Origin of the sequence: Pseudomonas sp. JAI115, assembly GCF_014200835.1 — a bacterium.
In the GTDB taxonomy this organism is placed as follows: domain Bacteria; phylum Pseudomonadota; class Gammaproteobacteria; order Pseudomonadales; family Pseudomonadaceae; genus Aquipseudomonas; species Aquipseudomonas putida_A.
The window spans coordinates 115344-229372 of record NZ_JACHCY010000005.1 but is presented as its reverse complement, the minus strand read 5'-3'; the positions used below and the strand labels follow the sequence as shown (position 1 = coordinate 229372).

Annotated in this window: 101 protein-coding genes and 2 tRNA genes (2 of these 103 cut by a window edge); 55 read left to right on the top strand and 48 right to left on the bottom strand. The window is 61.3% G+C overall.

The window, feature by feature from the left end; all coding sequences use genetic code 11:
- From HDC30_RS14475 to HDC30_RS14450, 6 genes are all read left to right on the top strand, one after another.
- Positions 1 to 318 carry the 3' portion of a YqiA/YcfP family alpha/beta fold hydrolase gene (locus tag HDC30_RS14475; RefSeq protein WP_096794752.1) on the top strand. 291 nt of this gene lie to the left of the window's left edge, so 318 of the gene's 609 nt are visible here — the last part of the coding sequence; its start codon lies beyond the left edge, outside the window; the stop codon is at positions 316 to 318.
- Positions 319 to 360: 42 nt separating this feature from the next.
- The gene (gene parE, locus HDC30_RS14470) at positions 361 to 2268 is read left to right on the top strand and encodes a DNA topoisomerase IV subunit B (protein ID WP_007967400.1); all 1908 of its coding nucleotides are present in this window, start codon (positions 361 to 363) and stop codon (positions 2266 to 2268) included.
- Positions 2268 to 3257 (top strand): esterase-like activity of phytase family protein, encoded by a 990-nt coding sequence (locus HDC30_RS14465; RefSeq protein WP_183783716.1) that lies wholly within the window; start codon positions 2268 to 2270, stop codon positions 3255 to 3257. The genes parE and HDC30_RS14465 overlap by 1 nt, the downstream gene beginning before the upstream one ends.
- Positions 3254 to 3778: a TIGR02281 family clan AA aspartic protease gene (locus tag HDC30_RS14460; protein ID WP_027611396.1), complete on the top strand. Its 525-nt coding sequence runs from the start codon at positions 3254 to 3256 to the stop codon at positions 3776 to 3778. Before HDC30_RS14465 ends, HDC30_RS14460 begins: the two co-directional genes overlap by 4 nt.
- Positions 3779 to 3785: 7 nt before the next feature.
- Positions 3786 to 6050 carry a DNA topoisomerase IV subunit A gene (parC, locus tag HDC30_RS14455; protein ID WP_183783714.1) on the top strand — a complete coding sequence of 755 codons (2265 nt, stop codon included), beginning with the start codon at positions 3786 to 3788 and terminating at the stop codon, positions 6048 to 6050.
- A 186-nt stretch (positions 6051 to 6236) separates the two neighbouring features.
- On the top strand, positions 6237 to 6947 hold the full coding sequence (locus HDC30_RS14450) for a membrane integrity-associated transporter subunit PqiC (RefSeq protein WP_095138104.1): 711 nt from the start codon (positions 6237 to 6239) through the stop codon (positions 6945 to 6947).
- A 300-nt stretch (positions 6948 to 7247) separates the two neighbouring features.
- Here HDC30_RS14450 and HDC30_RS14445 read toward each other — a convergent pair whose 3' ends face one another.
- Positions 7248 to 8768, bottom strand: a complete 1521-nt coding sequence (locus tag HDC30_RS14445; protein WP_183783712.1) for an AhpA/YtjB family protein — start codon at positions 8766 to 8768, stop codon at positions 7248 to 7250.
- Positions 8769 to 8902: 134 nt separating this feature from the next.
- Between HDC30_RS14445 and serB the strand changes: the two genes are divergently transcribed.
- Positions 8903 to 10117 carry a phosphoserine phosphatase SerB gene (gene serB / locus HDC30_RS14440; protein WP_007967407.1) on the top strand — a complete coding sequence of 405 codons (1215 nt, stop codon included), beginning with the start codon at positions 8903 to 8905 and terminating at the stop codon, positions 10115 to 10117.
- A 118-nt stretch (positions 10118 to 10235) separates the two neighbouring features.
- On the opposite strand, the gene HDC30_RS14435 is transcribed toward serB, so the two are convergent.
- On the bottom strand, positions 10236 to 11990 hold the full coding sequence (locus tag HDC30_RS14435; RefSeq protein WP_183783710.1) for a molecular chaperone: 1755 nt from the start codon (positions 11988 to 11990) through the stop codon (positions 10236 to 10238).
- 220 nt (positions 11991 to 12210) lie between these two features.
- Here HDC30_RS14435 and HDC30_RS14430 point away from each other — a divergent pair, with 220 nt between their 5' ends.
- Positions 12211 to 12612, top strand: a complete 402-nt coding sequence (locus HDC30_RS14430) for a hypothetical protein (protein ID WP_027611401.1) — start codon at positions 12211 to 12213, stop codon at positions 12610 to 12612.
- A gap of 60 nt (positions 12613 to 12672) precedes the next feature.
- Here the strand turns inward: HDC30_RS14430 and asd are convergent, their stop codons facing one another.
- Genes asd through HDC30_RS14415 form a run of 3 tightly spaced genes read right to left on the bottom strand, consistent with a single transcriptional unit; the run spans position 12673 to position 15947 of the window.
- A complete protein-coding gene (asd, locus tag HDC30_RS14425) occupies positions 12673 to 13533 on the bottom strand; it encodes an archaetidylserine decarboxylase (protein ID WP_027611402.1) in 861 nt (286 codons plus the stop codon).
- Positions 13533 to 14366: a thiosulfate sulfurtransferase gene (gene rhdA, locus HDC30_RS14420; RefSeq protein WP_098966921.1), complete on the bottom strand. Its 834-nt coding sequence runs from the start codon at positions 14364 to 14366 to the stop codon at positions 13533 to 13535. Before rhdA ends, asd begins: the two co-directional genes overlap by 1 nt.
- 42 nt (positions 14367 to 14408) lie before the next feature.
- Positions 14409 to 15947: an HDOD domain-containing protein gene (locus tag HDC30_RS14415; RefSeq protein ID WP_183783708.1), complete on the bottom strand. Its 1539-nt coding sequence runs from the start codon at positions 15945 to 15947 to the stop codon at positions 14409 to 14411.
- A 166-nt stretch (positions 15948 to 16113) separates the two neighbouring features.
- On the opposite strand from HDC30_RS14415, the gene motA reads away from it, so the two are divergent.
- Together motA and motB are read left to right on the top strand one after the other, a co-directional pair.
- Positions 16114 to 16965, top strand: coding sequence for a flagellar motor stator protein MotA (motA, locus tag HDC30_RS14410; protein WP_007952169.1), 852 nt, complete (start codon positions 16114 to 16116; stop codon positions 16963 to 16965).
- A gap of 3 nt (positions 16966 to 16968) precedes the next feature.
- Entirely contained in the window at positions 16969 to 18045 is a 1077-nt protein-coding gene (gene motB, locus HDC30_RS14405; protein WP_007967412.1) for a flagellar motor protein MotB, read from the top strand.
- A 52-nt stretch (positions 18046 to 18097) separates the two neighbouring features.
- Here the strand turns inward: motB and HDC30_RS14400 are convergent, their stop codons facing one another.
- The 4 genes from HDC30_RS14400 to rsgA form a co-directional block, all read right to left on the bottom strand.
- The gene (locus tag HDC30_RS14400; protein WP_027611406.1) at positions 18098 to 18583 is read right to left on the bottom strand and encodes a toll/interleukin-1 receptor domain-containing protein; all 486 of its coding nucleotides are present in this window, start codon (positions 18581 to 18583) and stop codon (positions 18098 to 18100) included.
- Positions 18583 to 19542 (bottom strand): caspase family protein, encoded by a 960-nt coding sequence (locus HDC30_RS14395; RefSeq protein WP_098966926.1) that lies wholly within the window; start codon positions 19540 to 19542, stop codon positions 18583 to 18585. Before HDC30_RS14395 ends, HDC30_RS14400 begins: the two co-directional genes overlap by 1 nt.
- A 2-nt stretch (positions 19543 to 19544) precedes the next feature.
- Complete coding sequence (locus tag HDC30_RS14390; protein WP_027611408.1) at positions 19545 to 19952, bottom strand: TIR domain-containing protein; 408 nt, start codon at positions 19950 to 19952, stop codon at positions 19545 to 19547.
- A gap of 212 nt (positions 19953 to 20164) precedes the next feature.
- Entirely contained in the window at positions 20165 to 21196 is a 1032-nt protein-coding gene (gene rsgA, locus HDC30_RS14385; protein WP_003221096.1) for a small ribosomal subunit biogenesis GTPase RsgA, read from the bottom strand.
- Positions 21197 to 21303: 107 nt separating this feature from the next.
- Between rsgA and orn the strand changes: the two genes are divergently transcribed.
- The 3 genes from orn (at position 21304) to HDC30_RS14370 (ending at position 23863) form a co-directional block, all read left to right on the top strand.
- Positions 21304 to 21846 (top strand): oligoribonuclease, encoded by a 543-nt coding sequence (gene orn, locus HDC30_RS14380; protein WP_003221098.1) that lies wholly within the window; start codon positions 21304 to 21306, stop codon positions 21844 to 21846.
- Positions 21847 to 22050: 204 nt separating this feature from the next.
- Positions 22051 to 22662 (top strand): trimeric intracellular cation channel family protein, encoded by a 612-nt coding sequence (locus tag HDC30_RS14375; RefSeq protein ID WP_003221099.1) that lies wholly within the window; start codon positions 22051 to 22053, stop codon positions 22660 to 22662.
- A 154-nt stretch (positions 22663 to 22816) separates the two neighbouring features.
- Entirely contained in the window at positions 22817 to 23863 is a 1047-nt protein-coding gene (locus HDC30_RS14370) for a Fic family protein (RefSeq protein WP_183783706.1), read from the top strand.
- Between the two features lie 2 nt (positions 23864 to 23865).
- Here HDC30_RS14370 and queG read toward each other — a convergent pair whose 3' ends face one another.
- The gene (queG, locus tag HDC30_RS14365) at positions 23866 to 24936 is read right to left on the bottom strand and encodes a tRNA epoxyqueuosine(34) reductase QueG (RefSeq protein WP_150369528.1); all 1071 of its coding nucleotides are present in this window, start codon (positions 24934 to 24936) and stop codon (positions 23866 to 23868) included.
- A gap of 63 nt (positions 24937 to 24999) precedes the next feature.
- On the opposite strand from queG, the gene HDC30_RS14360 reads away from it, so the two are divergent.
- The 12 genes from HDC30_RS14360 to HDC30_RS14305 all read left to right on the top strand — a co-directional run bounded on the left by HDC30_RS14360 (position 25000) and on the right by HDC30_RS14305 (position 39992).
- Positions 25000 to 26499 carry an NAD(P)H-hydrate dehydratase gene (locus HDC30_RS14360; protein ID WP_183783704.1) on the top strand — a complete coding sequence of 500 codons (1500 nt, stop codon included), beginning with the start codon at positions 25000 to 25002 and terminating at the stop codon, positions 26497 to 26499.
- On the top strand, positions 26487 to 26957 hold the full coding sequence (gene tsaE / locus HDC30_RS14355) for a tRNA (adenosine(37)-N6)-threonylcarbamoyltransferase complex ATPase subunit type 1 TsaE (protein ID WP_098966932.1): 471 nt from the start codon (positions 26487 to 26489) through the stop codon (positions 26955 to 26957). The genes HDC30_RS14360 and tsaE overlap by 13 nt, the downstream gene beginning before the upstream one ends.
- Positions 26958 to 27008: 51 nt before the next feature.
- Positions 27009 to 28388, top strand: coding sequence for an N-acetylmuramoyl-L-alanine amidase (locus HDC30_RS14350; RefSeq protein WP_371260346.1), 1380 nt, complete (start codon positions 27009 to 27011; stop codon positions 28386 to 28388).
- 5 nt (positions 28389 to 28393) lie between these two features.
- The gene (gene mutL / locus HDC30_RS14345; RefSeq protein WP_183783879.1) at positions 28394 to 30292 is read left to right on the top strand and encodes a DNA mismatch repair endonuclease MutL; all 1899 of its coding nucleotides are present in this window, start codon (positions 28394 to 28396) and stop codon (positions 30290 to 30292) included.
- On the top strand, positions 30292 to 31263 hold the full coding sequence (gene miaA / locus HDC30_RS14340; protein WP_096794765.1) for a tRNA (adenosine(37)-N6)-dimethylallyltransferase MiaA: 972 nt from the start codon (positions 30292 to 30294) through the stop codon (positions 31261 to 31263). Before mutL ends, miaA begins: the two co-directional genes overlap by 1 nt.
- Positions 31264 to 31357: 94 nt before the next feature.
- Entirely contained in the window at positions 31358 to 31618 is a 261-nt protein-coding gene (gene hfq, locus HDC30_RS14335; protein ID WP_003221112.1) for an RNA chaperone Hfq, read from the top strand.
- A 12-nt stretch (positions 31619 to 31630) separates the two neighbouring features.
- Positions 31631 to 32932 (top strand): ribosome rescue GTPase HflX, encoded by a 1302-nt coding sequence (hflX, locus tag HDC30_RS14330; protein WP_183783702.1) that lies wholly within the window; start codon positions 31631 to 31633, stop codon positions 32930 to 32932.
- 96 nt (positions 32933 to 33028) lie between these two features.
- A complete protein-coding gene (gene hflK / locus HDC30_RS14325) occupies positions 33029 to 34204 on the top strand; it encodes an FtsH protease activity modulator HflK (RefSeq protein ID WP_007967435.1) in 1176 nt (391 codons plus the stop codon).
- Positions 34204 to 35073, top strand: a complete 870-nt coding sequence (gene hflC, locus HDC30_RS14320) for a protease modulator HflC (RefSeq protein WP_027611416.1) — start codon at positions 34204 to 34206, stop codon at positions 35071 to 35073. Before hflK ends, hflC begins: the two co-directional genes overlap by 1 nt.
- Before the next feature lie 313 nt (positions 35074 to 35386).
- A complete protein-coding gene (locus HDC30_RS14315; RefSeq protein WP_047600701.1) occupies positions 35387 to 36574 on the top strand; it encodes an ATP phosphoribosyltransferase regulatory subunit in 1188 nt (395 codons plus the stop codon).
- Positions 36575 to 36628: 54 nt separating this feature from the next.
- Positions 36629 to 37918 carry an adenylosuccinate synthase gene (locus HDC30_RS14310; protein WP_003221122.1) on the top strand — a complete coding sequence of 430 codons (1290 nt, stop codon included), beginning with the start codon at positions 36629 to 36631 and terminating at the stop codon, positions 37916 to 37918.
- A gap of 139 nt (positions 37919 to 38057) precedes the next feature.
- Positions 38058 to 39992, top strand: coding sequence for a methyl-accepting chemotaxis protein (locus HDC30_RS14305; RefSeq protein ID WP_183783700.1), 1935 nt, complete (start codon positions 38058 to 38060; stop codon positions 39990 to 39992).
- Positions 39993 to 40091: 99 nt separating this feature from the next.
- Here the strand turns inward: HDC30_RS14305 and HDC30_RS14300 are convergent, their stop codons facing one another.
- The 4 genes from HDC30_RS14300 to HDC30_RS14285 form a co-directional block, all read right to left on the bottom strand.
- On the bottom strand, positions 40092 to 41657 hold the full coding sequence (locus tag HDC30_RS14300) for an iron ABC transporter permease (protein ID WP_183783698.1): 1566 nt from the start codon (positions 41655 to 41657) through the stop codon (positions 40092 to 40094).
- Positions 41657 to 42667 (bottom strand): iron ABC transporter substrate-binding protein, encoded by a 1011-nt coding sequence (locus HDC30_RS14295; protein WP_183783696.1) that lies wholly within the window; start codon positions 42665 to 42667, stop codon positions 41657 to 41659. The genes HDC30_RS14300 and HDC30_RS14295 overlap by 1 nt, the downstream gene beginning before the upstream one ends.
- Before the next feature lie 215 nt (positions 42668 to 42882).
- Positions 42883 to 42969: transfer RNA gene (locus tag HDC30_RS14290), tRNA-Leu, on the bottom strand.
- 180 nt (positions 42970 to 43149) lie between these two features.
- A tRNA-Leu gene (locus tag HDC30_RS14285) sits at positions 43150 to 43236 on the bottom strand.
- Between the two features lie 225 nt (positions 43237 to 43461).
- Here HDC30_RS14285 and rnr point away from each other — a divergent pair.
- The 11 genes from rnr (at position 43462) to HDC30_RS14230 (ending at position 60337) form a co-directional block, all read left to right on the top strand.
- Entirely contained in the window at positions 43462 to 46092 is a 2631-nt protein-coding gene (gene rnr / locus HDC30_RS14280; RefSeq protein ID WP_027611420.1) for a ribonuclease R, read from the top strand.
- Entirely contained in the window at positions 46089 to 46853 is a 765-nt protein-coding gene (gene rlmB / locus HDC30_RS14275; protein ID WP_183783694.1) for a 23S rRNA (guanosine(2251)-2'-O)-methyltransferase RlmB, read from the top strand. The genes rnr and rlmB overlap by 4 nt, the downstream gene beginning before the upstream one ends.
- 313 nt (positions 46854 to 47166) lie before the next feature.
- Entirely contained in the window at positions 47167 to 47589 is a 423-nt protein-coding gene (gene rpsF / locus HDC30_RS14270; protein ID WP_003221133.1) for a 30S ribosomal protein S6, read from the top strand.
- A gap of 28 nt (positions 47590 to 47617) precedes the next feature.
- Complete coding sequence (rpsR, locus tag HDC30_RS14265) at positions 47618 to 47848, top strand: 30S ribosomal protein S18 (RefSeq protein WP_002551829.1); 231 nt, start codon at positions 47618 to 47620, stop codon at positions 47846 to 47848.
- Between the two features lie 36 nt (positions 47849 to 47884).
- Positions 47885 to 48778: a hypothetical protein gene (locus HDC30_RS14260; protein WP_027611422.1), complete on the top strand. Its 894-nt coding sequence runs from the start codon at positions 47885 to 47887 to the stop codon at positions 48776 to 48778.
- A gap of 19 nt (positions 48779 to 48797) precedes the next feature.
- Positions 48798 to 49244: a 50S ribosomal protein L9 gene (gene rplI / locus HDC30_RS14255; protein ID WP_003221136.1), complete on the top strand. Its 447-nt coding sequence runs from the start codon at positions 48798 to 48800 to the stop codon at positions 49242 to 49244.
- A gap of 120 nt (positions 49245 to 49364) precedes the next feature.
- Positions 49365 to 50762 carry a replicative DNA helicase gene (dnaB, locus tag HDC30_RS14250; RefSeq protein ID WP_003221138.1) on the top strand — a complete coding sequence of 466 codons (1398 nt, stop codon included), beginning with the start codon at positions 49365 to 49367 and terminating at the stop codon, positions 50760 to 50762.
- Positions 50763 to 50954: 192 nt separating this feature from the next.
- On the top strand, positions 50955 to 53258 hold the full coding sequence (locus HDC30_RS14245; protein WP_007967456.1) for a YgiQ family radical SAM protein: 2304 nt from the start codon (positions 50955 to 50957) through the stop codon (positions 53256 to 53258).
- A gap of 338 nt (positions 53259 to 53596) precedes the next feature.
- Positions 53597 to 56872 (top strand): DUF2126 domain-containing protein, encoded by a 3276-nt coding sequence (locus HDC30_RS14240; RefSeq protein WP_183783692.1) that lies wholly within the window; start codon positions 53597 to 53599, stop codon positions 56870 to 56872.
- 88 nt (positions 56873 to 56960) lie between these two features.
- Entirely contained in the window at positions 56961 to 59447 is a 2487-nt protein-coding gene (locus HDC30_RS14235) for a circularly permuted type 2 ATP-grasp protein (RefSeq protein ID WP_183783690.1), read from the top strand.
- Complete coding sequence (locus HDC30_RS14230) at positions 59447 to 60337, top strand: transglutaminase family protein (protein WP_097089876.1); 891 nt, start codon at positions 59447 to 59449, stop codon at positions 60335 to 60337. Before HDC30_RS14235 ends, HDC30_RS14230 begins: the two co-directional genes overlap by 1 nt.
- A gap of 154 nt (positions 60338 to 60491) precedes the next feature.
- Here HDC30_RS14230 and HDC30_RS14225 read toward each other — a convergent pair whose 3' ends face one another.
- Together HDC30_RS14225 and HDC30_RS14220 are read right to left on the bottom strand one after the other, a co-directional pair.
- Positions 60492 to 60677, bottom strand: a complete 186-nt coding sequence (locus HDC30_RS14225) for a hypothetical protein (protein WP_103368243.1) — start codon at positions 60675 to 60677, stop codon at positions 60492 to 60494.
- Positions 60678 to 60745: 68 nt separating this feature from the next.
- Positions 60746 to 61333, bottom strand: coding sequence for a TIGR00730 family Rossman fold protein (locus tag HDC30_RS14220; protein WP_150369536.1), 588 nt, complete (start codon positions 61331 to 61333; stop codon positions 60746 to 60748).
- Between the two features lie 340 nt (positions 61334 to 61673).
- Here HDC30_RS14220 and azu point away from each other — a divergent pair, with 340 nt between their 5' ends.
- Positions 61674 to 62120, top strand: coding sequence for an azurin (gene azu / locus HDC30_RS14215; protein WP_025111837.1), 447 nt, complete (start codon positions 61674 to 61676; stop codon positions 62118 to 62120).
- A gap of 172 nt (positions 62121 to 62292) precedes the next feature.
- On the opposite strand, the gene nadE is transcribed toward azu, so the two are convergent.
- The 3 genes from nadE to HDC30_RS14200 form a co-directional block, all read right to left on the bottom strand.
- Positions 62293 to 63120, bottom strand: coding sequence for an ammonia-dependent NAD(+) synthetase (gene nadE, locus HDC30_RS14210; RefSeq protein WP_098966951.1), 828 nt, complete (start codon positions 63118 to 63120; stop codon positions 62293 to 62295).
- A 4-nt stretch (positions 63121 to 63124) separates the two neighbouring features.
- Positions 63125 to 64348, bottom strand: a complete 1224-nt coding sequence (gene pncB, locus HDC30_RS14205; RefSeq protein WP_183783688.1) for a nicotinate phosphoribosyltransferase — start codon at positions 64346 to 64348, stop codon at positions 63125 to 63127.
- Between the two features lie 214 nt (positions 64349 to 64562).
- Positions 64563 to 65465, bottom strand: a complete 903-nt coding sequence (locus HDC30_RS14200) for a LysR family transcriptional regulator (protein WP_183783686.1) — start codon at positions 65463 to 65465, stop codon at positions 64563 to 64565.
- Between the two features lie 165 nt (positions 65466 to 65630).
- Here HDC30_RS14200 and HDC30_RS14195 point away from each other — a divergent pair, with 165 nt between their 5' ends.
- The 9 genes from HDC30_RS14195 to HDC30_RS14155 all read left to right on the top strand — a co-directional run bounded on the left by HDC30_RS14195 (position 65631) and on the right by HDC30_RS14155 (position 76871).
- Complete coding sequence (locus tag HDC30_RS14195) at positions 65631 to 67121, top strand: aldehyde dehydrogenase family protein (RefSeq protein ID WP_027613529.1); 1491 nt, start codon at positions 65631 to 65633, stop codon at positions 67119 to 67121.
- Between the two features lie 229 nt (positions 67122 to 67350).
- Positions 67351 to 68634 carry an FAD-binding oxidoreductase gene (locus HDC30_RS14190; RefSeq protein WP_183783684.1) on the top strand — a complete coding sequence of 428 codons (1284 nt, stop codon included), beginning with the start codon at positions 67351 to 67353 and terminating at the stop codon, positions 68632 to 68634.
- A gap of 368 nt (positions 68635 to 69002) precedes the next feature.
- Positions 69003 to 70136, top strand: coding sequence for an ABC transporter substrate-binding protein (locus tag HDC30_RS14185; RefSeq protein WP_027613531.1), 1134 nt, complete (start codon positions 69003 to 69005; stop codon positions 70134 to 70136).
- A gap of 239 nt (positions 70137 to 70375) precedes the next feature.
- Positions 70376 to 71290 (top strand): ABC transporter permease subunit, encoded by a 915-nt coding sequence (locus tag HDC30_RS14180; protein WP_027613532.1) that lies wholly within the window; start codon positions 70376 to 70378, stop codon positions 71288 to 71290.
- A gap of 3 nt (positions 71291 to 71293) precedes the next feature.
- Entirely contained in the window at positions 71294 to 72595 is a 1302-nt protein-coding gene (gene livM, locus HDC30_RS14175) for a high-affinity branched-chain amino acid ABC transporter permease LivM (protein WP_096794779.1), read from the top strand.
- Positions 72592 to 73464 carry an ABC transporter ATP-binding protein gene (locus tag HDC30_RS14170; protein WP_027613534.1) on the top strand — a complete coding sequence of 291 codons (873 nt, stop codon included), beginning with the start codon at positions 72592 to 72594 and terminating at the stop codon, positions 73462 to 73464. The genes livM and HDC30_RS14170 overlap by 4 nt, the downstream gene beginning before the upstream one ends.
- Positions 73461 to 74177, top strand: a complete 717-nt coding sequence (locus HDC30_RS14165) for an ABC transporter ATP-binding protein (protein WP_047600666.1) — start codon at positions 73461 to 73463, stop codon at positions 74175 to 74177. Before HDC30_RS14170 ends, HDC30_RS14165 begins: the two co-directional genes overlap by 4 nt.
- An 849-nt stretch (positions 74178 to 75026) precedes the next feature.
- Complete coding sequence (locus HDC30_RS14160) at positions 75027 to 75791, top strand: SDR family oxidoreductase (protein ID WP_027613536.1); 765 nt, start codon at positions 75027 to 75029, stop codon at positions 75789 to 75791.
- Positions 75792 to 75965: 174 nt separating this feature from the next.
- Complete coding sequence (locus HDC30_RS14155; protein ID WP_183783682.1) at positions 75966 to 76871, top strand: cation diffusion facilitator family transporter; 906 nt, start codon at positions 75966 to 75968, stop codon at positions 76869 to 76871.
- A gap of 122 nt (positions 76872 to 76993) precedes the next feature.
- Here the strand turns inward: HDC30_RS14155 and HDC30_RS14150 are convergent, their stop codons facing one another.
- From HDC30_RS14150 to HDC30_RS14120, 7 genes are all read right to left on the bottom strand, one after another.
- Positions 76994 to 78127, bottom strand: a complete 1134-nt coding sequence (locus HDC30_RS14150; protein WP_183783680.1) for an AGE family epimerase/isomerase — start codon at positions 78125 to 78127, stop codon at positions 76994 to 76996.
- 179 nt (positions 78128 to 78306) lie between these two features.
- The gene (locus tag HDC30_RS14145; protein WP_183783678.1) at positions 78307 to 78879 is read right to left on the bottom strand and encodes a HupE/UreJ family protein; all 573 of its coding nucleotides are present in this window, start codon (positions 78877 to 78879) and stop codon (positions 78307 to 78309) included.
- 27 nt (positions 78880 to 78906) lie between these two features.
- The gene (gene ureG, locus HDC30_RS14140; RefSeq protein WP_007966946.1) at positions 78907 to 79521 is read right to left on the bottom strand and encodes an urease accessory protein UreG; all 615 of its coding nucleotides are present in this window, start codon (positions 79519 to 79521) and stop codon (positions 78907 to 78909) included.
- A gap of 23 nt (positions 79522 to 79544) precedes the next feature.
- A complete protein-coding gene (locus HDC30_RS14135) occupies positions 79545 to 80219 on the bottom strand; it encodes an urease accessory protein UreF (RefSeq protein ID WP_027613540.1) in 675 nt (224 codons plus the stop codon).
- On the bottom strand, positions 80216 to 80716 hold the full coding sequence (gene ureE / locus HDC30_RS14130) for an urease accessory protein UreE (RefSeq protein WP_183783676.1): 501 nt from the start codon (positions 80714 to 80716) through the stop codon (positions 80216 to 80218). Before ureE ends, HDC30_RS14135 begins: the two co-directional genes overlap by 4 nt.
- 297 nt (positions 80717 to 81013) lie before the next feature.
- Complete coding sequence (locus tag HDC30_RS14125; RefSeq protein ID WP_027613541.1) at positions 81014 to 81646, bottom strand: TetR family transcriptional regulator; 633 nt, start codon at positions 81644 to 81646, stop codon at positions 81014 to 81016.
- 172 nt (positions 81647 to 81818) lie between these two features.
- Positions 81819 to 82283 carry a hypothetical protein gene (locus HDC30_RS14120; protein ID WP_098966970.1) on the bottom strand — a complete coding sequence of 155 codons (465 nt, stop codon included), beginning with the start codon at positions 82281 to 82283 and terminating at the stop codon, positions 81819 to 81821.
- A gap of 385 nt (positions 82284 to 82668) precedes the next feature.
- On the opposite strand from HDC30_RS14120, the gene HDC30_RS14115 reads away from it, so the two are divergent.
- Positions 82669 to 84744: an AsmA family protein gene (locus tag HDC30_RS14115; RefSeq protein ID WP_097089886.1), complete on the top strand. Its 2076-nt coding sequence runs from the start codon at positions 82669 to 82671 to the stop codon at positions 84742 to 84744.
- A gap of 102 nt (positions 84745 to 84846) precedes the next feature.
- Here HDC30_RS14115 and HDC30_RS14110 read toward each other — a convergent pair whose 3' ends face one another.
- A complete protein-coding gene (locus HDC30_RS14110) occupies positions 84847 to 85380 on the bottom strand; it encodes a bacterioferritin (RefSeq protein ID WP_027613544.1) in 534 nt (177 codons plus the stop codon).
- Positions 85381 to 85470: 90 nt separating this feature from the next.
- Positions 85471 to 86400, bottom strand: a complete 930-nt coding sequence (locus HDC30_RS14105) for a LysR substrate-binding domain-containing protein (RefSeq protein ID WP_183783674.1) — start codon at positions 86398 to 86400, stop codon at positions 85471 to 85473.
- Between the two features lie 108 nt (positions 86401 to 86508).
- Here HDC30_RS14105 and HDC30_RS14100 point away from each other — a divergent pair, with 108 nt between their 5' ends.
- The 3 genes from HDC30_RS14100 to HDC30_RS14090 all read left to right on the top strand — a co-directional run bounded on the left by HDC30_RS14100 (position 86509) and on the right by HDC30_RS14090 (position 88435).
- Positions 86509 to 87147, top strand: coding sequence for an FMN-dependent NADH-azoreductase (locus tag HDC30_RS14100; protein ID WP_183783672.1), 639 nt, complete (start codon positions 86509 to 86511; stop codon positions 87145 to 87147).
- Positions 87148 to 87453 carry a multidrug efflux SMR transporter gene (locus HDC30_RS14095; protein ID WP_183783670.1) on the top strand — a complete coding sequence of 102 codons (306 nt, stop codon included), beginning with the start codon at positions 87148 to 87150 and terminating at the stop codon, positions 87451 to 87453.
- 91 nt (positions 87454 to 87544) lie between these two features.
- Positions 87545 to 88435, top strand: a complete 891-nt coding sequence (locus tag HDC30_RS14090; protein WP_183783668.1) for a triacylglycerol lipase — start codon at positions 87545 to 87547, stop codon at positions 88433 to 88435.
- Positions 88436 to 88555: 120 nt separating this feature from the next.
- On the opposite strand, the gene HDC30_RS14085 is transcribed toward HDC30_RS14090, so the two are convergent.
- Positions 88556 to 89443, bottom strand: coding sequence for a DMT family transporter (locus HDC30_RS14085; protein ID WP_097089889.1), 888 nt, complete (start codon positions 89441 to 89443; stop codon positions 88556 to 88558).
- A gap of 97 nt (positions 89444 to 89540) precedes the next feature.
- Here HDC30_RS14085 and HDC30_RS14080 point away from each other — a divergent pair, with 97 nt between their 5' ends.
- The 3 genes from HDC30_RS14080 (at position 89541) to HDC30_RS14070 (ending at position 91915) form a co-directional block, all read left to right on the top strand.
- The gene (locus HDC30_RS14080) at positions 89541 to 90335 is read left to right on the top strand and encodes a helix-turn-helix transcriptional regulator (protein WP_097089890.1); all 795 of its coding nucleotides are present in this window, start codon (positions 89541 to 89543) and stop codon (positions 90333 to 90335) included.
- A 63-nt stretch (positions 90336 to 90398) separates the two neighbouring features.
- Positions 90399 to 90704: a PsiF family protein gene (locus HDC30_RS14075; RefSeq protein WP_007966973.1), complete on the top strand. Its 306-nt coding sequence runs from the start codon at positions 90399 to 90401 to the stop codon at positions 90702 to 90704.
- A 197-nt stretch (positions 90705 to 90901) separates the two neighbouring features.
- Positions 90902 to 91915: an AI-2E family transporter gene (locus HDC30_RS14070; protein ID WP_027613551.1), complete on the top strand. Its 1014-nt coding sequence runs from the start codon at positions 90902 to 90904 to the stop codon at positions 91913 to 91915.
- 135 nt (positions 91916 to 92050) lie between these two features.
- Here the strand turns inward: HDC30_RS14070 and HDC30_RS14065 are convergent, their stop codons facing one another.
- Positions 92051 to 93325 (bottom strand): Hsp70 family protein, encoded by a 1275-nt coding sequence (locus HDC30_RS14065; protein ID WP_027613552.1) that lies wholly within the window; start codon positions 93323 to 93325, stop codon positions 92051 to 92053.
- Positions 93326 to 93616: 291 nt separating this feature from the next.
- Between HDC30_RS14065 and HDC30_RS14060 the strand changes: the two genes are divergently transcribed.
- The gene (locus tag HDC30_RS14060; protein WP_183783666.1) at positions 93617 to 94564 is read left to right on the top strand and encodes a DnaJ C-terminal domain-containing protein; all 948 of its coding nucleotides are present in this window, start codon (positions 93617 to 93619) and stop codon (positions 94562 to 94564) included.
- A gap of 23 nt (positions 94565 to 94587) precedes the next feature.
- The gene (locus HDC30_RS14055; RefSeq protein WP_027613554.1) at positions 94588 to 94893 is read left to right on the top strand and encodes a chaperone modulator CbpM; all 306 of its coding nucleotides are present in this window, start codon (positions 94588 to 94590) and stop codon (positions 94891 to 94893) included.
- Between the two features lie 124 nt (positions 94894 to 95017).
- Here the strand turns inward: HDC30_RS14055 and HDC30_RS14050 are convergent, their stop codons facing one another.
- The 18 genes from HDC30_RS14050 to HDC30_RS13965 form a co-directional block, all read right to left on the bottom strand.
- Complete coding sequence (locus tag HDC30_RS14050) at positions 95018 to 96145, bottom strand: sensor histidine kinase (protein WP_183783657.1); 1128 nt, start codon at positions 96143 to 96145, stop codon at positions 95018 to 95020.
- Positions 96146 to 96292: 147 nt separating this feature from the next.
- Positions 96293 to 97993, bottom strand: coding sequence for an urease subunit alpha (ureC, locus tag HDC30_RS14045; protein WP_027613556.1), 1701 nt, complete (start codon positions 97991 to 97993; stop codon positions 96293 to 96295).
- Between the two features lie 158 nt (positions 97994 to 98151).
- Positions 98152 to 98457, bottom strand: coding sequence for an urease subunit beta (locus tag HDC30_RS14040; RefSeq protein ID WP_098966985.1), 306 nt, complete (start codon positions 98455 to 98457; stop codon positions 98152 to 98154).
- Positions 98454 to 98990, bottom strand: a complete 537-nt coding sequence (locus HDC30_RS14035; protein ID WP_183783655.1) for a GNAT family N-acetyltransferase — start codon at positions 98988 to 98990, stop codon at positions 98454 to 98456. The genes HDC30_RS14040 and HDC30_RS14035 overlap by 4 nt, the downstream gene beginning before the upstream one ends.
- 6 nt (positions 98991 to 98996) lie before the next feature.
- Positions 98997 to 99530, bottom strand: coding sequence for a GNAT family N-acetyltransferase (locus tag HDC30_RS14030; RefSeq protein WP_183783653.1), 534 nt, complete (start codon positions 99528 to 99530; stop codon positions 98997 to 98999).
- Between the two features lie 9 nt (positions 99531 to 99539).
- Entirely contained in the window at positions 99540 to 99842 is a 303-nt protein-coding gene (gene ureA, locus HDC30_RS14025; RefSeq protein WP_007915951.1) for an urease subunit gamma, read from the bottom strand.
- Positions 99843 to 100000: 158 nt separating this feature from the next.
- A complete protein-coding gene (locus HDC30_RS14020; RefSeq protein ID WP_103368046.1) occupies positions 100001 to 100840 on the bottom strand; it encodes an urease accessory protein UreD in 840 nt (279 codons plus the stop codon).
- A 30-nt stretch (positions 100841 to 100870) separates the two neighbouring features.
- Positions 100871 to 101569, bottom strand: a complete 699-nt coding sequence (gene urtE, locus HDC30_RS14015; RefSeq protein WP_183783651.1) for an urea ABC transporter ATP-binding subunit UrtE — start codon at positions 101567 to 101569, stop codon at positions 100871 to 100873.
- A 140-nt stretch (positions 101570 to 101709) separates the two neighbouring features.
- Positions 101710 to 102579 (bottom strand): urea ABC transporter ATP-binding protein UrtD, encoded by an 870-nt coding sequence (gene urtD / locus HDC30_RS14010; protein WP_183783649.1) that lies wholly within the window; start codon positions 102577 to 102579, stop codon positions 101710 to 101712.
- Positions 102576 to 103655: an urea ABC transporter permease subunit UrtC gene (gene urtC / locus HDC30_RS14005; RefSeq protein WP_096794793.1), complete on the bottom strand. Its 1080-nt coding sequence runs from the start codon at positions 103653 to 103655 to the stop codon at positions 102576 to 102578. The genes urtD and urtC overlap by 4 nt, the downstream gene beginning before the upstream one ends.
- Positions 103655 to 105157 carry an urea ABC transporter permease subunit UrtB gene (gene urtB / locus HDC30_RS14000; protein ID WP_027613563.1) on the bottom strand — a complete coding sequence of 501 codons (1503 nt, stop codon included), beginning with the start codon at positions 105155 to 105157 and terminating at the stop codon, positions 103655 to 103657. The genes urtC and urtB overlap by 1 nt, the downstream gene beginning before the upstream one ends.
- Positions 105158 to 105394: 237 nt before the next feature.
- The gene (gene urtA / locus HDC30_RS13995) at positions 105395 to 106660 is read right to left on the bottom strand and encodes an urea ABC transporter substrate-binding protein (protein WP_027613564.1); all 1266 of its coding nucleotides are present in this window, start codon (positions 106658 to 106660) and stop codon (positions 105395 to 105397) included.
- Positions 106661 to 106988: 328 nt separating this feature from the next.
- Positions 106989 to 107999, bottom strand: a complete 1011-nt coding sequence (locus HDC30_RS13990; RefSeq protein ID WP_183783647.1) for an iron ABC transporter permease — start codon at positions 107997 to 107999, stop codon at positions 106989 to 106991.
- Positions 107996 to 108943, bottom strand: coding sequence for an ABC transporter substrate-binding protein (locus tag HDC30_RS13985; protein WP_115988311.1), 948 nt, complete (start codon positions 108941 to 108943; stop codon positions 107996 to 107998). Before HDC30_RS13985 ends, HDC30_RS13990 begins: the two co-directional genes overlap by 4 nt.
- Positions 108940 to 109728 (bottom strand): ABC transporter ATP-binding protein, encoded by a 789-nt coding sequence (locus HDC30_RS13980; RefSeq protein ID WP_183783645.1) that lies wholly within the window; start codon positions 109726 to 109728, stop codon positions 108940 to 108942. Before HDC30_RS13980 ends, HDC30_RS13985 begins: the two co-directional genes overlap by 4 nt.
- A 172-nt stretch (positions 109729 to 109900) precedes the next feature.
- The gene (locus HDC30_RS13975; protein ID WP_183783643.1) at positions 109901 to 112024 is read right to left on the bottom strand and encodes a TonB-dependent siderophore receptor; all 2124 of its coding nucleotides are present in this window, start codon (positions 112022 to 112024) and stop codon (positions 109901 to 109903) included.
- Positions 112025 to 112174: 150 nt separating this feature from the next.
- The gene (locus tag HDC30_RS13970) at positions 112175 to 113554 is read right to left on the bottom strand and encodes a PepSY domain-containing protein (RefSeq protein ID WP_183783641.1); all 1380 of its coding nucleotides are present in this window, start codon (positions 113552 to 113554) and stop codon (positions 112175 to 112177) included.
- 177 nt (positions 113555 to 113731) lie between these two features.
- A protein-coding gene (locus tag HDC30_RS13965) for a TonB-dependent copper receptor (protein ID WP_183783639.1) crosses the window boundary here: on the bottom strand, positions 113732 to 114029 show its end. 1823 nt of this gene lie beyond the right edge of the window; 298 of the gene's 2121 nt are visible here — the last part of the coding sequence; its start codon lies beyond the right edge, outside the window — the gene reads right to left on this strand; the stop codon is at positions 113732 to 113734.

The window sequence follows — 114029 nt, the reverse complement described above, 5'->3', positions numbered from 1 at the left end:
TTCGACGGCTACCTGGGCACACAGAAAAACCTGTATACCGATGAGACTTGGGAATTGACCCACGACCATGTGACGGCCCTGGCCGAGCTGGAAGTGCCGGCACCCGTGGATGCACAGCGTTATCAGGTGTGGTTGCAGACCGGCGATGAAACACTGGATTATCGCCTCGCCCAGCAGTATTACCGGGCCTGCGCCTTGCGCATTCAGGCCGGCGGCGACCATGGTTACCAGGGTTTTGCCGAACAATTACCAGCGTTGTTGAGTTTTGCCGGCATTGGCGCCGATTTGTATCAGGCAATCGATTTCACCGCACTGTGAAGTCTTGCCCCTTTTTCATTGAATCACTGACGACGAGACCCTATGGCCACTCCCAGCGCTAGCTCTTATAACGCCGACGCCATCGAAGTCCTCTCGGGCCTCGACCCGGTGCGCAAACGCCCCGGCATGTACACCGACACCAGTCGGCCGAACCACCTCGCCCAGGAAGTCATCGACAACAGTGTCGACGAAGCCCTGGCCGGCCATGCCAAATCGGTGCAGGTCATTCTGCACGCCGATCACTCGCTGGAAGTCAGCGACGACGGTCGCGGCATGCCGGTCGACATTCACCCGGAAGAGGGTGTGTCGGGTGTCGAGCTGATCCTCACCAAGCTGCATGCGGGCGGCAAGTTTTCCAACAAGAACTACCAGTTCTCCGGCGGTCTGCACGGGGTGGGTATTTCCGTGGTCAACGCCTTGTCGACCGAAGTCCGGGTGCGCGTGAAGCGTGACGGCAACGAATACCAGATGACCTTCAAGGATGGCTTCAAGGCCACCGAGCTGGAAATCGTCGGCACCGTCGGCAAGCGCAACACCGGCACCAGCGTGTACTTCGCGCCGGATCCGAAATACTTCGATTCACCGAAATTCTCCATCAGCCGCCTCAAGCACGTGCTCAAGGCCAAGGCTGTGCTGTGCCCGGGGCTGCTGGTCAGCTTCGAAGACAAGGGCACCGGCGAGAAAGTCGAATGGCATTACGAAGACGGCCTGCGCTCCTATCTGGTGGACGCGGTCAGCGAATTCGAACGCCTGCCGGACGAGCCATTCTGCGGCAGCCTCGCCGGTAATAAAGAAGCGGTGGATTGGGCGCTGCTGTGGCTGCCGGAAGGTGGCGACGCGGTGCAGGAAAGCTACGTCAACCTGATCCCGACGGCGCAGGGCGGGACCCACGTCAACGGTTTGCGTCAGGGCCTGCTCGACGCGATGCGCGAGTTCTGCGAATTCCGCAGCCTGCTGCCGCGCGGCGTGAAGCTGGCGCCGGAAGACGTCTGGGAGCGCATCGCTTTCGTGCTGTCGATGAAGATGCAGGAACCGCAATTCTCCGGCCAGACCAAAGAGCGTCTGTCGTCCCGTGAAGCGGCGGCATTCGTTTCCGGCGTCGTGAAAGATGCATTCAGCCTGTGGCTCAACGCCAACCCGGAAACCGGTCTGGCGCTGGCCGAACTGGCGATCAACAACGCCGGTCGCCGCCTCAAGGCAAGCAAAAAGGTCGAGCGCAAGCGCGTCACCCAAGGCCCTGCGTTGCCGGGCAAACTGGCTGACTGCGCCGGACAGGATCCGATGCGTTCCGAGCTGTTCCTGGTCGAAGGTGATTCCGCCGGTGGTTCCGCCAAGCAAGCGCGGGACAAGGAATTCCAGGCGATCCTGCCGTTGCGCGGCAAGATCCTCAACACCTGGGAAGTCGATGGCAGCGAAGTGCTGGCCAGCCAGGAAGTGCACAACATCGCCGTGGCCATCGGGGTCGATCCGGGTGCGGCAGACATGAGTCAGCTGCGCTACGGCAAAATCTGCATCCTCGCCGACGCCGACTCCGACGGTCTGCACATCGCCACGCTGCTGTGCGCGTTGTTCGTCCAGCATTTCCGCCCGCTGGTGGACGCCGGTCACGTCTACGTGGCGATGCCGCCGCTGTACCGCATCGATCTCGGCAAAGAGATCTACTACGCCCTCGACGAAGCCGAGCGCGACGGGATTCTCGATCGTCTGGTGGCCGAGAAGAAACGCGGCAAACCGCAGGTCACCCGATTCAAAGGTCTGGGTGAAATGAACCCGCCGCAACTGCGTGAAACCACCATGGACCCGAACACCCGGCGCCTGGTGCAGTTGACGCTGGGCGATGATTTTGCCGAAACCTCGGAAATGATGGACATGTTGCTGGCGAAGAAACGCGCCGGTGACCGCAAAACCTGGCTCGAATCCAAGGGCAACCTTGCCGAGGTGCTGGCCTGATGCGGTTTGGCTGGGCCTTGGCGGGTGCATTGCTGCTGAGTGCGATGGGCGTGTCGGCGGAGCCGCTGCAGGAGTTGCGCGTGCTCTCCGAACAGCCGGTCGAAGGCATGCGTGGCGGCAACCTGTCGGGACTGGCCATGTGTGGCAGCGAGTTGTGGACGGTGTCGGACCGCGATGACGATCAGATCTATCGGCTCAATACCGCCGGTCAGGTCTGGCAGGCCGAGGCCTTGCACATCGACGTGCCGCTGGTGCCGGAGACCGGTTTGCCGTGGGGATTGCGCTCGCGCAATTGGGCCGCGTCGTTCGTGCGCGGTGGCGACCTCGATTTCGAAGGCATCAGCTGCGACAGCGCCGGCAATCGCTACATTGTCAGCGAGGGCCACGCGGCGGTCTTGCAGGTGCCCGTCAGCGGCCCGGTCAACTGGCTGAAGATTTCGCCGATGATGGTTCGCGAAGCGCGGGCCAGTGGCATGCTCCTGCATTTCAATGCGATCTTCGAAGGTCTGGCGATCAACCCGGCGGGCGATCAGATGTGGCTGGCCGGCGAACGGCAAAACCGCGGCTTGCTGCTGATCAAGCGTCAGCAGACGGTGTGGGATTGCGACGGTCGTTGCGTGCTGCTCAGCGAGGGCGGCAAGGAGATGCAGCCGCCGCAGTTCCCGCACGCCAAAGCGGTCGACCGCGACTTTTCCGACCTTTCGTTGTTCAACGGCAAATTGTTTACCCTTGAACGCAACGCCTTCCAGATTTGTCGGCGCGACGCGCAGACTGCCAAGGTCGAGCGCTGCTGGTCGTACGCCGCTGAACTGTTGCAGGCCAACCGCCGTTACGCGCAGAACTTCGGGTTGGAAGAAGCATTGATCGTTGACGCTGAGGGTGCGTGGGTCGGCGTCGACAATAATTTCGGCCCCCGCGCCGACGGTGAGGTTCGGCCGATCGTCTGGCGCTTCGCCGCGCCTGAAGGTGGCTGGAGCGCCAAACCGTGAGTCAGCAACCGCCGGGCAAGCGCGCCGGCCGGGTGTTGATGATTCTGGCCTGGTGCGCGGGGTTGTTTCTGGCCACGCGGTTTTTCGGCCAGTGGGAAGAACGTCAGCAGAATCCGAACGTGGTGGTCACGTCCGAGCAGCATGGCGGCGTGATCGAAGTGAAGCTGGCCGGCAACGCCCAAGGGCATTTTGTCGCCAGCGGCCAGATCAACGGTGAGCCGGTGGAGTTCATGCTCGACACCGGCGCGACCGATGTGGCGATCCCGGCGGATCTGGCCAAACGGTTAAAGCTGGAAGAAGGTTTCGGCGTGACCCTGAGCACGGCCAACGGCCTGAGCCAAGGCTACCGGACAAAGATCGACCGCCTGCAACTGGGCGACATCGTGCTGCGGGACGTCCGCGCGCTGGTGGCGCCAGGTCTGCATGGCGATCAGGTGCTGCTCGGCATGAGCGCCCTGAACAAACTTGAATTTACCCAGCGCGGCGGCACCATGCTGCTGCGCCAGACAACGAACCGATGAGGCCCGCATGAGCGACATCCTTGCAGACAGCTTAGACGGCGTAGAACGCCGATCGCTGGCTGACTTCACCGAAAATGCCTACCTCAACTACTCCATGTACGTGATCATGGACCGTGCTCTGCCGCATATCGGCGACGGCCTGAAACCGGTACAGCGGCGCATCATTTATGCGATGAGCGAGCTGGGGCTGGACGCCGATTCCAAGCACAAGAAATCGGCGCGTACCGTCGGTGACGTGCTCGGCAAGTTCCACCCGCACGGCGATTCGGCGTGCTACGAAGCGATGGTGCTGATGGCCCAGCCGTTCAGCTATCGCTACACGCTGGTCGACGGCCAGGGCAACTGGGGTGCGCCGGACGATCCGAAGTCCTTCGCCGCCATGCGTTACACCGAAGCACGCCTGTCGCGCTATTCCGAAGTGCTGCTCAGCGAGCTGGGCCAGGGCACCGCTGACTGGGGCCCGAACTTCGACGGTACCTTGCAGGAACCACTGGTGTTGCCGGCACGTTTGCCGAACATCCTGCTCAACGGCACCACCGGCATCGCTGTCGGTATGGCCACCGACGTGCCGCCGCACAATCTGCGCGAAGTCGCCACTGCCTGCGTGCGCTTGCTCGATGAGCCGAAAGCCACGGTCGAACAGCTCTGCGAACACATTCAAGGCCCGGACTATCCGACCGAAGCGGAAATCATCACCCCGCGTGCCGACCTGCTGAAAATGTACGAAACCGGCAAGGGCTCGGTGCGCATGCGCGCCGTGTACCACGTCGAGGACGGCGACATCATCGTCACCGCGCTGCCGCACCAGGTCTCCGGGGCCAAAGTGCTGGAGCAGATCGCCGCGCTGATGCAGGCCAAACCGTCGAAAGCACCGCAGATCGCTGACCTGCGTGATGAATCCGACCACGAAAACCCGTGTCGCATCGTGATCATTCCGGTCAACAGTCGCGTCGATCACGAAGCGTTGATGCAGCACCTGTTCGCCAGCACCGAGCTGGAATCGACCTACCGGGTCAACGTCAACATCATCGGTCTGGATGGCAAGCCGCAGCTGAAGAACCTGCGTGCATTGCTGGTTGAATGGCTGGAATTCCGCGTGCTGACCGTGCGCCGCCGTCTGCAATTCCGCCTCGACAAGGTCGAGCGTCGCCTGCACCTGTTGGACGGTTTGCTGATCGCCTACCTCAACCTGGATGAAGTGATCCACATCATCCGCACCGAGGAGCACCCGAAAGCCAAGCTGATCGAGCGATTTGCCCTCAGCGAGATCCAGGCCGACTACATCCTCGACACCCGCCTGCGACAGTTGGCGCGTCTGGAAGAGATGAAGCTGCGCGACGAGCAGGACGAACTGCTCAAGGAACAGGCCAAGCTGCAAGCCCTGCTGGGCAGCGAAGCCAAGCTGAAGAAGCTGGTGCGCACCGAGCTGCTCAAAGACGCTGAAACCTACGGCGATGACCGTCGTTCGCCGATCGTCGAACGTGCTGAAGCGAAAGCGCTGACCGAACACGATCTGCTGCCGAACGAGAAAGTTACCGTCGTGCTGTCGGAAAAAGGCTGGATCCGTTCGGCCAAAGGCCATGACATCGATGCCACCGGCCTGTCGTACAAGGCGGGTGACGGCTTCAAGACCTCGGCGGCGGGGCGTTCCAACCAGTCTGCCGTGGTGATTGATTCCACTGGCCGCAGCTATTCGGTCGCCGCCCACACCTTGCCGTCGGCGCGTGGCCAGGGCGAACCGTTGACCGGCCGTCTGACCCCGCCACCGGGTGCGACCTTCGAGTGCGTGCTGATGCCGGAAGACGATGCGCTGTACGTGATCGCCTCCGACGCCGGTTACGGTTTCGTGGTCAGGGGCGAAGACCTGCAAGCCAAGAACAAGGCCGGTAAAGCCCTGTTGAGCTTGCCGAACAACGCCAAGGTGATCGCGCCGCGTCCGGTGACTGATCGCGAGAATGACTTGCTTGCCGCCGTGACAAGCGAGGGGCGGATGCTGGTCTTCAATATCAGCGATTTGCCGCAGCTGGCGAAGGGCAAGGGCAACAAGATCATCGGTGTACCGGGTGACCGTGTCGCCAGCCGTGAAGAGTTTGTCACGGACATTGCTGTGATTCCCGCGGGTGCAACCTTGATCCTGCAAGCAGGCAAACGTCCGTATAAACTGAAAGCTGAAGACCTCGAACACTACAAAGGTGAGCGTGGACGGCGTGGCAACAAGCTTCCACGTGGCTTCCAGCGGGTCGATGCACTGCTCGTCGAAAACCTCAATTAGGCGAAAACGCCCATCTAGAGGCGTCGATCTACGATTTAACGCGTAGATCGACGCTTTGGCGCTGGAGTCGGAACGCATATTCACGGATGATATGGCCTTTCCAAGCGCCGGCGTGGCCGAGCGTTCTTCATATTTATTGAGTATTTTCACTGTGGTCAGCCTTGTGGCGGCCACCTGGACGGGATGATGACTGCTCTGCGCCCCCTTATTTTCCTGCTCGCCGGCGTTTTGGGCCTGGCGGGTTGCAGCGTTCACCAGCCGGTGTCGCTGTATCAGCTGGACAGCGGAAGTCCGGCTCAGCCTGCGCAAAGCACAGGCATGGCGGTTTTGTTGGGTCCGGTAGTCATTGCTGATTACCTGCAACGTGAAACTTTGCTGCAACGTCAACCGGACGGCAGCCTGCAAGCCTCGACCGACGGTCGCTGGGCGGGCAGCCTTTCGTCGGATATCGATCAACTGCTGATGCGTCAGGTGGCCGGTCATCTGGACAGCCAGCGTGTGGTATTGGCACCCGCCACTCTGGGATTTGCCCCGGATGTGCAGGTATTGCTGACCATCACGCGTCTGGACTCCGGTGAGAAGCAACCGGCGATCCTCGATGCACAATGGCGTCTGATCGACCGTCGTGGTCAGGTGCGCGACAACCGCATCGTTCATCTGCAGGAGCTGCATGCCGGCACCACGGCTTCGCAGGTGCAGGCTCAAGGCATTCTGCTGCAGCGTCTGGCCGAGCAGTTGTCGGTGGCGCTCAAGCCACTGGCCAACCAGCCTCCGGTGGCCGAGGCACCGCGTAAGGCGGCGCCAAAACCGGCAGCGCCGGCGGCGGATGCAGAGAAGCAGCCGAAGATCCCGATGGCTTCGCCGATTCGCACGGATATGGAAGTGTTCCGCTTCTGAGTGTGGTTTGAGTCAAAACAAAGCCCGCCTTGTGCGGGCTTTGTTGTATCTCCCTCACCCTAGCCCTCTCCCGGAGGGAGAGGGGACTGACCGAGGTGTTATGCGTCATACGTCCACCTGGAAGATGTTGGCTATTGTGGATTCGGTAGAGCAGGGGCAGGTCGGTGTAACTCTGGAATATCCCCCAATGAGTCCCCTCTCCCTCCGGGAGAGGGCTAGGGTGAGGGGCTTTTCAATCGCCCACAAAAAAGCCCGCAGACAATCACTTGTCTGCGGGCTTCTGTGCATCTGGCCTAAGGCTTACGCCCGACGTTCATGCATCCGCGCCAGTTGTCGCTCAAGCATCGACGGATAAGGCTCCATCAACCGCTCGACACAGCAGGCCCCCTCAGGGCTGGCGATCGGGCGGATCCGCGCACGCTGACGAATCAGCGCATCGTCTCCGATTTTGCGCTCGACCAGCAGCAGGTTGCGACTATGTTGCGACAGGGCCAGGGCATCCTGAGCCGAATCGGTCAGCAGCAGGTCGATCTGGCTCAGGCCGAACAACTCGTCGCCCAGGGTCAGGCCCAGTTGCAATTGCAGGGTGATGCCGCTGTCGGCGACTTCGATCTGCAACTGATGGCCCAGCGCCCGCAGCAACTCGCCGCAGCAGATGGCGTTGGTCAGGTAGTCGTCACCGCTGTCTTCGGTGTGGAACAGCATCAGTGTGCTGCCATCGTTCAGGGTTTCGATTTCGCCCTGATACAGCGAAGCGGCCTGATCGAGACAATCGCGATAGCGCTCCAGCAACTCTTCCAGGCGGGCACGCGGCAGGCGCCGCAGTTGCTCTTGCGAACCCAGCTGGATCGCCAGCACCGCGCTGTGCTGCGGCACGCTTGGTGTCGCTTTACGCGGCGCCGGAACAGCTTCGGTCAGCGACTCGTCGCGCAGATCGGCAAACGGGTCTTCGTCGTCATCATCGTCTTCAACGGTGCTGACCATGTGGCGCGGCGCAGGCTTTTGCGCGGCCATCGGGCGGGTTTCGTCAAAGCTCGGGTCACGCAGGTTGCGCACTTCGAACTCTGGCTCATCCTCTTCCTCGAACTCGGGTTCCGGCTCTGGCTCAGGTTCAGGTTCAGGCGCAGGCTCCGGAGCGTAGTTGGCGTGCAGCTGACGCGCCAGATCGCCGATTTCGTCCTGACGATCTATGCCCGGCGTGTGTTCGTCGATGCGCCGCAGCCAGACGCGCAATTGCAGCAACGGCGTCGACAGATAGCGACCCATGCGCAGGCTTAGGGCCAGCGACAGCGCCAACAGAATCGCACTGAGAATGCCCATGCTTTGCAGGCTGATGGTCATCGGCTGCTGGAACTGATCCATGTCCAGGCTGATGCGCAGTTGCCCGGCAGTCACGTCCTGGAAGGTGATCTTGCTCTCGTACATGCCCTCGGCTTCGCCCAGCAGGCTGTGCTTGGGGCGCTGACCGGATTCGGCGAGGATGCGGTTGTCCACGCTATAGATAGCGGCGTGTGCCACCAGCTTGTTCTTGGTCAGGTTGTTGAGCAGCACGTTGAGGCTGAGGATGTCGTTGGACACCAACAGTTCAGTGGCAGAGGTGGCGGTCTGCGTGGTCAGGCTTTCGCCCAGCGCATCGGCCTGCTCGTGCATGGCCTGCTTGAACTGCAAGCCCATCACCCCGGCATAGATCACCAGGGCCAGAGCGACCAGGATCACGTTATGGCTGGCAATGCGCAATGCAATCGGTACACGGCGATGGCGCAGTGCACGGAAGATCAGCAGGAAGAAGTTATCGGTTTTAACTGGCGTGGGCCGGTTCACTGAGCTCGGCTCTTTTGTCCGTGAAGTTGACGCGCAGTATAGCGACAGGCCCTAGACCGGCAAAGCGCTCGCGGTGCCCGATGGTCACTGAAAGTGGGTAGAATGCGGTTTTTTTCCAGTTGCGGGGGTGCGCGTTGCGCGAAATCGTCCTGATTAACATCACGGGAGTCGACCGTCCGGGTCTGACTGCGGCCATTACCGGCGTTCTGGCCCAGGGTGGTGTGAACATTCTCGACATTGGTCAGGCGGTGATCCACGACACCCTGTCGTTCGGCATCCTGGTCGAGATTCCCGACTCCGAGCAAGGCAAAGCCGTGCTCAAGGACATCCTGTTCAAGGGCTACGAGCTCGACCAGCAGGTGCGCTTCACCCCGGTGTCCGAAGAGGATTACCAGCAATGGGTGGGCAATCAGGGCAAGAAACGCCACATCGTCACCCTGTTGACCCGCAAAGTGACCGCCGGCCAATTGCAGGCGGTCAGCTCGATCACCGCCAAATATGGCCTGAACATCGACCATATCGACCGTCTGTCGGGTCGCATGCCGCTGGACACTCCGGCGGACAAGGGCAAGGGCTGCATCGAGTTCTCCGTGCGTGGTGAAGCGGCTGATCCGCAGGCGCTGCGTGCCGAATTCCTCAGCGTTGCGCAGGAGCTGAACGTCGACATCGCCTTCCAGGAAGATTCGCTGTTCCGCCGCAACCGGCGTCTGGCGGTGTTCGACATGGACTCCACGCTGATCGAAGCCGAAGTCATCGACGAACTGGCCAAGGCCGCCGGTGTCGGCGAGCAAGTCTCGGCCATCACCGAGCGCGCGATGGCCGGCGAACTGGACTTCCGCGCCAGCTTCAAGGAGCGTCTGGCGTTGCTCAAAGGTCTGGATGTCAGCGTGCTGGACTCGATCGGCGCTTCGCTGCGCCTGACCGAAGGCGCGGAAACCCTGTTCGCCGAACTCAAGCGCCTGGGCTACAAGACCGCGATCCTGTCCGGCGGCTTCACGTACTTCGCCAAGCAGTTGCAGGCCAAACTCGGCATCGACTACGTGTTCGCCAACGAACTGGAAGTGGTCGACGGCAAGTGCACCGGCGTGGCCATCGAGCCGATCGTCGATGCGCAGCGTAAAGCGGATCTGCTGAAGGAACTGGCGCACAAGGAAGGCTTGCGTCTGGAGCAGACCATCGCTGTGGGCGACGGCGCGAATGACCTGCCAATGCTGGCGATTGCCGGGCTGGGTGTGGCGTTCCGCGCCAAGCCGCTGGTCAAACAGTCGGCGAAGCAGGCGATTTCCACCCTTGGGCTGGATGGCGTGCTGTATCTGCTGGGCTTCCGCGATCGCGACGGGCAGCTCTGACATCTCTATCGTCTGACTGGCCTCTTCGCGAGCAGGCTCGCTCCCACAGTTGAAATGCATTCCAGTGTGGGAGCGAGCCTGCTCGCGAAGGTAGCGCCGCCGATCCATCGGCGGGTACTTAAAGCGACTTCCACAACGAATCGAAATCCTCCTCGCCCCCGCCATTCTGCGCGGCTTCCAGCGAGCGATAGGCAAACTGATTGAAACTGTGCGTACTCGCCACCCGTCGATCCAGCCCGGCGCGGTGTTCTTCGCCGTGGGTGTTGATCAGCACTTTATTGCCTTCCTGAAACGGCAGGCGCGGGGCGAGCAAGGTCGCGGGCAAGTCGATGGCGCTGATCTCCGGTAGCAGCAGACCGCGCAAGTACTGACTGTGATCATCTCGCGAGCGCACCAGTTGCAAACCGCAGGGTTCGGCGTGTGGCGCCACCAGTTCTATGCCCATTTGCGGCCCGCTGCCGCGCACCTGACGAATCCAGCGCACCACCGCAATGCTCCAGCCCTGATTCGCACTGTCCTGAATTCCGAGCATTTCCCCGGCCTGCAATTCGGCGGGTACTTCGCTCGGCCACGCCAGACAATAGCCGCCGGGACTGTGGTTGATCACCGGCAAGCTGTAGGTCGGGTAGTGCGGAGGGCTGTCCGCGTTGCTCTCGTCTTCGCCCAGATGGTCGTACTGGATTTCTTCGTACGGCAGCAACTCTTCAGTCGCGCCCTGCGGTGCGGCGTCGAAGGCCTGGCTCCAGCTGTCCTTTTCGCCCTGGACTACCACGCGGCTGAAGTTCGCCGCGCGGGTGCCGGGATGTTTGAGCAGTTCGCTGAAGCTGCGTTCGCCGCCCAGGTAAAAGTGCAGGGCGCTCATGCCGACACAAACAGTCAGGTTGCCTTGACCGGCGGTGCGCTGAAAACTGCGCTCGGCGGCCTGACCCCAACTGGCGTGCACATGTTGCAGGGTGTCGAGGCTCAGTCCTGCCGGGATCGGCAGCGGCGTCGACGTCTCCTGCTGCAGTAAATGCGCTTCGACCACGTTCACCAGCGGTTGCGGATCGAAGCCCAGCAGTGCGCCCTGTTGTTCTTTGCGAAACATGCTGCGGTAGCGCGGGCCGGCGTCCAGTTCAGCGCTGATGGCGAACAGTCCATCCTGCGGACTGCCGGGATGCAATTTGAGTAGGGCACTCCACGGCTCCAGCACTTCGGCCAGCCGGGCGATCTGGTTCTGCCGCAATTGATTGCAACGGGCGCTGCCCAGCAGCAGGGCGGCGATGTAGGTCTGTTCCAGGCTCAGTTCGCTGCTCAGGCTCGCCAGATCGTCATGTACCCGGCGCTGTTGCAACTGCAAGGCGCAAGCGCAGCGATACAACTGATGCAGCTCGAACCACAGATGTTCCGGCGGCGGACTGTACAGCTGCGTCGCCCGCAGCAGTTGCCCCTTGAGCGCATGCGCGGCCCGTTGCAGGGCCTGACTGACCAGCGCCGCACGATCCTTGAGATACTTGGGGACAATGCGCAGAACAATCTGCTTGTAGCCAATGGCCAGATGACTTTGCAGCGCCTGACACAGGTTGCTGATCTTGCGCGAGCGGTCATCGAGCATGATTGCCTGATGCAGGAAGTGCCGCTCCAGATGCTGGCAGACGAAGTAAACCTCGGGGCGCAGTAACTCCAGCAGTTGCAGGCGATTGTCACTGGGGGTGAGCAATTGGTTGAGTTCGCCCAGGCTTTGGTACAACTGGCGGGCAGTTTCACCGATGTTGGCCTTGGGCAGGCCGGCGATCCAGCGCTTGAGATCGCGCGGGGTGGCTTCGCAGAACGACAGGCGCGTTTGCGTCGGGATCGGGGCGCGCAGGGAGGGTTGGGGGCGTGACTCACTCATGCCGTGACTGGCTCCAGCGGCGAAATTGGCAACACCAAGAACTCTAGCAGCTGTGGTTTGTTTCGCCGGATGGCGTCAGGCTTTTTGACCGCTGGTCTACTGGCCGGATGCCATTCAACAAGCCCTACTAGTCTCTCAGACGTGCGATCGGAAACGCACGGTTGCACGGCCTGCCGTCAACCTCGGGCAGGTCTCCCGAAACTTCAAGGAGATGAGGTTCATGTCTAAATATGCAGTGGCAAATCAATGGGGCGGTAGTTCGGCACCGTGGCATCCGGGTGGAACCTGGGTGCTGGGCGGGCGGGACAACCAGCAAGTCGTCGCCATCGAGATCAAGTCGGGCGATGGCGGCAAAAGCTTCACCGGCACCATGACTTACGCCGGCGAAGGCCCGATTGGCTTCAAGGCGCAGCGCACCGGTCAGAATCAATACAACGTCGAGAACCAGTGGGGTGGCAATGATGCCCCATGGCATCCGGGCGGCAAGTGGGTGATCGGTGGCCGGGACAATCAGAACGTTGTCGCGTTGAGCGTCACTTCCAGCGATGGAGGGAAAAACCTCAGTGGCACCAATACCTACGCCAACGAAGGGCCGATCGGCTTCCGTGGGCAGATAGAGTAACGGCGCCTCCCAGGTCGTGTCCGCCCCTTCACAGACGTGTGAAAGGGCGGATCAGCCGGCTCAGGCCGTCGGCAGGGCCAGGGCCTGGCCCATTTGTACTGGCGAACCCGCCACCAGTTCTTCAGCCCATTTCACTTGATCCGGGCCAAACAGCACGATCGCCGTCGAACCCAGTTTGAAGCGCCCCAGTTCCGCACCTTTTTCCAGATGAATCGGCGCACGGGCGGCTTCGTCGTAGCGGAAGGTTTTCAGTTCGCGCTTCGGTGGGGTGACCAGACCGGCCCACACGGTTTCGATCGAAGCGACGATCATCGCGCCGACCAGCACCACGGCCATCGGCCCGCGTTCGGTGTCGAAAATGCATGCTACACGCTCGTTGCGGGCGAACAGCTCCGGAACGTTTTCCGCGGTGGTCTGGTTGACCGAGAAGATCCGGCCCGGGATGTAGACCATTTCGCGCAGGGTGCCGGCCAGCGGCATGTGCACGCGGTGATAATCCTTCGGCGACAGGTAAATGGTGGCGAAGTCGCCGCCCATGAACGGCGCGGCATTCGCCGTGTCACCGCCCAGCAGTTCCAGCACGCTGAAGCTGTGGCCCTTGGCCTGGAACACCCGACCGTGTTCGATCGGGCCGAGCTGGCTGACCGCACCGTCGGCCGGGCTGAGGATCGCGCCCGGGGTCTGATCCAGTGGCCGCGCGCCGTCTTTCAGGGCTCGGGTGAAGAACGCGTTGAAGTGCTCATAGGCGGTCAGGTCTTCGACCAGCGCTTGCGACATGTCCACCTGATAACGCTTGGCGAACCACTGGGTGAAGGCATTCTTGAACCAGCGCACGCGGCACTCGGCAACGCAGCCGGCCAGGCGCGACAGCAGGTGATGAGGCAGCAGGTACTGGCTGAGGATAAACAGACGCTCTTTCATTAGTTGTCCTTAGAACCTTGAATCTCGACAGGCGTGTCAGGGTGGTTGCCCCATTCGCCCCAGGAACCGGCGTAGCCCTTGACCCGCGGATAACCGAGGGACTTGGCCACCAGATAAGTGAAGCCCGACCGGTGATGGGTCTGGCAGTGGGTAATGATTTCTTTGTCCTTGGTGATCCCGAGGTCTTCGAGGATCTGCGGCATGTCCGTGCGAATCCGCAGCTGACGCGCCTTGTCCATGCCGGCGGTCCACTCGAAGTTCACGGCGCCGGGGATGTGCCCACCCTTGGCGGCCAGGACTTTCTCACCGGAATATTCCAGCGGCCCGCGTGCGTCCCAGATCGCCAGATCGGCGGCGCCGAGACGGCTTTGCAGGTATTCGCGGGTTGCCGTCGGCTCGTCGTGCAGGGTCAGCGCCACCGGGCCGCCGACCGCAGGCGGCACCTGGATCGACATCGGCATGCCGGCTTCCAGCCACGCCGGCAGACCGCCGTCGAGGTAGTGGTATTTGTCGTGACCGATCACGTCGAGCAGCCAGATGAAACGCCCGGCCCAGCCACCGCCCTCGTCGTCATAGACCACGTAGACCGCGTCTGGACGATGGCCCAACTCACCGAACAACGCCTCCAGATCGGCTTTGGCCGGCAGCAGCCCCGGCGCCGGCGGCTGGCCGAGCTGGGTGCGCTTGGGGTCGACAAAACGTGCGCCGGGCAGATGGCCCTCGGTATAGCGGGCGGCACTGGTCAGGTCCACCAGAATCAGTTCGCTGGCATCCAGCCGAGGGAGCAGGTCGCTCGGTTCGATGACGAGCGGCAAGCCAGAGAAGTCAGACATGTGAGGTCTCCAGAGCACAAAGGGGGGGATTGTAGCGCAGCCTCATCGACCACGGCTGCTAAAGCTGTGCAGGGCCTTTTCGATGCACTGTGCGGTTTTGCCAAAGGCTTGCACGCTGATGTCGGCGAACGGCCCACCGCCCTGGTCGGCGACGACGATCATGATCACCCGGCCGTTATTGACCAGCGAACGCAGGAACAGATGCTCGCCACGGAACAGCGCACGCAGGCCCGGCGGCAACAATGCGGAAAATTGTGCGTTGTTCTCGGGGGTGATCCGCACCTGCGCCTGTTGGGCGAGCAGGCGCTGCAAGACTTTGCTCTGACTGACGACAAAATTCAGCGCGGCGGCTTCCTTCGGCAAACCGAAGGTCTGGTTCACCCGCAGATTCGATTGCGTGCGGTCGGCCATCAGAATCATCACCCGGCGCATGCCGCTGGCGACCAGCGCATCACGGGCGGCGACGGTCAGGCTCATGGCATTGGTGAAGCGGCTCGGATCGGCCAGCAGTTCGGCGCATTGCCGGCGCCATTGAGTCAGATCCTCGGCATTCGGCGCCGCCGCCGGCAGCATCCCGGCCGGCAAGCGATGGGTGCCCCATGGCCATAATAATGAAACGGCCGGGTGCCACAGATCGGGCATGGCATGCTGGCGCGCGCTGTTGGCGGCTTGCTGGTGCAACTGCTGCTGCACTTCGTCCATCGAGATTTGCAGATAAAGGCTGGTCAGGTACTGCCAGCGCTCGCTGTGCGGACTGTCCCAGGCCTGTTGTGCCGACAGCGCCAGGCCGTTGGCCAGCAACACGGTGTTGGCCGGTTGGTTGAGCCAGCGGCGCAGGGTCGGATCGTCGTCGAGGCGATTCTGCTGGCGCAACGGATGTTCGCTGTCGCGGGCGATGCGCAGAACTTTCACCAGTTCGCGCTGTTCGCTGAGCAGCAGCTTATAGCCCTGCTGCACCCAGATCGGCAGGTGCCAGACCTGGACCAGCGCTTCGGCGATCTTCAGCAGGCGCACGCCAAACAGTTGCTTCTCGACCGTGCGCGCCGATTCGCCCTTGTGGATAACCCGCAGCTCCCACTCTTCGAGCAATTCGGGAAACGTCAGCGCCAGCGGCCATAACGGCGACAGAAACAACAGGCTGCCCCAGTGAATGTCCTGCCACAGGCGCGCCAGGCGACTGGCAAAAAAACCGTTGGCCTGTTGTGTCGCGTGCTGGCTGATCATCTGCAGTTGGCGCAAGGCCTTGGGGATCTGCATCTGCGGTTCGACGGGCAGACGTGCGAGCAATTCTTCGGTACGCGCCAGGCCCAGACGGTTGATCGCCACCTCGAGATTTTCCGCCGGAGCGGCCATGGTGCCGTGGGTGTGACGATTTGCCTCACGGATGATGCTCAAGGCCAGCGCCGGACTGTCCTGCATCAGGTCGGCGATATCGCGCAGCGAGCTGCGGTTGTCACGGATCGCCCGGCAAACCTTGTCGTGCGCCTCTTGCGGCACGGGCAGGCGCACGCCATCGAGCAGTTTGACCCAGCCCTCGAGCGTGGTCGGTTTTGCGTGTGGGACGTTCGTTTCATTAGCCATGTCTGGACGAGATCTTCACTGACTGTAGACGCGCCCGGCATGGGCTAAATTGGCTTTTCGCCTGAACTGGCTATAGTCTGGCGCAGTTTTGCCGATAAGTAGAAGAAGAGATTTTTTAACTTCCGAATATGACCTTGAACCCGACTTAAATAAGTACTTTCTACCTATGGCTAAAATTATCGGCATCATCGTCGTATTCGCGAGCGTGCTCGGCGGATACGTGCTCTCCCACGGCAAAATTGCCGCCCTGATCCAGCCCTTCGAGGTGATGATCATCGGTGGTGCGGCCCTCGGTGCATTCCTCCAGGCCAACCCCGGTTACATGACGATGCACGTGCTCAAGAAATCCCTGAGCATGTTCAGTTCGCGCTTCAGCCACACGTTCTATCTGGAAGTGCTCGGCCTGATCTACGAGATCCTCAACAAGAGCCGCCGCGAAGGCATGATGGCCATCGAAGGCGACATCGAAGACGCTGCCGCGAGCCCGATCTTCGCCAAGTACCCGGCCGTGCTCAAAGACGAACGCATGACCGCGTTCATCTGCGATTACCTGCGCATCATGTCCTCCGGCAACATGGCTCCGCATGAGCTGGAAGGCCTGTTCGACATGGAACTCTACAGCCTCAAGGAAGACCTCGAGCACCCGTCCCATGCGGTGAACGGCATCGCCGACGCCATGCCCGGTTTCGGTATCGTCGCGGCGGTACTGGGTATCGTGGTGACCATGGCGTCGCTGGGTGAAGGCGATCAGAAATCCATCGGTCTGCACGTAGGTGCGGCACTGGTCGGTACCTTCTTCGGTATTCTCGCGGCCTACGGTTTCTTCGGGCCGTTGGCGCATTCCCTGGCGCACGATGCCAAGGAAGAACTGAACGTCTACGAAGCCATCAAGGCCTCGCTGGTGGCGTCGGCTTCCGGTATGCCGCCATCGCTGGCCGTGGAGTTCGGGCGCAAGGTTCTGTACCCGGCGCACCGTCCAAGCTTTGCCGAGCTGGAACAAGCCGTTCGCGGTCGCTAAGCCATGGAAAATAATCAGCCGATAATCATCAAGCGCGTCAAGCGCATAGCCGGTGGGCACCACGGCGGGGCGTGGAAAATCGCCTTCGCCGACTTCGCCACGGCGATGATGGCGTTCTTCCTGGTGTTGTGGCTGCTGTCCACCGCAACGCCTGAGCAAAAGATCGCCATCGCCGGTTACTTCAAGGACCCGGTCGGCTTCTCCGAAAGTGGCACGCCGTACATCATTGATCTGGGCGGCACGCCGACCCTGGCCCCAGAAAACACCCTCAACCCTGAGGTGAAGTCGCAGCCGCAACCGGACAAGGTCACGGTCGACACCGAACAGGTCGAAGGCATGGCCGAGCAGGTCGAGAAAGAGCGCCTGGAGCTGTTGCTGCAAGAACTGCAGAACAAGGTCGACGAGAACCCGCAGCTGCAGAAGTTCAAGGATCAGATCCTGTTCGAGATCACCCCGAACGGCTTGCGCATTCAGATCATGGACGCGGAAAACCGGCCGATGTTCGACTCGGGCTCCGCGCGTCTGAAGCCGTACTTCGAAGACATCCTGCTGGCCATGGCCGACACCATCAAAGCGGTGCCGAACAAGATCAGCATCAGCGGCCACACCGACGCCAAGCCGTACACCGGCACCGGCGATTTCGGTAACTGGGAACTCTCGGCCAACCGTGCCAACGCCGCGCGGCGTGCGCTGGTGGCAGGCAGCTATCCGGATTCGCAGGTGGCGCGGGTCGTCGGTTACGCCTCGTCGGCGCTGTTCGACAAGGAAAACCCGTTCAACCCGGTCAACCGCCGCATCGACATTGTGGTCCTGACCAAAAAGGCCCAGGCCGCCATCGAAGGTTCGCAAGGTGCCGACGCGGCCAAGCCAGCCGCCGAAGGTCAGAACGGCGCCGCTCCGGCGACGCCGGTCGATCCGAACGCGCTGCCGGCGGATCAGCAACCTGTGCCGGCGCACGAGTTGCGCGAACGCTTGAACCTGTTCGACGACGCCGCACCGAAACCGGCCGCGCCAGGGGCTGCGGCGCCAGCGCCAACAGCTCCGCCCGCCGCTGCACCGGCTCCCGCGCCGAAGCAGTGACCAACAAAAAAGCCGACAGTGATGTCGGCTTTTTTGTGGCTGTTGATCGGCTTCAGAAACCGCGCCGAATCCGGTTCTTCAGTTGTTCATGGAAAAGATCGGCGTTGCGCTTATAGGTGCCGCTGAAGGATTCGTTGCTCGAATCCAGCGTCATCGAGCGCTTGCTCGATACTTCTTCACGATAGGCATCGATGAAGAAATTCAGATCACTGGCCGTGCTCAGCTTCGGCCACTTGTCCAGATACTCCGGCAGCTTTGCCGGCCCGGTGCGGAACGAGCAGATCCGTCGGTTGCTGATCGTCGCTTCGCCGATTTCGAACGGCACCCACCACGACAACGCGGTTTTCTCCGAAACCACTGCCAGCAGGTGCGTGCATTCGGTGATGTTGCGGGTGATCACCCCGGTGATGTCGTCGGTGGTCTGCGACTCCGGGTCGAGTACGTCGAGGTAAGTCTTGATGTTGGCCTGCATCAATTGCGCATTGATCGCCATGGCCTGCGGGCGATCCATGTGGCGGTAGCTGATGAATACGGGCATCAGAAGTGTCCTTTGAGGGCGAGTTCACGGTAATAGGCGCCGAGCGCCGTGAGGCGGCAGCCAGTGGAGTGAATGGCGGCGTAGTACATGTGCTCGGCATCCACCGGTTCGATCAGGCTGTGGCGATTGCACATTTGCAGTTGCTTGAAGATGTCGCCGTGTTCGGGGTCGAACAGTGCTTCGGTGGGCTCGTAGCTGGGATCGAGTCTGAAAACGAAGCTCGGCTCGGGGAACCAGTCCTTGAGTTTGCGCAGGGTTTCCTCGGCAATCAGCGGCGCGACTTCGCGCAGCGGTACGAACTGCGAGACATTGGTCTTGAATACCGGACGCTGTTCCCAGGCGCCCAGCGCATTGTCGACAAACGAGTAAACGCTACCGGGGGTGACCTTGCCGAGTACGTTGGCAGCGCCACCGTGCAGCGCTTGCAGCAACAGATCCGTGAAGACGCCATGACCGCGACTTTCCAGGGCGTACTGTTCTTTTTTACAGGCCGTGAGAATGGTCACGCCTTCGCCGATCACACTGCTGCCGCCACGCAGATTGCGCATGGCGCCTGCTGCGCCGGCCTGGCAGCAATCGAGAATGATGATTTTGTTCTTGATGTGCGGGGCCTTGTCTGCCCACTCCAGAATGTCGCTGATGCGGATCCCGTCTCCGCCAGGCTGATAGTCCTGGGGAATCAGGAGCCCTTCGTCGATGCTGGTGTCAAACTGACCATGGCCGGCGAAGTACAGCAGTGCCACGTCACAATCGCCTGAGAACAGGCTCTGGATCTGCTGTTTCATGTGGCTGAGCGTGAGTTTTTCTTCGGCTGAAGTCAGCACTTTGCTGCTGAAGTTCGGTCGCCCGTTGGCATGACGTTCCAGCACCGACGCCATGGCCATGGCGTCGTTGTTACAGCCGCTCAAGGGCGAGACGTGGTCGTAGTGGTTGATGCCGATAAACAGTCCCTTGCGCATGGTTACACCGCCGTGTGCTGACGGATCGCACCGATGATGCTGTTGGTGTTCCACGCGCACTCGGCGTGCGCCGCCTCACGCACGACGCTGGAAATACGCTCGGCGCCGAACGGCTTGATCGCGATGATCACTTTGCCCATGCGCTTGGCGATCTCGATTTCCTTGTTGATCCACTTGCTGTAAGTCGAATACATCCCGGCCATGATCAGCACCGCCGAGCACGGGCGAATCTTGTTCTCGATGGCTTCTTCGAGTTGCTTGTCTGTCTGCGCGCCCATGATCGGGTTGTGCGGCGGCACGGAAAAATTCTTGAAACTGAAATCCGGTCTGGCGCCGAGCAGGCGTACCAGATTGTCGTGAGCGTGGGCGTAGTTCCACGAATGGCTGATGAACAAATGGTAGGTCTGCATGGGGTTCCTCGAAGGTCGCGAAGGTGCGAAGGAGGACCCCAATCTAGGCATCTGACGCGAGCCTACAAGGGCTGGGCGGTGAAAGAGAAATGTCCTGCAAACAGGTGCGAACGAGTCTGTCAGAAGAGTCTGACGTTTAACGGAATCGAGGATTTGTCAGGCGCGGTCCGACATCCGGCAGCCCTCGGGCGAGAGGCTGCCGGTGCAGATGTTTAGTAGCCGTTTTCCGGCAGGCTGGCGATGATCGAGCGGTAGCTGTTCATCCGCTGCTGCTGCACGCGGCCGTCTTCCAGGGCCTTGAGCAGTGCGCAACCGGGTTCGCGATCGTGCTTGCAGTCGCGGAAGCGGCAGGTGCCGAGCAGGTCGTTGAACTCGATGAAACCGGCTTCGACGTCGGCGCGGCTGACGTGGCCCAGACCGAACTCACGGATACCCGGGGAGTCGATCAACTCGCCGCCGCCCGGGAAGTGGAACAGGCGTGCGGTGGTCGTGGTGTGCGTGCCCTGACCGGACAGCTCCGACAACGGGCCGACACGGGTTTCGACTTCCGGCAGCAGGCTGTTGACCAGCGACGACTTGCCGACGCCGGACTGGCCGACGAACACGCTGATGCGCCCGTCGAGCTGCTTCTGCAACTGTTCCATGCCATTGCCGTGATGCGCCGAGACTTCTAGCACCGGATAACCCAGCGTGCGGTACACCGCCAGCAGGGCATTGAGCGCCGGGGCGTTCTGCTCGTCGATCAGGTCGAACTTGTTCAGCAACAGCAACGGGCGGATGCCGGCGTGTTCGGCAGCGACCAGGTAGCGGTCGATCAGGTTGGCATGCGGCTCGGGCAGCGGTGCGAAGACGATGACGATCATGTCGACGTTGGCGGCCACCGGCTTGAGCTGGCCACGGCTGTCCGGGCGGCAGAGTTCGGTGCTGCGCGGCAGTTGCGCAACGATCACCCCGATGCCCTGGTTGCCGGCGCGCCAGACCACCCGATCACCGGTCACCAGCGCCGGCAGGTTGGCGCGCAAGTGGCAACGGAAAACCTGGCCGGCTTGTTCGCCGTCCACAGCCTCGACTTCGACCTGCACACCGAAGTGGGCGATCACCAGGCCGTGTTGCTCGGGGCCGAGGTCGCCGCCCTCGAGGGCTTCGACCGCCGAGGACTCGCGTTTGGCGGCGCGGGCGGCGCGCTCGCCCTGAATCTTTTCGATGCGCCAGTTTTGACGACGATTGAGTTGGCGTTTGGCCATGGGTGTTCCGTCTGAAGAATGCAGCGATTAGGTAAAACGGCCGCGAGTTTAGCACGCCCGGGCACCGGCCTAGGCTAAACTGCGCAGCATTGCCTAGGAGCCCGAATATGCAAAACCCGCAGAACCTGATCTGGATCGACCTGGAAATGACCGGTCTGGATCCGGAAAACGACGTCATCATCGAAATGGCGACCATCGTCACCGACAGTGACCTGAACACCCTGGCCGAAGGCCCGGTGATCGCCATTCACCACAGTGACGAAGTGCTCGCCCGCATGGACGAGTGGAACACCCGCACCCACGGCAACTCGGGCCTGACCCAGCGCGTGCGTGACAGCCGTATCAGCATGGCCGAGGCGGAGGCCGAAACCATCGCTTTCCTGGAAAAATGGGTACCGAAAGGCAAGTCGCCGATCTGCGGCAACAGCATCTGCCAGGATCGCCGCTTCCTTTATACCCACATGAAGGCGCTGGAAAGCTACTTTCACTACCGCAACCTCGACGTGTCGACGCTCAAAGAGCTGGCCGCACGCTGGGCACCGGACGTGCGCGACAGCTTCAAGAAGGGCAGCACTCACCTGGCGCTGGACGACATCCGCGAGTCGATCGCCGAGCTGCAGCACTACCGCAAGCATTTCATCAAGTTCTGATTGAGGGGTGTCTGCCCTGACGTCTTCGCGAGCAAGCCCGCTCCCACCATTTGGAATGCGTTCCCCCTGTGGGAGCGGGCTTGCTCGCGAAGAGGGCGTCAGAGTCCCGTAAGATTCAGTTCAGAAATGCATCCCGGAGCGCGCCCCCTTCTGGTGCGGCGCTGAAATGGCTAGACTGCGCGCCTTCCTGCCAGGACCGCCGCCATGTTGCTGATGCTCTATCTGATCGCCATTACCGCTGAAGCCATGACCGGCGCGCTGTCTGCCGGGCGGCGCGGCATGGACTGGTTCGGGGTGGTGTTGATCGCCTGCGTCACGGCATTGGGCGGCGGTTCGGTACGTGACGTGTTGCTGGGGCATTATCCGCTGACGTGGGTCAAGCACCCGGAATACCTGGTGCTGACCTCGGCCGCCGCGATGCTCACTGTATTCACCGCACGCTGGATGCGTCACCTGCGCTCATTGTTTCTGGTGCTCGATGCGGTCGGTCTGGTGGCGTTTACCCTGATCGGCTGCATGACCGCGCTGGAAATGGGCCACGGCATGCTGGTGGCTTCGGTCAGCGGTGTGATCACCGGCGTCTTCGGCGGCATCCTGCGCGACATCTTCTGCAACGACATCCCGCTGATCTTCCGCCGCGAACTGTACGCCAGCGTCTCGTTCGCCGCCGCGTGGTGCTACATGCTCTGCCTGTACCTGAATGTGCCGAGCGAGCAGGCGATTCTGATTACCCTGTTCGGCGGTTTTCTGTTGCGGTTGCTGGCCATTCGTTTCCACTGGGAAATGCCCAAGTTCGTTTATAACGACGCACCTTGACGTCACGCTGGCGGGCGCGTGGAAATATTCTGTCGGGAATGTTGAATAGATGCTGCGCCTCTAAATAGGGTAAAAAATAAAGCCTAAAAGGGGTATTTTGTCATGAAATACCCTATTTAAGTCTTTTTACCTCATTTAGACGGCTGCCTGAATCATGCACTCACTCACCCCGGAATTTCTTGACGCCTTGCGCTTCGACGGTCTTCAGATTGCGACGCTTCGTGCATTGGGAGAGTTTCGGGGTAAGCAACAACTGTTCGTTGCTCAATCGCCGCAGGTCCTCCAAGGGCTTACGCAGATAGCCGTAATCGAATCCACGGAGTCATCTAACCGACTGGAGGGTGTAACTGTCGCGCCAGCGCGGCTGAAGTCACTGATGAGCAAAAACACTGATCCCAAGAGCCGATCCGAACAGGAGATTGCTGGCTATCGGGACGCACTGTCACTCATCCATGAATCTGCCGATGGGATGCCATTTTCCGAAGGTGTTCTTAGACAATTACACAGTCTTCTTTACCGCTATCTACCTCAGGATGGTGGTGAATGGAAGGCGATGAACAACGACATCATCGAGCGTCATGCCGATGGTTCATCGCGGATTCGCTTCCAACCTGTTCCTGCTCATATGACCCCTATTGCGGTGACTGAAACCCTGGGGCATTACCACCGGGCGCTGGCATTGAATCTGGCTGACCCTTTGGTTTTAGTGCCGCTTACGGTCCTCGACTTCCTTTGCATACACCCCTTCTCTGACGGAAATCGTCGCGTCGCTCGTCTGCTGACATTGCTGCTGCTCTATCAATTTGATTACCGAGTCGGGCGATTTATCAGTCTTGAACGGATATTCGAGGAGTCAAAGGAGGGCTATTACGCAACACTCGAACTGAGTTCTCAGGGATGGCACGAGGGCACGCATGATGTTCGGCCATGGATGGATTATTTTTGGGGGGCATTGCTTAGAGCGTACAAAGAGTTCGAAGAGCGAGTGGGTACGATTGAGAAGCGTCGAGGTGGTAAAAGCGACCGAATCAGAGACGAAGCCTTGAAGCGAGTCCTCCCTTTTTCCATCTCGGAAATTGAAGAGTCCTGTCCGGGAGTCAGTCGCGATACAGTGCGCCTGGTTTTACGATCACTGAAAGCAGAAGGGCTGATTGAGCCGACAGGTAAGGGGCGCACAGCCAAGTGGAGAAAGCCGGCATAGCCTCAATTACGGCGTTCAGCGTGCTGTTTCAGCGCCCACTCAACATGTTCACGCACCAGCTCTGATGGGTAGTCACGGCGCGCCTTCAAGGCTTCCAGCACCGGAATGCTCGATGGCGCGTTGCCCAGCCCGACCGCCAGATTGCGTAGCCAGCGCTCGTAACCGGCACGGCGCAGCGGTGAGCCTTCGGTGCTGCTGAGAAATTTATCCTCGTCCCACAGAAACAGTTCCGCCAGTTCGGCGTTGTCCAGGTTGTGCCGTGGCTTGAAATCGCTTTCCCCGGAGGGTCGGGCGAAGCGGTTCCACGGGCAGACGATCTGGCAGTCGTCGCAGCCGAATACGCGGTTGCCGATCAGTGGGCGCAGGTCTTCGGGGATGGCGTTTTTCAGCTCGATGGTCAGGTACGAGATGCAGCGCCGGGCGTCCAGCACATAGGGGCCGACGAAGGCGTTGGTCGGGCAGATGTCCAGGCACGCCGTGCAGCGCCCGCAATGTTCGCTGCTGTGCGGTTCGTCCACCGGCAGCGGCAGATCGACAAACAGTTCGCTCAAGAAGAAATAGCTGCCGGCCTTGCGGTTCAGCACCAGGGTATTTTTGCCGATCCAGCCCAGCCCGGCCTGCTCGGCGATGGCTTTTTCCAGCACCGGGGCGCTGTCGACGAAGGCGCGAAAACCGAACGGGCCGATCTCGGATTGAATCCTGTCAGCCAATTGCTGCACACGTTTACGGATCAATTTGTGGTAATCGCGGCCCAAGGCATAACGCGAAACGTAGGCTTTCTCCGGTTGCGCGAGCATTTGCGCCATTTGCGTGTCGCCGGGCAGGTAGTCCATGCGCAGCGAAACCACGCGTAACGTACCCGGAACCAGTTGCTCCGGATGCGAGCGTTTACTGCCGTGGGCGCCCATGTAATCCATTTCGCCGTGGTAGCCGGCGGCGAGCCAGCGCTCCAGGTGCTGCTCATGCTCGGCCAGGTCCAGACCGCTGATGCCGACTTGCTGGAAGCCCAGCTCGCGGCCCCAATCCTTGATCGATTGGGCGAGGGCGGGCAGATCTGTGGTGATGGCGGACATGAGGCGAGAGAAACCGGAGCTGAGGTGCGTATAATTCTGCCAGACATCGGAGCCCGAAGACGCATGCCGCACACGAAAGATCAATTACCCGACGCGCTGTATGGCGCCGCACAGGTGCGAGCACTCGATGCGCGGCTGATCGCTGCGGGTACGCCGGGCTTCGAATTGATGCAGCGCGCCGCGCACGCGACCTGGCGTGCACTGGTACGGCAATGGCCGTCGGCGAGCGAAATGACGGTGCTGGCCGGGCATGGCAACAACGCCGGTGATGGTTTTCTGATCGCCGCGCTGGCGCACCGGGCCGGGTGGGCGGTGCGGGTGCTGGCCGTCGGTGATCCGCAACGTTTGCAGGGCGATGCAGCACAGGCTTATGCGCAGGCCATCAACGATGGCGTCGCCGTGCAGGGTTGGACCTCGCAAAGCGAGCTGCGCGGGGTGATTGTCGATGCCTTGCTCGGCACCGGGCTGGCCGGCGATGTACGTGAGCCGTATGCCGCTGCAATCAAGGCGATCAATGCCAGTGGCCTGCCGGTGGTGGCGGTGGATATTCCTTCCGGATTGTCTGCCGATACTGGACATGTCCTCGGCGTTGCGGTTCACGCTGACCTTACCGTGACTTTCATCGGCTTGAAGCTCGGCCTGTTCACCGGGGCGGCGGCGGATCAGGTCGGGGCGTTGGTGTTTAACGATCTGCAAGCCGCCGCCGACATTTACCGTGACATTCCTGTCAGCGCTCTGCGTCTCTCGGCGGCTAATCTTCCACGATTGGCCCCGCGTGCGCCCGCTGTACACAAAGGGCGCTTCGGGCACTTGCTGCTGATCGGCGGCGATCAGGGTTTTGGCGGGGCGATTCTGCTCAGTAGCGAAACGGCCTTGCGCAGTGGCGCCGGGATGGTGTCGCTGGCAACCCGTGCGGAACATGTCCCGGCAGCACTGACGCGGATGCCGGAAGTCATGGTGCTCGGCACGTCGTCGGCCAATCAGTTGATGGGGCTGCTGGAAAAGGTTTCGGTGCTGGTGGTTGGTCCGGGACTCGGACAGGCGAGTTGGGGGCGGGCACTGTTGTCCGCTGCCGCCAATGCGCCGCTGCCACAGGTGTGGGACGCCGACGCATTGAATCTGCTGGCGAGCGGGTTTGTCAGCCTGCCTGAGGATTGCGTGATCACCCCGCATCCGGGCGAGGCGGCGCGCCTGTTAGGGATCAGCACTGCCGAGGTGCAGGCAGATCGTCCGGCCGCCGCGCGGGCGTTGAGCAAAAAATGCTCGGCCGTCGTCGTGCTCAAAGGCGCCGGCAGCTTGATCGCCCACCCCGATGGGCGTCTGGCGCTGTGTCATCAAGGCCATCCGGCCATGGCCACCGCCGGCCTGGGCGACGTACTCGCCGGCTTGACTGGCGCGTTGTTGGCCCAAGGCATGGATGGCTTCGATGCCGCGCGCCTGGCAGTCTGGCTGCACGCCAATGCCGGCGCGCAACAAGGTAAATTCGGCCGTGGACTGGCGGCCAGTGATCTGATTCCAGTCATTCGTCAGTTGTTGGAGGAGCATGCACCGTGTCTGAAGTAACCCTGTACCTGGCCGATGAACAGGCCATGAGCGACTTTGGCGCACGGATCGCCCGCATTACCCAGGGCCACGGCCTGATTTTCCTGGAAGGCAATTTGGGCATGGGCAAAACCACCCTGTCGCGGGGCATCATTCGTGGGTTGGGGCATGTCGGCGCGGTAAAAAGTCCGACCTTCACCTTGGTCGAACCCTACGAGATCGGTGATGTGCGCGCCTTCCACTTCGACCTGTATCGCCTGGTCGATCCGGAGGAGCTGGAGTTTCTCGGGATCCGCGACTATTTCGAAGACGATGCCCTGTGCCTGATCGAGTGGCCCGATAAAGGTGCAGGCTTTTTGCCAAAGCCTGACCTGACCATTACCATTAGCCCGCAAGACAGCGGGCGTTCGCTGAAAATTTTATCCCAGGGCTCGCGTGGCGAGGCCTGGTGTGCCGCTTTGGCATTGGAATCCAATTAAATGATGGGGTTAGGTATGCGCTTTCGCGCGTTGGTGGCTGCCGTTGGACTGATGTTGATGGCAGTAACCGTCAACGCTGTGGCCGAGACAAAGGTCAACAGCGTGCGCCTGTGGCGGGCGCCGGACAACACGCGACTGGTCTTCGACCTGAGCGGTCCGGTGCAGCACAGCGTCTTCACCCTGACCGCACCGGATCGGCTGGTGATCGACATCAATGGCGCCACCCTGGGGGCGCCGTTAAAGGTCTCGACTGCTAACACGCCGATCACCGCGATGCGCTCGGCCCAGCGCACGCCGACCGATCTGCGAGTGGTCATCGACCTGAAAAAAGCCGTCACCCCGAAAAGTTTCTCGCTGGCGCCGAACGCGCAATATGGCAACCGTCTGGTGGTCGACCTGTTCGACAACCCGGCCGATGCCGCGCCGCCGCCAGCCCCGACGCCATCCGTCGCCACCGTGCCGGCAGTGCCAGTAACGCCGTCGGAACCGGCGATCAAACTGCCACCGGCCCCGGCCGGCAAGCGCGACATCATTGTGGTGATCGACGCCGGTCACGGCGGCGAAGACCCGGGTGCGTCCGGCTCGCGCGGCCAGCGTGAGAAAGACGTGGTGCTGCAGATCGCCCGCGAGCTGCAGCGTCAGGTCAACGGCATGAAAGGTTTCCGCGCCGAGCTGACCCGTACCGGTGACTACTTCATCCCGTTGCGCGGCCGTACCGAAATTGCCCGCAAGAAGGGCGCTGACCTGTTCGTTTCGATCCATGCCGATGCCGCGCCGTCTGCGGCAGCCTTCGGTGCCTCGGTGTTTGCACTGTCTGATCGCGGCGCGACGTCGGAGACTGCCCGTTGGCTGGCCGACAGCGAAAACCGTTCTGACCTGATCGGTGGTGCCGGCAATGTCAGCCTCGACGACAAGGACCGCATGCTCGCCGGCGTGCTGCTTGACCTGTCGATGACCGCATCGCTGACTTCCAGCCTCAACGTCGGCCAGAAAGTCCTGACCAACATCGGTCGCGTGACTCCGTTGCACAAGCAGCGCGTGGAGCAGGCCGGGTTCATGGTGTTGAAGTCGCCGGACATCCCGTCGATCCTCGTCGAAACCGGATTCATCTCCAACGCCAACGAAGCGAACAAGCTCTCGGCTTCAAGCCACCAGCAGGCGCTGGCGCGTTCGATCAGCAGCGGCGTGCGCCAGTTCTTCCAGCAGAATCCGCCACCGGGCACCTACATCGCCTGGCTGCGCGACTCCGGCAAGATCGCCCAAGGCCCGCGCGATCACCGCGTGAGCCCGGGCGAGACGCTGGCGATGATCGCCGTGCGTTATCAGGTGTCCCCCGCGACGCTGCGCAGTGCCAACAACCTCAGTAGCGATGAGCTGAAGATCGGCCAGCACCTGACCATTCCCGGCACCGAACTGGCGTCCAAAGAATGAATCAGGTGTTGAACGCCGCACGCATCGAACTGCTCAGCCCGCGGCTGGCGAACCAGATCGCCGCCGGCGAGGTGGTCGAGCGCCCGGCTTCGGTGATCAAGGAGTTGCTGGAAAACAGTCTCGACTCCGGTGCCAAACGCATCGATGTCGATGTCGAGCAAGGAGGCGTCAAGCTGCTGCGGGTGCGTGACGATGGCAGCGGCATTTCCGCCGACGACCTGCCGCTGGCGCTGGCGCGTCACGCCACCAGCAAGATTCGCAATCTCGAAGATCTGGAGCAGGTGATGAGCCTGGGCTTCCGTGGTGAAGCACTGGCGTCGATCAGCTCCGTGGCGCGCCTGACCCTGACCTCGCGCACCCGCGACGCCGATCAGGCCTGGCAGGTCGAAACCGAAGGTCGCGACATGGCGCCTCGGGTGCAGCCGGCGGCGCATCCGGTCGGTACGTCGGTGGAAGTGCGCGATCTGTTCTTCAATACCCCGGCGCGGCGCAAGTTTCTCAAGACCGAAAAAACCGAATTCGATCACCTGCAAGAAGTGATCAAGCGACTGGCGCTGGCGCGTTTCGACGTGGCCTTCCATCTGCGCCACAACGGCAAGACCATCCTCAGCCTGCACGAGGCCCACGATGATGCAGCCCGCGCTCGGCGTGTGGCGGCGATCTGTGGTTCGGGCTTCCTCGAACAGGCGCTGCCGATCGAGATCGAGCGCAATGGCCTGCACTTGTGGGGCTGGGTCGGGTTGCCAACCTTCAACCGCAGCCAGGCGGACTTGCAGTATTTCTTCGTAAACGGCCGTGCGGTACGCGACAAACTGGTGGCCCACGCGGTGCGTCAGGCTTATCGCGATGTGCTGTTCAACGGTCGTCATCCGACCTTCGCGCTGTTTTTCGAAGTCGATCCGGCGGCGGTGGACGTCAACGTGCACCCGACCAAGCACGAAGTGCGCTTCCGTGACGGACGCATGGTGCATGACTTCCTTTACGGCACATTGCACCGCGCGTTGGGCGATGTGCGTCCGGAAGATCAGTTGGCCGGCTCTGTCACCACCGCTGTGGTCCGTCCAAGCGGCATCGAGGCCGGCGAGTTCGGCCCGCAGGGCGAAATGCGTCTGGCGGCCAACGCGCTGCTGGAACAGCCGCAGGCGCAACCGGCGTTCAATACTTCGTCGGGCGCCAGCGCTGGCGGCGCTTATCAATATCAGTACACGCCGCGTCCGCAGTCGGCTGTGCCGGCCGCCGAGGCACAAGCTGCTTACCGCGAGTTCTTCGCACCGCTGCCGGAAGCGAATGCCAACGCGCTGCCAGCCGGCCAGGAAGACATTCCGCCGCTCGGTTACGCGCTGGCGCAACTCAAGGGCATCTACATTCTCTCCGAGAATGCTCAGGGTTTGGTGCTGGTGGACATGCATGCCGCGCACGAGCGGATCATGTACGAACGCCTGAAAATCGCCATGGCCAGCGAAGGCCTCAGCGGCCAGCCGCTGCTGGTGCCGGAGTCGCTGGCGGTCAGTCAGCGTGAAGCCGATTGCGCTGAAGAACACGCTGCATGGTTCCAGAAACTGGGCTTCGAGCTGCAGCGTCTGGGCCCAGAAACATTGGCAATCCGCCAGATTCCGGCGCTGCTCAAGCAGGCCGAGGCCAATCGTCTGGTGGGTGACGTGCTGTCGGACCTGATGGAATACGGCACCAGCGACCGGATTCAGGCGCACCTGAACGAACTGCTCGGCACCATGGCCTGCCACGGCGCGATCCGTGCCAACCGGCGCCTGGCCCTGCCGGAAATGAACGGCCTGCTGCGCGACATGGAAAACACCGAACGCAGCGGTCAATGCAACCATGGCCGACCGACCTGGACCCAACTGGGCCTGGACGATCTGGACAAACTGTTCCTGCGCGGTCGTTGATGAGCCAGCTTCCTCCAGCGATTTTCCTGATGGGCCCGACCGCTGCGGGCAAGACCGACCTGGCCATCGAGCTGACCAAGGTGCTGCCGTGCGAGCTGATCAGCGTCGACTCGGCGCTGGTCTATCGCGGCATGGACATCGGCACCGCCAAGCCATCGAAAGAACTACTGGCCGAGTTTCCGCACCGGCTGATCGACATTCTCGATCCGGCCGAGGCCTATTCGGCTGCGGATTTCCGCCGCGATGCCCTGCAAGCCATGGCTGAAATCACCGCACGCGGGAAAATTCCGCTGCTGGTTGGCGGCACCATGCTCTATTACAAGGCGTTGGTTGATGGCCTGGCGGACATGCCGGCGGCGGATCCCGAGGTCCGTGCGCAGATCGAAGAAGAGGCTGCACGCCTTGGCTGGCAAGCCCTGCACGATCAGCTGGCGAGCATCGATCCGGTGTCGGCGGCACGCATTCATCCGAACGATCCGCAGCGCCTGAGTCGGGCGCTGGAGGTTTATCGGGTCAGCGGTCAGAGCATGACTGCCCTGCGTCAGCAACAATCTGCGCAAAGTACTGAAGCAGCCGCTTCGGGACGGCAACAATTGCCCTATACTGTCGCGAACTTGGCCATTGCTCCGGCAAATCGCCAGGTACTGCATGAGCGCATTAAACAAAGATTCACAAATATGCTGGAACAGGGGTTCATCGACGAGGTCGTAGCCCTGCGTAAAAGAAGTGACCTGCATTCCGGGTTGCCGTCTATACGTGCGGTAGGCTACCGCCAAGTCTGGGACTACCTGGATGGCAAGCTGTCGTTAGCTGAAATGCAGGAACGCGGCATCATTGCCACGCGTCAATTGGCCAAGCGCCAGTTCACCTGGCTGCGCAGCTGGGAAGAACTGCACTGGCTGGACAGTCTTGATTGCGACAATCTGCCACGCGCCTTGAAATACCTTGGGACCATCTCCATATTGAGCTGAGTCCTTGCAATTGCCGTCTATCCTTGGGGGTGTGGCGGCCAAAGCCATCTGAATTACCTATTTTTATTATTGAATCCTTAAAGGAGTGCGGCACATGTCAAAAGGGCATTCGCTACAAGACCCTTACTTGAATACTTTACGTAAAGAGAAAGTTGGGGTTTCCATCTACCTGGTCAACGGTATCAAACTGCAAGGCACGATCGAGTCGTTCGACCAGTTCGTTATCCTGCTGAAAAACACCGTCAGCCAGATGGTTTACAAACACGCTATCTCGACAGTCGTGCCAGTACGTCCAATTCGTCTGCCTAGCGCAACCGAATCCGATGCAGGTGACGCTGAGCCAGGTAACGCCTGATAGGAGTCTCCTTTGTTCTTTGAGCGCCACGGTGGTGGTGAGCGAGTCATCCTCGTTCACTTGGAAGGTCAGGCCCCTGAGGCGCGCGAAGATCCGCAGGAGTTTCAGGAATTGGCTAATTCGGCGGGCGCCGAGACCGTTGCGTTTTTTAACGTACCGCGTCATCGGCCAACCGCCAAATTCCTGATTGGCAGCGGCAAGGTCGAGGAATTACGCGACCTGGTCCATGCCGAAAAGGCCGATCTGGTGATTTTCAATCACATTCTCACGCCCAGTCAGGAACGTAACCTCGAACGTGTTTTCGAGTGTCGCGTGATCGACCGTACCGGCCTGATTCTCGATATCTTCGCCCAGCGCGCCCGTACCCATGAAGGCAAGCTCCAGGTAGAACTGGCCCAGCTTGATCACATGAGCACCCGCCTGGTTCGCGGCTGGACTCACCTTGAGCGTCAGGGTGGCGGTATCGGCATGCGTGGCCCGGGTGAAACCCAGCTCGAAACCGACCGGCGTCTGCTGCGGGTTCGTCTGCGTCAGATCAAGGGTCGTCTGGAAAAAGTGCGCAGCCAGCGCGAGCAATCGCGACGCGGCCGCTCCCGTGCGGATATCCCTACCGTGTCTCTGGTGGGCTATACCAACGCCGGCAAATCCACGCTGTTCAATAATGTGACCAAGTCCGAGGTATACGCGGCCGACCAATTGTTCGCCACGCTGGACCCGACCCTGCGCCGTCTGGAACTGGACGACCTGGGGCCGATCGTTCTGGCGGACACGGTAGGTTTCATTCGGCACTTGCCGCACAAGCTGGTCGAGGCATTTCGGTCTACGCTCGAAGAGTCGAGCAATTCCGACCTGCTGTTGCACGTGATCGATGCGGCCGAACCGGATCGCATGTTGCAGATCGAGCAGGTGATGGTGGTACTGGGCGAGATCGGAGCCCAGGACTTGCCGATCCTCGAGGTATACAACAAACTCGATTTGCTTGAAGGCGTTGAGCCACAGATCCAGCGCGATGCCGATGGCAAACCGCAGCGGGTCTGGCTGTCGGCGCGCGATGGCACGGGGCTGGAATTGCTTGAGCAAGCCATTGCCGAGTTGCTGGGCAGTGATTTGTTTGTGGGGACATTGCGCTTGCCGCAACGGTTCGCTCGACTGCGTGCGCAGTTCTTCGAACTTGGTGCGGTACAGAAAGAAGAGCATGACGAAGAAGGCATCTGCCTGCTGGCCGTTCGTTTGCCCCGTGTCGAGTTGAATCGACTGGTAAGCCGCGAAGGATTGCAGCCGATGGAATTCATCGAGCAACACACTTTGCAATAAAAGCCTGGCAAAGCGGTTGTGCCGCAACGGCAGGCATTCTGTAGCATTGGTCGGCGCGCCGTGGGTGCGTCTTTGCTTTATCAGATGGAGAGCGCTATGGCTTGGAATGAGCCGGGTGGCAACTCGAATAATCAGGATCCTTGGGGTGGCAAGCGCCGCAATAACGGCGACCGCAAGGGGCCACCGGATCTCGACGAGGCCTTCCGAAAGCTGCAGGAAAGCCTGAACGGGTTGTTCGGTGGTGGTAAGAAACGCGGTGGTGATGACGGCGGTGGTTCGGGCAGGAGTGGTGGCGGCTTCGGCGGTCTGCTCGGCATCGGCCTCGTGGTGCTGGCGGCTGTCTGGCTGTACAGCGCGGTCTATGTGGTCGACGAGCAGGAGCAAGCCGTGGTGCTGCGCTTCGGCAAGTACTACGAGACTGTCGGCCCCGGCCTGAACATCTACTTCCCGCCGATCGACAAGAAGTACATGGAGAACGTCACGCGTGAGCGTGCCTACACCAAGCAGGGCCAGATGCTGACCGAAGACGAGAACATCGTCGAAGTGCCGCTGACCGTGCAGTACAAGATCAGCAATCTGCAGGACTTCGTGCTGAACGTCGATCAGCCGGAAATCAGTCTGCAGCATGCGACCGACAGCGCCCTGCGCCACGTGGTGGGTTCGACCGCCATGGATCAGGTGCTGACCGAAGGTCGTGAATTGATGGCCAGCGAAATCAAGGAGCGTCTGCAACGTTTCCTCGATACCTATCGCACCGGTATCACCGTCACCCAGGTCAACGTACAGAGCGCAGCGGCACCGCGTGAAGTGCAGGAAGCCTTCGACGACGTGATCCGCGCCCGTGAAGACGAGCAGCGTTCGCGCAACCAGGCGGAAACCTACGCCAACGGCGTCGTGCCGGAAGCCCGTGGTCAGGCCCAGCGTATCCTCGAGGATGCCAACGGTTACCGCGACGAAACGGTTTCGCGCGCCAAGGGTGAGGCGGATCGCTTTACCAAACTGGTCGCCGAGTATCGCAAGGCCCCTGAAGTCACCCGCCAGCGTCTGTACCTGGACACCATGCAGGAAGTCTTCAGCAATACCAGCAAGGTACTCGTGACCGGCAACAAGAACGGCCAGAGCAACCTGCTTTACCTGCCGTTGGACAAAATGATCCAGAACAGTTCGGGCAGCAATGCACCGGTTACCGGTTCGGCTGCCGCCAGCAACAACACGGACGTCGCGCCGCATGTCACTGACCTGCCGCAGACACGTACAAGGGAGACCCGCTGATGAGCAATAAATCGCTGATCGCCCTGATCGTTGGCGTTGTCGTGGTGCTGGTGGGCTGGAACTGCTTCTATATCGTGGCTCAGACCGAGCGCGCGGTGCTGCTGCAATTCGGTCGTGTGGTTCAGGCCGATGTCCAGCCGGGCCTGCATGTGAAAGTGCCTTACGTTAACCAGGTGCGTAAATTCGACGCACGTCTGATGACGCTGGATGCACCGACACAGCGCTTCCTGACCCTGGAAAAGAAAGCCGTGATGGTCGATGCCTACGCCAAGTGGCGGGTGAAAGATGCTGAGCGCTTCTACACCGCGACTTCCGGCCTCAAGCAGATCGCCGACGAGCGTCTGTCCCGTCGTCTTGAATCCGGTCTGCGTGACCAGTTCGGCAAGCGCACTCTGCACGAAGTGGTGTCGGGTGAGCGTGATGCGCTGATGGCTGACATCACCGCGTCGCTGAACAAGATGGCGGAAAAAGAGCTGGGTATCGAAGTCGTCGATGTCCGGGTCAAGGCCATCGATCTGCCGAAAGAAGTGAACCGCAGCGTGTTCGAACGTATGAGCACCGAGCGTGAGCGTGAAGCTCGCGAGCACCGCGCCAAGGGTAACGAGCTGGCCGAAGGCATCCGTGCCGACGCCGATCGTCAACGCCGCGTGCTGCTGGCTGAAGCCTATCGTGAGTCCGAAGAGATTCGCGGTGATGGCGATGCCCAGGCCGCTGCGATCTACTCCAAGGCCTACGGCCAGGATCAGGAGTTCTACGGTTTCTACCGTAGCCTGCGTGCCTACCGTGAAAGCTTCGCGAACAAATCCGACGTCATGGTTCTCGACCCAAGCAGCGACTTCTTCCGTTACCTGGAAAAGTCCAAGCCTTGATACGACGTTGACCTGAATCATTCCGCCCGGCGGCTAAAACCTCGGGCGGGGTGATCCTTTGGGAAAACGTGTGTATGATGCGGCAGCCGGGAAATTCCCGGCTTTTTTGCGTCTGCACGTTTGATTGCTGTTTTTTGTTGCAGGCATCGGGTTGAATGGCCCGAGCGTTTTTCGAGGAAAGTGATGGGCGAAGCCGGTAACAGGCCTTTCGCCGCGTCGTTCATGCGCGTGCGTTTTGAATGGATCGGTCATTTTCTGCTTCACTCAAGGCTCGCCCGCAGGCTGGCCGCCCGGATCAAAGGGGAATGGCGTAATGGCAACGGTAGACCGCTGGCTGCTGCCAGATGGCATCGAAGAAGTACTGCCACCGGAAGCGGCGCGCATTGAAGTCGCGCGTCGTCAGGTGTTGGATCTGTTCCAGAGCTGGGGTTACGAGTTTGTCGTGACTCCCCATATCGAGTACCTGGAATCCCTGCTGACCGGTGCGGGCCAGGACCTGGATCTGCGTACCTTCAAGGTCATCGACCCGCAGTCGGGTCGGCAGATGGGGTTCCGTGCCGACATCACGCCGCAAGTGGCGCGCATCGATGCGCACACCCTGCGTCGCGAAGGCCCGAGCCGTCTGTGCTACGCCGGCAGCGTGCTGCATGCCCAGCCGCGTGCACTGTCGTCCTCGCGCAGCCCGATCCAGTTGGGTGCCGAGCTCTACGGCGATGCCAGCCCGAGCAGCGACGTTGAAGTGATCAGCCTGATGCTGGCCATGCTGCAACTGGCCGATGTGCCGGATGTGCACATGGACCTTGGCCATGTCGGCATCTACCGTGGTCTGGCGCGTGCCGCCGGTCTGTCCGGTGAAGTCGAGCAGCAGTTGTTCGATGCGTTGCAACGCAAGGCCATCGACGAGGTCATTACCTTGACCGAAGGCCTGCCGGCCGATCTGTCCGGCATGCTGCGGGCGCTGGTCGATCTGTGTGGCGGCCGTGAAGTACTGAGTGCGGCCCGTGAGCGTCTGGCCAATGCACCGGCGCCGGTGCTGGCGGCGCTGGAAGATTTGCTGGAGATCGCCGATCGTCTGGCGACGCGTTTCCCGGAGTTGCCGCTGTACTTCGACCTGGGCGAGCTGCGCGGCTACCACTACCACACGGGTGTGGTGTTCGCGGTGTTTGTCCCGGGCGTGGGCCAGTCCATCGCTCAGGGCGGTCGTTACGACGACATCGGCGCCGACTTCGGTCGTGCCCGTCCGGCGACCGGCTTCTCTACCGATTTGAAAACCCTGGTGACCCTGGGGCGTGCTGAGATCGAGCTACCGTCTGGCGGTATCTGGATGCCTGACAGTACGGATGCGGCACTCTGGCAGCAGGTTTGCCAGTTGCGCAGTGAGGGTCAGCGTGTCGTTCAGGCATTGCCTGGACAACCTTTGGCCGCCGCCCGTGATGCGGACTGCGACCGGCAATTGATTCAGCAGAACGGGCTTTGGCAAGTATCGCCACTGGCTTCTTGAGTTTTCCTGCCGGCCATCGCCGGCACCAAGTTTGCGCGAATGAGGACAAGTGTTATGGGTAAGAATGTCGTAGTCCTGGGCACCCAATGGGGTGATGAGGGCAAAGGCAAGATCGTTGATCTGCTGACCGAACATGCTGCCGCCGTAGTGCGCTACCAAGGTGGCCACAACGCTGGACACACCCTGGTGATCGACGGCGAGAAAACCGTCTTGCACCTGATCCCGTCGGGCGTGCTGCGCGAAGGCGTGCAGTGCCTGATCGGCAACGGCGTGGTGGTTGCACCTGACGCGCTGCTGCGTGAGATCACCAAGCTGGAAGAGAAAGGCGTACCGGTGCGCGAGCGCCTGCGTATCAGCCCGTCCTGCCCGCTGATCCTGTCCTTCCACGTGGCGCTGGACCAGGCCCGTGAAAAAGCCCGTGGCGAGCTGAAGATCGGTACCACCGGTCGCGGCATCGGCCCGGCTTACGAAGACAAGGTTGCCCGTCGTGGCCTGCGCGTGGGCGACCTGCTGAACATGCCGCGCTTCGAAGACAAGCTGCGTGAACTGGTGGATTACCACAACTTCATGCTGGTCGGTTACTACAAAGAGCCGGCCATCGAGTTCGAAAAGACCCTGGCCGAGTGCAAGGAATACGCCGAGCTGCTCAAGCCGCTGATGCTCGACGTGACTGCCGAGCTGCACGACCTGCGTCGCGCCGGCAAAGACATCATGTTCGAAGGCGCCCAAGGTTCGTTGCTCGACATCGACCACGGTACCTACCCGTACGTGACCAGCTCCAACACCACCGCCGGTGGCGTGGCGACCGGTTCGGGCGTTGGCCCGATGTTCCTCGACTACATCCTGGGCATCACCAAGGCTTACACCACTCGCGTCGGCTCGGGTCCATTCCCGACTGAGCTGTTCGACGACGTGGGTGCGCATCTGGCCAAGCAAGGTCACGAGTTCGGCGCTACCACCGGTCGTGCCCGTCGTTGCGGCTGGTTCGACGCCGTCATCCTGCGTCGCGCTATCGATGTGAACAGCATCTCGGGCATCTGCCTGACCAAGCTGGACGTACTCGATGGTCTGGAAACCATCAACATCTGCACCGGCTACAAGGACGCGCAAGGCAATGCCGTGGCGCCGACCGACGCTGACAGCTACGTGGGCCTGCAGCCTGTGTACGAAGAAGTGCCGGGCTGGACCGAATCGACCGTGGGTGCCAAAACCCTGGAAGAGCTGCCAGCTAACGCTCGTGCCTACATCAAACGCGTTGAAGAGTTGATCGGCGCGCCGATCGACATTATTTCGACGGGCCCGGATCGCAACGAAACCATCGTTCTGCGTCATCCGTTCGCTTGATAAGTCGTTGATGTAAAAAACAAAGGCCCCTTAATCGGGGCCTTTGTCGTTTATGCCTGTTGGACGGCATGACCTTTGCTGTAAATCTTCCTACAAGAGTGCCATCAAATTAATGGCGTCAGAAGTAGAGGGATTCACAGTGTCGGCCGTTCTCTCACTGTTACAAAGCCGTTTGTTGCGGCCCGTGTTCGTTACCCTTGGTATCGCCCTTTTGGTGCAAGTGCTGGTGGCAGTCGCCCTGACACGAAGCACGGTCACGGCGCTGGAAGCCGATCTCGGCGCTCGTCTGGGCGCTGACAGCCAAAAGCTCTCCGGCGAGCTGGAGCAGGCCGGGCGTGAAGTCACCTCAAGCCTCGATAACCTTTCCTCAAGTACCCGGCAGCGCCTGACCGCCGGCCTGTCTTCCCGTCTGAAGGAAGAGCAGGCGCAACTGCGTACGACACTGGAAAAAGATCTCAAGGACTCGGCCAATGACATGGCTCAGTTGCTCGCCTCGGTGGCGCCGCGCGCCATGTGGGACAGCGACGTGCCGACCCTGTCCGAATTTGCTCGTCGCGCCCAGCGCAATCCCAACGTGTTGTTCGTGGTTTACGACGATGCCACCGGACAGCACCTGACGCGTTATCTCAACCGCGAAAACCCGATCAACAAGGCCTTGCTGGAAAAGGGCCAGGGCGAACGCGCGCTGGATAAAGTGCTGGACGCGGCGAAAAACGATCCGTCGGTCTACTACCTCGAGGCCTCGATCAATCCCAACGGCGTGGAAATCGGCAAGGTGCTGATGGGCGTTTCGACGGCTTCGGTGGACACCGATCTGGCGGCGCTCGACCAGCGCTTCTCGGCGCTGATCGCCAGCAGTGATCAACTGGTGGGCGATAGCCTCAAGGGCGCCGCTGCCGATAGCGCGACGGCAATGCAGGCGCGCCTGCAGTCGGCGCAATCCACCGCGACCGAGATGAAAGCCAATACCCGCAGCACCGTGCAGGAAGCCGCCGCGACCTTGCGCTGGCGCATCGGCATGGGCCTGGCACTCGTCGGTTGCGGCGTGCTGCTGTTGCTGGCGGTGGTGCTGGGGCACCGAGTGGTCAATCGCTTGAAGATGCTCAATGCGGCGATGGACGATCTGGCGGCAGGCGAGGGCGATCTGACCAAGCGCGTGCAGATCAACAGCAAGGACGAGATTGGCGACATGGCCTCGGCGGTCAATCGCTTTGTGGATAAGTTGCAGCCGATCGTGCGCGAGGCGGGCGACGTGGCCCAGCGTACCGGTGTGGAAATCGGCGCCATGACCCTGCGCAATGCCGGTGCCGACGCAGCGGCCGGGATGCAGCGTGACGAAGTGGCGGAAAGCCTGCGCGCGCTGTCGCAAATGGCTGACGAGGCGCAATCGGAAAGCCATGCCATGCAGGCGGCGTTGAAGCAGGTGGTGGATATTCGCCAGGCCACCGATGAAAACACTCGTACCTCGGCGAAAGTCGGCAGCCTGATCGAGGCGCTGGCAGGGCAGGTTGATACCGGGGCGAAAGTCATCGAGCGACTGGCCCAGCAGAGCGAACAGATCGAAGTGGTGCTGACGGTGATTCATGGCATCGCCGAGCAGACTAACCTGCTGGCCTTGAATGCGGCGATCGAAGCGGCGCGGGCCGGTGAGACCGGGCGCGGTTTTGCCGTGGTCGCGGACGAGGTGCGCGCCTTGGCGAGCAAGACGCAAAGCTCTACTGGCGATATTCAAGCGCACATCGTCGCGTTGCAGCAGGGCGCGCGTGAAGCGGTCGAGGCGATCGGTCAGGCCGGGCGTCAGGCCAGCGAAGGCTTGCTAGTGTTGCGCGACAGCGCGCGGTTGCAGCAATCGGTGCAGGCTTCGGTTGAGCAGGTGCATGCGGCGATTGGTCTAGCGACCCAGGCAGCGGCGCATCAGGCGCAGGGCGCGCAGGCAGTGCGTGGGCGGGTCGAAACGATTCATGCGCAGGCCGAGAAAGCGGCGCAGGCGGTGGTGGAAACCACGGCCAGTGGCAAGGTACTGGATGGGCTGGCGGCGCAGCTGAAGGCCAGTCTGGGACAGTTCAGGGCCTGATGTTTCCCCCTTCGCGAGCAGGCTCGCTCCCGCATTTGATCGCCTCCTCTGGTGGGACTCGGTCAAACTGTGGGAGCGGGCTTGCTCGCGAAGGCGACTTCAGCGGCTCAGATACATCCGCGTCGTCAGCAGATACACCGGCAACCCCGACACCACAATCAACAACGCCGCATAGGGCGCTGCCGCCGCGAACTCGACATTTGCCGTATGCGCCCAGACCTCGGTCGCCAGCGTGTTCAGCCCGGTCGGACTCAGCAGCAGCGTCGCCGTCAATTCCTTCATCGCATCCAGAAACACCAGCGCAAACGCCGCACCCAGTGCCGGGAAGATGATCGGCAGGGTCACCCGGCAAAACGCGGTGAATGACGATGCCCCCAACGTGCGTGCCGCTTCTTCCAGCTGCGGCGCAGCCTTGTTCAGTGCCGTGCGAATCGGCGCCTGTGCCAATGGCAGGAACAGCAGCGCATAAGCGATCAGCAGCAATGCCGAGGTCTGGTACAGCGCCGGCACGTAGTGCAGGGCGAAATACACCAGCGTCAGCGCGATTACCAGGCCCGGCAAGGCGTGGAGCAGATACGGCAAGCGTTCGGCCCAAATCGCCAGTTGGCCCTTGTAACGCACCACCAGCAGCCCGACCGGCACCGCCAGCAGCAGGCACAGCGCTGCGCCACCCAGCGACAAGGCCAGCGAAGACAGCAGGGCTTCGGTGATCGCCGCGACCGGGAACGCTGCCGAAGAGCCGACCGCCAGCCAGTACGCGAGCATGCCCAGCGGAATCCCGCTGCCGACAATCGCCAGCAACAGGCAATACAACTGACCGGCAACCGCCCACCGCCCCAGGCGTACTTGTTCAGCCTGCCGCGCTGCGCCCTGGCCGGTGCGCACATGGCGCCCTTTACCGCGCACCCGCAGCTCCAGCCACAGCAGCATCAGACACAGCGCGAGCAGCACCGCCGAAAGCATCGCTGCATTGGCGTTGCTGAATTCCAGTTCGAATTGCTGGTAGATCGCGGTGGTGAAAGTTTGCAGGCCGATGATCGACAGCGCGCCGAACTCGACCAGCATGTGCAGGGCAATCAGCAGCGAACCGGCCAGCAGCGATGGCCAGAGCAGCGGCAGGGTGACGCGGAAAAACACGCCCCAGCGGTTCTGTCCCAAGGTGCGAGCCGATTCTTCAAGGGACGGATCAAGGTTGCGCAGGGTTGCCGCGACCGGCAGAAAGATCAACGGATACTTCGACAGGCTCATCACCAGAATCGCCCCGCCGAGGCCTTCGAACTGTGCGCTCAACGATACCCAGGTAAAGCTGCTGACGAACGCCGGCACCGCGAACGGCAGGCACAGAATCACGCCCCACAGGCGTCGTCCCGGCAGATTGCTGCGCTCCAGCAACCACGCCAGTGACAGGCCGATCACACCGCAAGCCAGCGTCACGCCAACCATCAATGCCAAGGTGTTGCGCAGCAGACCGAAAACGTACGGGCGCCACAACAAGTGCAGCGCCTCAGCCCAGCCGGCTTGCCAGGCTTTCAGGCCGACGTAGGCCAGTGGCAACAGGCTCATGACCACCAGCAATAACACCGGCAGCACCAGCCAGATCGACGGCCGCTTGCGTCGTGGTACGAAACCCCCGCGCGCGGCGGGGGCGGATAACGATGTGGCCATCAGTTCAGGCCAACTTCACGTTCCAGGTCCAGCGCTTCTTCGGCGTTGCCCAGGTCGGCCGGGGTCACGTTCGGGGCTTCTAATTCGCTGAACGGCTTGAGTCCGCGATCTGATTGCATGCCTTTGTGCAGCGGATATTCGGCGGTGGTCTGAGTGATCACGCGCTGACCTTCTTCGCTCGCCATGTAGGCCAGGAATTGCTGAGCTTCTTTTGGGTGTTTGCTGGATTTCAGCACGGCAGCGCTGGAAACCGTGATCAGTCCGCCGACGTCGCCACCGGTGAAGTAATGCAGTTTCGAGTCGAGTTTGCCTTTCTCGCGCTGCAGAGCGAACCAGTAGTAGTTGTTCACCAGCACGGTGGCGACTTCGCCGTTTTCCACGGCCTTGAGCGCGACCATGTTGTTGCTGTAGGTTTTACCGAAAGCGCGCAGCCCGGTCAGCCATTCCTCAGCGGCGTCGCGACCGTGCATCTTGATGATCGCCACGGCCTGTTCCTGGAAGGCGCCGCTGGTCGGGACGAATCCGACTTTGCCTTGCCACTTCGGATCGGAAAATTCCATCACCGACTTCGGCAAATCTTTCTCATCGACCAGTTTCGGGTTGTAGGCAACTACGCGAACCCGCGCGGTGACACCGATCCAGGTGCCGTTGCCGGCGACGTATTGCTTGGGCAGCACGGCCAGCGTGGCGTCGTCAGTCTTGGCCAGCAGGCCTTGTTCGCCGAGGTTGTTCAGCGGCGGAGATTCTTCGGTGTAGATCACGTCGGCGGGGGAGCGGTCGCCTTCTTCGATGACCTGGCTGGCGAGCTGGTTGCTGCTGCCCTTGCGTACGTTGACGTGAATGCCGGTCTTGGCCTCGAAAGCTTTGGCGATCGCATCGCCGACTTCCTTGTGTTGACCGTTGTAGAGCGTCAGGGAAACCGCATCGGCTGCCTGGGTGAGGGGAGTGGCGAGTGCCAGGCCGAGCAGGGTGAAGGTCAAGCCGCGGCGCAGGGTATTTCGAAACATCATTCGCAGGGTTCCTCACTGTCGCATTGCAAAAACTTGCAACAATGATAAACGATATTGTTTCTCAAGTGCGCCTTGCGACGAGGGCGGAGGTTTGCTAGAGCATGATCTGGTGATCACGTGTGGCGAGGGAGCTGCAGGTTTTCAAACGCCAGAAACGCAAAAACCCGCTTTCGCGGGTTTTCGGGAAACTCAACGTCGTAACCTTGAGTTTGAATTGGTGCCCAGAAGAAGACTCGAACTTCCACGACCGTAAGGTCACCAGCACCTGAAGCTGGCGTGTCTACCAATTTCACCATCTGGGCATTCATCGCGAGCGTTGCCGCTGTTGATGTGGCGCACTATACGGAGCGCTTTTTGATCTGTAAACCCCTGATTTAATTTTAATTAATCAGTTTTAACAAACCCGTTCCTTAGAATGCAAAAAACCCGCTTTCGCGGGTTTTGTGTGAGCCTTGAAACTGATCTAGTCTCAAACTCGAAATTGGTGCCCAGGAGAAGACTCGAACTTCCACGACCGTAAGGTCACCAGCACCTGAAGCTGGCGTGTCTACCAATTTCACCACCTGGGCATCTCGTCAACGTGTGTACGTCGTCGATGGCGCGCACTATACGGAGCGCCTTTTTAACTGTAAACCCCTGTCAGCAAAAAAAATGATTTTTTTTACCAGCGGTGTTCAAAAGCGCTTTCAGGCGTCGATACAAGGCTCCAGAAGGGCCTTATATAGTCGGAAATTTCCCGTTTGATGGCGCCTATGCCAAACTAACCCGCATATAGACAAGGTGAAAACTCTCTAATGGCCGATTGGCAGTCCCTCGATCCCGAGGCCGCTCGTGAAGCGGAAAAATATGAAAACCCTATTCCCAGCCGCGAACTGATCCTGGCGCATCTCGCCGATCGGGGTTCGCCTGCTGCCCGCGAGCAACTGGTCGAAGAGTTTGGTCTGACCACAGAAGACCAGATCGAAGCCCTGCGCCGCCGCCTGCGCGCCATGGAGCGCGACGCTCAATTGATCTACACCCGCCGGGGCACCTATGCGCCGGTGGACAAGCTCGACCTGATCCTCGGCCGCATCAGCGGTCACCGTGACGGTTTCGGCTTCCTGGTGCCGGACGACGGCAGCGATGACCTGTTCATGAGCCCGGCGCAGATGCGTCTGGTGTTCGATGGTGACCGCGCGCTGGCCCGTGTTTCCGGTCTTGATCGTCGCGGGCGCCGTGAAGGCGTGATCGTCGAAGTGGTGTCCCGTGCCCACGAAACGATCGTCGGTCGCTACTTCGAAGAGGGCGGTATCGGTTTCGTTGTTGCCGACAACCCGAAGATCCAGCAGGAAGTGCTGGTTACGCCAGGCCGCAACGCCAACGCGCAGATCGGTCAGTTCGTCGAGGTGAAAATCACCCACTGGCCGACGCCGCGCTTCCAGCCGCAAGGCGATGTGGTCGAAGTGGTCGGCAACTACATGGCGCCGGGCATGGAAATCGATGTCGCGCTGCGTACCTACGACATTCCGCACGTCTGGCCTGAAGCGGTGCTCAAAGAAGCCGCCAAGCTCAAGCCGGAAGTCGAAGAGAAAGACAAAGAGAAGCGTGTCGACCTGCGCCATCTGCCGTTCGTCACCATCGACGGCGAAGATGCCCGCGACTTCGACGACGCGGTCTACTGCGAAGCCAAACCGGGCAAACTGCGTCTGTTCTCCGGTGGCTGGAAGTTGTACGTGGCGATTGCCGACGTCTCCAGCTACGTGAAGATCGGTTCGGCGCTGGACAACGAGGCCCAGGTGCGCGGCAACTCGGTGTATTTCCCCGAGCGCGTGGTGCCGATGCTGCCGGAGCAGCTGTCCAACGGCCTGTGCTCGCTGAACCCGCACGTCGATCGTCTGGCCATGGTTTGCGAGATGACCATCTCCAAGTCCGGCGAAATGACCGACTACTGCTTCTATGAAGCGGTGATCCATTCCCACGCCCGCCTGACCTACAACAAGGTCAGCGCGATGCTGGAAACCCCGAAAGCCACCGAAGCGCGCAAGCTTCGCGGCGAATACACCGACGTGGTGCCGCACCTCAAGCAGCTCTATGCGCTGTACAAAGTGTTGCTGGCTGCCCGTCACGTGCGTGGCGCGATCGATTTCGAAACCCAGGAAACCCGGATCATCTTCGGTTCCGAGCGCAAGATTGCCGAAATCCGTCCGACCACCCGCAACGATGCGCACAAGCTGATCGAGGAATGCATGCTGGCGGCCAACGTGGCCACCGCCGAATTCCTCAAGAAGCACGAAATCCCCGCGCTGTACCGTGTCCACGACGGCCCGCCACCGGAGCGTCTGGAAAAACTGCGCGCCTTCCTCGGCGAGCTCGGCCTGTCCCTGCACAAAGGCAAGGATGGCCCGTCGCCAAAGGACTATCAGGCCCTGTTGGCGAGCATCAAGGATCGTCCGGATTTCCATCTGATTCAGACCGTGATGCTGCGCTCCCTGAGTCAGGCGGTGTACAGCGCCCAGAACGAAGGCCACTTCGGCCTGAATTACGAAGCCTATACCCACTTCACCTCTCCGATCCGTCGTTACCCGGACCTGCTCACGCACCGCGCCATCCGCAGCGTGATCCATTCGAAACAGGACACTCCGCACGTTCGTCGTGCCGGGGCGATGACCATTCCGAAGGCGCGCATCTATCCCTACGACGAAGCGGCGCTGGAGCAACTCGGCGAGCAGTGCTCGATGAGCGAGCGCCGTGCCGACGAAGCCACTCGCGACGTGGTGAACTGGCTCAAGTGCGAGTTCATGAAGGATCGCGTCGGCGAATCGTTCCCGGGTGTGATCACCGCCGTGACCGGTTTTGGCCTGTTCGTCGAGCTGACCGATATCTACGTCGAAGGCCTGGTGCACGTTACCGCGCTGCCGGGCGACTACTACCACTTCGACCCTGTGCATCACCGCTTGGCGGGCGAGCGCACCGGTCGCAGCTTCCGTCTCGGCGATACCGTTGAAGTGCGCGTGATGCGCGTCGACCTCGACGAGCGCAAGATCGACTTCGAGATGGCAGAAAAAACCATCAGCGCGCCGATCGGTCGCAAGAAACGTGGCGCCGATACCGCAGCACCTGCGAGCAAGGCTGTGGAAGACAAGGCTCCGGCGAAAACCGCCAGCCGTCGTCCGGCCAAGGAAAAAGCCGTCGAGGCCTATCGCCCGAGCGATGCCGTGGCGAAAAACGCCGAGCTGCGCAAAAGCCGTGAATTGAAGAAGGCCTTGCTGGCCGAAGCCAAAAGCGGTGGTAAAGCGGCGTCTGGGGGAAAGACCGGACGGTCGGCGCCTGAGAAGGCCGTCGGCGGCAAGCCAGCCAAACCGAGCAAACACCGTAAAGGCCCGCCGAAAGCGGGTTCGGCTCCAGCCAAAAGTGGCGGGTCGCGTAAACCGAAGGCGAAGTCATGAGTCAGTTGGAAAAAATCTACGGCGTTCACGCGGTAGAAGCGTTGCTGCGTCACCACCCGAAACGCGTCAAGCAGATCTGGCTGGCTGAAAGCCGCAACGATCCGCGCGTGCAGACCCTGATCGAACTGGCCAATGAAAATCGTGTGCAGGTCGGCCAGGCCGAGCGCCGCGAAATGGACGCCTGGGTTGAAGGCGTGCACCAGGGCGTGGTGGCGGACGTCAGTCCGAGCCAGGTCTGGGGCGAGGCGATGCTCGATGAGCTGCTCGACCGTACCGAAGGCGCACCGCTGTTGCTGGTGCTCGACGGCGTGACCGACCCGCACAACCTCGGCGCCTGCCTGCGTTCGGCGGATGCTGCCGGCGCGCTGGCGGTGATCGTGCCCAAGGACAAGTCGGCAACCTTGACGCCGGTGGTGCGTAAAGTGGCCTGCGGCGCGGCGGAAGTGATTCCGCTGGTGGCGGTGACCAACCTGGCGCGCACTCTGGAAAAGCTTCAGCAGCGCGGTCTGTGGGTGGTCGGCACGGCGGGTGAGGCCGAGGTCAGCATTTATGACCAGGACCTGACCGGCCCGACCATCCTGATCATGGGCGCCGAAGGCAAAGGCATGCGTCGCCTGACTCGCGAGCACTGCGACTATCTGGTGAACCTGCCGATGGCCGGCAGCGTCAGCAGTCTCAACGTGTCCGTGGCCACCGGTGTGTGCCTGTTCGAAGCACAGCGTCAACGCGGCGCCAAGGCCAAAGTTGCCGCGAAGAAGTAGTCTTGAGCTGAAATCGGTTCAAATGTGGGAGCGAGCCTGCTCGCGAAAGGGGTGTGTCAGCTGACAATAATGTTGCCTGATATATCGCATTCGCGAGCAGGCTCGCTCCCACAGTGTTTTGTGTCAGGTCGAAGATCGGTGATTGTTCAAATAATCACCAATTGCCTTGCACCTCAGCAGTCCCTTCTCTACAATTGCGCCCCTTGCTGTGACGGCAGGCACGCATGTGCCCCGCGCCAGCAAGTCCATAAGTGTCATTCACTCCTTGTCTGACCGTTTTTGAGCGGCAGGCTACAACCCGTAAGGAGCATTCATGCGTCATTACGAAATCATCTTTCTGGTCCACCCTGACCAGAGCGAGCAAGTCGGCGGCATGGTTGAGCGTTACACCAAGCTGATCGAAGAAGACGGCGGCAAAATCCACCGTCTGGAAGACTGGGGCCGTCGTCAACTGGCCTACGCAATCAACAATGTTCACAAGGCTCACTACGTGATGCTGAACGTTGAGTGCACTGGCAAGGCCCTGGCCGAGCTGGAAGACAACTTCCGCTACAACGATGCTGTGATCCGTAACCTGGTCATCCGTCGCGACGAAGCCGTTACCGGCCAGTCCGAGATGCTCAAGGCTGAAGAAAACCGCAGTGAGCGCCGTGAGCGTCGCGACCGTCCTGAGCACTCCGACGCTGATGGCGTTGAGGGTGATGACAGCGACAACAGCGATAACGCTGACGAGTAATCCACGGACCTTTTAAGGAGCCTATCAAATGGCACGTTTCTTCCGTCGTCGTAAATTCTGCCGCTTCACCGCTGAAGACGTGAAAGAGATCGATTACAAAGATCTCAACACTCTGAAAGCCTACGTATCCGAGACCGGCAAAATCGTTCCAAGCCGCATCACCGGTACCAAAGCTCGTTATCAGCGTCAGCTGGCCACCGCTATCAAGCGCGCCCGCTTCCTGGCCCTGCTGGCCTACACCGACAGCCACGGCCGCTGAGACCGGGCAGTCGACAAGTAGCAAAGGATTGAATGCATGCGTGCCTTAGCTGAGTTCATCATGCGAGGCCGTATGCAGGCCACTCTCGTGGTGGCCGGATGTGCAACATTGCCGTTGTTGTATTGGTTGGGTGCTGCCGCCGGGAGCCTGGTGCTTCTGCGGCGCGGACTGACGGACGCCCTGGGTGTTCTGTCTCTGGGGCTGCTGCCGGCTTTGGTCTGGTGGCTGTATGCCGATGATCCACGGGCACTTCTGGTGCTGCTGGGGTCTTCGGGGCTTGCGTTGGTATTGCGCGCAAGTGAGTCCTGGGTTCGCACGCTGCTGGTCAGCGTAGTGATTGGAGTGGTGTTTTCAGTGGTGCTCGGGGCAGCGTTTGCGGCCCAGATCGAGATGCTCGCGCAGGCCTTGATAAAGGTCATGCCGGCGCTTCTTGGTGAAACCTACAAGCAATTGTCGGTCGATGAGCAAGCGCGTTTCGCGTCCCTGATTGCACCGGTCCTGACCGGACTGATTGCGGCTCTGTTGCAGATCGTCAGCGTGCTGAGCCTGATTGTCGGGCGGCATTGGCAGGCGTTGTTGTACAACCCGGGTGGTTTTGGTCGCGAGTTTCGCGCCATCCGGATCCCGCTGGGGCCGGCGATGTTGCTGCTGGCGTTGATGCTTCTGGGCCCGAATCTCGGTGCACAGATGGCCATGTTGACGCCGTTGTGCAGTGTACCGCTGGTGTTCGCCGGACTCGCCCTGATTCACGGGCTGGTCGGGCAGAAGCGACTGGCCGGTTTCTGGCTGGTGGGGTTGTACGTCACGCTGCTGTTGTTCATGCAGCTGCTCTATCCGTTGCTCGTGGTTCTGGCCATTGTCGACAGCCTGATTGATTTTCGCGGTCGTCACGTGTCGAAAGACACCGATAACGCGAACGGTGAAGGTTAAAAGTTAAGAGGATTTCCACATGCAACTGATCCTTCTGGAAAAAATCGCCAACCTGGGCAACCTGGGCGACAAAGTAAACGTTAAGGCCGGTTACGGCCGTAACTACCTGCTGCCTTTCGGCAAGGCTACCGCTGCGACCGCTGCCAACCTGGCTGCGTTCGAAGAGCGTCGTGCCGAGCTGGAAAAAGCCGCCGCAGACCGTAAAGCATCGGCTGAAAGCCGTGCTGCCCAACTGGCCGAGCTGGAAGTGACCATCACTGCCACCGCTGGCGACGAAGGCAAGCTGTTCGGTTCGATCGGTACTCACGACATCGCTGACGCACTGACCGCCTCCGGCGTTGAAGTGCAGAAGAGCGAAGTTCGTCTGCCGAACGGCACCATCCGCAACGTGGGTGAATTCGACGTGGCTGTGCACCTGCACGCTGAAGTTGAAGCCACCGTACGCGTTGTCGTGGTAGCAGCTTAAGCAATACTTGTCGGCTGGCACCCTCGGGTGCTTGCCGGTAACATCGGGCACGATCCTGTTTACAGGTCGTGCCCTTTGTCTTTCTGGTACTCCCGTTTTCAAACCTGACTCCAAGTGGCCATGAACGAAATCACCGCTCCCGAGCAATACGATCTGCAAACCGCTGCCCTGAAGGTGCCGCCGCATTCCATCGAGGCCGAACAGGCCGTACTCGGTGGTCTGATGCTGGACAACAACGCCTGGGAACGCGTGCTCGATCAAGTCTCCGACGGCGATTTCTACCGACATGACCACCGTCTGATCTTCCGTGCGATCGCCAAACTGGCCGATCAGAACATGCCGATCGACGTTGTGACCCTTGCAGAGCAACTGGACAAGGAAGGTCAGACGTCCCAGGTCGGCGGCCTCGGTTACCTCGGCGAACTGGCGAAAAACACGCCGTCCGTCGCCAACATCAAGGCCTATGCGCAGATCGTTCGTCAGCGGGCGACGTTGCGTCAGTTGATCGGTATCAGCACCGAAATTGCCGACGCCGCCTTCAACCCTGAAGGCCGTACAGCCGAAGAGATCCTCGACGAAGCCGAACGGCAGATCTTCCAGATCGCCGAGGCGCGGCCGAAGACCGGCGGCCCGGTGGGGGTCAACGAACTGTTGACCAAGGCCATCGATCGCATTGACACCTTGTTCAACACCGCCGACGCAATCACCGGTCTGTCCACCGGTTATACCGACCTCGACGAGAAGACCAGCGGTCTGCAGCCGTCCGACCTGATCATCGTCGCCGGCCGTCCGTCGATGGGTAAAACCACCTTCGCGATGAACCTGGTGGAAAACGCCGTACTGCGCAGCGACAAGGCGGTGCTGGTGTACTCCCTCGAGATGCCAGGCGAATCGCTGATCATGCGTATGCTTTCGTCCCTCGGTCGTATCGACCAGACCAAGGTGCGTTCCGGCCAGCTCGAAGACGACGACTGGCCGCGCCTGACCTCGGCGGTCAACCTGCTCAACGACCGCAAGCTGTTCATCGATGACACCGCCGGCATCAGCCCGTCGGAAATGCGTGCGCGGACCCGGCGTCTGGTGCGCGAGCACGGCGACATCGGCCTGATCATGATCGACTACCTGCAGTTGATGCAGATTCCGGGTTCCAGCGGTGATAACCGGACCAACGAGATTTCCGAGATCTCGCGATCCCTGAAAGCCCTGGCCAAGGAATTCAACTGCCCGGTGGTGGCGCTGTCGCAGCTCAACCGTTCCCTGGAACAACGTCCCAACAAGCGTCCGGTGAACTCCGACTTGCGGGAATCCGGAGCGATCGAGCAGGACGCCGACGTCATCATGTTCGTGTACCGGGACGAGGTGTATCACCCGGAAACCGAACACAAGGGCATCGCCGAAATCATCATCGGCAAGCAGCGGAACGGCCCGATCGGCTTTATCCGCCTGGCCTTTATCGGTAAGTACACCCGCTTCGAAAACCTTGCGCCGGGCAGTTACAACTTCGACGATGACGAGTAAATGCTTCATCGTTTGAACTGACGCCTTCGCGAGCAAGCCCGCTCCCACACTTGGAATGCATTCAAATGTGGGAGCGGGCTTGCTCGCGAATGAGCATGGCGCAATTTCCGACCACAGCCGTCGGAATTGGTCAAAATTTGTGCTATATTCCGCGCCCGCGAAATTCAATGAAAGCCAACACCGGTTATCGACATGCAAGCAGCCAAGCCGTTATTTGACTATCCGAAGTACTGGGCCGAATGTTTCGGGCCAGCGCCATTCCTGCCGATGAGCAGGGAGGAGATGGATCAGCTCGGCTGGGATTCCTGCGACATCATCATCGTCACTGGTGATGCCTACGTCGATCACCCGTCGTTCGGCATGGCGATCATCGGCCGGCTGCTGGAGTCCCAGGGCTTCCGCGTCGGGATCATCGCCCAGCCGAACTGGCAGTCCAAAGACGACTTCATGAAGCTCGGCGAGCCGAACCTGTTCTTCGGCGTCGCGGCCGGCAACATGGACTCGATGATCAACCGCTACACCGCGGACAAGAAAATCCGTTCCGACGACGCCTACACCCCGGGTGGCATGGCGGGCAAACGTCCGGATCGCGCGAGCCTGGTCTACAGCCAGCGCTGCAAGGAAGCCTACAAACATGTGCCGATCGTCCTGGGCGGCATCGAAGCTTCCCTGCGCCGCATCGCCCACTACGACTACTGGCAGGATCGTGTACGCAACTCGATCCTGATCGACGCCAGTGCCGACATTCTGCTGTACGGCAACGCCGAGCGCGCCATCGTCGAAGTGGCCCAGCGTTTGTCCTACGGGCACAAGATCGAAGATATCACCGACGTGCGCGGCACCGCGTTCATCCGTCGTGACACGCCGCAGGGCTGGTACGAAGTCGACTCCACGCGTATCGACCGTCCGGGCAAGGTCGACAAGATCATCAACCCGTACGTCAACACCCAGGACACCCAGGCTTGCGCCATCGAGCAAGAGAAGGGCCCGGTGGATGATCCCGAGGAAGCCAAGGTCGTACAGATCCTGGCCAGCCCGCGCATGACTCGCGACAAGACCGTGATCCGCCTGCCGTCGATGGAAAAGGTGCGTAACGACCCGGTCCTGTACGCCCACGCCAACCGCGTGCTGCACCTGGAAACCAACCCAGGCAACGCCCGCGCGCTGGTGCAGAAACATGGCGAGATCGACGTCTGGTTCAATCCGCCGCCGATTCCGATGACCACTGAAGAAATGGACTACGTGTTCGGCATGCCTTACGCCCGGGTTCCGCACCCGGCGTACGGCAAGGAGAAGATTCCGGCCTACGACATGATCCGTTTCTCGGTGAACATCATGCGTGGCTGCTTCGGCGGCTGCACCTTCTGCTCGATCACCGAGCACGAAGGCCGGATCATCCAGAACCGTTCCGAAGAGTCGATCATTCGCGAGATCGAAGAGATCCGCGACAAGGTTCCGGGCTTCACCGGTGTCATCTCCGACCTTGGCGGCCCGACCGCAAACATGTACCGCATCGCCTGCAAGAGCCCGGAAATCGAATCCGCGTGCCGCAAGCCGTCCTGCGTGTTCCCGGGCATCTGCCCGAACCTGAACACCGACCACTCGTCGTTGATTCAGCTATACCGCAGTGCCCGCGCCTTGCCGGGTGTGAAGAAGATCCTGATCGCCTCCGGCCTGCGTTACGACCTCGCGGTCGAGTCGCCGGAGTACGTCAAAGAGCTGGTGACCCACCACGTCGGCGGTTACCTGAAGATCGCCCCGGAACACACCGAGGAAGGTCCGCTCAACCAGATGATGAAACCGGGCATTGGCAGCTATGACAAGTTCAAGCGCATGTTCGAGAAGTACACCAAGGAAGCAGGCAAAGAGCAGTACCTGATCCCGTACTTCATCGCCGCGCACCCGGGCACCACCGACGAAGACATGATGAACCTGGCGCTGTGGCTCAAGGGCAACGGTTTCCGTGCCGACCAGGTGCAGGCGTTCTACCCGTCGCCGATGGCCACCGCCACCGCGATGTACCACTCGGGCAAAAACCCGCTGCGCAAGGTCACCTACAAGAGCGACGGCGTGACCATCGTCAAGAGCGAAGAGCAGCGCCGCCTGCACAAGGCGTTCTTGCGTTATCACGACCCGAAAGGCTGGCCGATGCTGCGCGAAGCGTTGATTCGCATGGGCCGTGGTGATCTGATCGGTCCGGGCAAGGATCAGTTGATTCCGCTGCACCAACCGGCCACCGACAGCTACCAGAGCGCCCGTCGCAAGAACTCGACGCCGGCCGGCAGCCACAAGGTCGCGAAAGAGAAAACCACCAAGATTCTCACCCAGCACAACGGCCTGCCGCCGCGTGCCAGCGACGGTGGCAATCCTTGGGACAAGCGTGAACAAGCCAAGGCTGCGGCGTTCGCCCGCAACCAGCAGGCGGCCAAGGAACGCAAGGAAGCGGCCAAGGGCAAGGGGCCGAAACCGGCTCGCAAGCCAGTCGTTCCGCGCTAAGTCGCTTTTTGTTTCAACAGAACGCCAACCTTCGGGTTGGCGTTTTGCATTTCAGGGCTCAGGAAGTGCGCTGAATCGACTGGCCCCTTCGCGAGCAAGCCCGCTCCCACAGTTGGAATGCGGTCTCCTGTGGGAGCGGGCTTGCTCGCGAAGGCGTCATCTCAGGCGCCGCATCTACCACTGCCGCCACATTTAGGCGCAACTTCCTCGAACCATTTCCCCGCATCGCCCGATTTTGGTGCTGTACTGCCCTGAGCATTCCGGGAAAGCGCCCAAGCCCCTGCATGGCATAAGTCTTGCGCGCTTTCGAATACGCTTAGGCTCGCAGGAGGCACGCCGTGTCGATTCATGTCGCATTGCATCACGTCACGCATTACCGCTACGACCGCGCTGTCGAACTCGGCCCGCAGATCGTACGCCTGCGTCCGGCCGCCCACAGCCGCACGCGGATTCTCTCGTATGCGCTGAAGGTCTCGCCCGAGCAGCATTTCATCAACTGGCAGCAAGACCCGCAGGGCAACTACCTCGCGCGTCTGGTATTCCCCGAGAAAACCGACGAGTTGCGCATCGAGGTCGACCTGCTGGCCGAGATGGCGGTGTTCAATCCGTTCGACTTCTTCCTCGAACCCTACGCCGAGAAAATCCCCTTCACCTACGCGGCCGATGAGCGCAAAGAGCTGGCGCCGTACCTCGAAACCTTGCCGCTGACCCCGGCATTCAAAGCCTATCTGGACGGGATCGACCGTACGCCGCTGCCCGCCGTGGATTTCCTGGTGATGCTCAATCAGCGCCTCAGCGAAGACATCCGCTACCTGATCCGCATGGAACCGGGCGTGCAAACCCCGGAACACACCCTCGAACATGCCTCCGGCTCCTGCCGCGACTCGGCGTGGCTGCTGGTGCAACTGCTGCGCAACCTCGGGTTGGCCGCGCGGTTTGTCTCCGGTTACCTGATTCAACTGACTGCCGACGTGAAGAGCCTCGACGGCCCATCCGGCACCGAGGTGGATTTCACCGACCTGCACGCCTGGTGCGAGGTGTACTTGCCAGGCGCAGGCTGGATCGGTCTGGATGCTACGTCCGGATTGTTCGCCGGCGAAGGGCATATCCCGCTGGCCTGCAGCCCCGATCCATCCTCGGCGGCACCGATCAGTGGTCTGGTCGAGCCGTGCGAATGCCAGTTCAGCCACGAAATGTCGGTGGAGCGGATCTGGGAAGCGCCACGGGTGACCAAGCCCTACACCGATGAGCAGTGGCTGGCGATTCAGGCGCTGGGCCGGCAGATCGATGCCGACCTGCTGGAAGGCGATGTGCGCCTGACCATGGGCGGCGAGCCGACCTTCGTCTCCATCGACGATCCGGACGGCGCCGAGTGGAACACCGCCGCGCTGGGCCCGGACAAGCGCCGCCTCTCCGCCGAACTGTTCCAGCGCATGCGCCAGCACTATGCGCCGAAAGGTCTGGTGCATTTCGGTCAGGGCAAGTGGTACCCCGGCGAGCAATTGCCGCGCTGGTCGCTCAACTGCTATTGGCGCCGCGACGGCGTGCCGATCTGGCACAACAGCGCGCTGATCGCCGACGAGCAACAGGATTACGGCGCCGATGGCGAACTGGCGGGACGCTTTCTCGCGAGTGTTGCCGAACGCCTGAAACTGCCGGCACGTTTCGTGTTTCCAGCCTATGAAGACAATTTTTATTACCTCTGGCGTGAGGGCGCATTGCCGAGCAACGTCAGCGCTGAAGACTCGCGTCTTGAAGAACCGCTGGAGCGTGCGCGTCTGCGCAAGGTTTTCGCGCAGGGCCTGGATAAAGTGATCGGCCAGGTGCTGCCGCTGGCCCGCACCGCCAAGGGTGATCAATGGCAGAGCGGGCGCTGGTATCTGCGCGACGAGCATTGCCGACTGGTACCGGGGGATTCGCCGCTGGGTTATCGCTTGCCACTCGGCTCGCAGCCGTGGGTGAAGGCGGCGGAGTATCCGTTCATTCATCCCAACGATCCGAATCAGGACTTCCCCGCGCTGCCGGACACTAGTCAGCTCAACAGCCATGCCGAATCCGCCGCGGCCGCCGAACGTACGCCGAAAATCGACGAGTCCGCCGACTGGCTGACCCGCACCGCCTTGTGTGCCGAGGCCCGCGAAGGGCGTCTGTATCTATTCATGCCGCCGCTGGAGCGGGTCGAGGACTATCTGGAACTGGTGGCGGCCATCGAAGCCACCGCCGAAGAGCTGCATTGCCCGGTGCTGCTGGAAGGTTACGAGCCGCCGAGTGATCCGCGCCTGAGCAACTTCCGCATTACCCCGGATCCGGGCGTGATCGAGGTCAACGTGCAGCCATCGGCGACCTGGGACGAACTGGTCGAACGCACCGAGTTTCTCTATGAACAGGCGCGACAAACCCGCCTGACCACCGAAAAATTCATGATCGACGGACGCCATACCGGCACCGGCGGCGGCAACCATTTCGTCCTCGGTGGCGCGACCCCGGCGGACTCACCGTTCCTGCGCCGCCCGGATCTGCTACGCAGCCTGATCAGCTACTGGCACAACCACCCATCGCTGTCCTACCTGTTTTCCGGCCTGTTCATCGGCCCGACCTCGCAGGCGCCACGGGTCGATGAAGCGCGCAACGACGCCCTGTACGAACTGGAAATCGCCTTCGCGCAGATGCCTGAACCGGGCGAAGCGTGCGCGCCGTGGCTGGTGGATCGCCTGCTGCGCAATCTGCTGATCGACGTCACCGGCAACACTCACCGCGCCGAGTTCTGCATCGATAAACTGTATTCGCCGGATGGCGCTACCGTGCGTCTCGGGCTGCTGGAGCTGCGCGCCTTCGAAATGCCGCCGCATGCGCGGATGAGCCTGGCTCAGCAGTTGTTGCTGCGTGCGCTGGTTGCGCGATTCTGGCGCGAGCCCTATGCGCCGCCGAAACTGGCGCGCTGGGGCACCGAGCTGCACGACCGCTTCATGCTGCCGCACTTTATCGAGCAGGATTTCGCCGACGTCATCGTTGAACTGAACAACGCCGGTTATCCATTGCGCGCCGAGTGGTTCGCTGCGCATCTGGAGTTCCGTTTTCCCAAGGTCGGCGATTACGCGGTCAGCGGCATCGAGATGGAGCTGCGCCAGGCGCTGGAACCTTGGCATGTACTGGGCGAGGAGGGTACGGCGGGCGGCACGGTGCGTTATGTCGATTCGTCGCTGGAGCGTTTGCAGATCAAGCTCAGCGGCTTGCCGCCGCAGCGCTATCTGCTGACCTGCAACGGCATTCCGCTGCCGCTGCAACCGACCGGGCGCATCGGTGAGTTCGTCGCCGGCGTGCGCTTTCGGGCCTGGCAACCGGCCAACTGCCTGCAACCGACCATCCCGGTGCACGCGCCGCTGGTGTTCGACCTGCTCGACACCTGGATGCAGCGTTCACTGGGTGGTTGCCAGTACCACGTTGCACACCCGGGCGGACGCAACTACGAGACCTTACCAGTCAATGCCAACGAGGCGGAGAGCCGGCGCATGGCGCGGTTTTTCCGCATCGGACACACGCCGGGGAAACTTCCTATACCGAACCTGACAATCTCCGACGAGCTGCCGATGACGCTCGATTTGCGACGTTTCTAAGTCCTGCACGACATGCGGATTTTTCGTATATCCGCACGTCATGTGCCTGCGTTAGTCTGACCGTTCCCCGCTGTCTGCCGAGCTTTCCATGCCTGACCTGCTAGACCGCTACCCGCTGACCGCGGGCACTTATCACGAACTGCTGAATGACAGCGGGGAAGTGCGCCCGCACTGGCGGCGGCTGTTCGATCAATTGCAGCGCAGCACCCCGGCGCAACTGGTGCAGCGGCAGGCGTTGCTGGCCCGGCAGATTCAGGAAAACGGCGTGACCTACAACGTCTATGCCGATCCCAAGGGCGCTGACCGCCCGTGGGAGCTGGATCTGCTGCCGCACGTGATCGCTGCTGACGAGTGGCAGCAACTGTCGACGGGGATTGCCCAGCGAGCACGCTTGCTCAATGCGGTACTGGCCGATCTGTATGGGTCACAACGGCTGATCAGCGAAGGGCTGTTACCGGCGGAGCTGGTGTTCGGCCACAACAATTTTCTCTGGCCCTGTCAGGGTATCGCGCCACCGGAAGATGCCTTTCTGCATCTGTACGCCGTGGACCTGGCGCGCACGCCGGACGGACGCTGGTGGGTCACGGCGGATCGTACTCAGGCACCGTCGGGCGCGGGCTATGCGCTGGAAAACCGCACCATCGTTTCGCGGGCGTTTCCCGAGTTGTACCGCGATCTGAAAGTGCAGCACCTGGCCGGCTTCTTCCGCACCCTGCAGGAAACCCTCGCGCGTCAGGCGCCGTGTGCCGATGACGCGCCGCTGGTGGTGTTGCTGACGCCCGGACGCTTCAACGAAAGTTACTTCGAACACCTTTATCTGGCACGCCAGCTCGGTTATCCGCTGGTGGAGGGCGGCGACCTCACCGTGCGCGATGCCACGGTGTACCTGAAAACCCTCAGTGGTCTGCGCCGGGTGCACGCGATCATGCGCCGGCTCGACGATGACTTCTGCGATCCGCTGGAGCTGCGCACCGATTCGGCACTTGGTGTGCCTGGCCTGCTGGAAGCGGTGCGTCAGGGCCGGGTGCTGGTGGCCAACGCCCTGGGCAGCGGCGTGCTGGAGTCGCCGGGATTGCTTGGATTTCTGCCGAAGATCAATCAGTACCTGTTCGGCGAAGAACTGCTGTTGCCGTCCATCGCTACATGGTGGTGCGGCGAGGCGCCGGTGCTGGCGCAGGCGTTGGAAAAGCTTCCCGAGCTGCTGATCAAACCGGCGTTCCCCTCACAAAGCTTCGCCCCGGTATTCGGCCGCGATCTGAGTGAACAACAGCGCCAGGCACTCGCCGAGCGCATGCAGGCGCGGCCATACGCGTATGTCGCGCAAGAGTTGGCGCAGCTGTCCCAGGCGCCGATCTGGCAGGCCGAAGACGGCCAACTGCAACCGCGAGCGATCGGCATGCGCGTGTACGCGGTGGCCAGTGGTGACGGCTATCGCGTATTGCCCGGTGGGCTGACCCGGGTCGCCGCCGAGGCCGATGCCGAAGTGGTGTCGATGCAGCGCGGTGGGGCGAGCAAGGACACCTGGGTGTTGGGCGAGCGTGCGCCGAGTGGCGAACAATGGAAAACCCAGCGCAACGTCGGCGTACACGATCTGGTGCGCCGCGATCCTTATCTTCCCTCGCGGGTAGTGGAGAACCTGTTCTGGTTCGGCCGTTACTGCGAGCGTTGCGACGACAGTGCGCGACTGCTGCGGATCATGCTCGCGCGGTATGTCGATGGCGATGATCCGCAAGCCTTGCAGGCGGCCGTGGAGCTGGGTGAGCGGCTGATGTTGCTGCCGGAGGAGGGTGAGCTGCCGGAGCGGCTGCTGGCGGCGCTGCTCGGCGAGGACTGGTCGTTCAGCCTGCGCTCCAACCTGCAGCGCTTGCAGTGGGCGGCCTCGCAGGTGCGCGGCAAGCTTTCACGGGAAAACTGGCAGGCGTTGGTCGAGTTGCAGCGCGAGGCAATGGAGCTGGACACCGAAGAGCCGGATTTCGGTGAGTTGCTGGATTTCCTCAATCGGCTGGTGATGTCACTGGCGGCGCTCTCGGGTTTCGCGCTCGACGACATGACTCGCGACGAAGGCTGGCGCTTTCTGATGATCGGCCGGCGCATCGAGCGGTTGCAGTTTCTCAGCAGCAGTCTGGCGGCGTTTCTGCGCGGCGCCGGGGCGTTCGATCAGGCGGGGCTGGAATGGTTGCTGGAACTGGGCAACAGCAGCATCACCTACCGTTCGCGGTATCTGGCGGTGGCGCAGTTGATTCCGGTGCTCGACCTGTTGCTGCTGGATGAGCAGAACCCGCACGCGGTGTTGTTCCAGTTGAAACTGGTGACCCGCACTTTGAAACGCTTGAACGATGATTTCGGCGTACCTCGCGAGGCCGGGCTGCCGCAATTGGTCGAGCGTCTGGCGCGGTTCGATCTGGGCTGTCTGGAGAACCCGCTGTTCGGAGAGAACAGCGTGCGTGCCGCGCTCGATGGTCTGGCGGATCTGCTGCAAGAGATTGCCGAGGCCAGCGGGCAAGTCTCGGATCGGCTGGCGCTGCGCCATTTTGCCCATGTCGATGATGTCAGCCAGCGCACGGTGTCCGTCTGATGAGCGCGCACTACCAGATCTTTCACGACACCTGTTACCACTACGACAGCCCGGTTTCGCTGGCACAGCAACTCGCGCACCTGTGGCCGCGTGAGTGCACGTGGCAACGCTGCACCGAGCAGCAATTGCTGATCAGCCCGGACCCGACCACGCGGCGGGATGAACTGGATGTGTTCGGCAATCCGCTGACCCGACTGGCCTTCGAGCGCCCGCATGACGAGTTGCAGGTCAACGCCCGGCTCACGGTTGAGGTGCTGGCGCGGCCACTGGCGGATTTCAATCTGTCCCCGGCGTGGGAGCAGACGCGTGATGCGCTGACCTACAGCAGCCAGCCATTGTCCGCCGAAATGCTGGAGGCTTGTCGCTATCGGTTTCAGTCACCTTATGTGCACTTGAAACGCAGCTTCGTCGAATTTTCCGAAAGCTGTTTTCCACCGGGCAGGCCTTTATTGCTGGGCGTGCAGGCCTTGATGCAGAAGATTTTCAGCGAATTCACTTTCGACGCCGAGGCCACGCAAGTGGCGACGCCGCTGGTCGAGGTGCTGGAGCGCCGGCGTGGCGTGTGTCAGGACTTCGCGCATCTGATGCTCGCTTGCGTGCGCTCGCGAGGGCTGGCAGCGCGTTACATCAGTGGTTATCTGCTGACCCAGCCGCCACCGGGGCAGCCACGGCTGATCGGCGCCGATGCGTCGCATGCCTGGGTGTCGGTGTTCTGTCCGGTATTGGGCTGGGTGGATTTCGATCCAACCAACAATGTGCAGCCGGCGCTGGAGCACATCACTCTGGCGTGGGGTCGGGATTTTTCCGATGTGTCGCCGTTGCGTGGGGTGATTCTGGGGGGCGGCAGTCACGACCCGGAGGTCCGCGTCACGGTGATGCCATTGGAATGAAGACAATCGAGTGTGGGGAGCTTTTGTGGCGAGGGGATTTATCCCCGATGGGTCGCGAAGCGGCCCCAAATTGTTTTGCGACTGCTTCGCAGCCGATCGGGGATAAATCCCCTCACCACAGATCGCTCCCGCAGGGAGCGAGTCAGCAATCAGCTCAGGCGTCAGGAGCCTGGTCTTTCGGTGCATCAACATCATCATCGTGGTCAGTCGCCACTTCACCGTCAGGGTTCAGTGCCGCTTCTTCAGCCTGCTGTTTCTTGCGCTGAAGCTTTTCCTCTTTCTTCTTTTCCTTTTCCAGGTCTCGTTGACGTTTGGCGAAGGAGTAATTGGGTTTGGCCATGGGCGATCCTCTGGGGTCGAAGGTGAGGTTGAGCGGCGCGTATTCTGCCCTGTATCGGTGCCCGGCGGTTAGCCGGGTTTTTGGTCGACCCACTTGGGCGTGACGGTCGGCTTCCAGTTATCCAGGGCGTCGAGCAGCGATTGTGCTGATTCGCTCACTTGCAGCATGTCACGGTGTGGGGCGCGAACGAAGCCTTCGCCGACGATATGGTCAAGAAAAGCCGTGAGTTTGCTGTAAAAACCGTTCACCTCAAGCAGCCCCAGCGGTTTGCCGTGGTAGCCGAGCTGGCCCCAGGTCCAGACTTCGAACAGCTCTTCCAGCGTGCCGAGACCGCCGGGCAACGCGATGAACGCATCGCTCAGCTCGGCCATGCGGGCCTTGCGCGCGTGCATGCCATCGACGACTTCGAGGCGCGTCAGGTTTTTGTGGCCGATCTCCTTGTCCATCAGGCTTTGCGGAATGATCCCGATCACTTCGCCGCCAGCGGCCAGTGCGGCGTCCGCCACCAGGCCCATCAGGCCCACGGCACCACCGCCGTAAACCAGCGTCAGTTGGCGCTCGGCGAGTGCCCGGCCAAGGGCTTGGGCGGCTTCGGTGTAAGCCGGATCAGTGCCGGCGTTGGCACCGCAAAATACACAAACGGATGTGAGAGACATGCCTTCCTCCTGGGTCAATCCGTCACAGGGTAATGGCTGGCACGCCTTGATCCAAGGGCTAAGCTTCGCGTTCTGGCGATTCGAAGGTACCGCTGGCGCCACAGGCGTAAGCGGCGAGCAAACTGCACAACAGGCCGTTAAAGAACATGATCGGTACTCCGTTTCAGTAGATGCGCCGATCATAGGCCCGGCCCGGGATTATCGCCGGTAGATTGTTTCGATGAGTGTCATAGCCTGAAAGTTGTATACAATTTTTGACTCAAGTCATAGGAACTTGCGAAGATTTCAGGCAGTCTTTCCACCATTAGTGTTTTTGTTAACCCTGCCTTGGAGATTCACCATGTTTTCCAAAGTTGTTGCGGTATCCCTGCTGGCGCTGGCCAGCAGCCAATTGATGGCTGCCGAGTGCAAAACCACCGTTGATTCCACCGACCAGATGTCCTTCAACACCAAGGAAATCGTGATCGACAAGAGCTGCAAGACCTTCACCGTTGAACTGACCCACTCCGGCAGCCTGCCGAAGAACGTCATGGGCCATAACCTGGTGGTCAGCAAAACCGCTGACATGCAGCCGATCGCTACCGACGGCCTGGCCGCTGGCATCGACAAGAACTACCTGAAAGACGGCGACGAGCGCGTTATCGCCCATACCAAGATCATCGGCGCCGGCGAGAAAGACACGCTGACCATCGACGTATCGAAGCTGGCCGCTGGCACTGACTACGGCTTCTTCTGCTCCTTCCCGGGCCACATCTCGATGATGAAAGGCACCATTGCTGTGAAGTAAGCAGGTTTACCGCGTTATCGTTCTTCGCGAGCAGGCTCGCTCCCACAGGTTCGCGCCGTCAATGTGGGAGCGAGCCTGCTCGCGAAGAGGCCATGAGCATCGACAGGTGAACTGGCCAAAGAAAAGCCCGCTGAGGATCGCTCCTCAGCGGGCTTTTTCATTCGGTCGCCGATCAAGGCGCGAACGGCATGACCCGCTTGTGATGGGTCTTGTTGTAGGTGCTGACGATGATGTCGAACGCTTCCTGACGCACCGGCTCGCCGTGCAGGAAGGCGTCGATCTCGGCGTAAGTCACGCCGTGGGAGGCTTCGTCCGGTTTGCCCGGCGACAGGTCTTCCAGATCCGCAGTCGGCACTTTTTCCACCAGCGATTCCGGTGCGCCAAAGCTGCGGGCAATCGCCCGGACCTGGTTTTTCACCAGACCGCTGAGCGGGGCCAGGTCGCAGGCGCCGTCACCGAACTTGGTGAAGAAGCCCATCACCGCTTCCGCCGCGTGGTCGGTGCCGATCACCAGACCGTGCGCGGCGCCGGCGATGGTGTACTGGGCGACCATGCGCATCCGCGCCTTGGTGTTGCCGAGCACGAAATCCACCGACACCGCATGTTTGCCTTCGAACGCCGCCACTTCCTTGGCCAGGGATTTGACCGCCGGGCCGATGTTCACCGTGTGGCGTTCGTCCGGGGCGATGAAATCCACCGACGCCTGGGCGTCGTGCTCGTCGAACTGGGTTTCGTACGGCAGGCGCACGGCAATGAACTTGTAGGCGTCGTCGCCGGTGCGCTCGCGCAGTTCACGCATGGCGCGCTGGGCCAGGAGGCCGGCGGTCAGCGAGTCGACACCTCCGCTGATGCCCAGCACCAGGGTCTTGAGGCCGGAATTGACCAGGCAATCCTGGATAAAGGTGATGCGCCGGGCGACTTCCGCTTCGAGGGCCTGATGCCCGGCGAATGGCGGTTGCACCTTGAGCTGTTCAGCAATCTCACGCTGTACGGCTTGCATGAATTCACTCCTTGCTAGATAGACTGGAATCGGCAGGAACCTGGAACACATGTCGCAAATAGGCGACGAAATTCGGGTCTTTGCAGTGGGTCTTGCCGGGCTCGTCGGAGATCTTCGCCACCGGCTGGCCGTTGCAGGCGGTCATTTTAAGCACGATGCTCATCGGTTCGACACCCGGAATGTCACAGGTCAGGTTGGTGCCGATGCCGAAGCTGACGTTGATCCGCCCGTGCAGCGCGCGGAAGATCTCCAGCGACTTGGGCAAGGTCAGACTGTCGGAGAACACCAGGGTCTTGCTCATCGGGTCGATGCCGAGCTTGTGATAGTGGGCGATGCATTTTTCGCCCCACTGCACCGGATCCCCTGAATCGTGGCGCAGACCATCGAAGAGCTTGGCGAAGAACAGGTCGAAGTCGCCGAGAAACGCGTCGGTGGTGATGCAATCGGTGAGAGCAATCCCCAGCAGGCCACGGTATTCGCGCACCCAGCAGTCGAGCGCGGCGATCTGGCTGTCGATCAAGCGTGGGCCGAGTTGCTGGTGGGCCATGATCCATTCATGGGCCATGGTACCCAGCGGTTTCATGTCCAGCTCGCGGGACAAGTGCACGTTGCTGGTGCCGACAAAGCGCCCGGGGAAATCGTGCTTCAGCACATTGACCACTTCTTCCTGCACGCGGTACGAAAAGCGCCGGCGGGTGCCGAAGTCGGCGACCTGCAATTGCGCCAGTTCGTCAGCCGAGGCGTTGGTGCTGAGCCAGTCGAACTTGCGATACAGCTGTTCCCGCGCCTGCACCAGTTCGATTTCCCGGTAGCGATAGCGGTTGCGCACTTCGCTGACGATCGCCAGCAGCGGCACTTCGTAGAGGATCACATGCAGCCACGGGCCACGCAGACGGATGAACAGTTCGCCGTTCTCGATGCCGGTGTGCAGGTAGCGCAGGTTGAAGCGGAACAGGCCGAGAAAGCGCAGGAAATCCGGTTTGAGGAAGGTGATGCGCTCGAGAAAACTCAACTGGTCGGCACTCAGGCTCAGCTCGGCCAGGCGCTCGATCTGGTAGCGAATCTCGGCCAGATACGGCCGCAGATCCTCGCTGTTACGGCAACGAAACTCCCATTCGACTTCGACGTTGGGGTAGTTGTGCAGCACCGCCTGCATCATCGTCAGTTTGTAGAAGTCGGTGTCGAGCAGGTTCTGCACGATGCGATCGGCAAACACACTCTCGCTCATAAACGGGGTCTCCAGGTGCACCGCGCGGTTGCGCGGGATCAATCAATGACGCTAGTGGCGCATATCAGCGGTGGGGATTGCCAGCAATTTTTTAGATCACCGCAGAACCCTTGTGGGAGCGAGCCTGCTCGCGAAGGCGTCATTTCAGTCGACATTGACATTGAATGTGCCGGCCTCTTCGCGAGCAGGCTCGCTCCCACAGTTTTCAATCGGGTCAGGCATTCGGGCTGTCGATCTGCTCCAGCATCCACTTCACAAAATCCCGCACCTTCGGCACTTCCGCCGCATGCTCCGGGTAGGCCAGGTAATAGGCGTCGGAACTGGGCATTGCATGCTGCCAGGGAATGACCAGTTTGCCGTCGGCCAATTCCTCTTCCACCAGAAACCGTGGCAGCAGCGCCACACCGCAGCCGACCTGGGCGGCGCGGATGCACATATAAAAGGTTTCGAAACGCGGGCCGTGGTAGCTGTGTTCGGTGTGGTAACCCTGACTGTCGAACCAGTCATGCCAGGCCTGTGGGCGCGAGGCATTTTGCAGCAGCACCAGATCGGTCAGTTGCGTCGGGTCGGTGAAGGGCTGACCCGGCAGGCTGCCGGGCGCACAGACCGGCACCAGCTCTTCGCCGAACAGCTTCAGGCATTCGGTGCCGGGGCGTGAGCCCTGACCGAAATAGAACGCCAGATCGCTGCGCCCCTGTAGCAAATCGTCGGCCTCCTGCTCGTTGCACAAGTCCAGATGAATCGACGGATGACGTAGCCGCCAGCCTTTCAGACGCGGTACCAGCCAGCGCGCGCCGAAGGTCGAGGGTGTAGATACGCGCAGGACTTCGGTCTCGCCGCCGTAGGAACGCAGGTAATGCGTGGACATTTCCACCTGAGTGAGGATTTTTCGGACTTCCACCAGGTACAAATCCCCGGCCGGGGTCATCTGCAAACGCCGACGCACCCGACGGAACAACAAGTGCTGCAACAATTCCTCAAGCTGCGCCACTTGCTTGCTGACAGCGCTCTGGGTCAGGTTCAGCTCTTCGGCGGCCCGGGTAAAGCTCAGGTGCCGGGTCACGGCCTCGAAGCACTGCAACGCGGTGATCGATGGCAGGTGGCGTTTATTCAGCATGGGTGATCCCTTTTTCTTGTCTTTCTCTGCGCAGCATGAATAAACGGAATGATATCTCGCGTAAAGGTCGTTTGTTGCCTTGCCCTCGGGAAGCTACAACTAAAGGCCTGCCCGGTCGTGAACGTTCGGCCGCACACATTCAGTTTTTCGCTTGAGGAGTGACCCATGGTTGCCGCATTGCTTGATCGTCTTGGTGTGAACCCGGCCCTGTATCAGAACGGCAAAGTGCCGGTGCATTCGCCCATCGACGGCAGCCGCATCGCCGCCGTGAACTGGGAAGGCCCGGCCGAAGTCGAGCAGCACATCAGTCGCGCAGATCATGCTTTCGAGCTGTGGCGCAAGGTGCCGGCCCCGCGTCGCGGCGAACTGGTGCGTCAGTTCGGCGAAGTGCTGCGTGAGTACAAGGCTGACCTCGGCGAACTGGTGTCGTGGGAGGCGGGCAAGATCACTCAGGAAGGCCTCGGTGAAGTGCAGGAGATGATCGACATCTGCGACTTCGCCGTCGGCCTGTCGCGTCAACTGTACGGTTTGACCATCGCCTCCGAGCGTCCGGGCCACCACATGCGTGAAACCTGGCATCCGCTGGGCGTGGTCGGCGTGATCAGCGCGTTCAACTTCCCCGTCGCGGTGTGGGCGTGGAACACCACGTTGGCGCTGGTCTGCGGTAACCCGGTGGTGTGGAAGCCGTCGGAGAAAACCCCGCTGACCGCACTGGCCTGTCAGGCGCTGTTTGATCGCGTGGTGAAAAATTTCACTGATGCGCCGGCGAATCTGTGCCAGGTGATCATCGGTGGCCGTGACGCCGGCGAAGCGCTGGTGGATGACCCGCGTGTCGCGCTGATCAGCGCCACTGGCAGCACCCGCATGGGCCGCGAAGTGGCGCCGAAAGTCGCCGCACGTTTCGCCCGCAGCATTCTCGAACTGGGCGGCAACAATGCGATGATCCTCGGCCCAAGCGCCGATCTGGACATGGCCGTGCGCGCCATTCTGTTCAGTGCGGTCGGCACCGCCGGGCAGCGTTGCACCACCCTGCGGCGGCTGATTGCTCATGAATCGGTGAAGGAAGAAATCGTCACTCGCCTCAAAGCCGCGTACGCCAAAGTGCGCATCGGTCATCCGCTGGAAGGCAATCTGGTCGGCCCGCTGATCGACAAACACAGCTTCGAAAACATGCAGGACGCGCTGGAGCAGGCGCTGAGCGAGGGCGGCCGGGTGTTCGGCGGCAAGCGTCAGCTCGAAGAGCAGTTCCCCAACGCCTACTACGTGTCGCCGGCCATTGTCGAAATGCCAGAGCAGAGCGACGTGGTCTGCAGCGAAACCTTTGCGCCGATCCTCTACGTGGTCGGCTACAGCGACTTCCAGGAAGCACTGCGCTTGAACAATGCGGTGCCGCAAGGCCTGTCGTCGTGCATCTTCACCACCGACGTGCGCGAGGCCGAGCAATTCATGTCGGCGGTCGGCAGCGACTGTGGCATCGCCAACGTCAACATCGGCCCGAGCGGCGCGGAAATCGGCGGCGCGTTTGGTGGCGAGAAAGAAACCGGTGGCGGTCGTGAGTCGGGCTCCGACGCCTGGCGCGCCTACATGCGCCGCCAGACCAACACCGTGAACTACTCGCTGGAGTTGCCGCTGGCGCAGGGCATTACCTTCGACTGAGTTTGGAATGAAGCAGATCCCCTGTGGGAGCGGGGTTTTGTGGTGAGGGGATTTATCCCCGATGGGCTGCGCAGCGGCCCCCAAAACATGCAATCGCGGAGTTTCTGATACACCGCATGCACTGGTTTTACGGTTGCTATGCAACCGATCGGGGATAAATCCCCTCGCCACAGGGCTTTATCACACAGGATCAACAGTGTGTTTGGCAGGTTTCTGTTGGAGTCTGGCAATGCCGTTACGCGAAGAATGTCTGTGGGAAACACTCACGCCGCAACGCCCGGATAACACCGCGCTCAAGAGTGAGGTCAAAGTCGATGTCTGCGTGATCGGCGCCGGGTTTACCGGGTTGTCGGCGGCGCTGCATCTGTTGGAAAAAGGCAAAAGCGTCTGCGTGCTCGAAGCGCATCGTGCCGGGCACGGCGGCTCCGGACGCAACGTCGGGCTGGTCAACGCCGGGATGTGGATCCCGCCGGACGAGATCGAAGCCGGTTTCGGCGAAGCGGTCGGCAGTCAGCTCAACCGCATGCTCGGGGCGGCGCCGGCGCTGGTGTTCAGCCTTGTGGATAAATACAACATCGATTGCCAGTTGCGGCGCGAAGGCACCCTGCACATGGCGCACAACGCCAAGGGCGAGGCGGATCTGCGCAGTCGCGAGCAACAATGGAAGCGCCGCGGGGCGCCGGTCGAGCTGCTCACCGGCAAGGCCTGCGAGCAAGCCACCGGTACGCAGAAGATTGCCGCCGCACTTCTCGATCGCCGCGCCGGTACGCTCAACCCGATGGCCTATGTCACCGGCCTGGCCAACGCGGTGAAGGGCCTGGGCGGGCAGATGTTCGATCACTCACCAGTGACCCGTCTCGAACGCGTGGGCCAGCTATGGTCGGTGCAGACCGAGCTAGGTTCGGTACTCGCCGAGCAAGTGGTGATCGCCTCGAACGCCTACACCGAGGGCGACTGGACCGAACTCAAGCGCAACTTCTTCCCCGGTTACTACTATCAGGTCGCTTCGGTGCCGCTGACCGAAGACGCCGCCCATGACATCCTCCCCGGCGGGCAGGGCTCGTGGGACACGCGCCAAGTGCTGAGCAGCATCCGTCGTGACAAGGACGGCCGGTTGTTGCTCGGCAGTCTGGGCAACGGCAATCAGAAACCCACCTGGTTCCTCAAGGCCTGGGCCGACCGGGTGCAGCAACACTACTTCCCCAACCTGAAACCGGTGGAATGGGAATGCACCTGGACCGGGCGCATCGCCTTCACCCCCGATCACCTGATGCGCCTGTTCGAACCGGCGCCGGGACTGGTGGCCGTCACCGGTTACAACGGTCGTGGCGTGACCACCGGCACTGTGGTCGGCAAAGCCTTCGCCGACTACCTGTGTGACGGAAATCCTCAAGCCCTGCCGATCCCCTTCGCACCGATGCAGCCCCTGGCCGGCGTCGGCCTGCGCAGTTGCCTGTACGAGGCCGGCTTCTCGCTGTATCACGCGGGCCAGTGCCTGCGCATCGTCATTTGAGTGTTGAAATATGTTGCCGGAAGCGGCGCTTTTCGGCGTAGCGACTAGCCTCTAATGGTTCAGGTTGTAGCAGTCCCGCACCAGCAGTGTGCAGTTCGGTGACGCGAGCTGTTACAGGCTGGTTGCACGTCGTTTGGTGCCGCGGTTGCAATGATGGCGCAAGCGGGTTGCGCCTCAGATTTAAAAAGGTTTCACCTTCCGCGGTTTAGACGGTTGCACGCCCAATGAAAATGGGAACGAAACAGTCGAAATAACAAGAAAGCAGCGACTTTTTGAAGAATAAAAAACCGATGGCACGGCGCTTGCTCAGAGCATTCAGTGAAGTGAAGTCGCAGTGCCAACTAAAAAAAACCTTGGAGCACCACCTCATGTCCCAGACGTTTTACAAGAAAGGCTTTCTGGCCCTCGCAGTAGCTACTGCGTTGGGTGTTTCTGCGTTTGCTCAAGCCGATGTGAAAATCGGTGTAGCGGGTCCAATGACTGGCGCCAACGCGGCATTTGGCGAGCAGTACATGAAGGGTGCACAGGCAGCGGCGGACGCGGTCAATGCGGCGGGCGGCGTCAACGGCGAGAAAATCGTACTGGTCAAGGGCGATGACGCCTGCGAACCGAAACAGGCAGTGACAGTTGCCAAGGATCTGGTCAACCAGAAGGTAGCCGGCGTGGTCGGTCACTTCTGCTCCTCTTCCACCATCCCCGCCTCGGAAATCTACGACGAAGCCGGCGTTATCGCGATCACTCCGGGTTCCACCAACCCGCAAGTGACCGAGCGCGGCCTGAGCGCCATGTTCCGTATGTGCGGGCGTGACGACCAGCAAGGCATCGTCGCGGGCGACTACATCGTCGACGTGCTCAAGGGCAAGAAAGTCGCCGTGCTGCACGACAAGGACACCTACGGTCAGGGCCTGGCCGATGCGACCAAGGCTCAACTGGAAAAACGTGGCGTGAAGCCGGTGCTGTATGAAGGCCTGACCCGTGGCGAGAAAGACTTCAGCGCCGTGGTCACCAAGATTCGTGCAGCCGGTGCCGACGTTGTCTACTTCGGCGGCCTGCACCCGGAAGCCGGCCCGCTGGTCAAGCAACTGCGTACCGAAGGCCTGAAAGACGTCAAGTTCATGTCTGATGACGGCATCGTCACCGACGAACTGGTGACCACCGCCGGTGGCCCGCAATACGTTGACGGCGTGCTGATGACCTTCGGCGCCGACCCTCGCCTGCTGCCAGACAGCAAGACGGTAGTGGACGCGTTCCGCAAGGCCGGCACCGAGCCTGAAGGCTACACCCTGTACGCCTACGCGTCGGTTCAGACCCTGGCGGCTGCCTTCAACGGCGCCAAGTCCAACAGTGGCGAAAAAGCCGCCGAGTGGCTCAAGGCCAACCCGGTGAAAACCGTCATGGGCGAGAAAGCCTGGGACAAGAAGGGCGACCTGAAAGTCTCTGACTACGTGGTTTACCAGTGGGACAAGGACGGCAAATACCATCAGCTGGAAAAACAGAAGTAAGGGCTGACGTGATCAGTTGATTCCTTCGGTTCCATTGTAGGAGTGAGCCTGCTCGCGATGACGGAGTTACAGGCGACACATGTGTTGAATGTTGATCCGCTATCGCGAGCAGGCTCACTCCTACAAGGGCGGTGGGGATGGGCTGATCGCGCTCTGACATTGCTCCGACGTAAATCTGTATTTTTCCTAGAAGAGCCGCCCGCTCCGGTGGGCAGGTTCTCATTGCGTGAGATTGCGTTATGGATGGTATTTTCCTGCAGCAACTGGTCAACGGCCTGACCCTCGGGTCGGTCTATGGCCTGATCGCCATCGGCTACACAATGGTCTACGGCATCATCGGCATGATCAACTTCGCCCACGGCGAGGTTTACATGATTTCCGCGTACCTCGCGGCAATCAGTCTGGCTCTGCTGGCTTACTTCGGTATCGAATCCTTCCCGCTGTTGATGCTTGGCACGCTGGTTTTCACTATCGTCGTTACCGGCGTTTATGGCTGGGTAATCGAACGCGTCGCTTACAAACCTCTGCGCAACTCCACTCGACTGGCACCGCTGATCAGTGCTATCGGTATCTCGCTGATCCTGCAGAACTACGCCCAGATCAGCCAGGGCGCCCGTCAACAGGGTGTTCCGACGCTGCTCACCGGTGCCTGGCGCATCGACGTCGGCAGCGGTTTCGTCCAACTGACCTACACCAAGATCTTCATTCTGGTCGCCGCATTTGTCGGCATGGGCCTGCTGACCTACGTGATCAAGTACACCAAGCTCGGCCGCATGTGCCGCGCCACCCAGCAAGACCGCAAGATGGCTTCGATCCTCGGGATCAACACCGACCGGGTGATTTCCTACGTGTTCATCATCGGTGCAGCAATGGCGGCGCTGGCCGGCGTGCTGATCACCATGAACTACGGCACGTTCGACTTCTACGCAGGCTTCGTCATCGGCATCAAGGCGTTCACCGCCGCCGTGCTTGGCGGGATCGGCTCACTGCCCGGCGCGATGCTCGGCGGGATCATTCTCGGGATCTCCGAGTCGCTGTTCTCGGGCCTGGTCAACTCCGACTACAAAGACGTGTTCAGCTTCTCGCTGCTCGTACTTGTTCTGGTCTTCCGGCCTCAGGGCCTGTTGGGCCGTCCTCTTGTGTCGAAGGTGTAAGCGATGTCTTCAACCACTCAAAAAAATATCGATATCAAAAAAAGCCTGGTTGAGGCGATTCTGGCCGGCCTGATTGCCCTGATCGTGTTCGGCCCGATTGTCGGCGTCGTGCTCGAAGGCTACAGCTTCAACCTCGAACCAACCCGCGTGGCGTGGCTTATCGGCATCGTGATGATCGGCCGCTTTGCCTTGAGTCTGTTTCTGCAGACGCCCAAGGGCCTGAAGATTCTCGACGGATTCGAGAGCACCGGCTCCGGTGTGCATGTGCTGCCTGCCGATCACAAATCACGTCTGCGCTGGATCATTCCACTGCTGATCGTGCTCGCGGTCATCGTGCCGTTTGTCTCCAACTCGTACCTGCTGGGCGTGGTCATCCTCGGGCTGATCTACGTGCTGCTGGGCCTGGGGCTGAACATTGTGGTCGGTCTGGCCGGCCTGCTCGACCTCGGTTACGTGGCGTTCTACGCCATCGGCGCCTACGGTCTGGCGCTCGGTTATCAATACCTCGGGCTGGGCTTCTGGACCGTGCTGCCACTGGCGGCAATCACTGCCGGTTTGGCCGGCTGCATCCTCGGTTTTCCGGTGCTGCGTCTGCACGGCGACTATCTGGCGATCGTAACCCTGGGCTTCGGTGAAATCATCCGCCTGATCCTCAACAACTGGCTGTCGCTGACCGGCGGGCCGAACGGCATGCCGGCGCCATTGCCGACGTTCTTCGGCCTGGAATTCGGCAAGCGGGCCAAGGATGGCGGGGTACCGTTCCATGAGTTCTTCGGCATCGCCTACAACCCGGACGTGAAGTATTACTTCATCTACACGGTGTTGTTCCTGGTGGTACTGGCCGTGCTGTACATCAAGCATCGGCTGGTGAAAATGCCGGTGGGTCGCGCCTGGGAAGCGTTGCGCGAAGATGAAATCGCCTGCCGCTCGATGGGCCTCAACCACGTACTGGTCAAGCTCTCGGCGTTCACCATCGGTGCGTCGACCGCCGGCCTGGCCGGGGTGTTTTTTGCGACCTATCAAGGCTTCGTCAACCCGACCTCGTTCACCTTCTTCGAATCGGCGCTGATCCTCGCCATCGTCGTGCTCGGCGGCATGGGCTCGACCATCGGCGTGGTGATTGCAGCGTTCGTGCTGACGGTTGCTCCGGAACTGCTGCGCGGCTTCGCTGAATATCGCGTGCTGCTGTTCGGCATCCTGATGGTGCTGATGATGATCTGGCGACCACGCGGGCTGATTCGCATCAGCCGTACCGGGGTCACTCCACGTAAAGGTGCCATTCACTATGAGAGGACTGCGCCATGAGTGAAGTCGTACTCTCTGTGGAAAAACTGATGATGCACTTCGGTGGCATCAAGGCCCTGAGCGATGTCAGCCTCAAGGTCAAACGCAACTCGATCTTCGCCCTGATCGGGCCGAACGGCGCCGGCAAGACCACGGTGTTCAACTGCCTGACCGGGTTCTACAAGGCCTCCGGCGGCAAGATCGAACTCAACGTGCGCGGCAAGCAGACCAACGTCATCCAGCTGCTGGGCGAGTCTTTCAAACCGACCGACTTCGTCTCGCCGAAAAGCTTCCTCAGTCGCCTGTACTACAAGATGTTCGGCGGCACCCATTTGGTGAACCGCGCCGGCCTGGCCCGGACATTCCAGAACATTCGCCTGTTCAAGGAAATGTCGGTGCTGGAGAACCTGTTGGTGGCGCAGCACATGTGGGTCAACCGCAACATGCTCGCGGGCATCCTCAACACCAAGGGCTACCGCAAGGCCGAAAGTGATGCGCTGGACTGCGCGTTCTACTGGCTCGAAGTGGTCGATCTGGTGGACTGCGCCAACCGTCTGGCCGGTGAACTGTCCTACGGCCAGCAACGCCGTCTGGAAATCGCCCGGGCCATGTGCACGCGGCCGCAGATCATCTGCCTCGACGAACCGGCCGCCGGCCTCAACCCTCAGGAAACCGAAGCGCTGAGCGCGATGATCCGGCTGCTGCGCGACGAGCACGATCTGACCGTGGTGCTGATCGAACACGACATGGGCATGGTCATGAGCATTTCCGACCACATCGTGGTGCTGGATCACGGCGTGGTCATCGCCGAAGGCGGTCCCGAGGCGATCCGCAACGATCCGAAAGTGATTGCCGCCTACCTGGGCGCCGACGAAGAGGAGCTGGTATGAGCAAACCGATCCTCGAACTCAAAGACCTGGACGTGTTCTACGGCCCGATCCAGGCCCTCAAGGGCGTGTCGCTGCAGATCAACGAAGGCGAGACCGTCAGCCTGATCGGCTCCAACGGCGCGGGTAAATCGACGCTGCTGATGTCGATCTTCGGCCAGCCGCGCGCGGCGGGTGGGCAGATCCTCTATCAAGGCGTCGACATCACCCACAAGTCCTCGCACTACATCGCCTCCAACGGCATCGCGCAGTCGCCGGAAGGGCGGCGGGTGTTCCCCGACATGACCGTCGAGGAGAACCTGCTGATGGGTACCATCCCGATCGGCGACAAATATGCCAAGGAGGATATGCAGCGCATGTTCGAGCTGTTCCCGCGGCTCGAAGAGCGCCGTACCCAGCGGGCGATGACCATGTCCGGTGGTGAGCAGCAGATGCTCGCCATTGCCCGCGCCTTGATGAGTCGGCCGAAGCTGTTGTTGCTCGATGAGCCGAGCCTGGGCCTGGCGCCGATCGTGGTGAAACAGATCTTCGCCACCCTGCGTGAACTGGCGAAAACCGGCATGACGATTTTCCTCGTCGAGCAGAACGCCAACCATGCGTTGAAGCTGTCGGATCGGGCGTACGTGATGGTCAACGGCGAGATTCGTCTGACCGGTACCGGCAAGGAGTTGTTGGTGAATGAGGAGGTGCGTAACGCTTATCTGGGCGGGCACTGATTCTTCCTGAGTTGTCCACAAGCCCCGCGACGTAAGTCCCGGGGCTTTTTACATCCCAAGTCCCGCACAAATCCCTTGTGGGAGCGGGCTTGCTCGCGAAGAGGGTGTGTCAGATAACGCCGTGTTTTATGACACATCCTCTTCGCGAGCAAGCCCGCTCCCACAGTTGATCTGCGCCAGATTTCAGAATTGTGGAAAACAAATTCCCATAGCTGCCAAAGCGCGACATATAGACGCTGCAAATGGCTGTTTTTCCACAGTTTTGACTTGTCCCCGTTTACTGTGGAGCTGGCTGTGAATAACGTGGGAGTAGCTGGCTGAAGCCCTTGTGTTCCGTGGCTTGCAGGCTGGTGATCGCTTTTTGATCAGGCGTTTTTGCTGGAGCTGAAGACGCTGTTGTCAACCTTTTTCTAGGCTGTTCTGTAGAAACAATTACGTGTGAGCAAGCCTGTGGGTAAGTCTGTGACTAAACTCTGGAAAGACTCCGCTGAGGGCCGTAATTACTGGCCTCGCGCAATCACTGCACTGACCGTCCGGTCGTGCAAAATGCCATCTCCGGCACAACAGCGGCTCCAGGGTCAAGCAAAAAACTTTCTGTTTCCTGCGCAAAGCCTTGTATGGCGCGGCTTTGCGCGTTTCCACTTGCCCCCGGAAACTGTGGAAGGGACTGTGGATAACGTGCGTGCACATGGCTACAGGCCAAGCCACATACGGTGTAGCGACGATTGATCAAATTTTGATCGGAAGATGTCCCGGTGCGGGTGTTGCTCGTAAATGCCGGGCCGGGCATGCTGGCTGCTGATTTTCTATTCCAATGGCTGCGCTGGCGGCCGACGCAAGGAGAACACGATGTCCAACACCCTGTTTATTACCGGCGCAACCTCCGGTTTTGGTGAAGCCTGTGCCCGTCGTTTCGCCGAGGCTGGCTGGAAACTGGTGTTGACCGGCCGTCGTGCAGAACGTCTCGATGCGCTGTGCGCCGAGTTGTCGAAGCAGACTGAAGTGCATGGTCTGGTGCTCGACGTGCGTGACCGCAAGGCGATGGAAGAGGCAATTGCCAATCTGCCGCCGTCGTTCGCCAAGCTGCGTGGCCTGATCAACAACGCCGGGCTGGCACTGGGCGTTGACCCCGCACCGAAATGCGACCTCGACGACTGGGACACCATGGTCGACACCAACGTCAAGGGCCTGATGTACAGCACTCGTCTGCTGCTGCCGCGTTTGATCGCTCACGGCCGTGGCGCCGGTATCGTCAACCTCGGCTCCATCGCCGGCAACTACCCGTACCCGGGCAGCCACGTGTATGGCGCGACCAAGGCGTTCGTTAAGCAATTCTCGCTGAACCTGCGCTGCGACCTGCAGGGCACCGGCGTGCGCGTCAGCAACATCGAGCCAGGTCTGTGTGAAAGCGAGTTCTCGCTGGTGCGTTTTGCCGGTGACCAGGAACGCTACAACGCGACCTACGCCGGTGCCGAGCCGATCCAGCCGCAGGACATCGCCGAGACCATCTTCTGGGTGCTCAACGCCCCGGCGCATATCAACATCAACAGCCTGGAGCTGATGCCGGTGAGCCAGACCTGGGCGGGGTTTGCGATCGAGCGTAACAAAGCCTGATACCGCGTCACCGTTGTTCGCGAGCAGGCTCGCTCCCACATTGGAATGCATTTCAAAGTGGGAGCGAGCCTGCTCGCGAATAGGTCAAATCGGCCAAAACAGGACGGTAAGGTAAACTCTCCCCCTAATAACCCCACCGCACCCCGCGGTTCAAAGGTTTTTAGAGGAGGCTACGTGAGTAACCGAGGTGAGCAGTCACTGCTCAAACAATCGACCATCCTGATGTTCGCGGTGTCGATTGCCGGGATCGTCACCGGTTTTGTTTCAGGTTCGCAATCCATCCTTTTCGATGGTTTTTTCTCGCTGATCGCAACGTTCATCAAAGTGCTGATGCTGATCACCGCCCGGCTGATCGCCAAAGAGAGCAATCACCGCTTCCAGTTCGGTTTCTGGCATCTGGAGCCGATGGTGCTGCTGATCGAAGGCAGCTTCCTGCTGTTGATCGCGATCTATGCGTTTCTCAATGGTGTGTTCGGCATCATCAACGGTGGCCGCGAGATCGAGCTGGGGCTGGTGATCATTTATGCGGCGGTGTTCACCGTCGTCGAATTCGCCTATTTCTTCTACGTGCGTCGGCGCAATCGCAAGCTCAAGTCCAGCCTGATCCAGTTCGACAACATCAGTTGGCTGGTGGACGCGATGCTCTCGGTCGGCCTGTTGATCAGTTTTCTCGCCGCGTTGCTGCTCAAGGCCCAGGGCTTTGACGAGTGGGCGAAATTTGTCGACCCGCTGATCCTGATCGTGCTGGCGCTGACCATGTTGCCCCCGGCGTTCAAGATCCTCGGCCCGGCGCTGCGTGATGTACTGGGTATTGCACCGGACACCCTGGATGATCAGGTGCGTCAGGTCATGGAAGCGGCGAAGGTCGAGCATGGTTTCGATGATTACGTGACCTACGTGCAGAAGCACGGGCGGGCGCGGTTTATCGAGATTCATGTGGTGTTGCCGGCGGATTATGCGCTGAGCAGCGTAGGTCAGCTGGATGTGTTGCGGGAGGAAATCTCGGCGCAGCTCGGCGAGCCGGATGCGGCACGCTGGTTGACGATCAGCTTTACCGGTGACAGGAAGTGGATTGCCTAGAGACCGTGTAACGGCTATTCGCGAGCAAGCCCGCTCCCACAGGGATCCAGGCTGTTCACAGATTATGTGTTCGCCGAAATTCCCATGTGGGAGCGGGCTTGCTCGCGAAAGCTATTTTTCAATCAACGAAGGTATTCAGCCAGCCCGCTGTAGCACGTCGCCAAGTGATAAGGCGTCGTTGAAGGCATGTCCTTGCGGCTGACCTCTCCCAGCTCATCTCGGCACTCATGCCAACCGCCCGCATGCAGAAAACGCTGTTGCAGCGCCTGCAACTGGCGCAGCACTGTAGCTTCGCTGTCCGGGCGCAAGGTCAGGGCGCGCAGGTATTCCGCCTGCGCCCAGATCCGCTGAGTCGAATCCTTCGGTCGTCCATCCAGTTCCAGATCGAGCATCGCCCGCACGGCGCCGGACGGCTGTTCAACGCCGAATTGCTCGGTGAAAGCGAAGGCTCGCTTCAGCGCCGCGTGCAGTTTCGAACCGCGCAGCAGGGCTGAAGACTCAAGCAGGAAATACCATTCGAACTGATGCCCTGGCTCGTACCAGTTATCCACAGCCCCAAGTGGTTTTTCCATCAACACGCCATGTTGCGGGTCGACGAACTGCGTGTGCATGGCTGTGCATAACTCGACCAGCGCTTGCTGCGTCGCCGCGTCTTCACGTACCGCCAAGGTGGCGAGGAACGCTTCGGCCAGGTGCATCAGCGGGTTTTGCAGTGGCCCGGTTTGCAGGGTTATCCAGTCGCGGTCCAGACAGGATTCGTACAGGCCATCACCAGTGGCGAAGCGCCGACCGATGATTTCCAGTGCGGCGTTCAGCGTGGATTCCACCAGCGGCTCCCGGGACTTGGCCCAGTAATGGGCGCAGGCGAACAGGATGAAGGCGTGGGTGTAGAGGTCTTTGCGCTGATCCAGCGGCTTGCCTTGCGCGTCGATGCTGTAGAACCAGCCGCCGTGCTCGGCATCGTGGAAATGCCGTTGCAGCGAGCGGAACAGCGCGGCGGCGCGTACCTCGGCGTTATCCACAACCCCGATCAGGCTGGAAAACAGGTACAGCTGCCGTGCGCAGGCCATCGCCCGATAGCGTTGCGGTGGCAAGGGCTGATGCGCGGCGTCGAGTGCCTCGTAGGGCAGCGCCATGTCGGCGTTCCAGCCCGGGCCTTGCCAGAGCGGCACGATCACGTCCAGAAAGTGCTGTTGCACATCGCTGAACAGGGCGGTCAATTCGGGCAGGGAGGTGGAGCGGCAAGCATGGGGCATTGGCGGACGTCGTCACGGCTGGGGCGATTGCGCGACATGGTAGCAGAGAGACTGCTGTTAGAGTCTCAGTGTCTGATCGGCCGTCATCGCTGGCAAGCCAGCTCCCACAAGGATTGTTATCAACCACAAACCTGTGGGAGCTGGCTTGCCAGCGATGGGGCCGGTTCAGGCGATAAAGATCAGCCGGCCAGCAACCATGCACCGGTCACCGCCGAAGCAGCCCCCGCCACTCGCACCAATGGTGCAGCAGCCTGAGGCAACACACGCACCAGGCCATAACCCGCCGCATGCAGCGCCGCCGTCGCCGCGACAAAACCGGCGGCATACGCCCAAGGGCTGCTCATGTCCGGCAGCTCCAGGCCATGCGCCACGCCATGGAACAACGCAAACAACGCCGTTGCCGCCACCGCCATCACCAGCGGTGGGCGCACCGCCAGTGCCACCGCCAGACCCAGCGCCAGTACCGAAGCTGCAATCCCGCTTTCCAGCGCCGGCAGCTCCAGCCCTTCAAAGCCGAGCAGGCCGCCGATCAGCATGGTGCCGACGAAGGTGCACGGCAGCGCCCAGCGCGCCGCGCCTTGTTGCTGCGCGGCCCACAGGCCGACCGCGACCATCGCCAGCAAGTGGTCGAGGCCGCCGATCGGGTGGCTGATACCGGCGACCAGACCGCTGTCGCCGTGGCCCGGGTGGGCGAAAGCGAGGGCCGGGGTCAGCAGCAGCGCCACGGCGCCGAGAATGCGTTTGAGTGTCATGGATAAGCTTCCTTGTTGGTCAATAAGTCAGGCGGCGTTCAGCAGGCCTTGGCGCTCGATGAAGGCGATGATCTCTTCAAGGCCCTGGCCGGTTTTCTGGTTGCTGAAGACGAATGGCTTGCCGTTGCGCATGCGCTGGGTGTCGCTATCCATCATTTCCAGCGAAGCACCGACCAGCGGCGCCAGGTCGATCTTGTTGATCACCAGCAGATCGGACTTGCAGATCCCCGGGCCGCCCTTGCGCGGCAGCTTGTCGCCGGCGGAGACGTCGATCACGTAGATGGTCAGGTCTGACAGCTCCGGGCTGAAGGTTGCCGACAGGTTGTCGCCGCCGGATTCCACCAGAATCAGGTCCAGCCCCGGAAAGCGCCGGTTCAGTTGATCGACCGCTTCGAGGTTGATCGAGGCGTCCTCGCGGATTGCCGTGTGCGGGCAGCCACCGGTTTCCACGCCGATGATCCGCTCCGGGGCCAGCGCTTCGTTGCGCACCAGAAAGTCGGCGTCTTCGCGGGTGTAGATGTCGTTGGTGACGACGGCCAGGTTGTAGCGGTCGCGCAGCGCCAGGCACAGGGCCAGGGTCAATGCAGTCTTGCCGGAACCGACCGGGCCGCCGATGCCGACGCGCAGGGGTTGTGTGTTCATGTGCTTCTCCAAGATGACAGGCCCTAAGAGCGAAACAGACGGCTGTACTGGCGCTCATGCGCCATGCACGCCAGGGACAGGCCGAATGCGGCGCTGCCGATGTGTTCGGGATTGATGCGGGTGGCGTCCTGCTGCGCCTGTTGCAGCAGCGGCAACAGTTCGCTGGTCAGGCGCTGGGCGGCTTGCTGGCCCAACGGCAGGGTTTTCATCAGTACCGCGAGCTGGTTTTCCAGCCAGCTCCACAGCCACGCGGCGAGCGCATCCTGCGGACTGATTTGCCAGGCGCGGGCAGCCAGTGCCCAGCCAAGAGCGAGGTGCGGTTCGGCGCATTGCTCAAGAAAGCTGCGGGCTGGCGCGTCGAGTTCCGGCAAACCGTTGAGCAATTGCTGCAGCGAGTAACCCATCTGCCGGCTCTCCAGATGCAACTCACGGGTCTCGCGACTGGCACGGTGGGTTTCGCAGAGATGCAGCAACTCGGGCCAGTTTTCCTCGGCCGCGGCCTGACAATGAGCCAGCAGCAGCGGCGCCTCGAAACGGGCGAGGTTGAGCAGTAGTTGATCGCTGATCCAGCGCCGGGCGCTGTCCGGGTTGTTCACGCGGCCGTTATCCACCGCCATTTCCAGGCCTTGCGAATAGCTGTAGCCGCCAATCGGCAGTTGCGGACTGGCCAGGCGCAGCAGCGCCCAGGCCGGGTTCACAGACGTACGCCGAACTGATGGAGTTTGGGCGCGTAGTTGAAATCTTCGTCGCCATGCCGCGAATGGTGATGGCCGCCGCCGTAGGCACCGTGTTCCGGTTGGAACGGCGCTTCAATCGCCTCGACCTGGGCGCCGAGCTGTTCGAGCATGGCCTTGAGCACGTAATCGTCGAGCAGACGCAGCCAGCCATCGCCGACTTGCAAGGCGACGTGGCGGTTGCCCAGATGATAGGCGGCGCGGGTCAGTTCGAAGGCATTGGTGCAGGTGACGTGCAGCAGTTGCTCGGGGCGTGCGCAGACGCGAACGATGCGGCCGTCCTCGGCCTGCAGGCATTCGCCGTCATATAACGGTGCCTGACCGCGCTCCAGAAACAGCCCGACGTCTTCGCCATCGGCACTGAAACAGCGCAGACGGCTTTTGCTCCGCGCTTCGAAGGTCAGGTGCAACTCGGCGGACCAGACAGGTTGAGGGTCGATTCTGCGATGAATCACCAGCATCGGAAAGCTTCCAGCAGTGGACTTGTAGGAGGGCTAGAGCAAGGGGCTTGCCAACCGGACGAGATGTAGGAAATCCCTGTCGGAGCGTAGAGGATGTTTCAAGATGTTGCAGAATTTTGGAAGGTTTTGGTGCGTGAAGATTTTTACATGCGCCAATTTGTGGCTGTCACACAGAGCAATGTAGGAGTGAGCCTGCTCGCGATAGCGGTCTTCCAGTCAATTCTCGGCTGACTGAACGGACGCTATCGCGAGCAGGCTCACTCCTACAGGGGATTTGTGGGGTTTTGGGAAAGGGAATTACTCGGTACTGCCCAACCCTTGCCAGTGCTTGAGGCCGATAAAGATGAAGCGCAATTGCTGGGTGATCTTCGCCTGCGGCGTCAGATGCTCCGGCAGGGCCTCGGCGGGCGGGTCAATGATGTCCGGCAGGGTGGCGAATACCGATTTGACGATCAGGTCAGCGATCACGCTCAGGCCGGCAGCATCCAGATGTTGCAGCTTGGGCATCAGCGTCAGGTCGGCCGCGAGGTCGGCGCTGATGTTTTCGCGCAGACGGCCAATCGCCTGACGCACCGGCTGCGAGCCGCCGTATTGCTCACGAGCGAGAAACAGGAACTGCGAACGGTTGGCGCTGACCACGTCGAGGAAGATCCGCACCGACGCATCGATGATCCCGCCCATGACGAATTCGTTGTGGCGCACCAGGCGGATGGTTTCGCGGAAGGTCTGGCCTACTTCACTGACCAGCACCAGACCCAGCTCGTCCATGTCGGCGAAATGCCGATAGAAACCGGTGGGCACGATGCCGGCGGTCTTGGTCACTTCGCGCAGGCTCAGGCTGCCGAAACCTCGGCCGCTTTCCATCAAATGGCGGGCAGCGTCCATCAGGGCGTTGCGGGTCTGTTGTTTCTGTTCGGCGCGGGGCAGCATCGCAAAGGCGTTTTCTTGAGCGGGACAAGCGCCGCACTCTAGCAAATCGGCTTTGCTGGCGTCGAACGGCAGGGGGAAAGTCAGCAGGAAAAAAGGTTTCGCAGATTGTCGGTACTGAAAAAGTCAAAAGCCCAATCCGGTGATTGGGCTTTTTTTCCAGGCCGCCATGGGCTTAGCTCAAAGCGCTGTTGCGTTCGATCACACGGTCACCACCGCCTTCGGCAACGGCTTGGCCCAGTGGGGTTTTATCGAAACCGTCTTCAGCCAGGGTCTGGCCTTGTGGGGTACGGTCGCTGCCATCGGAAGCCAGGGTCTGACCTTGTGGAGTTTTGTCATAGCCGTCTTCAACCAGACCTTTCTGTTCCAGGCGATCACGGCCGCCTTCTGCTACAGCTTGACCTTGTGGGGTCTTGTCGTAGCCATCTTCAACCAGACCTTTTTCTTCCAGACGATGACGACCGTTTTCAGCCAGGGTCTGACCTTGTGGGGTACGGTCGCTGCCGTCAGCCGCCACAGTCTGGCTGAACACCGAGTGGCTGGATTTCACTTGTGGGGTAGCCTGATCGGCAGCGGGCAGGGCGAAAGCAGTGCTGGCTAGCATCGACAGGGTAAGGCTGAGCAGTAATTGGCGTTTCATGATGGGTTGCTCCTTGGGAGGGCGATAAAGTGGGTACGAAGCCAATGCTACTCTCGATAAGTCGATATAAAAGTTCATAAACGCAATGGTAATAATCAACAGAATTGATTGTTCTGCGGAAGCGCTCTAGCTCGGGCATTTGCGGGCGGTGGTTTTGCACCGCAGTGGGTATTTTCGACTCACTCGCGCCTCGCAAATGTGCGGGCAGCGGTAACGCTGTTCGACCAATCGGTCAGCATTCGGGCGATTTTTTGCCGCGGAATCTATATTCCGATTAAACCTGCGCACTGTTTGCCAGTCGTAGAATTCATGAGGGCCGCTTTGGCCCGCCGTTTCAGCTGTGCGTCGCGAAATCGGCGTGCGGTCGTCATCAGGAGTTTTGTGCATGACGCGCACCGGAAAAATCTTCAGTTGGACCTTCGCCACTCTCGTACTGCTGCTGGCGGTACTGGTTCTGATCATCGTGTTCTTCGACTGGAACCGGATCAAACCGCCGCTCAACGCCAAAGTCTCGGAAGAATTGCATCGTCCGTTCGCCATCAATGGCAACCTCGCGGTGATCTGGCAGCGTGAGCCGGACGAAGGCGGCTGGCGGGCCTGGGTGCCGTGGCCGCACGTGGTGGCTGAGGACCTGACGCTGGGCAACCCGGATTGGTCGAAGCAGCCGCAGATGGTCACGCTCAAACGCGTGGAACTGCGCATCTCGCCGCTGGCACTGCTGGCGCAACGGGTGACGATCCCGCGAATCGACCTGACCGAACCCAACGCGCAACTGCAACGCCTGGCCGATGGCCGCGCCAACTGGACCTTCAAGTTCGACCCGAAAGACCCGAATGCCGAACCGTCGAACTGGGTGGTGGACATCGGTGCGATTGGCTTCGACAAGGGCCACGTCACCCTGGATGACCAGACACTCAAGACTAATCTCGACGTGTTGATCGATCCGCTGGGCAAACCGATTCCGTTCAGCGATATCGTCGGAGCCAAAGCCGCGAAGACCGCGCAGGACAAGGGCGCCGCGCCGCAGGACTATGCATTCGCGCTGAAGGTCAAAGGCCAATACCACGGCCAGAACCTCACTGGCCAAGGCAAGATCGGCGGATTGCTGGCGTTGCAGGACGCGAACAAACCATTCCCGCTGCAGGCCCAGGCGAAGATCGGCGCCACCAGCATCGAACTCGCTGGCACCTTGACCGACCCGCTGAACCTTGGCGCTCTTGATCTGCGTCTGAAACTGGCCGGCGCCAGCCTCGGCAACCTCTATCCACTGACCGGCGTGACCCTGCCGGACACGCCGCCGTACTCCACCGACGGCCATCTGATTGCCAAATTGCATGACGCCGCCGGTGCGAAATTCACCTATGAACAGTTCAACGGCAAGATCGGCGGCAGTGACATTCACGGCGATCTGACCTACGTCGCCAGCCAGCCACGGCCCAAGCTCAGCGGCGCGTTGCTGTCCAATCAATTGCTGTTCGCCGACCTCGCGCCGCTGATCGGCGCCGACTCGAATGACAAGCAAAAGGCCCGCGGCGGCGAGAGCAAGCAGCCGACCGACAAAGTGCTGCCGGTGGAAGAATTCAAGACCGACCGCTGGCGCGCGATGGATGCCGACGTCGAGTTCACCGGCAAGCGCATCGTCCACAGCGAAAAGCTGCCGTTCACCGACCTCTATACCCACCTGAAACTCAACGACGGCGAACTCAGCCTCGAGCCGCTGCGCTTCGGCGTGGCCGGCGGCAATCTGGACGCGCAGATCCGCCTCAATGGTCGCACCGAACCGCTGGAAGGCCGGGCCAAACTGACTGCGCGCGGCTTCAAGCTCAAGCAGTTGTTCCCGACCTTCGAACCGATGAAAACCAGCTTCGGTGAGCTCAACGGTGATGCTGATATCAGCGGTCGCGGCAACTCGGTGGCCAAGCTGCTCGGCGGCGCCAATGGCCAGTTGAAGATGCTGATCAACGACGGCGCAATCAGCCGTGAGCTGATGGAACTGGCGGGACTCAACGTCGGCAACTACGTGGTCGGCAAGATTTTTGGCGACAAGGAAGTGAAGATCAACTGCGCGGCGGCGGACTTCGACATCAAGACTGGCCTGGCGACCACGCGGTTGTTTGTGTTCGATACCGAGAACGCGATCATCTACATCGACGGCACCGCGAACATGGCCACCGAGCAATTGGACCTGACGGTGACACCGGAGTCCAAGGGCTGGCGTCTGATTTCGCTGCGTTCACCGTTGTACGTGCGCGGCAAGTTCATCAAGCCGGACGCCGGGGTCAAGGCTGTGCCATTGATGCTGCGCGGCGCGGGGATGGTGGCGCTGGGTGTGATTGCTGCACCGGCGGCGGGGTTGTTGGCGCTGGTGGCGCCGAGCGGTGGGGAGCCGAACCAGTGTGCGCCTCTGCTTGAACAGATGAAGGCGGGCAAGGCGCCAGTGACCGTCAAGCCAACAAAATGATCGGTGACTGACAGGGCCCTTTCGCGAGCAGGCTCGCTCCTACATTTGAAATAGATTCCAGTGTGGGAGCGAGCCTGCTCGCGAAGGCGTTTTTTGAAAGGCTTACAAGTCTTTCAGAATGTCGGCCATGTCATCCGCATGCTCTTCTTCCTGCGCGAGGATGTCTTCGAAGATGCGCCGGGTGGTCGGGTCTTTTTCGCCGATGTACTGGATGATCTCGCGGTAGCTGTCGATGGCGATCCGTTCGGCCACCAGGTCTTCGTAGACCATTTCCTTCAAGGTGTTCCCGGCCACGTATTGGGCATGGGACATTTTCGACAGCAGGTCCGGATTGAACTCCGGCTCGCCGCCCAGTTGCACGATGCGCTCGGCCAGACGGTCGGCGTGTTGTGCTTCCTGGGTTGCGTGTTCGAGGAATTCTTCAGCGGCCACGTGGGCTTTGACGCCGTTGGCCATGAAGTAATGACGCTTGTAACGCAGCACGCAGACCAGCTCGGTGGCCAGCGACTCGTTGAGCAAGCGCAGCACCTCGTCACGGTCGGCGCTGTAGCTCTCGGTTACCGCGCCGTTCTCGACGTGTTGTCGCGCACGTTCGCGCAGGGTTTTGACATCTGACAAGTGCAGGTCGTCGCTCATGTTGATCTCCAGGAGGCTAATCCAATGGCGCCACGCTCTACAGGCGTGATCGGTTACCCAAGTTGTGAGTCCTGAGCGACGTAAAAAGTTTTATGAGATTTCCGGCGACCTTGGTACCAGCCCGGACAACTGCGCTTCTTCGCGCAACCAGGCAAAAAATGCCCGCACCGGCGGATGCCGCTCCCGTCCCGGCACACACAGCGCGCTGTATCCGGCACCATCGACTTGCACCTGCCCCTTGTACGGCACCAGCAACCCACTGGCGACGCTCTGCGAGACCAGAATATTGCTCGCCAGCACCAGACCTTGTCCGGCAATCGCTGCTTGCAGGGCGTAATGCTCTTCGTCGTACTCGCGAATCGCCGGATGCTGGTTCAACCAGTTTTCGCCTGAGCCAGCGCACCACGCTTCCCAACCGTGGGCATACAGCTTCGAGTTGTGCCAGCGCACGCTGATCAGCGCCGGCGTGCGCCGGGCGGCCAGCGCCACCTGTTCCGGCGAGCCATACACGCCGAAGGTCTCATCGAACAGGCACAAGCCGTAAAGGTTGGGGTAATCGTCGAGGCTATAGCGCAGCACCAGATCGACGCTGGCGTCCTGATGCAGGTCGATGACTTCGCAGTGGGTATCGAGGCGCACGTTGATGTTCGGGTGTTGCGCATAAAACCTTCCGAGGCGCGGCACCAGCCACAGCGCGGCAAACGCGGCGGTGGTCGATAGCGTCAGGCTGCTGCCACTGCGTTGCGGACGCAGGGTGTCGACGCTTTGCGCCACTTCCAGCAGCGCCCCGTGCAAGCTGCGAAACAGCCGCTCGCCCCCTTCGGTCAGGCGCACCTGACGCGGCAAACGCTCGAACAGCGCCACGCCGAGCCAGTCTTCCAGCGCTCGGATCTGATGGGAAATCGCCGTCGGTGTGACTGACAGCTCTTCAGCAGCGGCCTTAAAGCTCAACAGCCGCGAAGCGGATTCGAAGGCGCGCAGGGCAGTCAGCGGCAACGAGGCGAACATTGAATACTCCATGGATGAAACAGATTCATCCCGACTGATTTTTGCTCAGTTGAGACGGCGGCGGGTCGGCGCCAATCTGGCGCTACGCAGCCATTAAAGTCTAGTCCCAAGGAGATTCAGATGAGCAAGATTCTTGCGATCCATGCCAGTCCAAGGGGTGAGCGTTCGCATTCGCGGCGCCTCGCGGAAAGCTTTCTCAGTGCCTGGCAATTACGTCATCCGCAGGCGCAGGTCACCCGCAGTGAAGTCGGACGGGCGCTGATTCCAGCCGTCAACGAAGCGTTTGTGGCGGCGGCGTTTTACCCTGAACCCGAAGCACGCCCGCTGTCGATGCAGGCCGATCTGGCGCTCAGCGATCAACTGGTCGGCGAGTTGTTCGAGCATGACCTGCTGCTGATTTCCACGCCGATGTACAACTTCAGCGTGCCCAGCGGCCTCAAGGCCAGGGTCGATCAGATCGTGCGCCTGGGCCTGACGTTCGACCACACCCTGGACAACGGCGTGGCCCAGTACACGCCGCTGCTGCAAGGCAAGAAAGCGCTGATCGTCACCAGTCGCGGCGGTTTCGGCTTCGGCCCCGGCGGCGAACTGGAAGCGTTGAACCATGCCGATCCATGGCTGCGCACGGCGCTGGGCTTCGTCGGCATCAACGACGTCAGCGTGGTCGCAGCCGAGGGCGAAGAGTCGGCCGAGCGCACCTTCGCGGTATCAGTGGCCGAGGCCGAGCAGCGCTTGCTCGACCTCGCCCGGACGTTCTAAGTGGCCTGGTTGTTCCTGCTGATCGCCGCCGGCTTCGAGGTGACTTTCGCCATGGGCATGAAGTACGCCGAAGGCTTTACCCGCTTGTGGCCGTCGCTGATCACGGTGGTGGCGGCGACTGGCGGGATCTACTTCCTGACGTTGGCGATGCGCGAGTTGCCGGTGAGCATCGCCTATCCGATCTGGACGGCGATCGGCTCGCTGGGCACGGTGTTTCTCGGTTTTGCCCTGCTCGGCGAGAGCCTGACCCTGGTCAAACTGCTGTCGGTGGGGCTGATTGTGGCGGGGGTGGTGGGCCTGAAGTAGGCTGATGGTGCAGTTGTCATCATCAGGGAGGAGGCTTGGCGGGCGTTTTGCACGTCTGGCATCCACTCAGCGACCACAAGGATGTTTGCCCATGTCACAAGGTTCGGCGACACGTTATCCACTGGTGCTGGTGCCGGGCATGCTAGGGTTCATCCGGCTGCTGCTGTATCCGTACTGGTACGGGATCATCAAGGCGTTGCGCCGTGGCGGGGCGACGGTGATTGCGGTGCAGGTATCGCCGCTCAATTCCACCGAGGTGCGTGGCGAGCAGTTGCTGGTGCGCATCGACGAAATTCTGCGCGAGACCGGCGCCGCCAGGGTCAATCTGTTCGGCCACAGCCAAGGCTCGTTGACCGCACGTTATGCCGCCGCGAAACGGCCGGATCTGGTCGCCTCGGTAACCTCCGTGGCCGGGCCCAATCACGGTTCTGAACTGGCCGACTATCTGCAGAAACACTACCCGGCGAACAGCGCCAAGGGCCGCATGCTTGAGGTGCTGTTGCGTTTTGTCGGCTGGCTGATGGCGTTGCTGGAAACCGGTTACCACGGGCCGAAACTGCCGGTGGACATCCACGCTTCGCATCAATCGCTGACCAGCGAAGGCGTGGCGCTGTTCAATCAGCGTTATCCACAGGGCCTGCCCGAGACCTGGGGTGGTCACGGGCCGGAAAAGGTCAATGGCGTGCGTTATTACTCGTGGTCGGGAACCTTGCAACCGGGCAAGACCGATCGCGGCGGCAACCTGTTCGACGGCACCAACCGCAGCTGCCGCTTGTTCGCGAAAACCTTCGTGCGCGAGCCAGGGCAGTGTGACGGGATGGTCGGGCGCTACAGCTCGCACCTCGGCACGGTGATTGGCGACGACTATCCGCTGGATCACTTCGACATCGTCAATCAGTCGCTGGGGCTGGTGGGGAAGGGCGCGGATCCGGTGCGGTTGTTTGTCGAGCATGCGGCGCGGCTAAAGGCCGCCGGATTGTGACTCGCTTTTGTGGTGAGGGGATTTATCCCCGATGGGGCGCGCAGCGGCCCCGCTTTTTATCTCAAAACAAGGGCTGCTGCGCAGCCCATCGGGGATAAATCCCCTCACCACAGGGCCAGATCAGGCAACGCTGAGTTTTCGGCCTAGAACGGTGGTCCAGCGCTCCGACAGAATCACCCCACCCAACGTCAACACCCCACCCACCAGGTGATACATCGCCAGCTCTTCCTTCAACACCACCGCCGCAATCAGCGCGGTAATCAGCGGCAGCAGGTTAAAGAACAACGTCGTGCGGCTCGGTCCCAGGCGCTGTACCGCCTGCATCCACGCCAGCGGCGCGAGCATCGAGGCCAGCAGGCACGCATACAGCACCAGCGGAATGTTCTGCGCGGTGAAGCCGGTTTTCGGCGAGGCGGCGTACAGCGGAAACAGCACCACAATCGCCACCAGCACCTGCAGGTACAGCAACACCAGCGGCGGCAGGCGCAGCTGCCATTTTTTCAGCAGGGTGCTGTAGATCGCGTAGGCCAGGGTGGCGATCAGCATCATCGCGTCACCCAGGTTCACTCCATGTTGCAGCAGCGCGCCGAGGCTGCCGGACGACACCACCACCAGCACGCCGGCGAACGACAGCACCGCGCCGAACAATGCCCCAGCGGTCAGGCGCTGGCCGAGGCTGATGATTGCCATAGCCAGCGACATCAGCGGCATCAGCGACAGGATGATGCCCATGTTGGTCGCCGTGGTCAGCGTCGCGGCGAAGTAGGCGAGGCTTTGATAGACCGCCATCCCGAGCACGCCGAGGATAAAGATCTTGCCCAGGTTCGGGCGGATCTGCGGCCAGTGCGCGATCACCACTTTGAACATGAACGGGGTGAACAACAGGCCGGCCAGCAGCCAGCGATAGAAACCGATCTCGGCGGGGAAGATCGCCCCGACCGCCAGTTTGTTGATCACGGTATTGCCGGCCCAGATGAAAATCGCCAGCAGGGGAAACGCGTATTGCATGGGGTTAAAACCAGTACGTTGATGAACGCTGATTATCCCTTGTCTGGATGTAGGCCTATACTGCGAAACGGACAACCTGCCTCTGCAACCGGACAGCATGAACAGTAAACATATCGATCTGCTGGATTTCAGCGAACTGCCGTCGGCGGTGTACTTCCGCTACGCCGATTTCAACACCCATGAATATGCGGCGCCGCACCGCCATCCGTGGGGCACGCTGGAGTACGCGGCCCACGGCGTGCTGCACATGGATGTCGACGGCAGCCGCTTCATGTCGCCACCGCACTACGCGGTGTGGGTGCCGCCGCAGGTCGAGCACAGTTTCTACAGCCACCAACCGGTCAACTACCGCGCGGTGTGCCTCGATCCGAAGGTTTGCGCCGATCTGCCGCCGCGCGCCTGCACGCTGGCAATCAGCGACATTCTCAAGGCGATTCTCAAGGACTTCGCCGCCCGCGACGTGAAGATCCCCGAACTCGACGCTGACCAGCGTCTGGCCCAGGTGTTGGTCGATCAACTGCAACAGGCGCCGGTACATGAATGTTATCTGCCGTACGCGAGCAATCCTGGGTTGCTGGCGATCCTCGACGCCTTGCAGGCTGATCCGGGCAATAACCAGCCACTGGCGCACTGGGCGGCGCAGGTGTACGTAAGTGAGCGCACGCTGGCCCGGCAGTTCGTGCGTGAACTGGGGATGAGTTTCGGCGAATGGCGTCAGCGCCTGCGTTATCTCGCGGCCATCGAGGCGCTGGAAAGTACCCGCAGCGTGCAGGAGATCGCCTTCGATCTCGGCTACAGCAGCGGCTCGGCCTTCATCGCCATGTTTGCCCGGCAGGCCGGATGTACGCCGGAACAGTATCGGCGTAGCCACCTGGAAGGCAGGAAGGTGTAACAAGATTTGGCTACACTTCAGCGGAGGCCGCATCCATCGATGCGGCGACAAGGAGAAAACTCCATGAAGATGTTGCGTGTCCCTTTGTTGATGATCGGTCTGCTCCTGTGTTCCCAGGGTTTCGCCGCCACGGCGCAACAGAACAAAATGACCACCTGCAATGCTGATGCTACCGCCAAGAGCCTCAAAGGCGACGAGCGCAAGACTTTCATGAGCACCTGCCTCAAGGCTGCACCGGCCGCCAATGACGGCAAAGTGCTGACCCCGCAGCAGGAAAAAATGAAAACCTGCAACGCCGATGCGAAAACCAAGGCGCTGACCGGCGATGCGCGCAAGACCTTCATGAGTGATTGCCTGAAGAAAAAATAATCAGCAAGGATTGCGGTGAACGGGCCGGCCTCTTCGCGAGCAGGCTCGCTCCCACATTGAAATGCGTACCCCCTGTGGGAGCGAGCCTGCTCGCGAAGGGGCCATTGAGCACGACAATAGCCCCTGCATATCCCTAGTGCTCTCCCCGGATCGCTGGCAGACTGCCAATCCTTTTACGCCGTTCGTTTTGAGGCTGTATGCCAACGTTTTCTGAGCGTCATGTTGTGTTTTGGGTCAGTTGCATCATCATCTGCGGCGGCTTGCTGCTGGCGTTGCCGCTGCGCTTGTTGCCCAGCCTGCTGGCCGGTTTGCTGGTGTTCGAGCTGGTCAACATGCTCACCCCGCAACTGCAACGGCTGATCGAAGGTCGGCGTGCGCGCTGGCTGGCGGTGGCACTGCTGGGCACCCTGGTGGTCAGTGTGCTGGCGCTGATCTTTGCCGGCGCCATCAGTTTCCTGCTGCACGAAGCGGAAAATCCGGGCGCCTCGCTCGACAAATTCATGGGCGTGGTCGATCGCGCGCGCGGGCAACTGCCGCCGTTTCTCGACGCCTACCTGCCGGCCAGCGCAGCGGAATTTCGCGTGGCCATCGGCGAATGGGCGAGCAAGCACCTGTCCGAGCTGCAACTGGTGGGCAAGGACGCGGCGCATATGTTCGTCACCCTGCTGATCGGCATGGTCCTCGGCGCGATCATTGCCCTGCAGCGCGTGCCGGATCTGACCAAACGCAAACCGCTGGCCGCCGCCCTGTTCGACCGTCTGCATCTGGTGGTTCAAGCCTTTCGAAACATCGTCTTCGCGCAGATCAAGATTTCCCTGCTGAACACGTTCTTCACCGCGATTTTCCTGGTGGTGGTCTTGCCGCTGTTCGGTATCAAGCTGCCGCTGACCAAGACCCTGATCGTCCTGACCTTTCTGCTCGGCCTGCTGCCGGTGATCGGCAACCTGATGTCGAACACGCTGATCACCATCGTCGGCCTGTCGCTGTCGATCTGGGTGGCGGTGGCGGCGCTGGGCTATCTGATCTTTATCCACAAGCTCGAATACTTCCTCAACGCGCGCATCGTCGGCGGGCAGATCAGTGCCAAGTCGTGGGAGTTGCTGCTGGCGATGCTGGTGTTCGAAGCTGCGTTCGGCCTGCCGGGAGTGGTGGCGGGGCCGATTTATTACGCGTACCTGAAGAGTGAGTTGAAGCTGGGCGGGATGGTTTGATTCAGAATTTGTAGTGTTTGAGCTGGCCTCTTCGCGAGCAGGCTCGCTCCCACATTTTGAGCGCATTCCTTCAGTTGAAATGCGATCTACTGTGGGAGCGGGCTTGCTCGCGAAGGGCGCACTGCCGATTCCGGATCAGGCCGTCGCGCCGTAGCGCTTCATCGCCTCAATCGCCAGACCGCTGCCGATGCTGCCAAAGATATTCCCTTCCACATGTCGCGCATTCGGCAGCATCGCCGAGACGCTATTGCGCAGTGCCGGAATGCCGCTCGAACCGCCGGTGAAGAACACCGTATCGACCTGCGCCACCGACACGTTGGCATCGTTCAACAGCTGCGTAACGCTGCCGCGCACGCGTTCAAGCAAGGCGTCGATCGACGATTCGAACAGGGCGCGGCTCAGTTCCACGCTCAGGCCCGGCTCAATACGGTCCAGCGGTACGTGGCGGCTGTCGGCGTGGGTCAGCTGGATCTTGGTTTCTTCGACTTCCATCGCCAGCCAGTGCCCGGCGCGCTGTTCGATCAGCTTGAACAGACGGTCGATACCGCCGGTGTCCTCGATGTCGTAGCGCATGCTGCCCAGCGCCAGGGTGGATTTCTGCGAGTACACCGAGTTGATGGTGTGCCAGGTCGCCAGGTTCATGTGGTGACTGGTCGGCATGTAGGCGCCGCTCTTCATCCGGCTGCCGTAGCCGAACAGCGGCATCAGGCCTTGCAGGCTCAGCTGTTTGTCGAAGTCGGTCCCGCCGATGTGCACGCCGCCGGTGGCGAGGATGTCATCGTGGCGGTTGTCCATGCCGCGACGCTCGGGCGACAGACGTACCAGCGAGAAGTCCGAGGTACCACCGCCGATGTCGACGATCAGCACCAGCTCTTCTTTTTCGATGGTCGACTCGTAGTCGAATGCTGCAGCGATCGGTTCGTACTGGAACGACACGTCCTTGAAGCCGAGCTTGCGTGCCACTTCGACCAGGGTGTCTTCGGCTTCCTGGTCAGCCAGCGGGTCGTCATCGACGAAAAACACCGGACGCCCCAGCACCACTTGTTCGAACTCGCGACCGGCGGCCGTTTCGGCACGGCTCTTGAGCTGGCCGATGAACAGCCCCAACAGATCCTTGAACGGCATCGCCGTGCCGAGGACGCTGGTGTCGTGCTTGATCAGCTTGGAACCGAGCAGGCTCTTGAGCGAGCGCATCAGCCTGCCTTCGTAGCCTTCCAGGTACTCGTGCAGGGCCAGGCGCCCGTAAACCGGACGGCGCTCTTCGATATTGAAGAACACCACCGACGGCAGGGTGATCTTGTCGTCTTCCAGCGCGATCATCGTTTCCATGCCGGGGCGCAGCCAGCCGACGGTGGAGTTGGAGGTGCCGAAGTCGATACCGCAGGCACGGGCTGGAGAGGCGTTGTTCATGTCTTTCGGGTTCCGGTCAAAAAACGGCCGCGCAGTGTATGTCAGTGCGCGGCAGATTCGAAGGCCGGTCATCTGCTATTTCACGACTAAGCTTCTTGAAAGTCGCAGCTTCGCCCCAAACTTGCTGGCATGGGCCGGCAGACATACCGGCGGTCGCAAGAACCGTCGTCCACTGCCGATAAACTTCTGCTGCGCCACCCGGTCACAAAGTTGAGATCGGTCAACCCGGCACGCGCGAATGAGCGCATGCTGGTCTCGGCGCGAAATCGATAACGGATGGTGATTCCTTCGATGGACTTCAAAGACTATTACAAGATACTCGGCGTGGAGCCGACAGCGGACGACAAGGCGATCAAGGCTGCCTATCGCAAGCTGGCGCGCAAATACCACCCCGATGTCAGCAAGGAAAAAGACGCTGAGGCCAAGTTCAAGGACGCCTCGGAAGCCTATGAAGCGCTGAAAAGCGCCGACAAACGCGCCGAATATGACGAGCTGCGCCGTTATGGCCAGCACGGTCAGCCGTTCCAGGGCCCGCCGGGCTGGCAGAGCCGTGGCGGTTTTGGCGGCGGCGGTGGCGACACCGGCGACTTCTCGGACTTCTTCAGTTCGATCTTCGGCAATCGCGGCGCCGGTTTCGGTGGCGACGGTCGGCAACAACGCAGTGCAGGGCGCCGAGGGCAAGACGTGGAAATGGAACTGCCGGTCTTCCTTGAGGAGACGCTGTCGGACGAATCGAAGAAGGTCAGCTTCCAGATCCCGCAATACAACGCCAACGGTCAGCACGTCAGCAACACCAGCAAGAGCCTGAATGTGAAGATCCCGGCGGGCGTCACCGACGGCGAGCGCATCCGCCTCAAAGGCCAGGGCGCACCGGGCATCGGTGGCGGGGCCAATGGCGATCTGTACCTGACCATTCGCTTTGCGCCGCACCCGAAATTCGATGTCGAAGGCGAAAACCTGATCATCACCTTGCCATTGGCACCGTGGGAGCTGGCGCTGGGCACCGAGGTGGCCGTGCCGACCCTGACCGGCAAGATCAACCTCAAGGTTCCGGCCGGCAGTCAGAACGGTCAGCGCATGCGCGCCAAGGGGCATGGCTTGAAGAACAAGGCCGGTGAGCGCGGTTACCTGTTCGTGCAGCTCAAGGCCGTGATGCCGAAAACCTCCGACGACGAGGTCAAGGCGCTGTGGCAGGAACTGGCGAAGAAAGCTGCGTTCAACCCACGAGAGAACTTCTGAATCCGACGACGGAGTAGCCCATCATGAGCAGCCCCCTGATCGTTCAACTGGACATGGCAGAATTCTGTGAGGCGGCCGATCTGTCGGACGTCTACGTGATCGAAATCGTCGAACACGGCATCCTCGAACCTCAGGGCGCGCAGCCCCGGGAATGGCGGTTCACCGACTACGAACTGAGCCTGGCCAAGCGCGCCGCGAAGTTGCGGCGCGAGCTGGAGCTGGAGTGGGAGGGCGTCGCCCTGGCACTTGATCTGCTGGATGAAGTGAAGGAACTGCGAGCCGAGAATCGCATGCTGCGCCAGCGGTTGGGGCGTTTGGTGGTCGAATAGTTTTACCGTTGGTTCTGGAGTGTCTTTGCCGGCCCCTTCGCGAGCAGGCTCGCTCCCACAGGTTGACTGCGGTCTCCTGTGGGAGCGAGCCTGCTCGCGAAGAACGATTACGCGGTTGGCCTGCTTAAACCTTTCTCGGCAACACCACACTGAACAACGTCCCGTCAGCCTCACTCGAGCTGACATCGATCGTCCCGCCATGGGCGGTCACCACTTCCTTGACGATAAACAGACCCAACCCGAGGCTGGTCGACGGCTGTCCGAGTTCTTCGTCGGCGCTGCGCACCAGCGGGTCGAAAATCGTACCGATCGCCTCTTCGGAAATCGGTGTGCCGTAGTTGTGCACCGACAGGCACACGTGGTCGCCCTCGCCACGCAGATCGAGGGTCACGTCGCGCTGGTTGGCACCGTGCTGCAAGGCATTGCCGATCAGGTTTTGCAGTAATTGGTCGATCCGTCCGGCGTCCCACACGCCGCTGGTGTCACCGTGCACGGTGAGCCTGGGATCGGATTGCGGTTGACCGGCGCAAGCTTCGGCGATCGCCGCTCGCGCCGCAACGGCCAGATCCATCGGTGCCGGCTCGATCGGCAGGCTACGGCCCAGACGACTGCGCACCAGTTCCAGCAGATCGCTGACCATCGTCGCCATGTGCCGCGCGCCACGCTTGATGTGCTGGGCGCAGGCCAGGGCATCGCCTTCAAGGCTGGATTTGCGCAGCAGCAGTTCGGTGGACATGCTCACCGCCTGCAGCGGCGCACGCAGGTCATGGCCGAGGATGGCGAGGAAAATGTCCCGCGAGCGATTGACCTGCTCGGCGTAGGCCGCGGTGGATTCGGCCAGTGCCTCGTCGATGGCTTCGTTGAAACGGATCATGTCCTGAAAATAGGTCATGTCCGGCGAGTCAAGGCTGTTGACCCACAGGCGGATCACGCAGGCACGCAAATGGCGGAATTCACTGGTCATCTGCACCAGGTCAAAACCGACGGTGTGGCGCAGTTCGCCATGGCTGGCGCCGGCCTCGTCCAGGCTCGGGGTCTTTTCCGGGCCTTCGCCCTTGGCCTTGGCAGCCTGTTCGGCGGGGCTTTGCGGCTTGTTCATGTCGCGGGCGGCGGCCCGCAGAATCTCGCTGGCGTGATCGCGCAGCGCAGTGGAATCCAGATAGTCGGCGGCCGGCGTGATGGTCGCGGCGAACTGTTCCCACTCATCGACGATAGGGTCGATATTGGCCACGATGAACTCGGAAAGACGCATGGGCAGTTCCTGAAAAAAGGCGGAGCGAATCGAATATTAGTCCCTTTGGCGGGAAATACACGACCGTTTGCACATCGGTTTTCCTGCCCCATGAAAAAGGCCCCCGGCCCGTGCGCAAGACGCGGGTCGGGGGCCTTTTGTCGTGTGTCAGAACAGGAAGTAACGCTGAGCCATCGGCAAGGTTTCCGCCGGCTCACACCAGAGCAGCACGCCGTCGGCCTTGACCTGATAGGTCTGCGGATCGACGTCGATGTTCGGCAAGTAATCGTTGTGGATCAGGTCGGTTTTCTGCACGTCGCGGCAGCCTTTGACCACGCCGATTTTCTTCTTCAGGCCCAATGCCTCGGGCAACCCCGCCTCCTGCGCGGCCTGACTGATGAACGTCAGGCTGGTGGCGTGCAGCGAGCCGCCGTAACTGGCGAACATCGGGCGGTAGTGCACCGGTTGCGGGGTTGGAATCGACGCGTTGGCGTCGCCCATCAGACTGGCGGCGATGGCGCCGCCCTTGAGGATCAGCGTCGGTTTCACACCGAAAAACGCCGGACGCCAGAGCACCAGGTCGGCCCATTTGCCAACTTCGATCGAACCCACTTCATGGCTGATGCCATGGGTGATCGCCGGGTTGATCGTGTACTTGGCGATGTAGCGCTTGGCGCGGAAGTTGTCGTTGCCTTCGCCGTCCTGCGGCAGCGGGCCGCGCTGCTTTTTCATCTTGTCGGCGGTCTGCCAGGTGCGCGTGATGACTTCGCCGACGCGGCCCATGGCCTGGCTGTCGGAGCTGATCATCGAGAACGCGCCGAGGTCGTGGAGGATGTCTTCGGCGGCGATGGTTTCGCGGCGGATACGGCTTTCGGCGAACGCCACGTCTTCGGCGATGCTCGGGTCGAGGTGGTGGCAGACCATCAGCATGTCGAGGTGTTCGTCGATGGTGTTGCGGGTGAACGGCCGGGTCGGGTTGGTCGAGCTCGGCAGCACGTTAGGAAAACCGCAGGCCTTGATGATGTCCGGCGCATGACCGCCGCCGGCACCTTCGGTGTGATAGGTGTGAATGGTGCGGCCCTTGAACGCGCCGAGGGTGGTTTCGACGAAACCGGATTCGTTGAGGGTGTCGGTGTGGATCGCCACCTGCACGTCGTACTGGTCGGCGACGCTCAGGCAGTTGTCGATGCTCGCCGGGGTGGTACCCCAGTCTTCGTGCAGTTTGAGGCCGATGGCGCCGGCCTTGACCTGCTCGATCAGCGGCTCCGGCAGGCTGGCGTTGCCCTTGCCGGTGAGGCCGATGTTCATCGGGAACGCGTCGGCGGCCTGGAGCATGCGCGCCAGGTGCCACGGCCCGGAGGTGCAGGTGGTGGCGTTGGTGCCGGTCGCCGGCCCGGTGCCGCCGCCGATCATGGTGGTGACGCCGCTCATCAGCGCTTCTTCGATCTGCTGCGGGCAGATGAAGTGGATGTGCGTGTCGATGCCGCCGGCAGTGAGGATCATGCCTTCACCGGCGATCACCTCGGTGCTGGCGCCGATGGCGATGGTCACGTTGGGCTGTACGTCCGGGTTACCGGCCTTGCCGATCGCGGCGATGCGCCCGTCCTTGAGGCCGACGTCGGCTTTGACGATACCCCAGTGGTCGATAATCAGCGCATTGGTGATCAGCGTGTCGACCACTTCGGCGGCGAGCAGCTGGCTCTGGCCCTGACCGTCGCGGATCACTTTGCCGCCGCCGAATTTGACTTCTTCGCCGTAGGTGGTGAAGTCCTTTTCGACTTCGATCCACAACTCGGTGTCCGCCAGGCGCACCTTGTCGCCGACGGTGGGGCCGAACATGTCGGCGTAGGCTTGACGCGAGATCTTCATGTGTTCGCCTTGGAATTCAATTGGTTTTGAGATCGTTCGCTGCGCTCACTTTCGCGAGCAGGCTCGCTCCCACAGGGGATCGGATTCCAGCTGGAGGAACTCGGTTTAATGTGGGAGCGGGCTTGCTCGCGAAGGGGCCAGAGCAGACACCGTATTACTTAGAGATCACCCATGACCCGCCCGGCAAAGCCGAACACCCGCCGATGCCCGGCGTACTCCACCAGCTCGACCTCGCGACTTTGCCCCGGCTCGAAGCGCACCGCGGTGCCGGCGGGGATGTTCAGGCGCATGCCACGGCTGGCCGCGCGATCAAAGGTCAGCGCGTCGTTGGTTTCGAAAAAGTGATAGTGCGAACCGACCTGGATCGGCCGGTCGCCGCTGTTGGCGACTTTCAGGCTGAGGGTGCGGCGGCCGACATTCAATTCGATGTCGCCGGGCTGGATCTGGTACTGGCCGGGAATCATGGCCGGGCTCCTTGCAGAGTCTTGTAGTAGAGGGCGGTCGGGCGATACGTGCCGTGCGGGTCGCAGGCGTAGTCGGGAATTTCGCCGGCGCGGGTGTAACCCAGGGCCTTGTAGAAATCTTCGGCGGGCGAACCAGCCTCGGTGTCGAGGTAGAGCATGCCGCGCTTGTGCTTGGCCGCTTCGAGCTCCAGCGCATTCATCAATTGCTGGCCGAGGCCACGGCGGCGCGCCTGTTCACGCACCAGCAGCTTCTGCACTTCTGCGCGATTAAGGCCGTTGGCCTTCTGGCACAGGCCCAACTGCACGCTGGCCTGCACCTCTTCATCCTTGACCACCACCCAGAGCAACACGCTGCCCTTGTTCACTTGTTGCTGCACTTCATCGAAATAGGCGCGGGCCTGCGCGGCATCGAGGTCGGCCATGAAGCCGACGCTGGCGCCATAACCCACGGCGTCGAGCAGCAGATCAATCAGGCCCTGACGATAGTGCGCAAAACTTTCCGCATTGACGCGTCGCAGTTGGGCGGGGTTCATCGCGTATCACTCCTTGTTGGCGACCGGCGGCTGGGCGCCAGGATTGAGGGTCAGTTGCATGAAGGTCAGATCGAGCCAGCGGCCGAACTTGGTGCCGACTTGCGGTATTTGTCCAGTGATGCTGAAACCGGCGCGCTCATGCAGACGAATGGAAGCGGCGTTGCCACTTTCGATGGCGGCGACCATCACATGCTTGTCGCAGGCTTTGGCCCGCTCGATCAGCACGCTCATCAATTGCGGGCCAAGGCCGTTGCCGCGCTGGTCGCTGCGCACGTAGACCGAGTGCTCGACGGTATGGCGGAAACCGTCGAACGGCCGCCAGTCGCCAAAGGAAGCGTAGCCGAGCACAACGTTGTCGACGTCGACGATCACCAGAATCGGGTAGGCCTGGGCCTGACGGGCGCTAAACCACGCCTGGCGGTTGCCGAGGTCGACCGCCGATTCGTTCCAGATCGCCGTGGTGTTGAGCACCGCGTCGTTGTAGATGTCGCGGATTGCCGGCAGGTCGGCGTGCAGGGCATCGCGAATGGTGTAGGTCATGGCGCGGCCTCAGACGATCGGTTGGTGGACGGTGACCAGTTTGGTGCCGTCGGGGAACGTCGCTTCGACCTGGATCTCCGGGATCATTTCCGGGATGCCTTCCATCACCTGTTCACGGCTCAGCAGGGTGGTGCCGAAGTGCATCAGCTCGGCCACGGTCTGGCCATCACGGGCGCCTTCGAGCAGCGCTGCGGAGATGTAGGCCATGGCTTCCGGGTAGTTGAGCTTCACACCTCGGGCCAGTCGGCGTTCGGCGACGAGGCCGGCGGTGAAGATCAACAGCTTGTCTTTTTCGCGTGGGGTCAGGTCCATTGCGGGTATCCATCAGGGCAGATTGAAAAGGGTCGGGACTGTTGGCACAGATCCCTGTGGGAGCGAGCCTGCTCGCGAAGGCGCCGGCACATTCAATATTTGAGGTGACGGATAAAGCGCTTTCGCGAGCAAGCCCGCTCCCACAATTGGATTGCATTTCAGGTGTTCCAGATTCGCGGGGGCTGGGCTTCGCGGCCTAGCAGAGCCGGGCGTAACAAACGCCATAAATCGATGAGCCAGGCACGGGCGAGCAATGCTTCTGACGCCAGACACCGAGCCACCAACAGGCCGGGCAACTGGGTCAGATCACCGCGCACCTCATGGCCCAGCGAGCGACAACGCTCCAGCAGCTCGGCATCGATTTCACCGCTCACCAGCAGCGTCGCAAACACCGGATGGCCATCCAGACCGATCGGCGAATCCAGCAACCCGTCACCGCCAGTAATCCTCTGACGCTCGTGCCAGAGCAATCGCCCGTCACGGCGGATATCCAGATGCGCTTGAAAGTGTCCGAGGTCGAAGCGCTCGCCACTGGCCGGTCGGCCCAGCGCCACCACGTCCCAGTAGAACAGCCGCGCATCGCCCTCAAGCTCGATCGAGGTGGTGAGTTCGGCCTGGGCGGCGCTGTAGACGATGGTTTCCTGCGGCAGCCACTCCAGCGTCGCACCTGCGGCCACTTTCAAATCGAGTTGCTGATACGCCGGCCCCGCTGCGCGATACCACTTGGCCGCGCCGGGGCTGGTGATCTGCGCCCAGGCGTCTGCTTCGACGCGGGCGCTGATGTTCAGCCGGTCACCGCCGGCGATCCCGCCGGGCGGGTGGACGATGATGTGCTGGCAGACCTCGGGGCCTTCGGCATACAGGTGCTTTTGCACGCGCAGCGGGCCGAGATGCCGGCGCTGAACCGGGCGCGTACAGTCGCCGAAGCGGGCGTAGGCCAGCTCCAGCTCGGCGTGCCAGCTCGGGGTAAACAGGGCAGTGGGAAGCGGTAAGTTCATGGTTTGTAATTATCGTTAGGAAGCTACAGATTAAATTGTTACCAGACCTCGTACACCCTCGGCCTCCATATTTTCACCGCGGCCCTGCTGCACGATCTCGCCCCGGGACATCACCAGGTACTGATCGGCCAGCTCCGCAGCGAAATCGTAGAACTGCTCCACCAGCAAAATCGCCATGTCGCCACGCGCCGCGAGCTTTTTGATCACCGCGCCGATCTCCTTGATCACCGAGGGCTGGATGCCTTCGGTGGGCTCGTCGAGGATCAGCAAACGCGGACGACTGGCCAGGGCGCGACCGATAGCCAGCTGCTGTTGCTGACCGCCGGACAGGTCGCCGCCGCGGCGCTGCTTCATTTGTAGCAGCACCGGGAACAATTCGTAGATGAAACCTGGGACTTCTTTCGCTTCGCTGCCGGGAAAACGGGACAGGCCCATCAGCAGATTTTCTTCCACCGTGAGCCGGCCGAAGATTTCCCGGCCCTGTGGCACATAGGCGATACCGGCGTGTACCCGCTGGTGCGGCTTGAACGTGGTGATCGCTTTGCCTTCCCAATTCACCACGCCTTCCTTGGCCGGCAACAGGCCCATCAGGCATTTGAGCAGGGTGGTCTTGCCCACGCCGTTGCGCCCGAGCAGGCAGGTGACTTCGCCGACTTTTACCTCGAATGAGAGGCCACGGAGGATGTGGCTACCGCCGTAGTACTGGTGCAGCTTGTCGACTTGCAGCATGTTCAAATTCCTTCTGTTGCACACAGAACCCTGTGGGAGCGAGCCTGCTCGCGAATGCGGCGTCACATTCAGCATTTTCAGCGCCTGATGCACCGCTTTCGCGAGCAGGCTCGCTCCCACAGGTTTTGCATTCGCAAAATTCAGCGGCCGAGATAGACCTCGATCACCCGCTCGTTTTCCTGCACCTGCTCCAGCGACCCTTCGGCCAGCACGCTGCCCTGATGCAGCACCGTCACATGATCGGCAATCGAGCCGACGAAGCCCATGTCGTGCTCCACCACCATCAGCGAATGCTTGCCGGCCAGCGACTTGAACAGCTCGGCGGTGAATTCGGTTTCGGCATCGGTCATGCCCGCCACCGGCTCGTCGAGCAGCAGCAGTTGCGGGTCCTGCATCAGCAACATGCCGATTTCCAGAAACTGTTTCTGCCCGTGGGACAGCAAGCCCGCCGGGCGATTGACCGAGGTGGTCAGGCGGATGGTGTCGAGCACTTCGCTGATCCGGTCTTTCTGCTCGCCGCTCAACTTCGCCCGCAGACTGGCCCACACCGACTTGTCGGTTTTCTGCGCCAGTTCCAGGTTCTCGAACACGCTCAGCGCTTCGAACACTGTGGGTTTCTGGAACTTGCGCCCGATGCCGGCCTGGGCAATCTGTACTTCGCTCATCTGCGTCAGGTCGAGGGTTTCGCCGAACCAGGCTTTGCCGTGGCTGGGGCGGGTCTTGCCGGTGATCACGTCCATCAGCGTGGTCTTGCCCGCGCCGTTGGGGCCGATGATGCAGCGCAGTTCGCCGACACCGATGTACAGGTTCAGATTGTTCAGCGCGCGAAAGCCGTCGAAGCTGACGCTGATGTCTTCCAGGGTCAGGATCGTGCCGTGACGGGTATCGAGGCCCGGGCCGACGCGTTGGCCGAGGCCGATCGTGTCACGGCTGGTGCCTTCGTCCTTGTTCGGTTCCACGGGGAAAAACGCCGGTTCGAGCATGAATTCAGCACTCGCAGTGACTCTCATTGTTCACCTCGTTTCTTCAGCAGGCCGATCACGCCTTTGGGCAAATACAACGTCACGACGATGAACAGCGCGCCGAGGAAGAACAGCCAGTATTCAGGGAAGGCCACGGTGAACCAGCTCTTCATGCCGTTGACCACACCGGCACCGAGCAGCGGCCCGATCAGCGTGCCGCGACCGCCGAGGGCGACCCATACCGCCGCCTCGATCGAGTTGGTCGGCGACATTTCGCTGGGGTTGATGATGCCGACCTGCGGCACGTACAGGGCCCCGGCCAGACCGCACAGCACCGCGCTCAAGACCCAGACGAACAGTTTGAAACCGCGCGGGTCGTAGCCGCAGAACATCAGGCGGTTTTCTGCATCGCGCAGCGCGGTCAGCACCCGGCCGAGCTTGCTCTGTGCAAGACGCCAGCCGATGAACAGACTCGCCACCAGCAACAGTACGGTCGCCAGAAATAGCACCGCGCGGGTGCCCGGCTCAGTGATGCCGAAACCGAGAATCGTGCGGAAATTGGTGAAGCCGTTGTTGCCGCCGAAGCCGGTCTCGTTGCGGAAAAACAGGAGCATCCCGGCGAAGGTCAGGGCCTGGGTCATGATCGAGAAATACACACCCTTGATCCGCGAGCGGAAGGCGAAGAAGCCGAACACCAGCGCCAGCAGACCCGGTGCCAGCACCACCAGACACATCGACCAGATAAAGCTGCTGGTGCCGCTCCAGTACCACGGCAGGTCGGTCCACGACAGAAAAGTCATGAACGCCGGCAAACCATCACCGGCGGCCTGACGCATCAGGTACATGCCCATCGCATAACCGCCGAGGGCGAAGAACAGGCCGTGGCCCAGCGACAGCAGCCCGGCGTAGCCCCAGACCAGATCCAGCGCCAGAGCGACGATGGCGTAGCAGAGGATTTTGCCGACCAGCGTCAGGGTGTAGGCCGAGACATGCAGCGCGCTGTCTGCCGGCAACAGCGAGAGCAACGGTAGAGCGATCAGCAGCGCGAGGATCACCGCGCCGATGGCGAGGGTGACTTTCGGGCCGGCCTTTTGCGTGGCCGTGACAAGTAGAGGCTGGTTCATCAGTCGATCACCCGTCCTTTCAGTGCGAAGAGGCCTTGCGGACGTTTCTGGATGAACAGAATGATCAGCGCGAGGATCAGGATCTTGCCCAGTACCGCACCGATCTGCGGTTCGAGAATCTTGTTGGCGATGCCCAGGCCGAACGCAGCGAGCACGCTGCCGGCGAGTTGGCCGACGCCACCGAGCACCACTACCAGGAATGAGTCGATGATGTAGCTCTGGCCGAGGTCCGGGCCGACATTGCCGATCTGGCTCAGCGCCACGCCACCGAGGCCGGCGATGCCCGAGCCGAGGCCGAAGGCGAGCATGTCGACGCGCCCGGTCGGCACGCCGCAGCAGGCAGCCATGTTGCGGTTCTGCGTGACCGCACGCACGTTGAGGCCGAGGCGGGTCTTGTTCAGCAGCAGCCAGGTCAGCACCACCACGAACAAGGCGAAGGCGATGATCACGATGCGGTTGTACGGCAGCACCAGATTCGGCAGCACTTGAATACCGCCGGACAGCCACGCCGGGTTCGCCACCTCGACGTTCTGCGCTCCGAACAGCAGGCGCACCAACTGGATCAGCATCAGGCTGATGCCCCAGGTGGCGAGCAGGGTTTCCAGCGGCCGGCCGTAGAGATGACGAATCACCGTGCGTTCCAGCGCCATGCCGATCGCCGCCGTGACAAAGAACGCCACCGGCAGTGCGATCAGCGGATAGAACTCGATGGCTTGCGGGGCGTAGCGCTGGAACATCAGCTGCACCACGTAGGTCGAGTAGGCGCCAAGCATCAGCATCTCGCCATGGGCCATGTTGATCACCCCGAGCAGGCCGAAGGTGATCGCCAGCCCGAGGGCCGCGAGCAGCAGGATCGAGCCGAGGGACATGCCGCTGAACGCCTGACCCAACACTTCGCCGATCAGCAGTTTGCGCTTGACCTGAGCCAGACTGGTTTCGGCGGCGGTGCGCACCCCGGCATCGCTTTCCACGCCGGGTTCGAGCAGGCCTTCGAGGCGCGTGCGGGCCAGCGGATCGCCGGTTTCGCCGAGCAGGCGCACGGCGGCCAGACGCACCGCCGGATCGCTGTCGACCAGCTGCAGATTGGCCAGCGCCAGGCTCAGGGCGGCGTGGACGTTCTCGTCTTTTTCGCCAGCCAGTTGCTGGTCGAGGAATTTCAGCTGCGCGGGTTTCGCGCTTTTCTGCAATTGCTGCGCGGCAGTCAGACGGGTTTTGGCGTCGGCGGCGAGCAATTGGTGGCTGGCCAACGCGGTGTCGATCAGACCCCGCAGGCGGTTGTTCAGGCGCAGGGTTTTCGGCTGGCCGTCGAGGGTCAATTCGCCTTGTTGCAGGGCGTTGATCAGCTCGACACGCGCCGGCTCGGGCTGCGCGGCCCAGGCTTCCAGCAGTCTGGCTTGCTGCACGGGATTGGCGGCGACGAAGTCTTCGGCGTCACCGGCAAAGGCAGTCATCGGCAACAGCAGTGCGATGGCGAGGATGAAGCGGTATAGGGTAGTCGGCATAAAGAGTCGCCTTGCGCGGACTAATTGTGGGCGCAGTCTTTGTGGCGAGGGGATTCATCCCCGATGGGTTGCGAAGCAGCCCCAAATCCAGCGGTCGCGGTGTATCAGATTGATCGCGTCGACTGATTTCGCGACTGCTTCGCAGCCGGTCGGGGATGAATCCCCTCACCACAAAATATTGTTCCCACAGAGGGAGTGTGTCGGACTGAAAGTCTTAACAGCCCGACACCCAATGGCTCAGTTGCTCTTCACCGCGTAATCCGGCTTCTTGTCGTTGCCATCGATAAACGGACTCCAAGGCTGGGCGCGGATCGGGCCTTCGGTCTGCCACACGACGTTGAACTGACCGTCGTTCTGGATCTCGCCGATCATCACCGGTTTGTGCAGGTGGTGGTTGGTCTTGTCCATGGTCAGGGTGTAACCGGACGGCGCGGCGAAGGTCTGGCCGGCCAGCGCTTCGCGAACTTTGTCGACGTCGGTGGACTTGGCTTTTTCCGCTGCCTGCGCCCACATGTGGATGCCGACGTAAGTGGCTTCCATCGGGTCGTTGGTCACCGCTTTGTCGGCGCCCGGCAGGTTGTGTTTCTTCGCGTAAGCCTTCCAGTCAGCGACGAACTTCTTGTTCACCGGGTTCTCCACGGACTCGAAGTAGTTCCACGCCGCAAGGTTGCCCACCAGCGGTTTGGTGTCGATGCCGCGCAGCTCTTCTTCACCCACCGAGAACGCCACCACCGGTACGTCGGTAGCCTTCAGGCCCTGATTGGCCAGCTCTTTGTAGAACGGCACGTTGGAGTCGCCGTTGACCGTGGAGATCACAGCAGTCTTGCCGCCGGCGGAGAATTTCTTGATGTTGGCGACGATGGTTTGATAGTCGCTGTGACCGAACGGGGTGTAGACCTCTTCGATGTCCTTGTCGGCCACGCCTTTGGAATGCAGGAACGAGCGCAGGATCTTGTTGGTGGTGCGCGGGTAGACGTAGTCGGTGCCGAGCAGGAAGAAGCGCTTGGCGCTGCCGCCTTCTTCGCTCATCAGGTATTCAACGGCGGGGATCGCTTGCTGGTTCGGCGCGGCGCCGGTGTAGAACACGTTCGGCGACATCTCTTCACCTTCGTACTGCACCGGGTAGAACAGCAGGCCGTTGAGTTCTTCGAACACCGGCAGTACCGACTTACGCGACACCGACGTCCAGCAACCGAACACCACGGCGACTTTGTCCTGGGTCAGCAACTGCCGGCCCTTTTCGGCAAACAGCGGCCAGTTGGACGCCGGGTCGACTACCACCGGTTCGAGCATCTTGCCGTTCACCCCGCCCTTGGCGTTGATCTCGTCGATGGTCATCAGCGCCATGTCTTTGAGCGATGTTTCGGAGATCGCCATGGTCCCGGACAACGAATGCAGAATCCCCACCTTGATGGTCTCGGCGGCCTGGACAGTCCAGGTCATGCCCATCGCGGCAATGGATGCCGTGAGTGTGAAAGCCTTGATCAAACTGCGACGCTTCATTGTGCGATCTCCATGAACATTAAAGTTTTTTATGGTTGGCAGATGCGGACGACTGAAGACTGTTTTGCAAGGGCTGTGCCCGGTCGGGATCGGGCAGAAAAATGTCGGTTTAGAGCGGTTGCGCGCGGGTGGGGTGCACCATGAAGGAACGAGTCGCGTGTGACGGTGCATTCGTGTGCGCCAGATTAGGGCGCCGATTTCGCAAACAGTGCCATTCACTGTTGGAGCGGGCTTGCTCGCGAATGCGGTGGGTCATTCAAAAATGAAGTTGGCTGGCACGGCCTCTTCGCGAGCAGGCTCGCTCCCACAGTTTTTTATGTTTGTTGTGTCAGCGGCGGCGCATCAGGCCGATGAAAAAGAGGCCGCCGATGGCAGCGGTGGCAACGCCGATGGGCAGGTCTTCCGGCGCGATCAGGGTTCGCGCGGCGACATCGACCCACACCAGAAACAGGCTGCCGAGCAAGACGCAGGCCGGCAGCAATCGGCGGTGTTCGGCACCGACCAGACGCCGGGCAATGTGCGGCACCATCAGCCCGACAAAACCGATTGAGCCACTGATCGACACCAGCACCCCGGTCATCAAGGACGCGATCACAAACACCCGCAGGCGCACCGCACGGGCATTCAGACCGAGGGTGACGGCGGTCTGTTCGCCGGCCATCAAGGCGTTCAACGGTCGGGCCATACCCAGCAGCAAACCGAGGCCGAGCAACACGCTCAGGGCCGGCACCGTCAGCAGCTCCCAACGCGCGAGGCCGAGGCCGCCGAGCATCCAGAACATCACCGCCGAACTGGCGCGATGGTCGCCCATGAACAGAAGCAGATTGGCGATTGCCATCATCACGAACGACACCGCCACGCCGCACAGCAGCAAGCGGTCGCTGTCGAGCCGACCCTGACGGTTGGCAATGCCCAGTACCAGAAACATGCTCAGCAATGCACCGATGAATGCGGCAATCGGCAAGGTCAGCAAACCGACGATCTCACCGATGTGCAGCACCACGATCACTGCGCCGAGTGTCGCGCCAGAGGTGACGCCGAGCAGGTGCGGATCGGCCAGTGGATTACGCGTTACCGCTTGCAGCACCGCGCCAATCAACGCCAGCCCGGCACCAACCAACGCCCCGAGCAACATGCGCGGCACGCGGATCAGCCAGACGATGTGTTCCTGTCCGGCGCTCCAGCTCACCTCGCCGAGACCGAAAGCCTTGTGCAGCAGAATCCGCCACACCACGTCCACTGGCACCCGTGCCGGGCCGAATCCCAGCGACATCACGCACGACACCAGCAACACGGCGCCGAGGGCGGTCAGCAACAAGGCGTAGCGACGGTCGATCATTCGCCGTGGAACCCCTTGGCCAGGGTTTCCACCGCCAGCACGTTATCGATCCCCGGCGTGGCCTGCACGTAAGGGATGACGATGAAGCGCTGGTTCTTGATCGCATCGACCGATTGCAGCGCCGGGTTCTTCAGCAGAAATTCGATCTTCTGTTCAGCGGTGATTTCGCTGTAGTCGACGATCACGATCACCTGCGGATTGCGTTCGACCACGGTCTCCCAGTTGACCCTCGTCCAGCTCGCGTCGACGTCGTCGAGAATGTTGCGCCCGCCTGCAGCATCAATCAGCGCCTGCGGCATGCCGAGACGCCCGGAAGTCATGGCGCGGTCTTCGCCGCTGTCGTAGAGAAACACGCGCGGCTTGTCGGCGGGCAGGTCTTTGCGGATCTCGGCGACCTGATTCTGCATGTCGGCGATCAGTGCGTTGGCGCGATCCTGCACGTCGAAAATTTTCCCGAGGTTGCGCAGGTCGTTGTAGGTGTCGTCCAGCGTCGCCGCCGGACGCTTCATCACGAAGGCGCAGGATTCGGTCAGCTCATACACGTTGATGCCCAGCGGTTGCAGGGTCTGCGGCGTGAGGTCGCCACCGACGCGCATGCCGTAATCCCAGCCGGCGAAGAAAAAATCAACGTTGGCGTTGAGCAGGGTTTCCACCGATGGATATTTCGCAGCCAGCTCCGGCAAACCGTCGAGCAACGACTGCATTTCGGGCGTCACCGACTTCCAGCCGCTGACGCCGCTGTAACCGGCCATGCGCGATTTGAGGCCGAGGGCGAGCATCATCTGGGTCATGTTGATGTCGTGGCTGACCGCGTGTTTCGGCGCTTCGTTGAAGGTCACTTCGCGGTTGCAGCTATGGATGGTCAACGGGTATTTCGTAGCTTCGGCGAAGGCCTGGGCACTGCACAACAAAAGAGCGACACAAAGCAGGGAACGCACAGTCATGGTCGGGTTATCCAGGTGATTCGCGGGTAGCCGTGAAGAGGGTGGGAATCGATCAACGCCTCGACGCCGAACACGTCGCGCAGCAGCTCGGTGGTGAGTACCTGTTGCGGCGTGCCGCTGGCGACGATCCGCCCGTGATTGATCACGTACAGTCGGTCACAGAACGCGGCGGCCAGGTTCAGGTCGTGAATGCTGGCGAGGGTGCCGATCTGCAGACGTTTGACCAGTTGCAGCAGTTCGAGCTGATAACGCGGGTCGAGGTGGTTGGTCGGCTCGTCGAGGATCAGCAGTTGCGGTTGCTGAGTCAGGGCGCGGGCAAGGATCACCCGCTGCTTCTCACCGCCGGACAGGGTGGCGAACGCATGGTCTTCGAAGCCGTCGAGGCCGACGGATTTGAGCGCTTGCGTCGTCAGATTGCGATCTTCCAGCGTGTCGCCATCGAACAGGCCTTTGTGCGGCGTGCGACCCATGGCGACCACTTCTTCGACGGTCAGGCCAAAGGCATCGGGGAATTCCTGCAAAACCACGGCGATGCGTTTCGCGCACCAGCGCGAGGACTGTTTCCACACGTTGTGGTGATCGAGTCTGACCTCTCCGCTTTCCGGCTGGCTGAAGCGATAGGCGCAGCGCAGCAGGCTGGTCTTGCCGCTGCCGTTGGGGCCGATCAGCCCGACAAACTCACCGGCGGCCACCTGCAACGAGGCGTCACGCAGCTGGAACTGGTGATGGCAGTGGCCGTGGCCCAGAGGTGTCCAGGCGAGGTTGGCGAGATTTAGCGAGGTCATCAAATTCCTGAATTCATTACATCATTTGTGGTGAGGGGATTTATCCCCGATGGACCGCGCAGCGGTCCCAAAACCTGTAATCACGATTTGTCAGAAGACTGTATTCATCGGATTGCGACGGCTTCGCCGCCGATCGGGGATAAATCCCCTCACCACAGGAATGTTTGAGCTTTTAAAAGGTGTAATCCGCCGTGACGAAGAACGATCTCGGCTCGCCGAGAATCCACTGCTGGCCGGCATTGTATTGGCTTTGTGCGTACTGGCGGTCAAACAGATTGTTCAGTTGCAGGCCAAGCGTGGTGTTGCGCAGGGCTTGCCACGACAGCGTCGCATCGACCACGGTGTAACTCGGCAGCTCGTTGCGGTTGGCCATGTCGGCGTAGCGCGCATCGACATAACGCACGCCGGCCCCGGCCTTCAGATCATCACTGAGGTTTTTGTTCAGCCACAGATTGGCGGTGCGCCGTGGTACATCCACCGGGCGATTGCCGTTGTACGACAGGGTTTGCCCGTCGACCACTTCGGAGAAGTCATCGTACTTGGCCTTCACAATCGCCGCGTTGGCCTGCAGTTGCCAGGCGTGCGGCAGTTGCAGATCGAGGCTGGCTTCCAGGCCGTTGGAAGATTGCTGGCCAACTTGCTGCTTGAGCGTCGGGTTGCCCGGATCGTCGGTCAGCAGTTTCTTTTTGACGATGCGATAGGCCGCCAGGGTGAACTCGCCGCGCTGATCCCAGAACAACTGCTTCAGGCCGATTTCTGTCTGGCGCGCGGTCGACAGGTCGTATTGCTGCTGGCTCGGACTGAGGGATATCAGGCCGCCGATGCCGTCGGTGCTGGTCGCGACCTGACCGTAGAACGAAGTCTCGGGCGTCAGGGCAAACACTAGTCCGGCCTTCCAGTTGTTGCCGGTCAGGGTCTTGTCGCTCTGGCTGTCGTCGATCAGATTGTTGCGATCAACGTGCACGTAATCACGGCGCACGCCGGTCACCAGCGACCAGCGCTCGCTCAGTTGCGTGCGGTTTTCAGCGAACACTGACATCTGTTTGGTGGTGCTGTCGAACTGGTCGCGGTACGGGTTGGCGCTTTCGAAATAGCCCGGTTGCGGGTGATACAGATCCAGCGCCTGACCGTTCGGCAGCACATCGTTGAACGGCGAGTTGCTATTGAGCTGGAAGCGGATGCGGTTGTAATCGACGCCGGTCACGGTCTGGCTGTCGAGGCCGAACAGCGAGTGCTTGAAGGTGAAGGTCTGGCGGTCGCCGACCTGCTCCTGCTGATGGCCGATGCCGAAGTAGCCGCTGCGGCTGAGCTGTTGCGTGGCGGTGTCGAAGTTGTAGTTTTCGGCGTTCTGCCAGCGGCGCTGGGCTTTGAGGTAGTACAGCTCGTTGCTGGCAAAGACGGCGTCGTTGATCTGCCAATCGCTGGTCAGGCGCGTCCACTGATCGTTGTAGTGCTGCTGGTCGTCGCGCACGTTGTAGTTCTTGTTGCGCAGGCTGTCCTGCAATCGGCCGTTGATCAGTGGAGTGCCGAAGTAGTTCTGCGGGCGCTGATCGCCGTAATCGTGGGCGAGGGTGAAGGCCAGGTCTTCGGTGGCCTGCCAGCGCAGGGCGGCGCTGATGAAGTCGCTGGAGGAGTCACCGCGATCGATCCAGCCGTTGCTGCGCAGACGATTGAGATTGAGGCGATAGCTCAGGGTGTCGCTCAGCGAGCCGCCGCTGTCGAACGCCTGCTGCTGGCTGTCGTAGGAACCGTAGCCGACGCGCAGGTGATTTTCGATTTCACCCTCGAACGGTTTCTTCGGAATCACGTTGACCACCGCACCGGTCGCGCCTTCGCCGTACAGCACCGAGGCCGGGCCGCGCAGTACGTCTACGCGCTGCACCGACCAGGTGTCGACCGGAAAGGTCACGGTGCCCATGCCGGTGTACATCCGATTGCCGTCATACAACTGCATCACCGAACTCTGCCCGGTAAAACCGCGTGCCTGCAACGAGGTGCCGCCATCGCCCGGGGTGCCGGTGCGGCTGATGCCGGTGCTGCGCGACACGGCGTCCTGCACGCTGCGATCACCACGGGCGCGAACCTGCTCGCCGCTAAGGCTTTCGACGCTGGCCGGAGTTTCCATGGCCGTCAGGTTCAGGCGCGAGCCGGCGGTGGTCGGCGTGGTCAGGCTGACACTTTCTTCGTCAACCGCAGGTGCGGAGATGGTGCCGGTGGGCAGCGTCAGCGGCTGGCCGTCGGCGTTGGCGTTGTTCAGGGCGAACAGGCAGAGGCTGGACAAGAGGTACTTGTTCATCGGGACGGTGAATCACTTCTTCAAAAGAAAGCCCGCAACTTTTGGTTGCGGGCAGGGCGGCCTATTTGCGTTATACAGTAACACTAAAAAATGCCGGAGTTTAAGTCCCGGCAGTTTAAAGATCTGTCTGAAACGCGCATCTCGCCTGCTTCACGTTGAAGTTGAGGCAGATTCAGCTTGGCGGCCCAGACGCGACAACAGCAGCCGATCCAGCAGCCAGACCAGCACCAGCGAAGCGCCCACCAGCGGAAAGATCACGGCCAGAGCGAGCATGATCGCCACGCCGGTTTTCCATTTCGGCAGGTCATGGCGCAGCGGCGGCACGCCGAACTTGCCCTGCGGACGCCGCTTCCACCAGATCACCACACCGCTGACGGCGCTGAGCAGAATCATCAGGCAGATCAGCAGCACGACAATCTGGTTGAAGGTGCCGAACATCTTGCCCTCATGCAGCATCACACCGATTTCCGTGGCCCGTGCCACCGCGCCGTACTGCTCGAAACGCACATCAGCGAGGACCTTGCCGGTGTACTGATCGACATGCAGGGTCGCGTCGTTGCGCGGGTCGTCGGCGAACACGGCAATGGTGAACACACCGGTTGCGGTGGTCGGCAGGGTGATGCTGTAGCCCGGTTCGACCTTGCGTTCAATGGCGATGTTCTGCACCTCTTGCAGGCTGATCGCGGGTGCGGCGGGACCGTGTTGCATGCCGCCGTGGGCCATGTGTTCGGCGTGGTCGCCGGACATCGGCATCGGCGTGTTTTCCATTGCCCATGGCACGGTCTGGCGCGCGGCGTTATTGAGGCTGCCGGCCTCGACGTCGGAGGTCGGCACGTTGTTCCACATCGCGGCCGGGAACACGTTCCACACCTGGGCGTACTGCTTGCCCCAGAAGCCGGTCCAGGTCATGCCGCTGAGCAGCATCACCAGCAGCAATGCCGCGCCCCAGAACCCGGTGACCGCGTGCAGATCACGCCACAACACCCGACCGCGACTGTTCAGGCGTGGCCACAGAATCCCGGCGGCCTGACCGCGCGGCCACCACAGAAACACCCCCGACACCACCAGCACCACGCCCCAACCGGCGGCGAGTTCGATCAGGCGATCACCGAGCGTGCCGATCATCAATTCGCCGTGAATGGCGCGGGCGACGGCTTGCAGATTTTTCTTCGCATCCTGCTCGCCAAGGATGTCGCCGTGGTACGGGTCGATGAACACATTGAGTTCATGACCCTCATTCTTCACGACAAACTGAGCGCTGCGTTCGGCGTTGGCCGGCGGCAGGTACTGGGTGATCTGGCCTTGTGGATAAGCGCTTTTCACCCGTTGCAGCAGATCATCGGCCGGCACCGTGTGATGCCCGGCGGGGACGTTGAGCAGGCTGCTGTACATCAGTGAATCGAGTTGCGGTTTGAACAGGTAGATGATGCCGGTCAGGGCCAGCATCACCATGAAGGGCGCGACGAATAGGCCGGCATAGAAATGCCAGCGCCAGGCCAGGTTGTAGAAGTTCGGTTTGGGCTTTTGCATCACGTTTGCTCCGCTTGGCTTGGATCTTTTCTTTGTTCTGTATGGGGAGTTTCACCACTGCACTCCTATGGGAGCGGGCTTGCTCGCGAAAGCGTCGTGTCAGGCGCCACCCATGCTGGATGTACCGCCGTCTTCGCGAGCAAGTCCGCTCCCACAAGGGCAAGGCGTGCCGCTCGGTTAGAAACTCATATCGACCTTGGTCCAGAGCGTGCGCCCCGGCTCGTTGATCGCTTGCGGGTCGTTGGCCGGGTAGCCGAAACCGGCGTTACCGGCCAGGTTCAGGTGCTCGGCGTAAGCCTTGCCGAACAGGTTGTCGACGCCGGTGCTGACCTTCCAGTTTTTGTTGATCCGGTAGGCGCCGTTGAGCGAGAACACGCCAAAGCCGCCGCTCTTGTCGTAGTCCTTGCCGACCACGTTGCCCTTGTTCTGGTCGATGCGGTTTTGCGCCGCGACCACGCGCCACAGCGCCCCGGCG

What these genes read in the sequence shown, in the direction of transcription:
- HDC30_RS14040 (WP_098966985.1), bottom strand. Translation starts at nt 98,457, where the DNA reads ATGATTCCCGGCCAGTACCAGATCCAGCCCGGCGACATCGAATTGAAT.
- HDC30_RS14315 (WP_047600701.1), top strand. Translation starts at nt 35,387, where the DNA reads ATGGCAACGGTAGACCGCTGGCTGCTGCCAGATGGCATCGAAGAAGTA.
- hfq (WP_003221112.1), top strand. Translation starts at nt 31,358, where the DNA reads ATGTCAAAAGGGCATTCGCTACAAGACCCTTACTTGAATACTTTACGT.
- HDC30_RS14390 (WP_027611408.1), bottom strand. Translation starts at nt 19,952, where the DNA reads ATGCAGACCTACCATTTGTTCATCAGCCATTCGTGGAACTACGCCCAC.
- HDC30_RS14080 (WP_097089890.1), top strand. Translation starts at nt 89,541, where the DNA reads ATGAACAGTAAACATATCGATCTGCTGGATTTCAGCGAACTGCCGTCG.
- HDC30_RS14070 (WP_027613551.1), top strand. Translation starts at nt 90,902, where the DNA reads ATGCCAACGTTTTCTGAGCGTCATGTTGTGTTTTGGGTCAGTTGCATC.
- HDC30_RS14235 (WP_183783690.1), top strand. Translation starts at nt 56,961, where the DNA reads ATGCCTGACCTGCTAGACCGCTACCCGCTGACCGCGGGCACTTATCAC.
- pncB (WP_183783688.1), bottom strand. Translation starts at nt 64,348, where the DNA reads ATGAGCGAGAGTGTGTTTGCCGATCGCATCGTGCAGAACCTGCTCGAC.
- urtE (WP_183783651.1), bottom strand. Translation starts at nt 101,569, where the DNA reads ATGCTGCAAGTCGACAAGCTGCACCAGTACTACGGCGGTAGCCACATC.
- HDC30_RS14295 (WP_183783696.1), bottom strand. Translation starts at nt 42,667, where the DNA reads ATGATGTTTCGAAATACCCTGCGCCGCGGCTTGACCTTCACCCTGCTC.
- HDC30_RS14030 (WP_183783653.1), bottom strand. Translation starts at nt 99,530, where the DNA reads ATGACCTACACCATTCGCGATGCCCTGCACGCCGACCTGCCGGCAATC.
- hflC (WP_027611416.1), top strand. Translation starts at nt 34,204, where the DNA reads ATGAGCAATAAATCGCTGATCGCCCTGATCGTTGGCGTTGTCGTGGTG.
- HDC30_RS14415 (WP_183783708.1), bottom strand. Translation starts at nt 15,947, where the DNA reads ATGGCTAATGAAACGAACGTCCCACACGCAAAACCGACCACGCTCGAG.
- HDC30_RS14185 (WP_027613531.1), top strand. Translation starts at nt 69,003, where the DNA reads ATGTCCCAGACGTTTTACAAGAAAGGCTTTCTGGCCCTCGCAGTAGCT.
- HDC30_RS14020 (WP_103368046.1), bottom strand. Translation starts at nt 100,840, where the DNA reads ATGAACTTACCGCTTCCCACTGCCCTGTTTACCCCGAGCTGGCACGCC.
- HDC30_RS14370 (WP_183783706.1), top strand. Translation starts at nt 22,817, where the DNA reads ATGCACTCACTCACCCCGGAATTTCTTGACGCCTTGCGCTTCGACGGT.
- hflK (WP_007967435.1), top strand. Translation starts at nt 33,029, where the DNA reads ATGGCTTGGAATGAGCCGGGTGGCAACTCGAATAATCAGGATCCTTGG.
- HDC30_RS14230 (WP_097089876.1), top strand. Translation starts at nt 59,447, where the DNA reads ATGAGCGCGCACTACCAGATCTTTCACGACACCTGTTACCACTACGAC.
- HDC30_RS14450 (WP_095138104.1), top strand. Translation starts at nt 6,237, where the DNA reads ATGACTGCTCTGCGCCCCCTTATTTTCCTGCTCGCCGGCGTTTTGGGC.
- parE (WP_007967400.1), top strand. Translation starts at nt 361, where the DNA reads ATGGCCACTCCCAGCGCTAGCTCTTATAACGCCGACGCCATCGAAGTC.
- urtC (WP_096794793.1), bottom strand. Translation starts at nt 103,655, where the DNA reads ATGAACCAGCCTCTACTTGTCACGGCCACGCAAAAGGCCGGCCCGAAA.
- HDC30_RS14245 (WP_007967456.1), top strand. Translation starts at nt 50,955, where the DNA reads ATGCAAGCAGCCAAGCCGTTATTTGACTATCCGAAGTACTGGGCCGAA.
- HDC30_RS14120 (WP_098966970.1), bottom strand. Translation starts at nt 82,283, where the DNA reads ATGAAACGCCAATTACTGCTCAGCCTTACCCTGTCGATGCTAGCCAGC.
- HDC30_RS14350 (WP_371260346.1), top strand. Translation starts at nt 27,009, where the DNA reads ATGTTGATGGCAGTAACCGTCAACGCTGTGGCCGAGACAAAGGTCAAC.
- rsgA (WP_003221096.1), bottom strand. Translation starts at nt 21,196, where the DNA reads ATGGCCAAACGCCAACTCAATCGTCGTCAAAACTGGCGCATCGAAAAG.
- HDC30_RS14090 (WP_183783668.1), top strand. Translation starts at nt 87,545, where the DNA reads ATGTCACAAGGTTCGGCGACACGTTATCCACTGGTGCTGGTGCCGGGC.
- HDC30_RS14065 (WP_027613552.1), bottom strand. Translation starts at nt 93,325, where the DNA reads ATGAACAACGCCTCTCCAGCCCGTGCCTGCGGTATCGACTTCGGCACC.
- ureA (WP_007915951.1), bottom strand. Translation starts at nt 99,842, where the DNA reads ATGGACCTGACCCCACGCGAAAAAGACAAGCTGTTGATCTTCACCGCC.
- HDC30_RS14300 (WP_183783698.1), bottom strand. Translation starts at nt 41,657, where the DNA reads ATGGCCACATCGTTATCCGCCCCCGCCGCGCGCGGGGGTTTCGTACCA.
- HDC30_RS14055 (WP_027613554.1), top strand. Translation starts at nt 94,588, where the DNA reads ATGAGCAGCCCCCTGATCGTTCAACTGGACATGGCAGAATTCTGTGAG.
- HDC30_RS14110 (WP_027613544.1), bottom strand. Translation starts at nt 85,380, where the DNA reads ATGAGCGACGACCTGCACTTGTCAGATGTCAAAACCCTGCGCGAACGT.
- HDC30_RS14260 (WP_027611422.1), top strand. Translation starts at nt 47,885, where the DNA reads ATGCGTGCCTTAGCTGAGTTCATCATGCGAGGCCGTATGCAGGCCACT.
- HDC30_RS14085 (WP_097089889.1), bottom strand. Translation starts at nt 89,443, where the DNA reads ATGCAATACGCGTTTCCCCTGCTGGCGATTTTCATCTGGGCCGGCAAT.
- motB (WP_007967412.1), top strand. Translation starts at nt 16,969, where the DNA reads ATGGAAAATAATCAGCCGATAATCATCAAGCGCGTCAAGCGCATAGCC.
- HDC30_RS14435 (WP_183783710.1), bottom strand. Translation starts at nt 11,990, where the DNA reads ATGAGTGAGTCACGCCCCCAACCCTCCCTGCGCGCCCCGATCCCGACG.
- HDC30_RS14075 (WP_007966973.1), top strand. Translation starts at nt 90,399, where the DNA reads ATGAAGATGTTGCGTGTCCCTTTGTTGATGATCGGTCTGCTCCTGTGT.
- urtA (WP_027613564.1), bottom strand. Translation starts at nt 106,660, where the DNA reads ATGAAGCGTCGCAGTTTGATCAAGGCTTTCACACTCACGGCATCCATT.
- dnaB (WP_003221138.1), top strand. Translation starts at nt 49,365, where the DNA reads ATGAACGAAATCACCGCTCCCGAGCAATACGATCTGCAAACCGCTGCC.
- HDC30_RS13970 (WP_183783641.1), bottom strand. Translation starts at nt 113,554, where the DNA reads ATGCAAAAGCCCAAACCGAACTTCTACAACCTGGCCTGGCGCTGGCAT.
- HDC30_RS13980 (WP_183783645.1), bottom strand. Translation starts at nt 109,728, where the DNA reads ATGACCTCGCTAAATCTCGCCAACCTCGCCTGGACACCTCTGGGCCAC.
- HDC30_RS14220 (WP_150369536.1), bottom strand. Translation starts at nt 61,333, where the DNA reads ATGTCTCTCACATCCGTTTGTGTATTTTGCGGTGCCAACGCCGGCACT.
- HDC30_RS14170 (WP_027613534.1), top strand. Translation starts at nt 72,592, where the DNA reads ATGAGTGAAGTCGTACTCTCTGTGGAAAAACTGATGATGCACTTCGGT.
- HDC30_RS14465 (WP_183783716.1), top strand. Translation starts at nt 2,268, where the DNA reads ATGCGGTTTGGCTGGGCCTTGGCGGGTGCATTGCTGCTGAGTGCGATG.
- ureG (WP_007966946.1), bottom strand. Translation starts at nt 79,521, where the DNA reads ATGAACACACAACCCCTGCGCGTCGGCATCGGCGGCCCGGTCGGTTCC.
- rnr (WP_027611420.1), top strand. Translation starts at nt 43,462, where the DNA reads ATGGCCGATTGGCAGTCCCTCGATCCCGAGGCCGCTCGTGAAGCGGAA.
- HDC30_RS13985 (WP_115988311.1), bottom strand. Translation starts at nt 108,943, where the DNA reads ATGACTGTGCGTTCCCTGCTTTGTGTCGCTCTTTTGTTGTGCAGTGCC.
- rhdA (WP_098966921.1), bottom strand. Translation starts at nt 14,366, where the DNA reads ATGTCTGACTTCTCTGGCTTGCCGCTCGTCATCGAACCGAGCGACCTG.
- HDC30_RS14195 (WP_027613529.1), top strand. Translation starts at nt 65,631, where the DNA reads ATGGTTGCCGCATTGCTTGATCGTCTTGGTGTGAACCCGGCCCTGTAT.
- HDC30_RS14115 (WP_097089886.1), top strand. Translation starts at nt 82,669, where the DNA reads ATGACGCGCACCGGAAAAATCTTCAGTTGGACCTTCGCCACTCTCGTA.
- HDC30_RS13990 (WP_183783647.1), bottom strand. Translation starts at nt 107,999, where the DNA reads ATGATCGACCGTCGCTACGCCTTGTTGCTGACCGCCCTCGGCGCCGTG.
- motA (WP_007952169.1), top strand. Translation starts at nt 16,114, where the DNA reads ATGGCTAAAATTATCGGCATCATCGTCGTATTCGCGAGCGTGCTCGGC.
- parC (WP_183783714.1), top strand. Translation starts at nt 3,786, where the DNA reads ATGAGCGACATCCTTGCAGACAGCTTAGACGGCGTAGAACGCCGATCG.
- HDC30_RS14050 (WP_183783657.1), bottom strand. Translation starts at nt 96,145, where the DNA reads ATGCGTCTTTCCGAGTTCATCGTGGCCAATATCGACCCTATCGTCGAT.
- HDC30_RS14430 (WP_027611401.1), top strand. Translation starts at nt 12,211, where the DNA reads ATGTCTAAATATGCAGTGGCAAATCAATGGGGCGGTAGTTCGGCACCG.
- HDC30_RS14310 (WP_003221122.1), top strand. Translation starts at nt 36,629, where the DNA reads ATGGGTAAGAATGTCGTAGTCCTGGGCACCCAATGGGGTGATGAGGGC.
- HDC30_RS14165 (WP_047600666.1), top strand. Translation starts at nt 73,461, where the DNA reads ATGAGCAAACCGATCCTCGAACTCAAAGACCTGGACGTGTTCTACGGC.
- HDC30_RS13975 (WP_183783643.1), bottom strand. Translation starts at nt 112,024, where the DNA reads ATGAACAAGTACCTCTTGTCCAGCCTCTGCCTGTTCGCCCTGAACAAC.
- HDC30_RS14035 (WP_183783655.1), bottom strand. Translation starts at nt 98,990, where the DNA reads ATGAACCCCGCCCAACTGCGACGCGTCAATGCGGAAAGTTTTGCGCAC.
- urtD (WP_183783649.1), bottom strand. Translation starts at nt 102,579, where the DNA reads ATGAGAGTCACTGCGAGTGCTGAATTCATGCTCGAACCGGCGTTTTTC.
- HDC30_RS14395 (WP_098966926.1), bottom strand. Translation starts at nt 19,542, where the DNA reads ATGCGCAAGGGACTGTTTATCGGCATCAACCACTACGACCACGTCTCG.
- ureC (WP_027613556.1), bottom strand. Translation starts at nt 97,993, where the DNA reads ATGAAGATCTCGCGTCAAGCCTACGCCGACATGTTCGGCCCCACCGTC.
- HDC30_RS14190 (WP_183783684.1), top strand. Translation starts at nt 67,351, where the DNA reads ATGCCGTTACGCGAAGAATGTCTGTGGGAAACACTCACGCCGCAACGC.
- HDC30_RS14145 (WP_183783678.1), bottom strand. Translation starts at nt 78,879, where the DNA reads ATGACACTCAAACGCATTCTCGGCGCCGTGGCGCTGCTGCTGACCCCG.
- nadE (WP_098966951.1), bottom strand. Translation starts at nt 63,120, where the DNA reads ATGCAAGCCGTACAGCGTGAGATTGCTGAACAGCTCAAGGTGCAACCG.
- HDC30_RS14125 (WP_027613541.1), bottom strand. Translation starts at nt 81,646, where the DNA reads ATGCTGCCCCGCGCCGAACAGAAACAACAGACCCGCAACGCCCTGATG.
- HDC30_RS14360 (WP_183783704.1), top strand. Translation starts at nt 25,000, where the DNA reads ATGCCGCACACGAAAGATCAATTACCCGACGCGCTGTATGGCGCCGCA.
- HDC30_RS14200 (WP_183783686.1), bottom strand. Translation starts at nt 65,465, where the DNA reads ATGCTGAATAAACGCCACCTGCCATCGATCACCGCGTTGCAGTGCTTC.
- rpsF (WP_003221133.1), top strand. Translation starts at nt 47,167, where the DNA reads ATGCGTCATTACGAAATCATCTTTCTGGTCCACCCTGACCAGAGCGAG.
- rplI (WP_003221136.1), top strand. Translation starts at nt 48,798, where the DNA reads ATGCAACTGATCCTTCTGGAAAAAATCGCCAACCTGGGCAACCTGGGC.
- queG (WP_150369528.1), bottom strand. Translation starts at nt 24,936, where the DNA reads ATGTCCGCCATCACCACAGATCTGCCCGCCCTCGCCCAATCGATCAAG.
- azu (WP_025111837.1), top strand. Translation starts at nt 61,674, where the DNA reads ATGTTTTCCAAAGTTGTTGCGGTATCCCTGCTGGCGCTGGCCAGCAGC.
- HDC30_RS14400 (WP_027611406.1), bottom strand. Translation starts at nt 18,583, where the DNA reads ATGCCCGTATTCATCAGCTACCGCCACATGGATCGCCCGCAGGCCATG.
- livM (WP_096794779.1), top strand. Translation starts at nt 71,294, where the DNA reads ATGTCTTCAACCACTCAAAAAAATATCGATATCAAAAAAAGCCTGGTT.
- miaA (WP_096794765.1), top strand. Translation starts at nt 30,292, where the DNA reads ATGAGCCAGCTTCCTCCAGCGATTTTCCTGATGGGCCCGACCGCTGCG.
- HDC30_RS14160 (WP_027613536.1), top strand. Translation starts at nt 75,027, where the DNA reads ATGTCCAACACCCTGTTTATTACCGGCGCAACCTCCGGTTTTGGTGAA.
- ureE (WP_183783676.1), bottom strand. Translation starts at nt 80,716, where the DNA reads ATGCTGGTGATTCATCGCAGAATCGACCCTCAACCTGTCTGGTCCGCC.
- HDC30_RS14060 (WP_183783666.1), top strand. Translation starts at nt 93,617, where the DNA reads ATGGACTTCAAAGACTATTACAAGATACTCGGCGTGGAGCCGACAGCG.
- urtB (WP_027613563.1), bottom strand. Translation starts at nt 105,157, where the DNA reads ATGCCGACTACCCTATACCGCTTCATCCTCGCCATCGCACTGCTGTTG.
- HDC30_RS14105 (WP_183783674.1), bottom strand. Translation starts at nt 86,400, where the DNA reads ATGGAGTATTCAATGTTCGCCTCGTTGCCGCTGACTGCCCTGCGCGCC.
- HDC30_RS14225 (WP_103368243.1), bottom strand. Translation starts at nt 60,677, where the DNA reads ATGGCCAAACCCAATTACTCCTTCGCCAAACGTCAACGAGACCTGGAA.
- rlmB (WP_183783694.1), top strand. Translation starts at nt 46,089, where the DNA reads ATGAGTCAGTTGGAAAAAATCTACGGCGTTCACGCGGTAGAAGCGTTG.
- orn (WP_003221098.1), top strand. Translation starts at nt 21,304, where the DNA reads ATGCAAAACCCGCAGAACCTGATCTGGATCGACCTGGAAATGACCGGT.
- HDC30_RS14180 (WP_027613532.1), top strand. Translation starts at nt 70,376, where the DNA reads ATGGATGGTATTTTCCTGCAGCAACTGGTCAACGGCCTGACCCTCGGG.
- asd (WP_027611402.1), bottom strand. Translation starts at nt 13,533, where the DNA reads ATGAAAGAGCGTCTGTTTATCCTCAGCCAGTACCTGCTGCCTCATCAC.
- HDC30_RS14100 (WP_183783672.1), top strand. Translation starts at nt 86,509, where the DNA reads ATGAGCAAGATTCTTGCGATCCATGCCAGTCCAAGGGGTGAGCGTTCG.
- rpsR (WP_002551829.1), top strand. Translation starts at nt 47,618, where the DNA reads ATGGCACGTTTCTTCCGTCGTCGTAAATTCTGCCGCTTCACCGCTGAA.
- HDC30_RS14150 (WP_183783680.1), bottom strand. Translation starts at nt 78,127, where the DNA reads ATGCCCCATGCTTGCCGCTCCACCTCCCTGCCCGAATTGACCGCCCTG.
- HDC30_RS14375 (WP_003221099.1), top strand. Translation starts at nt 22,051, where the DNA reads ATGTTGCTGATGCTCTATCTGATCGCCATTACCGCTGAAGCCATGACC.